Genomic DNA, 115,343 nt, shown 5'->3' with positions numbered 1-115,343 from the left:
ATCGTCATGACATAGGTGATCCCCAAACCGAAGATCAAGACAGCAGCGGCAGACATGGCGATCAGGCGGGTCATGGGATGTCCTTGCGTTCGAACGGGCAGAGTGCAACGTTCGGCCTATGTAACATCCCCTCCCCCGCATGCAATGGGACGCAGGCGCACATATGGCTCATCCCTCACCTGATCTGTTCAAATCCCGCGAACGCGGCAATTGGATCCGGCTGCGCACGCTGGTCCTGTTGCGCTGGTGGGCCATCGTGGGTCAGGCGACGGCGCTGATCATCGCCGAACGGGTCTATCACCTCGATCTGGAAATCGGCCTCTGCTTTCTGGTGATCGGGGTTTCAATTGCAAGCAATCTCGTCGCCGCCTTCGTCTTTGCCGAGAACAAGCGCCTGTCGGAGCAGGATACCTTTCTGGTCGTGCTCTTCGACATGTTGCAACTGGGGCTCTTGCTCTATCTCACTGGCGGGCTGCACAATCCCTTCTCGATCCTGATCGTCGGTCCCGTCACGGTGTCGGCCTCTGCCCTCTCGGGGCGCTCCACCGCCTTTCTCGGCGCGATGGCGATCATGATCGTCACGCTCTTGATGCAATTCTACCTGCCGCTGCGGCTTCAGGATGGGTTCGTTCTGGCGATGCCGGATGTGTTCCGCTTTGGCAACTGGGTGGCCATTGTCATCGCGGTCCTCTTTCTCGGGGTCTATTCACGCTGGATCGTACAGGAAATGCACGCCATGTCAGACGCCCTGCAAGCCACGCAAATGGCGCTCGCGCGCGAACAGAAACTGACCGATCTGGGCGGCGTGGTCGCCGCCGCCGCGCATGAATTGGGCACGCCGCTCGCGACTATCAAATTGGCCAGCGCCGAACTGGCGGAGGAACTGACCGATCACCCGGACCTGCGCGAGGATGCGCTCTTGATCGTGCAGCAAACCGACCGTTGCCGCGACATCCTGCGCTCCATGGGTCGCGTGGGCAAGGATGATCTGCACCTGCGCAGCGCCCCCCTGACCGCGCTCATCGAAGAAGCGGCAGAGCCGCATGTCGACCGGGGCAAACTGATTCATTTCGATCATGGCGAGGGGGATCTGATCACCCAGCCGACTGTGCTGCGCCGCCCCGAAGTGATTCACGGCCTGCGCAACCTGATCCAGAACGCTGTGGATTTCGCGCGCGAGAATGTATGGGTCGAGAGCGGCTGGACCGAAGATGCCATCACGCTGCGGATCATGGACGATGGGCGCGGCTATCCGCCGGACATGCTGGGGCGCATCGGCGACCCCTTCATCCGCCGCCGTGCGCCCACCAGCGATCCGCAGCGCCCGGAATACGAAGGCATGGGATTGGGCCTCTTCATCGCCAAAACCCTGTTGGAGCGGTCAGGCGCCGATCTCACCTTTGCCAACGGCTCGGACTCGTTCCGCACGCAGGCCAGCCATGCAACGCGCACCGGGGCCATGGTTGAGGTCTCATGGCCCCGCAACGCCATCGAGGCCCCATCGGGCGCGCTCAACCCGGCCTTGGGAGTGAACCAGCCCATTCGCGGCTGATCCCGACTGACGTTAATCGCCCCTTAACCACTCTGCGCCAAGCTCGCTCTCGGAAACAGCCTGCGAGGGATGCGGATGTCTGACATGACCGTTTGGGATATTGCCATTCTGGTGCCGCTGGCTCTGATGCTTTCGATGGTTGCGCTCTGGCTGATGGGCCGTACCGCGCCTACCGCGGCCACTGATGAAACCGGAAAGCAAGAGACGGTGTTTCTCTTTCGGGGCGGAATCCTGGTGGATCACGACGCGGCCAACCTGCTCCTTCCCGACGCGCGCGAGGCAGAGAACGATTGGGCGCGGTTTCGCAGGTGGATGGGCTTTCGGTTTGGGAATTTGCCGCACGGGTACGAGGATCTGACCGACGGGGAGAGCCTTCGGTTGTTGGCGGACGGCGCGGCGCAACTCCATCTCTCCCGTCAGAACGAGACAGTGCGCGCCGTGTTGCGGGACGATGCGCCCGCCGATGCCGCCGCCCGCCACGCCCAGGCCTGTCACCACCACGATTTACAATCCCAATCCCTCGCCGCGCAGAGCGCGCCGCTCCCCGTCTGGATAATGGACGCAGTCGGCACTGTGATCTGGCAGAATGACAGCGCCCGCGCCATCGCACCTCGACATACCGCGCGCCTTACGGGACCTCCCGATGATCTGCCGGACCTCGGTGGCACCCTGCGGACACGACTGACCCTGACGGGCGAAGGGGGAGCGGCGGATCAATCGTATGATCTGCATGTGACCCGCACAGAGTCCGGCACCATTCATTACGCCTTCGACATCACACGCCTGATCCGGGCCGAAACAGCGCAACGTGATTTTGTCCAAACGCTCAGCAAGACCTTTGCCGATCTGACTGCCGGGCTGGTGGTGTTCGACCGGGCCAAGACATTGGCGGTCTTCAATCCCGCGCTGACCGATCTCACAAGTCTCTCGCCTGAATTTCTCAGCGCTCGGCCGAGTCTCTTTGGCTTTTTCGACGCCTTGCGCGACCGGATGGTGATGCCCGAACCCAAAAACTACGCAAGCTGGCGCGGCCAGATCGCCGATATGGTCAAAAGCGCCACAGGCGGTCTCTATCACGAGGTCTGGACCTTGCCCTCGGGCCAGACCTACCGCGTCACAGGACGGCCCCATCCCGATGGCGCAGTGGCCTTTATGTTCGAGGATATCTCGCTCGAGGTCTCTGTCACCCGGCGTCACAGGCTCCAGATGGACCTGCACCAATCCGTCATCGACCGGCTGGAGGACGGGATCGCCGTGCTCGCGCAGGATGGTCGTCTTCTCTTCTGCAACACCACTTTTGGCGAGATGCTGGGGATTGCCCCGGATGTCACCTTTGCCGAGATGAGGCTGCATGACGTGATCAGCGCGTGCAGCGCACGCTATCCCGATCCCGGCCTCTGGCCGGAGATAGAGGATCGCATCACGACGCGGCGTCTGGTTGCAACTCTCCACGACAGCGCCGGCCCACCGGGTCAAAAGGGCGCGGACGTGCGGGTGGTGCCGCTTGGTCGAGGCCAATTCATGCTCTGCCTCAAGAGCCGGGAAAGCGCATCAACAGGCGCTGTTGGCCTGCCCGCACGCTGATCCGGGTTGCGGGCGAACGCGGCGTGTGTAGTGTCGGAGCATGTCCGATCACCACGTCCTTATCCCCCTCGCCAGCCCCGATGCGACCTGCACCTTGGCCCAAGGCCTCGCACCCCGGCTCAGACCCGGCGATACGGTCCTGCTCTCGGGCGGCGTGGGCGCGGGCAAGACCCATTTCGCCCGCTGCCTGATTCAATCCCTGCTGATCACCCCCGAAGATGTGCCCTCACCGACCTATACCCTTGTCCAGACCTATCCGGGGCGGACGGCCGACATCTGGCATGCCGACCTCTACCGCCTGAGCGACGCAATCGAGCTTGTCGAACTGGGCCTGACCGAGGCGTTTTCCGACGCCATTTGCCTGATCGAATGGCCTGACCGTCTCGGGGACCTGACCCCGATTGATGCCCTCTGGCTGCATTTCGACCCGTTGACAGACCCCGGCGCAGAGGATCGCCGCCTCTTGCGGTTGACGTGGCAGGATGACAGGTGGGGACAGCGACTAAAGGGGCTATTGAATGACTGAGCGCACTGCCCTGATGCTGGGCTTTCTCGCCGGGACTGATTGGGCCGATGCGGCGCTTTCCCCTTTGGCTGGCGATGCCTCTAACCGGCGCTATCTGCGGCTGCGGCGTGACACCGGCGCGAGTGCCGTGCTGATGGATGCGCCACCCGAACGTGGCGAGGATGTGCGCCCCTTCCTGCAGATTGCCGGTTATCTCACCGGCCTCGGCCTCAGCGCCCCACAGGTCTTTGCACAGGACGAGGCGCGCGGCTTCCTGATCCTTGAGGACTTGGGCGACGCACTCTTTGCCCGCGTCATCCCGGTTGCGCCACAAATGGAGCAGCAGCTATACGCCGCTGCCACCGATGTGCTGACCGAAATGCACCGCGCGCCCCCGCCTGAGGGTCTCAAACCCTACGGCCCAGACACCATGACCGAAATGGCGGCCCTCGCCTTTGACTGGTATCTCACTGGCGCTACGGGTGAAAACAGCCCACAGCGCGCCGAAGCTCTCGCCGCGCTGCACAGTGTCTTGCGCCAGCACTCCGGAACCACCGATGTGATCGTCCTGCGCGACTATCACGCCGAGAACCTGCTCTGGCTGCCGGCGCGCGGAGGGGCGGCCCGTGTCGGCCTTCTGGATTTTCAGGACGCCATGACGGGTCACCGGGCCTATGATCTGGTCTCTGTGCTGCAAGACGCCCGCCGCGATGTGCCCCAACCGCTCCAGACTGCGATGATTGCCCGCTATTGCGCCGCAACCGGCACGGATCAGACCGCCTTTGAGGCCGCCTATCACTGCCTCGGCGCGCAGCGCAATCTTCGTATCCTCGGCGTCTTTGCCCGCCTCTGCCTGCGCGATGGCAAGGCGCATTACATCGACCTCATCCCGCGCGTCTGGGACCATCTGCAACGGGATCTCGATCACCCGGCACTTGCCCCGGTTGCCGATCTCCTGCGCACCGCGCTCCCTGCGCCAACACCCGCCGTCAGAGAGCGCCTGCGCGCGCAACGCGCGCCATGAGCCTGCCGCTGATGCTCTTTGCCGCCGGGTTCGGCACGCGCATGGGGGCGCTGACCGCGACCCGTCCCAAACCGCTGATCGAGGTGGCAGGTCGCCCGCTCATCGACCACGCGCTGGATCTCGTCACGGCGCATGGCGCGGCCCCGGTGGTGGCGAACCTGCACTATCTGGCTGATCAACTGGCGCAGCATCTGGCGGGGCGCGCTATCCGCTTCTCTCTCGAATCGCCTGAGATTTTGGAAACCGGCGGCGGACTTCGCGCCGCGCTGCCGCTGCTTGGCCCCGGCCCGGTCTTTACCATGAACACCGATGCCGTCTGGCGCGGCCCCAATCCGCTCGACCACCTCGCACGCCTCTGGCGCCCCGCAGAAATGGACGCGCTTCTGCTCTGCATCCCGCGCGCGCAGGCCGTCGGCCATTCCGGCACGGGCGATTTCCAGATAGACCCGGATGGGCGCGCCACGCGCGGCCCGGGCTCTGTTTATTCCGGGCTTCAGATCGTAAAGCCCGACCTGCTTCACACCATCCCCGAGCGTGCCTTTTCCCTCAACCGTGTCTGGGACATGATGCTGGCCGAGCGCAGGCTCTTCGCCGCCGACTACCCCGGCCATTGGTGCGATGTCGGTCGCCCCGAGGGGATCGCACTGGCCGAATCCATGCTTGCCGCCGCCGATGTTTGACCCCTCGGACGCCCCCCGCCTCTATGGCATCCCCCCCGGCGTGGATTTCCCCCGCGCTCTGGTCGGGGGCCTGCGCGCGCGTCACGCAGGCCAACCGCCCGAAACCCTCGCGCGCGTGCAACTTATCGTCAACACCCGCCGCATGGCCCGCCGCATCCGCGAGTTGTTCGACCAAGGCCCCCCCTGCCTCTTGCCGCGCATCAGCCTCCTGACCGATCTCGGAGAACTGTGGGATCTGGCCCATATCCCCGACGCGGTGCCGCCCCTGCGCCGCAGGCTGGAACTGGTGCGGCTGATCACCAAACTGCTCGACAGCGCCCCTGATTTGGCCCCGCGCAGCGCGATCTACGACCTTTCCGATAGCCTTGCCGGGCTGATGGACGAAATGCACGGCGAAGGCGTGTCGCCGCACGCCATCGAGGCGCTCGATGTCAGCGACCAATCCGGCCATTGGGCCCGGATCAAATCCTTTCTCGGCATCGTCCGACATTATTTCGAGGCGGGCGGTGCCGCCCCCGATGTGGAAACCCGTCAGCGGCTCGTGATAGAGCGTCTGGCGGCCCTCTGGGACGAAATGCCGCCAAAGCATCCCGTGATCCTCGCAGGCTCCACCGGCTCGCGCGGGGCGACGCAGCATCTCATGCAGGCGGTTGCGCGCCTGCCGCAAGGGGCGGTGGTGCTGCCCGGCTTTGATTTCGACACGCCCGCCCCGGTCTGGGACGCGTTGGACGATGCCATGCTGTCCGAGGATCATCCCCAATACCGCTTTTGCCGCGTGGCGGTGGGGGCCGGGATCACGCCGGTCGATATCCGGCCGTGGTCCGACACCCGCCCCGCCAATCCGGCACGCAACGCGCTGGTGTCATTGGCCCTGCGCCCGGCCCCCGTGACCGATCAATGGTTACGCGATGGTCCGCATCTGCGCGACATCACCGGGGCTATGGCCGATGTGACGCTGGTCGAGGCCCCGTCGCAACGCCAAGAGGCGCTCGCCATCGCCATGCGCCTGCGTCAGGCGGCAGAGGATGGGCGCACCGCCGCCCTCATCACCCCCGACCGGACCCTCACCCGTCAAGTGACCGCCGCGCTTGACCGTTGGGATATCCTGCCCGATGACAGTGCGGGCCTGCCGCTGCACCTCTCGCCGCCGGGGCGTTTCCTGCGTCATGTCGCCGATCTTTTCCGCAACCGGCTCAGCGCCGAATCGCTGCTGACCCTGCTCAAGCATCCGTTGGCGCATCAGGGGGCGGAACGTGGCACGCATCTGCGCCTGACCCGAGAGTTGGAATTGCACCTGCGCCGCCATGGTCCGCCCTATCCGACCGAAGACAGCCTGCGCGCCTGGGGTGCGGGCCAAAGGGATCAACTCATCCCCGATTGGGTCAACTGGCTCTGCGATTGCTTCGTGAACAGAGACTATTCCGGTGAAATGCCGCTTGAAAACAGTGTCGCCGCGCATTTGGAACTGGCTGAACAGATCGCCCACGGCTGCCATGGCACAGGCTCCGGCACGCTCTGGCTCAAGGATGCCGGTCAAGAGGCGCAGAAGGCCGTGACCGAGTTGCAGACCGAGGCACATCACGCAGGCACGCTCAGCGCCAGTGACTATTCCAGCCTCTTTCACAAAGTTCTCAGCGCGCGCGAGGTGCGCAATCCTGTTGATCCGCACCCCCATATCCTCATCTGGGGCACGCTTGAGGCGCGCGTTCAGGGGGCCGATCTCTTGATCCTCGCCGGACTGAATGAGGGCAGCTGGCCCGTATCCCCCAAAGCCGACCCATGGCTCAACCGCGCCCTGCGTCATCAGGTGGGTCTCTTGCTGCCCGAGCGGCGAATCGGCCTTTCGGCGCATGATTTCCAACAGGCGATTGCCGCACCCGAGGTCTGGCTCACCCGTTCCGTGCGCTCTGCCGATGCCGAAACCGTGGTATCGCGCTGGTTGAACCGTATCCTGAACCTGCTTTCTGGCCTTCCCGATCAAGGCGGGCAAGCGGCTATTGACGCCATGCGCGCCCGTGGCCACGTCTGGCTTGACCACGCTGCGGCGCTTGAGGAACCGGGCGAGGCGCCCCGCGCTGCCCGCCCGGCGCCCGCCCCGCCCGTCGCCGTGCGACCTGATCACCTGACCGTGACCGAGATCAAGCGTCTCATTCGCGACCCCTATGCCATCTATGCCCGCCATATCCTCAAACTGCGCCCGCTCGATCCGCTCATGCGCGCGCCCGATGCGCTGTTGCGCGGCACCGTGCTGCATGAAATCCTCGAAGGCTTCATTCGCGAAACGCTGGAGCATCCTGCGCAGTGCACCCACGCCACGCTTATGCGCCATGCAGAGACTGTTCTGGCCCAAAACGTGCCTTGGGCCGAGGCGCGCGCCCTTTGGCTGGCGCGGCTCGAACGGGTGGCTGACTGGTTTATAGACACTGAGGCGCAGCGTCGCGCGCTGGCCCATCCCGTGTATTTCGAGGCCGCGGGGCGCGCGACCCTGCCGGATCTGGGCTTTACCCTCTCTGCCAAAGCCGACCGGCTAGATCTCGACGATCTGGGGCGACTGCATATCTACGATTACAAAACCGGCGCGCCGCCTTCGACCAAGGAACAGACCAGTTTCGACAAGCAATTGCTGCTTGAGGCCGCGATTGCCACCCGTTCAGGCTTTGAGGGCATGGGTCCGACCCGTGTCGCCCGCGCGGTATTCATCGGACTTGGCAGCACTCCCAAAGAGCTGGACGCCCCTCTCGATACAGAACCACCGGACAAGATCTGGTCAGAGTTTCACGCCCTGATGTCGGCCTATTTCGACCCTGATATGGGCTATACCGCCCGCCGTGCGCCGCGCATGGCCGAGGATGATGGCGATTACGACCAACTGGCACGGTATGGTGAATGGGAAATGACCGACACGCCGCATGTGACAAAGGTGGGCCAATGACCGCGCGCGACGCAGCCACCCAGGCGCAGGTCGAGGCCGCGCGCCCCGACCTCTCGACATGGCTTTCGGCCAATGCCGGGTCGGGCAAGACGCGGGTACTGACCGACCGCGTGGCGCGGCTTTTGCTCGATGGGGTCAATCCCCAGCATATCCTCTGCCTAACCTACACCAAGGCCGCCGCCTCCGAGATGCAAAACCGTCTCTTTCGCCGCCTTGGGGCGTGGGCGATGCTGGCCGATGACGCGCTCATGCAGGAGCTTGACCTCTTGGGTCATGAGGGGGCTATCACCGATCAGACCCTGCGCGACGCCCGCCGCCTCTTTGCCCGTGCGATCGAGACACCGGGCGGGCTGAAAATCCAGACGATCCACTCCTTCTGCGCCTCCCTCCTGCGCCGCTTTCCGCTCGAGGCGGGTGTCACACCGCAATTCACCGAGATGGAGGATCGCACCGCCACCCTCCTGCGCGCCGAGATTGTCGAGGACCTAGCCGCCGGGCCGCATGCCGCCACATTCTACGCCCTTGCCAGACACTATTCCGGCGAAACTCTCGAAAAACTGACCGCCGATATTGTCCGCCATCGCACCGGCTTTGCCCAAGCTATCAGCGATGCAGAGCTTGCTACCCTCTTTGATCAGCCCGAGGGTCTCAGCCCCGAGATGATCCGCGACCGGGTGTTTCTGGGCAATGAACAATCGCTCTTGGATCAACTTTTGCCCGCGCTTCAGGCGGGATCGACTAATGATGTCAAAGCTGCCGCGAAACTGGTGCAAATTTCTGCACTCGACCTGCGCGCACTGCCGTTCTTGGAGGATGTCTTTCTCACCGGAAAATCCTCGAAATCGCCGTTTTCCGCCAAATTAGGCTCGTTTCCAACCAAGGCGACCCAAGTCACCCTCGCCCCTGTCATGCCGCAGATCGAGCAATGGATGCTGCGCGTCGAGGATACGCGCCCTGCGCGTCTGGCCCTCCTTGCCATGCAGAAAACCCGCGCTTTGCACGATTTCGCCCGTGCTTTCCTGCCTGCCTATGAACGAGCCAAGCAACTGCGTGGCCTGCTTGATTTCGATGATCTGATTCTGCGCGCCCGCGATCTTTTGACCGCTCCGGCGGTTGCGGCTTGGGTGCTCTATCGTCTTGATGGCGGTATCGACCATATTCTGGTGGACGAGGCGCAGGATACCAGCCCCGTGCAATGGCAGGTGATCGAACGCTTGGCGCAGGAATTCACCTCTGGTGAGGGCGCGCGTGCCGATGTGGCCCGCACGATCTTTATCGTGGGGGATAAAAAACAGTCGATTTATTCCTTCCAAGGTGCCGATCCGCGCGAATTCGACCGCATGCAGCGGGAGTTTGGCCTGCGTCTGAGCGCCACCAACAGCCCCCTGCAATCGCGCGTTCTGGCCTATTCCTTCCGCTCGTCGCGGGCGATCCTGACCACTGTCGATTGCTGCTTTGATCAGAGCAGCGAGAGCGGCTTTACGCCGGAACAGGGTCACAAAGCCTTCTTTGATACCCTCCCCGGCCGTGTCGATCTCTGGCCTGTGGTCGAGAAACCGGAAGAGGAGGAACCGCCCGCCTGGCACATGCCCGTTGACATCCGCGCCACCAACGATCCCGCGATCCTTCTGGCGCGGCAGGTGGCGGCGGCCATGCGCGACATGATCGCCGCGCGGCAGGCCATCCCCGATTCCAAATCGCCCAGCGGGTTTCGGGCCGTGCAACCGGGCGACTTCCTCATCCTTGTGCGTCGCCGTTCGGCGCTCTTTCACGAAATCATCCGCGAATGCAAGGCGCAGGGTCTGCCCATCGCCGGGGCTGACCGGCTCAAGGTCGGGGCGGAGCTTGCCGTGCGCGACCTTGAGGCGCTCTTGTCCTTCCTCGCCACGCCCGAGGATAGTCTGGCCCTCGCCATCGCCCTGCGCTCGCCGCTCTTCGGCTGGTCCGAGGCACAGCTTTACGACCTCGCTCAGGGCCGCAATCGTCCCTATCTGTGGGAGGAATTGCGCGCCCACGAGGCCGAGCGTCCCGAAGTCATGGCCGTTCTCCATGATCTCAGGAACCATGCCGATTTCCTGCGCCCCTATGACCTGATCGAGCGTGTCCTGACCCGCCACGATGGCCGCCGCCGCCTGCTCGCCCGTCTGGGGACCGAGGCCGAGGATGGCATCGACGCCCTTCTGGCACAGGCCATGGCCTATGAGAGCCGCGCGGTCGATAGCCTCACTGGCTTTCTCGTCTGGATGGAAACCGACGATCTTGAGATCAAGCGCCAACTCGACAGCGCCGGCAACCGCATCCGCGTGATGACCGTGCATGGCGCCAAGGGGCTGGAGGCGCCCGTGGTGATCCTGCCTGAATGCGGCACATGGCGCATGCCGAACGCACCACAGATCGTGACGCAAAGCGGCCATGCGCTCTGGACCGGGCGCGCCGATGACATGCCCCCCACCTTGGCCAAGGCGATCGAGGCCGAGCGCCGAGCGCTGCTCGCGGAACGTGACCGCCTGCTCTATGTCGCCATGACCCGGGCCGAGACTTGGCTGATCGTCGCCGCCCATGGCGATTTGGGCAAGCAGGGTGACACCTGGTATGACAAGGTGCAGCGCGGGATGCAGGCGGCAGGTGCCGTGCCACACAGCTTCGTTCAAGGCCCCGGTTTCCGCCTCGATCACGGCATTTGGGCTGAAACAGAGACTGTGTCCGCGCCGCCTGCGCTCTCTCGGACAGTCACCCTCGATCCGCTCTTTCAGCGCCCCGCGCCGCTCCCTGCGCGCCTCAAAACGCTAAGCCCTTCGGACTTGGGCGGTGCCAAGGCGCTGCCCGGTGAGCGTGGGCTGGATGAAGAGGCCGCCAAGCGGCGCGGTCGCCAGATTCACCGCCTGCTTGAATTCCTGCCCACCGTGCCCGCCGCCGACTGGCCCGGCACCGCCGCGCGGCTTCTCTCCAACGGCAGCGATGCCGCGACAGGCGACGAACTCGCCCTCCTGCTGGCTGAGGCGGATAAGGTACTGACCCGGCCCAGCCTGAGCTCGCTCTTCACCCCCGATGCGCTGACCGAGGTGGCGGTCACCGCCCATCTCGCGGCCCTGCATGGGCGGCGCATTCACGGCATCATCGACCGTCTGATTATTGACGAAACCCGCATTCTGGCCGTGGATTTCAAGACCAACGCGCTGGTGCCCGACACGGCGCGCGACTGTCCCGATGCCCTCTTGCGCCAGATGGGGGCCTATGCCCATGCGCTGTCCCAACTCTACCCTGATCGCCGCATCGACACCGCGATCCTCTGGACCCGCACCGCCACGCTCATGGACCTCCCCCACGATCTTGTGACTGCGACACTTGAATCCACTACCATCGCTTGACGCGCCCGGTCCGGCTACATAGGTTCAGGCTCGAAACCCTGATCGCTAGGAGAAAAGACATGGCCACCGTTGCCGTCACCGATGCCACATTCGACGCCGAAGTCAAGAATTCCAACATCCCCGTCGTGGTGGATTTCTGGGCCGAATGGTGCGGCCCGTGCAAACAGATCGGCCCCGTGCTCGAAGAGCTGTCGACCGAGATGTCCGGCAAGATCAAGATCGTCAAAGTTGATGTCGACAGCAATCCGAATTCCGCCGTCGCCATGGGCGTGCGCGGCATCCCGGCGCTCTTCATCTTCAAGGATGGGCAGGTTGTCTCGAACCGCGCTGGCGCTGCCCCCAAGGCTGCACTTCAGAGCTGGATCGAAGACAGCATCTGAGACCGCCGAAATACCTCGTGGAAGGGGGTCGCGCCTGTCGCGGCCCTTTTTCTTTGTCCAGAAAACCTGCATGATCGCCCCATGACCCTGACCAATGCCGACATCACAGAGCTAACCTCCCTGCGCCGCGTGTTGCACCAACACCCTGAGGTGTCGGGGCAAGAGCAGGGGACCGCACTGCGCATCACCGACGTGCTTGGCGCTCACACGCCCGATAGGCTCCTGACCGGGCTTGGCGGCCATGGCGTAGCGGCGGTCTATGAGGGGCGTGACCAGGGCCCGACTCTCCTCTTTCGCTGTGAACTTGACGCGCTGCCGATCACCGAGCAGGGCGATCTGCCGCACCGCTCGACCGTGCCGGGCACGGGGCATCTCTGCGGTCATGACGGGCATATGGCAGTGCTGCTGGCGCTCGCCCGGCTGTTGTCGCGCGAACGCCCTGCGCGCGGGCGTGTGGTCCTGCTCTTTCAACCCGCAGAGGAAACCGGTGCGGGGGCAGAGGCAGTGCTGAGCGACCCAATATTCGAGACTATTTCACCAGATTATGCCTTGTCCCTGCACAATATGCCGGGCCTGCCGTTGGGTCACGTCGGCCTGATCCCCGGCCCGGTCAACTGCGCCTCGCGTGGCATGGCCGTCACTCTCACCGGCAAATCTGCCCATGCGTCAGAGCCCGAGAATGGCCGCTCACCGATGCAAACGCTGGCCCATCTCATGCCTGCGCTGACCGCCCTCAGCCACGGCACGCCCCAAGACAGCAATTTCACGCTGGTCACGGTGACACATGCCCAAATGGGCGCCCCCGCCTTTGGCATCGCGCCGGGCGAGGCGACGCTCTACGTCACCCTGCGCACCCTGATCGACGCGCAAATGCAGGCGCTATGCGAGCAGGCCGAAACGCTGGTGACCGAGTCCGCAGCCGCGCATGGCCTCACCGTCGAAATCAGCTATCACGACATCTTCACGCATTGCGAAAATGACCCGGATGCGACCTTGATCTTGTGCAATGCGCTGGATGCGTTGGAGGTGCCGCATGACGCACGCGGCCTGCCAATGCGCGCGTCCGAGGATTTTGGCCGCTTCGGTCATCACGCCAAGGCCGCGATGCTCTTTCTTGGGGCGGGCACCACTCACGCAGCGCTGCACAACCCTGATTACGATTTCCCCGATGACCTCATCCCCATCGGCGCGCGGATTTTTCATCAGGTCGCCCGCGACCTCTTGGGTTAACCCACCCTTGCACCCTGTGCCGCCGCCTTCCATATAGGGCAGAACGAAAACGGAGGCCCTGAGACATGAGCGATTTTCCCGGTTGGCATGGCACCACCATCATCGGCGTGCGGCGCGGCGGCGAGGTTGTCGTCGCCGGTGACGGGCAGGTCAGCCTTGGCCAGACGGTGATCAAGGGCACGGCCCGCAAGGTGCGCCGCCTCTCGCCCGGTGGTCATCCTGTGGTCGCAGGCTTTGCCGGATCCACGGCGGATGCCTTTACCCTGCTCGAACGGCTGGAAACCAAGCTCGAGGCGACACCGGGACAGTTGCAACGCGCTTGCGTGGAATTGGCCAAGGACTGGCGCACCGACAAATACCTGCAAAAGCTGGAGGCGATGCTGATCGTCACCGATGGCGATCAGCTCTATGTCATCACCGGAGCCGGCGACGTGCTGGAGCCCGAGCATGACGTGGCCGCCATCGGCTCGGGCGGCAATTTCGCCCTCGCCGCCGCACGCGGCCTGGCCGAGAACCCAAGCCTCACCGCCGAGGAGATCGCCCGCCGCGCCATGGCCATCGCCGCCGACATCTGCGTCTACACCAATGGCAACCTGACGGTGGAAAGGATTTCCAAATGACCGACCTGACCCCGCGAGAGATTGTCTCGGAGCTGGACCGCTACATCATCGGCCAGAACGACGCCAAGCGCGCTGTCGCCGTGGCCTTGCGCAACCGCTGGCGGCGCAAGCAGCTTTCGGATGATTTGCGCGATGAGGTGTATCCCAAGAACATCCTGATGATCGGCCCCACCGGCGTCGGCAAAACTGAAATCTCCCGCCGCTTGGCCAAACTCGCCCGCGCCCCCTTCATCAAGGTCGAGGCGACCAAATTCACCGAAGTCGGCTATGTCGGTCGCGACGTCGAGCAGATCATCCGCGATCTCGTTGACAGCGCCATCGCCCAGACCCGCGACTGGATGCGCGAAGACGTCAAGACCCGCGCCGAGCATGCCGCCGAGGAACGTGTGATCACTGCCATCGCCGGTGAGGATGCGCGTGAGGGCACCCGCGAGATGTTCCGCAAGAAACTGCGCGATGGCCTGCTGGACGACACAATGATCGACGTCGAGGTCGCCGACACCTCCAACCCCTTGGGCATGATGGATATTCCCGGTCAGCCCGGCAGCCAGATGGGCATGATGAATCTGGGCGATATCTTTGGCAAGGCGTTCGGCGGGCGCACCACCACCAAGCGCGTGAGTGTCGCCGACAGCTATGCACTGCTGATCGGAGAAGAGGCCGACAAACTCTTGGACGACGAGGCGGTCAATCGCACCGCCCTTGAGGCGGTCGAACAGAACGGCATCGTCTTTCTTGATGAGATCGACAAGGTCTGCGCCCGCTCCGACGCCCGCGGCGCCGATGTCAGCCGCGAAGGCGTGCAGCGCGACCTCCTGCCGCTGATCGAGGGCACCACCGTTTCGACCAAGTATGGCGCAGTCAAGACCGACCATATCCTCTTCATCGCGAGCGGCGCCTTCCACATCGCCAAACCGTCAGACCTCTTGCCCGAACTGCAAGGCCGCCTGCCCATCCGGGTCGAGCTGCGCGCCCTGACCGAGGCCGATTTCGTCCGCATCCTGACCGAGACCGACAATGCGCTCACCCTGCAATACACCGCCCTCATGGGCACCGAAGAGGTGACGGTCACCTTCACCGAAGACGGCATCGCCGCCCTCGCCCATATCGCGGCAGAGGTCAATCAATCGGTCGAGAACATCGGCGCCCGCCGCCTCTACACCGTTATGGAACGCGTCTTCGAAGAACTCTCCTTCACCGCCCCCGACCGCGCAGGCGAGAGCGTGGTGGTGGACGCGGCTTTCGTTGACACCAATCTTGGCGAGTTGATGAAATCTGCCGATCTCTCGCGCTACGTTCTGTGATGATGCGCAGACCTCCAGCATTGGATTGAGTATTTAAGGAACGATGATGGCATAGAGACGCAGTTTACGCTTCACTGTTCCCAAAATACTCAAAAGCGACCTTTCCAAAGGGCCAAACAGTTGGGTCTTTCCTCCCCCCCCCGTTTCACGCGAACAAGGGGCATGCCGATTCTCGCCTTTCTCCGTGACAACGCACCCTGGCTCACCGCCGGGGTTCTCCTGACCTTTCTCAGCAGTTTCGGGCAGACCTATTTCATCTCGATCTTCGCCGGCGAAATCCGCGAGACTTTTGCGCTAAGTCACGGGGAATGGGGCGGAATTTACATGCTAGGCACGACGGCATCGGCGCTGGTGATGGTCTGGGCCGGGGGCCTCACGGATCACTTCCGGGTTCGGCGGCTGGCACCCTTGGTGCTGGCACTGATGGTCGGAGCCTGTCTTTTCATGGCCACCAACCCGGTCTGGTGGCTCCTGCCATTTGTGATCTTCGCCCTGCGTTTCACCGGCCAGGGCATGATGAGCCACCTCGCCGTGGTCGCGATGGCCCGCTGGTTCGTGGCGGCACGCGGCAAAGCCCTCTCCGTCGCCACCCTCGGCTTCGCCCTCGGCGAGGCCTTCTTGCCGCTGATCTTCGTCTCGCTCCTACAGGTGCACGACTGGCGAGTCCTCTGGGTTGCCGCCGGCATCGTTGCAGCCATCGGCATCCCGCTTCTGCTCCTTCTCTTGCGGCGGGAACGCACGCCGCAGAGCTGGGCTCAGACCAGCCAATCGCTCGGCATGGACGCGCGTCATTGGACCCGCAACCAGTCGCTTAGGCATTACCTTTTCTGGTTCATGGTGCCAGCCCTGCTTGGTCCCTCAGCCTTCAACACTGCGTTCTTCTTTCATCAAGTGCACATTGCAGAGGTCAAGGCGGTCAGCCACGTGGCGTTGGTGGCAATGTTTCCGATCTATACGGCCGTGGGCATCGGCGCGATGATCCTCTCGGGCTGGGCGCTTGACCGCATTGGCACGGCGCGGCTCCTGCCCTTCATGCAATTACCGATGGTCGTGGCCTTTCTCTGCTTCGCCATGGCGGATGGTCCGGGCCTGTTGCTCGCGGGGTTTGTGTTTCTCGCAATGACCACAGGGGCGAACAGCACCCTGCCAAATGCCTTTTGGGCCGAGTTCTATGGCACCGCCCACCTTGGCAGCATAAAGGCCATGGCTGCTGCGCTCATGGTATTTGGCTCTGCCATCGGGCCGGGTCTGACTGGGCTGGGGATAGACCTGGGCCTTGGAATCGAAGCACAATTCGTGATCATTGCAGGCTATTTCATCTTTACCAGCGTCATGATGGCCATCGGGGTGTCGCGGTCGCGCCCGTCTCTATCTCTGACGCCTTAGATACACATAATAGGCCCCGCCACCGCCGTGTTTCAGATGCGCCTCAGTGATCTGCAACACCAAAGGCGCGAGCGGCGGCATTCGCAACCAGTGCGGCACATTATGACGCAGGACGCCGTGCCGTACCGGGATCGGTCCCCCGGTATCGCGATCCTTGCCTTTGCCTGTGACCACCAGAACCAGCCGCAACCCCGCCGCATGCGACCGCAGAATGAACCCCGTCAGCGCAGGATGCGCTCGGTCCATGGTCATGCCATGCAGGTCGATCTTGCCTTCAGGAACCAGTTTTCCGCGTTTCATCCGCTGAAACGCCTTCTTGTCCATGCTGACCGGCGCGGTGGCCAGCCGCTCTGAGATCGCAGGCAACACATCATGAGCAGGACTCGGGCGCCCAGACGTGGCACCGATCTGAAAATCCTCCAGCCGGGCCTGAACCGGGGCGTTCCGCGGATTGCGGATCATGGGTTCGGGTGCTCTGTCGTCGGATCGTGGCTCTTCGGGTCGCATGCGCTGCGCCGTGCGCGCCACCTGATGCCACAGGTCCAACTCGTCAGGCCGGACGCGCCTGCGGCTCACGGCGCCTGCTCCGGTAGCATCGCATAGGCGCGCTGAATCGGCATCAGCACCACCATCCGACCCGGATCTCGCAGCCGTCCCGCCGCCTGCCCCGCCGCATCGCCAGTACCAAAGAAGATATCAGCCCGTTGTGCACCTTTGATCGCAGATCCGGTATCCTGCGCCACCATCAGGCGGCGGATCGGGCCATCGCCCTCTTTCTCGATCCAGACCGGCGCACCAAGCGGCACAAAGGCCGGATCGACCGCCACTGTGCGCCCCGTCGTCACAGAACGGTTCATCGCCCCAAGCGGTCCACGTTCTGCGGGCACATTATCCAGCCTGCGAAAAAACACATAGGACGGGTTGTGGTAGAGCAGGTCACGCCCCTCTTCCGGATTGCGCCGCACCCAGTTCTTGATCACCTCAGCCGACACCTGATGCACCGAATAAATGCCGCGCTGCACCAGTTCGACGCCAATCGACCGATAGGGTTGGCCGTTGGCTCCGGCATAACCCACCCGGATCACCTGTCCATTCTCGAGTCTGATCCGCCCTGACCCTTGGATCTGTAGAAAAAACAGTTCTACCGGATCATCAACCCAGGCAATCTCCAACCCGCGACCGCGCATCACATCCGTCGTTTCGATCTCGCGGCGTGTGATCCAGGGGTTCGACAGTCGCGCTTCGGGGGGTTCTCGGTAAACCGGGTAACGATAGCGCCCATCGGGGCGCGTCGCGCCGTTCAACTCGGGTTCAAAATAGCCGGTAAAGAGCGCGGGCTTGCCTTCGGATACGATCACTGGACGGAAAAAGAGTTCAAAGAACCCCCGCGCATCCGGCCTCTGCTGCGCCAGCGCACAGAGCGCGCGCCAATCAGGGTCCTTCATATCGGGACAGGTGTTCAGAAACACCGAGAGCGCCGCCGCGTGATCATCCTCGGACCAGCCGTTCAGATCATCAAAGCCTAGGATTTCGTGCGACACGTCCTGCGCCGTGGCCGGTGCCCCGCACCAGAGCCACAGCCCCAGAACGATCCGCCACAGCCCTTTGGTCATTCGCCCGTTGCGACAAGCCGCCAGTTGGGATCATCCGACCCCATGATACGTTCATAGGTCCAGATATCCTTCTGACGTTTTGACTGGCCAGGTGCTCCCTCGACGATTTCGCCGTTGCTATCTCGCACGACAGACACCAGTTCGCCCACATAGCGCACCGTTATTTCCGCACGTCGCGTCGCCGCATCGAATTTTGCATCGAACAGCGACAATTCCCGCACTCCGATAAACTCCGCCTCGATGCTCAGCCCCTGCTGCTCGCGGGAATCGACCACCTGCGCAAAGGTCTCATAGACCTCTCGATCGAGAAACGGCGTGATCTCATCCAGCTTGCCACGCTCAAAGGCCATCAGGATCATCTCATAGGCACCGCGCGCCCCTTGCAAGAAGGTCGTGACACTGAAATCCGGCTCGATCCGCTTCATATCGGCCAAGGCGCCGGCTGCCTCAGAATCCTCGGGCACATGATCAACGATGTCGTGATCCGGTCCGCCCTCGATCACCTCGAACTCACGGCGGCGGCTGGTCTCGGGTGTGGGCGCGTTGCGGGCCGGACCTTCAAATCCGTCGCGCGTGCCCAGAACACTCTTCAGCCGCAAAATCAAAAAGATGGCGATACCGGCAAGCACCAGTAACTGCAAAATCGGCGAATTCATGGGCACCTCTTGTTGTGCGGGGCATGGTAAGCGTCAACGCTCGTTCTTATGTAGGGGTTGGACAGGGCCAAGTCCACCGTAAGGGTCATAAAACAAAGGAGGGCCGCGCATGTGGCTTTTTTTGGCATTTCTTGCCGTTCCGATTATCGAGATCGCATTGTTTATTCAGGTGGGCGGGCTGATCGGGCTCTGGCCGACGCTGGCGATTGTCGTGTTGACCGCCGTGATCGGCACATGGCTCCTGCGGATGCAGGGGGCGGTGGCCTTGTCAAACCTGCGCCGCTCCTTCTCTGAACTGGATGACCCCTCAGAGCCGTTGGCCCATGGGGCGATGATCCTCTTTGCGGGGGCACTTTTGCTCACACCGGGGTTTTTCACCGACGCGGTGGGTTTTGCCCTTCTGATACCGTCGGTCCGACGAGCGGTCTTTGCGCAGGTTCGCCAACGCGTGCATGTGCACCGGTTTGAGATGGGCAACCGTCCGCCCCCCGCCAGAGACGACGTGGTCGAGACTGAGTATCAGGACGTGACCCCCGACCACCCGCGCTAATCCCCCGACCGCAGATTGCATTAAGGCCGTCCGCATCTCTCGTCGGTGCCGTTGCTGTACGGTCGCAGGATCGTCTATGGGGTGAGTTTCAGCTCGCCACATTTGAGGCGGCGCAGAGATACTCACATCACTTCCATCGGTTCTTTGCAGGAGCAACGATAGATAAATAAAATCAAATAACGGAATATCAATATTGATAACTGATCAATAAACTTGTTTTCTGAGTGCAGACAATGCAGGAGACAAGCAAATGGCATCTACACTCATCAACTCGACCCCCTCAGGATATCAGCGGTCAACAGAGCGCGCCCGGCTTTCCGCGCGGGTCGTCCGGGCCGTCGCGACAGGGCTCGAGGTGCTGACCAGCACCACCTCACGCCGCGCATTCATTGCCGAACTTGAGGCCCGCAGCGACGCGGACCTTGCCGCTCTGGGGATCAGCCGCAACCAGATCACGCGGCATGTCCATTGTGATCTGTTCTACGCCTGAACGTGGAGGGCATTATGGGGTGGGCGATGGCCTACCCCATGGGTGCCGTGGAGGTGGCTCGCGCGACGGTGTTTCTTCGAGGGTTGGTGCCGATGTTAAGGTTCCTTCGTACGCCAACTAGCGCATCAGGTTAACCATCAGATCTGGAATTGTAGCGTATGCAGATCCGACTACAAATAATAGAATACCAAGAATTTCTATTTTAATAGCACTTTCAAACACCCGCGAGAATTCTGAACGTAAATCATCTGTACGCGTCTCAGAGTCCCGTTCAAGTTCTTTGAACCTACTCAAAATCTGCTTCTTGTCGACTTCGCGCTTGTTATCAATATCGCGTATTTCTTTGACCAACTTTCTATAATCGTCTTCCAGTCGATCAAGTCTTTCTTCAAGTGAACCACCTACGCTGATGACAGTCCCCGACACGGCGGAAGAACCGGAAGACCCTCCAGACATAGCAGACCTGAGATAAGTTCGCTTAACGTCCCAAGGCAAGATTGGAAACTCTCGAAGGTACTCCCAAATTCTAGCGGGGATCGAGCGCAATCCTAGCTGGTTGAGATTCGAGTTTACGCCATACAATGCGAGCAGGAAGCCCATTATCTGAATCAACAATCCATATTTGCGCAGCCAGTTTTCTGAGATTGTTGAGAACAGCGACGACAACAACCACGGAAAGATTAATGCAATCGCAGATACGAGCACTACTACCCAACCTGTTCTCTGTTTATAAAGCCAAGAGCCAATCGACAGCAGCTTTTTCAGCCACTGGATGGGCGTAAGAAGTTTCCATGACTTTTTAACTTCGTCCATCAGAGTATTTTTTCCCTTTCCGACTCAAACATCCAACTCCTCCACGAACCGCGCGTTCTCCGAGATATACTGGAACCGCAGTTCCGGCTTTTTGCCCATCAGGCGCTCGACCAGATCGCTGGTTTGGCCCGGTTCGTCCTCGTCTATCGTCACCCGGATGAGTTTGCGCGAGCGGGGGTCCATCGTGGTCTCTTTGAGGTCCTTGGCGTCCATTTCACCCAGACCCTTGAAGCGGCTGACGTCGATCTTGCCTTTGCCGCCCAGCCCCTTGGCCAGCCAGACATCGCGCTCGGCCTCATCCAGACAGTAGACGCGTTTTGACCCTTGCGTCAGGCGATAGAGCGGCGGGCAGGCGAGGTACAAATGCCCCGCGTCAATCATCGGACGCATTTGCGTAAAGAAGAACGTCATCAACAGCGCCGCGATATGCGCCCCGTCGACATCGGCGTCGGTCATGATGATGATCTTGTCATAACGCAGGTCGTCGAGATTGAATTTCGTCCCCAGCCCGACGCCCAGCGCCTGTGTCAGATCGTTGATCTCCTGATTGCTGCCCAGCTTGGACGAGGCGGCGCCCAGCACGTTGAGAATCTTGCCGCGCAGCGGCAAGAGCGCCTGAATCTTGCGGTCGCGGCCCATTTTGGCAGAGCCCCCCGCGGAATCACCTTCGACAATAAACAATTCCGTGCCCTCTCGGGTGCTGGAGGAGCAATCCACCAGCTTGCCGGGCAGACGCAGTTTCTTGGTCGCGGTCTTGCGTTGCGTCTCTTTCTCTTGGCGACGTCGAAGCCGTTCCTCGGCGCGCAGCACGAGGAAATCAAGGATCGCCCCCGCCGATTTGGTATCCGCCGCCAGCCAGTTGTCGAAATGGTCGCGCACAGCGCCCTCGACCATGCGGGCGGCATCGGTGGTGGCAAGGCGGTCCTTGGTCTGGCCGACGAACTCCGGCTCTCGGATAAAGCACGACACCAGCGCGCAGCCGCCCGCCAGCAGGTCCTCGCGGGTGATCTGCGCGGCCTTGCGGTTGTTGCTGAGCTCACCATACGCCTTGATCCCCTTGAGGATCGCCGCCCAGAACCCGGCCTCATGCGTGCCGCCCTCGGGCGTGGGCACGGTATTGCAATAGGATTGGATAAAACCGTCGCGCGCAGGCGTCCAGTTGATCGCCCATTCCACCTTGCCCGGCACGTTGTATTTATCGCGGAAATCCACGGTCCCGGCAAAGGGACGCTCGGCATAGGTGGTGGCACCATTCAGGGTCTCGCCCAGATAATCCGCAAGGCCGCCGGGGAATTTGAACGTGGCCTCTGTTGGTGTCTCGCCATCGGTGATCTCGGTCTTCCAGCGGATTTCAACGCCGGAAAAGAGATAGGCTTTGGAGCGCGCCATCTTGAACAGCCGCGCTGGTTTGAGCGTGAGAGAACCAAAGATCTCGGGGTCCGGATGAAAGGTGACAGAGGTGCCGCGCCGGTTGGGAGCGGCCCCAATCTTGACCAAGGGCGCTTGCGGCATGCCCCGTGAGAACTCCATCATGTAAAGCTCGCGGTTGCGCGCCACCTCGACCCGCAGATGATCCGAGAGCGCGTTGACAACCGACGAGCCAACGCCGTGCAGACCGCCCGAGGTCTGATAACTGTCACCCGAAAACTTGCCGCCTGCGTTCAGCGTGCAAAAGATGATTTCGAGCGCGGATTTCTTTGGGTCCTTGGGGTGCGGATCAACCGGAATGCCGCGCCCATTGTCGCGCACGCTGACATGGCCGTTGGCATGCAGCTCCACCTCGATCCATGTCGCATGGCCCGCGACCGCCTCATCCATCGAGTTGTCGATGATCTCAGCCACCATGTGATGCAGAGCGCGATCATCCTTGCCGCCGATATACATGCCGGGGCGCAGGCGGACATGCTCCATATCCTCGAGCACCTGAATGGACGAGGCATCGTAGTCGGATTTCGGGGTGGGCGAGAGAAGATCGTTCATGCCACTGCTCTTTTTTTGTTGGTTGGGGGGCATTATGGCAGAGCCGGGACCGCTGTGGAAGTGGGCCATTGGCGAAGATGCGTTAGGGATGGCGTTGCCGCAGATACCGGGCGCAGCCTCGCAAGGCGGCATTGTCGTCGGTAATGAGGCTGAGGGGGATATCCCGCATGATATGGCTGTAGGGTCCTTTGGCGGTAAAGGTCTCGGCAAAACCCAAGGGCAGAAGGAACGGCGCGACGGCCCGTGCGGTGCCGCCGATCAGGTATATCCCGCCCATCGGCAGGTGATTGAGCGCCAGACTGCCAAGCACGGTGCCCAAGAGCCGCACAAATGCCGTGAGGCTGGCGCAGGCCCCGGCATCGCCTGCCAGATGCGCCGCGATGATCTGGGCCGGGGTCAGGATGTCGCCGCTCAGGTGGACATGCAGCCGCACAAGCCCCGGCCCCGATAGCAGCGCCTCAAGCGGGCGGTGGGTCTCCTTGCCAGCAAGGCCTGCGATCAGGGTGCCGATGGGGCCGTCAGAGTGCGGCAGGCTGCTATGACCAGCCTCGGCGGGGGGCACGAACAGACCTTGTGGCGTGCGATGCACCACGGCGATATTGCTGCCGGTGCCAAGGCCCATGACCATGCGCGCGGCCTCTGGTGGCGGCGTGGTCCCGTCGATCAGCGGCGTGATATCGGTAGGATCGAGATCATCCAAGGCATAGCCCTGCGCCGCCAGATCGTTGATCAGGTGGATATCGCGCGCGCCGGTGACGCGTGCCAGATCGGCGCTGTCGATGAACCAGTCGAGATTGGTCAGTTGCGCGGTGTCGCCCCGCACCGGCCCTGCAACCCCGGCACAAAGCGCGGTGGGCGGGGTCGGGTGACGGTTGAGGTAGTGATCAAGAATATCGGCCAGCCCCGAGAAATCGGCATTGCGAAAGCTGTGCGTGCTGCCCCGGTCAAGCTGTCCGCCGCGCGCCAGCCCGACCCGCGTAGAGGTGCCGCCCACATCGACCAAAAGCCAGAGATCAGCCATCAACGCGCCAACGCGCCACGGTGGCGCGCGCCGCCTGTGCCAGCATCACCACGTCGATGCCCACCGCCAGAAACTGTGCGCCCCAGTTCGCGTAATGTTGCGCCGTGTCGTGATTGAGCGCGAGGATGCCCGCCGCTTTGGGCGAGGAGGCGATGCGCTTTAATGCACCCTGGATCACCTCTTGCACCTCGGGCGCGTGGCTATTGCCGACAAAGCCCATATCAACCGCCAGATCAGAGGGGCCGATAAAGACACCGTCCACTCCCTCGACCGCGAGAATATCCCCGAGCGCGTCTATGCCCGCCATGCTCTCGACCTGCACGATCAGGCAGATCTGGGCATTGGCGGTGGGGATGTAATCGGTGATGCGCGCGAAGTCAGAGGCGCGCGCCAAGGCCGCGCCGGAGCCCCGGATACCCTCGGGGGGATAGCGCGTGGCGCGCACGAGATCGCGCGCCTGATCGGCGCTCTCGACCATGGGGATGATCAGGCTTTGCGCGCCTGCATCCAGAACCTGTTTAATCGCCCAAGCCTCGCCCATGGGCAGCCGCACCACCGGCAGGCTCGCACGTCCCACCAGCATCGCCAATTGCGCCGAGATCGAGCGCAGATCATTGGGCGCATGTTCCCCGTCGATCACAAGCCAGTCAAACCCGGCGCTGGCCAAGACCTCGGTCGCATAGGGATCGGCAAACCCAGCCCAGCATCCAATCAGGCGCTCGCCGCGCATTAGGGCGGATTTGAAACGGTTTTCGGGGGCGGGCATGGGGTGGCACTCCTTTGGCTGACCGGCGCAGCATAGACCGCGCCCGCGCGCTTTGGCGAGAGCCAAGACGGGGTTTACTTTGCCCGGCAATCCCCCCAGAGATTGCCCGATGAATACGCATCTCAAAGGCCTGATCATCACCGCGCTCGGCGTGCTCTTCGTCGTGCCGGATTCGCTTTTCGTGCGGCTGATTGACGGCGACGCGGCCAGCATCGCGTTTTGGCGCGGCATCACGGCGGGGTCTGTGATCCTGACAGGTGTGCTGACCACCCAAGGGCTACGCGGCATCAGGCAGGTGGTGCAAACCGGCAAGCCGGGTCTGCTCTATACCTTTCTGATTGCTATCACAGCACCGGGTTTCGTCTTTGCTGTCAGCCTGACCAGTGTGGCGAATGTGGTATTTATCCTTGCCTCCATGCCGGTCTTTGCCGCGATTTTCAGCCGCATTTTTCTGGGCGAGGCGATCAGCCAACGCATGATCCTGACCATGCTGGGCGTGTTTGCAGGGCTGGGCGTGATTGCCTGGGGATCAGGCGAAACACATGGCGCGCATTGGAGCGGCGATTTGATCGCGCTTGGGGTCTCGGCCAGTTTTGCGGGCGCGATGACCACGGCGCGGCAACTCAGGGCCGTGTCGATGATCCCGGCTATTCCGCTGGCCTTTTTGGGGGCGTCATTGGCAATCTGGCCAGTGGCGCAGCCCGTGGTGGTCTGGCAGGGCAACTGGCCACTCATCCTGGCGCATGGCGCGTTTATCAGCGTCTCGACCTGTCTTTTGACACTTGGACCGCGCTACATCGCCTCGGCTGAGGTGGCACTTTTGATCCTGCTCGAATCCGTATTGGCCCCGCTGCTCGTTTGGGCCGTGGTGGGCGAGGATCCCGGAGTTTGGGCGATCATCGGTGGAGCGGTTGTGATCGGGGCGTTGTTTGCCTCAAACCTCTGGGCGTTGTCGCGCAACAAGCGGTTGCGCAACCGCCCGCATCCGCGCACGGGACCACCCGTCTGACTGGTCTGCGGAGATTCAGAAATTTGCCGTAACCCCCGGCAGCTTGAGCGCCTTGATCAGATCGCGCAGCTCCTGACGCGCGGCGATATTCGAGATATTGAGCCCCTTAACCCCGATATCCTTGAGGTCAAGCAGCGTCAGACCGCGCGGGAACAATTCCCGAAAGATCACCCGCTCGTTGAACCCCGGCGCCACACGAAAACCGATCCGCTTGGCGAGGTTGTCGACGGCATCGCCCATCTTCTTCTTGTTGACCATCTGCTGCGCGCCCAGACGGTTGCGGACCACAACCCAGTCAATCGCGCGCAGTCCGGCCTGCGCCCGCAACTGTCGGGCGCTCCAGACCATTTCGGAATACACCGAGGGGCCAAGGATTTTCTTGCCGTCGCTGTCAATATGCGCCAGCAAGTCGAAGTCGATGAAACTGTCGTTGAGGGGCGTGATCAGCGTATCGGCAAGACTATGCGCCACCTGACTCAGACGGGTATGAGAGCCAGGACAATCAATCACGATGAAGTCGCTGTCCGCCTCAAGCTCTGCCACCGCAGCCGACAGCCGTCGGTCATAGACATTCTCGCCCGGTTTAAGCTGATCCGCCGCCACTTCGGGCAGTTCATGATAGCGCGGGCTCGGCAGATCGAGGCCGGATTTCTCCATGAATTTCGCACGATTTTCGGCATAACGGCCAAAGGTTCGCTGCCTCAGATCGAGGTCAAGCGCACTGGTCTTGTGGCCCATGCGTGCGAGGGCAGTCGCCACATGCATCGACACGGTAGATTTGCCCGCGCCACCCTTTTCGTTGCCGACGACGATGATATGCGCCATTGTCTATTTCCCCTTGGTCGCGAGATGCGCGTCTCCGGCGCCCCCGGCCTTTTTGCCTGACAGTAACCGCCTGCGCTGCAATAGGGAAGTGCGCCCCGACTGGTCAAGCGCCTTTGGCTCTGGCACCTACCCTGAGGGAACGCTAGGGTCGCGCCATGACGCAAACCGCACTGACATATTCGCCGGATCAGGCCGAGGCGCATGACCGCATTGCCGAGGCTCTGCGCACGGTCGGGGTCGATCTCGACTCTGGGGTATTGACCCCGCCGCGCGAGGGCAAAAGAGCTGTGCTGGCCGTCACCGGCAAGGCAGGGTCAGGCAAGACGTTGCTCTTGGCCGCGCTCTATCACGCGTTGGAAGAGGCAGGCGTCGACATCGTCTCGGGCGATTACGAGAGCCGCAAGCGCCGCGATAAACGCACCCTGGCCATCCTCGCCCCCACCAACAAGGCCGCGAGCGTGCTGCGCATGCGCGGCGTGCCCGCCACCACCATCCACCGCATTCTCTACACCCCCGTCTATCACCCGGAATATGAGAAAATCGCCGAATGGCTGGCAGGCCAAGGCGAGCGGCCCGAGATCGAAGGGCTGACCGATCTGGCGCTCGACCGTGCCTTTGCCTTTTACCAGAGCAACAAATCCATCCCCGGTGCCTTGGCCGCTGCGGGCCTGCGAGGGTCTGATTTCATCACCGGCTGGAAGCGGCGGGAAGAGCCGCTCGATATCGGGTTTGTAGATGAGGCGAGCATGCTGGACAGCCAGCAATTCGAAGACCTGCAAGAGATTTTCCCGACCCTGCTGCTCTTTGGCGATCCGGCGCAGTTGCCGCCCGTCAAATCCACCGGCGGTATGGTGTTTGAAACCCTGCCCGCGCCTGCGCGGCTGGAACTGAGCCGCATTCATCGACAGGACGCGGACAATCCCATTCTTGATCTGGCCCACGCCCTCGCTGATCCTGCACTGGAATTTCACCATTTCGAGCGGATGATTGAGGATGCCGCGCGACGTGACGACCGTGTGAGATGGGCCGAGCGGGTCGAGGTTGATCTGATGGCGCGCTCGCCCGTCCTTGTCTGGCGCAATGCCACGCGCATTCGTCTGATCAATGCCTTTCGCGCCGTGCATGGCGCGCCTGAAACCGCGCTTTTAGCGGGCGAGCCGCTGATCTGTGACGGGATCGAACTGCCGCTCAAGCACCGCAAGAAGCGGCTTGATCTCGAGGCGCGCGGCCTGATCAAGGGCGCGCAGGTGGTCTATCTCGGGCCGGGGCGCAAGCCGGGGTTTTCGCGCCTGCATGTAATCGGGGCCGAAGATCCGCAAATCTCTGCCGCCTCGATCGTCAAGATCGAGAAACCGGATGAGGAAGAGCCGTTCATCCCCTTTGCCGCGACTATGGGGGCCACCTTCCTGCACGGGGCTGCCGTGACCATTCACAAGGCGCAAGGCAGCCAATGGCCCGATGTGCAGGTCTTTGCCCCAGACATCTACGCCGCGGCCCGCATGGGACGGTCTGAGGCGGGGCAACCGCTCTGGAAACGGTTGGCCTATGTGGCGATCACCCGCGCCGAAGAGCGGTTGCACTGGATTGTGCGCAACCGCCTGTCCAAACCCACCGCACCACTGACCGTAGAGGATTTGCGCGGCGGGGCCGCGCCTCTGCAACTCGAACAGGAGGAAGAGACATGAAAACCGTTCTGATCACCGGGGCAAGCGCCGGTATTGGGGCCGCCTGCGCGCGGAGCTTTCTAGAGGCCGGCTGGCATGTGGGGCTGATGGCGCGGCGGGCTGAGGCGTTGGAGCGCGTGGCCAAGGGACATGCCAACGCCGTGATCCTGCCCGGCGATGTGACCGACCCCGGCGATGTGGTGCAGGTGTTCGAGGATTTCATTGCCCGCGCCGGACGGCTGGATGTGCTCTTCAACAACGCCGGCAGCTTTGGCCGCGCCGCGATGATCGACGAGCTGAGCTATGAGGAATGGCGGCAGGTCGTGGATGTGAACCTGCACGGCATGTTCCTCTGTGCGCGCGCGGCCTTTGCCCAGATGCGCAATCAATCCCCGATGGGGGGGCGGATCATCAACAACGGCTCGATCAGTGCCCATGCGCCGCGTCCCGGTTCGGTGGCCTATACCACCACCAAACATGCGATCACCGGCCTGACCAAGACGCTCAGCCTTGATGGACGCCCCTATGACATCGCGTGCAGCCAGATCGACATCGGCAACGCCCGTACCGAACTGCTTGAGGGGATCATCGCCGCCAATCCCGACGCGCCGCCGCCCACGATGGACGTGGATCATGTGGGCGCATCAGTGCTGCACATGGCGGATCTGCCGCTAGAGGCGAATGTGCAGTTCATGACACTGATGGCGACAAAAATGCCGTATATCGGGCGCGGCTGAAGGCCGGGGATCACACCCGCCGCACATCGACCGTTTGCCAGAGTGGACGCGCCCAGTCTTCGGTTTCCATGAAGGCCACATCGCTTGCGTCCCGGCCAGAGCCGATCACCACCATGTCGGCGGCGCTGCTCATGCCGGTGGCATCGACAAGGTGCCACGCCCCCTCAAGCCAGACTTCGGCCACCGCGTGAAAATCCGGCGGGTCCACATCAGCACCGTAAACCGAGGTGTAGCGCGCCGGGATATTGCCCGCGCGGGCCAGACTGCACACAAGATGGGCATAGTCCCGGCATACCCCCTTGCGGGCGATGAAACTATCCACGGCCGAGGTTGTGGCACCGGATGAGCCAGACACATAGCTGATCTCGGACCGGGCCCAGTCCACAATCGCCGCAATCCGCGCGCCACCCTCAAGACCGCGAAACTGTTGGGCCGCGAATTCGGTCAGGAGATCCGACTGGCAGAACCGCGAGGGGCGAAGGTAGCTAACCACTTCGCCGGGCAGGTCGCGCATCGGCGTGGCTGCGAGCCCCTCTAGCCCCGAGCCGATGCGCGTCACCTCGACCAATGCGCGATACCGCAGCTTCATCCTGTCGCTGGTCACATGCGCCCAGACCCGCCGCCCCGGCATCCCCTCGACGTTGATCCAGCGCAGATCGGCGCCCTCGACATCGAGTGTGCTTTCGACCACGATCTGCCCATCGGTCTGGGCCGCCTCCAACGTCAAAAGCACGGTGTCATGCCCCGTCAGCTGATAGTCCATGGTCACGTCGATGTTCAGGCGCATTGGCTCTCTATCTTGATCATAGGGTTAGGGGTCACGGCGTAAGGTGCGCGGCCCGATACGGGTTTTAGCCGCGCCGCATCGCTTGAAAGGCTGCAGATGCACCCCAGCCTGCTGCGATGGCAATGGCCAGCGACATCAGGCCATAGACCAGCGGTTGCTGCCGGGACAAGGTATAAAGCCAGCGTTCCAGCCCCACCTTCTGCACGTCGATCACGGTTTCGAGTTGTGACACCACGCGCCCCTCTCGGGTCAGGAATATCCGGGTGAGATACTCCCCTTCGGTCAGGTTGGCCGGGAGTTGGATCGCACCGCGAAAGAGCGTTTCCTGATCCAGCACCACAGCGCCTTCGCGCATGGCATAGGCCCCTTGATCACGGCGGATGCGGATCAGGGCATCGGTAAAGCGTTCGGCATCTTCCGCCATGCTGGCCGCCCCGACAGAGCGGATCGCACGTGGGATTGACACTCGGTGTCGCAGATCCTCGGTATCCGACATCACCTTATCGAGCGGCCCGGTTGTGGCCACAGCATAGAAACTCGGGGCGGCGTCAAGCACGACCATATCGGTATTCACCCAGATGCCAAACCGGCGGTCCTTGCGCCGCACGGTAACCGGCTCTGACGGTCCTGCGACGGTGATGACCACGTCCAGCGGCACATCGGGAATTGGGGCCTCGCGCTTGACAGCACCAAAAATCAGGATCTCGGACCCTTCAAAGGTGGCAGTGATGGCCACCTTGGCCTTGCTGAGGCCAAGAACCACCTCTTCGGCGCGCAGCGGCATTGCGGCCAGACCAAGCAAGAGCGCCAGACGCCAGAGCATCACGGTGCCCCGTCCGTACCGAGAGAATATAGCTCCGATGGCATGACCAAAAGATCGAACGCCAGCTTGCCACAAACCGCCAGAACCATGATCGCCAAGAGGATGCGCAACTGCTCGGCTTTCATCCGGGTGCCGATGGATGTCCCGAACTGTGCGCCGATCACGCCCCCCACCAGCAAGAGCACGGCCAATGCGATATCCACCGTGTAATTGGTTGTCGCATGCAAGAGCGTGGTGAAGGCAGTCACAAAGATGATCTGAAAGAGCGAGGTGCCCACCACGACCTTGGTCGGCATGCCCAGCAAATAGATCATCGCGGGCACCATGATAAAGCCGCCGCCAACACCCATGATCGCCGCCAGAATACCCACGCTGGTCCCAACCAAGAGGGGCGGGATCACTGAGATGTAGAGACCGCTGGTGCGGAACCGCATCTTGAACGGCAGGCGATGCACCCACCCATGTTTCTTGCGTTTGGGGACCACGCCGCGCCGAGTGTTGCGAATGGAGCGCAGGCTCTCGATGAACATCATCCCACCGATAACGCCAAGAAAAACCACGTAGCAGAGCGTGACCAGCAGATCGACCTGGCCGAGCGACTTGAGGTAATTGAAGACAAAAACCCCCATTGCCGCACCAATCAGACCGCCAATCAACAGGACCGTACCCATTTCAAGGTCAACGGTCTTGCGCCTGAAATGCGCCAGGACTGCGGAAAAGGAGGCGGCCATGATCTGATTGGCCCCAGTCGCCACCGCGACCGCCGGCGGAATGCCGATAAAGAACAACAGCGGCGTCAGGATAAAGCCACCGCCAACACCGAACATCCCCGAGAGGACCCCCACAAGCCCACCCAGCCCCAACAGGAGAAAGGCGTTGACCGACACCTCGGCTATGGGGAGGTAAATCTGCATGGCAATTCCTAGCGCCATGTCCCTGCGGTTTGCAAGGGTGGGGGCGCGCTCTGGCACGCAGGTCTGATGATTTTCTCAGATCTGGACCTATGCGGCGGCCTTTGCTGTCAGTCCAGCGCCTTGGTCAGGATCAGGGCGTCAATCTTGGTGCCGTTGGCGCGTGTGTAATAGCCAGCCCGGCGCGCGGCCTCTGCGAACCCCGCCCCAAGGTAGAGGGGCAGCGCCGCCGCATTGTCCTCTGCCACCTCAAGAAAGGCCACCCCAGCGCTCCGTGTTCGGGCCGCATTCTCGAACGCAGCAAGACATTGGCGTGCAAGCCCTAGGCGGCGATACGCGGGGTCGGTGGCCAGAGTCAGGACTTCGGCCTCGTCGGCAATCACTCGACCTAAGAGAAAGGCCCGCGCATCACCCACTGTAAATACAAAGCTGCTTTCCAGAAGCCCGGCAAACTCCGGCGCGGTCCAAGCACGACCAGAGCCCGCAAAGGCGCGGGCGTGACAGGTCGCCAGCGTCTCAGGCGTCATCCAGAATCACCGGCGGCAGATCGCGCGCGGGCGCGGCATCTGCGGGGCGCACATAGAGCGGTGCGGGCGGTGGGCTGTCCTCGGGCGCAAGAGAGGCCAGCCGCGCGATGAGTGTGGCCAAATCTGCCGGTTTGGGGGGCAGGAGGGGGCTGGCGACCGTGCGCATCTCTGTCAGTTCCGGTGTGGTGTCCCGACGTTGCACATAGGCCATGTCGCGCGGGGCGGGCACGCAGGGTGTGCCGTCGCGCGCCTGCGACCGGATCGCCTCAAGCGTGCTGATGCCAATCGTGGGAATATCAAGGCTGAGGGCTAAACCCCTTGCTGCGGCTACAGAAATCCGGATGCCGGTAAAATTTCCGGGGCCGATGCCGACACCGATCCGGGTCAGATCGCGCCATGTCACGCCGGCCGCATCCAGGATCTCTTGCAAGAGTGGCATGAGCCGTTCGGCCTGCCCGCGCCCCATCTCTTCGCTGTGTGACACCACCACCCGGTCGCCCCGCAACAAAGCGGCCGCGCAATGCGCGGCCGATGTGTCAAATCCCAGCGTCAGTGGCTCAGAGGCCAACAGGGCGTACCTCTGTCACCTCGGGGATGTAATGGCGCAGAAGGTTCTCAATCCCCATCTTGAGGGTGATGGTCGAGGACGGGCAGCCCGCACAAGCCCCCTGCATATGCAGATAGACCACGCCGCGATCAAACCCGTGAAAGGTGATGTCGCCGCCATCCTGCGCCACGGCGGGACGGACGCGGGTGTCCAGCAACTCTTTGATCTGGTTGACGATTTCCGAATCTTCGCCGCTGTGTTCGGCATGACCAGAGGCCCCGCCACCCTCGCCCAGCATGACCGGCTGACCGGATTGGTAATGCTCCATGATCGCACCCAGAATGGCGGGTTTGATATGGTCCCACTCGGTCGCCTCACCCTTGGTGACGGTCACGAAATCATTGCCAAAGAACACACCTGATACGCCCGGCACACGGAAAATCCGCTCGGCCAGTGGCGATTTCTCGGCCCCCTCTGCGGTCGGAAAATCGGCGGTGCCAGCGTCCAGCACGGTCTGACCCGGCAGGAATTTCAGCGTCGCGGGATTGGGGGTGGATTCGGTCTGGATGAACATGGCAGCGCCCTCTCGTGGTTGCCTTAGATATGCGCGCCGCACCGGTCGGTGTCAAGGTTTAGAACCATTCTAAGATGTTCCGCACCCGCCCGACAGCGTGCGGTCGTACGTTTGTGCGGTCAAACCGTACGGTTTGACGCTCAGGTGATCGCCTCGAGTCGTTCCTTGGTCAGATCGCCGGGGACGATGGTAATCGGGATGGGCAGGGTGCCTGCCGTCTTGGTCAATTGCGTGACCAGCGGACCGGGTCCCTTCTTGCCGGTGGCGGCCCCAAGAACGAGCACGCCGATGGCCGGGTCGTCCTGCACCTGGGCGATGATCTCGACCGCAGGATCACCTTCGCGGATCACAAGCTCCGGGTCGATCCCCTGCTTGTCGCGCATCCATTTGGCGAAGACCTCGAAATGCGCCTCGATCCGCTCGCGCTGTTCCTCGCGCATGAGATCGCCCACGCCGATCCAATGGTTGAATTCCTCGGGCGGGATCACCGCGAGGATTTCCACACCGGCCCCGGTATGGGCGGCACGCATCGCGGCAAAGCGCATGGCGTTGAGACATTCGCGGCTGTCGTCCAGCACGACGAGAAACTTGCGCATGGGTCCAATCTCCTCAGGCGCGCATCATGCCGTGGAATTTTGGCGGGGGCAATCGGAGAGTCGGGAGCGCTGCTCGCGGCCCCCCCCCGAGGGGCTTTGGGTCAGATGAACCCCGGACCGGGCGTCAGTCGAAGGTGCCGGCAACACGTCCCAAGAGCATGAAAGCGCGGGCGGTACGGGTTTCGGACAGTTCCGAAATTTCCGCATCGCTGGCGGTTTCCGCGAAATGGGTGAACATCCGGTCAAAGCGGCGCAGAAAGTGATGTGCGGCGTCACGAAAGATCGTGTCCTGTTTCATCCGCGCCGCCGTCAGCGCCAGCGATGAGCGGTCCCGGATACCGCCCAAGGCGGCAATGGTGCGGCCACGTTCGCCGCCGGCAAAGCGGCGCCAGAGCTCGGGGCGGGCCATGTCGGGGCGCAGGTCGTCCATATAGATGCCGTCATGCGACATCAGGGTCAGGATATCCTGCGAGGCGCGGATCAACTGGGCGGTGGGCCGATCCTTGAGCGCGCGGCGCAGCGCGGCAAAACCTACCTTGTCCTCGGGGTTGTCGGGGAAGTTCAGCGCGCGGATGAAATCGGAGCGCTCCAGAGGGGCCTGCATATCCTCGGCCGAGGTGCCAAGCGGCAGCGACACCTGATCGCCGGGATCGGCGGGCGAGGGGGCCGGGGCCAGCACCGGGCGTGGCTCTGGCAGGCCGACGCGAATCGACGAGAATGTTGCCAAGGCCGTTTCAGTCTTGCGCTGGGCCGCGGCGATTTCATCGAGTTTCTGACTGACCGTCTTGTCGACGGTCTGGCCCAGAGTCTGGCTCTGGCTGACATAGGCGTTGCGGATCGCGTCGATGGCAGCGCGCAAGCGACGGCTTTCTTCGCGCATCACGCGGCTGGTGCGGGCGGCGGTTGCTCCGACCCAGATCATCGCGACCGGCATGAAGACCGCAATCAGCACGATCACGAAGTGCAGCGCGCTGCCCCCTGCCTCGCCGCCCGGAGCGAGTACGAGAAAGAAGATCGCGGTGCCGATCAGCCAGAGCGCAGAGAGCGCGACGGCAATCAATTCGATCGACGTCACGCCATCGGTGTCGGATTTCGTGTCGAACCCCTTGGCGGGGCCGGTGTCGCTGCGGGGTGGGCGCATGTGCTGGCTGCCTGATCAAATATAGGCGACCTTTATCACCTCATAGGCGCGATCACCACCGGGCGTGCGCACTTCGACGCTATCGCCCTCTTCTTTGCCGATCAGCGCCCGTGCAATCGGCGATTTTATGTTCAGGAGACCCTTTTCGATGCTGGCCTCATGCTCGCCGACGATCTGATAGGTGCGTTCCTCGTCGGTATCTTCGTCCACCAAGGTAACAGTCGCACCAAACTTGATCGCGCCCGACAGCTTGGCCGGGTCGATGACCTCGGCAAGGCTGAGAATACCTTCGAGTTCCTTGATCCGGCCTTCGATAAAGGACTGCTTTTCCTTGGCCGAGTGATACTCGGCATTCTCGCTCAGGTCGCCATGTTCGCGCGCCTCGGCGATGGCCCGGATGATCGCGGGCCGCTCGACCGATTTGAGCTGTTTCAGCTCGACCTCAAGCGCGGCATGGCCGCCCGCCGTCATCGGGATCTTTTCCATATCAACCGTCCATTGTCAGAAGCGGGGCCGCTGGATAGCAGGCCCCGTCAGGTCACGCATCGAATTTCGACGCAGCTTGCCCGAAGCGCGCGCCCGATTGCAAGAGCGGATCACGCGAGGCGACGGATTCCACGCGACAAGCGTGACAAATTGCCGTTTTCCATCTGGTATTACGTCGTGTTTCAATTGACGCTTGGCGCATGCGCAGGCTAGTCACACTCGCAACTTTGTTGCGCGGCAGGGTATGGTTGCAGCGCCCCGGAAAAGGATGAGGACGATGACCGAGATAACACGCGAAACGATGGACTATGACGTGGTGATCGTGGGCGCAGGCCCGGCCGGTCTGTCGGCGGCGATCCGCCTCAAGCAACTTGATCCCGATTGCGCAGTTGTGGTGCTGGAGAAGGGGTCCGAGGTCGGCGCGCATATCCTGTCGGGCGCGGTGCTCGATCCTTGCGGCCTGACTGCGCTGATCCCGGATTGGAAAGAGCGCGGCGCGCCGCTGAATACGCCGGTGAAAGAGGATAATTTTTACATGCTGGGCGAGGCGGGTAAGATCCGCGTGCCGAATCTCCCGATGCCGCCGCTGATGAACAACCACGGCAATTACATCGTCAGCATGGGCAATGTGTGTCGCTGGATGGCGGAGCAGGCCGAGGAGCTGGGCGTCGAGATTTTCCCCGGCATGTCCTGTTCTGCGATGGTTTACGGCGAGACTGGTGAGGTCAAAGGCGTCGTCGCCGGTGAGTTTGGCAAGAACGAGGATGGCACGCCCGGCCCGAACTATGAGCCGGGGATGGAGCTGCATGGCAAATACGTGTTCCTGTCCGAGGGCGTGCGCGGCAGCCTCGCCAAAGAGGTGATCGCCAAATACGATCTGTCCAAGGGTCATGAGCCACAGAAATTCGGGCTTGGCATGAAAGAGATCTGGGAGGTCGATCCCGCCAAGCATCGAGAGGGCACGGTCACGCATACGATGGGCTGGCCGCTGGGCAGCAACGCGGGCGGCGGATCGTTCATCTATCACCTTGAGAACAATCAGGTTTACGTGGGCTTTGTGGTGCATTTGAACTACAAGAACCCGTATCTCTATCCCTATATGGAATTCCAGCGGTTCAAGCATCACCCGATGGTGGCCGAGCTGCTGAAGGGCGGCAAGCGCGTGGCTTACGGCGCGCGCGCCATTTCCGAGGGAGGGTATCAGTCGATGCCCAAGATGGTGGCGCCGGGCGTGGCGCTCTTGGGCTGTTCAGTGGGCATGGTCAATGTGCCGCGCATCAAGGGCAATCACAACGCCATGCTCTCGGGCAAGGCAGCCGCAGAGGCGGCACATGCGGCGCTGGCCGCAGGGCGTGCGAGTGATGAGTTGAACGATTACGAGACCGAAGTGCGCAGCGGTGCGATTGGCAAGGATCTCAAGAAGGTCCGCAATGTCAAACCGCTGTGGTCGAAATATGGTCTGCTGACCTCACTTGGTCTGGGTGGGTTCGACATGTGGACCAATACCGCCGGGTTCAGCCTGCTCGGCACCCTGCGTCATGGCAAGAGCGATGCCGCCGCCACTGAACCGGCGGCCAAGCACAAGCCGATCGACTATCCCAAGCCAGACGGCAAGCTGAGTTTTGACCGGCTGACCAATGTCAGTTTCTCGATGACCAATCACGAGGAAAGCCAACCTGCGCATCTGCAGTTGAAGGATGCATCGGTGCCGATTGGCGTGAACCTGCCGAAATATGACGAGCCCGCGCAGCGCTATTGCCCGGCGGGCGTCTATGAGGTGGTGCGCGAAGACGGCAAGGACCCGCGTTTCGTCATCAACTTTCAGAACTGCGTGCATTGCAAGACCTGCGACATCAAAGACCCCAGCCAGAATATCAACTGGGTGACGCCGCAGGGTGGCGACGGGCCGAACTATCCGAACATGTAACCATCCCCTGAGATCAAGGGTGCGGCGCGGCTAAAATGCTGCGCCGCATTGCCTTGGGGGGGCGGGCATATTACCTTTGGGTGAAATCAGACCATAAAAGGCAGGACAGCGTGACCTATCGAACCCTTCCGGCGCTTGCACTCACCGCCCTCTTGCAGGTCATGCCCCTGCCTGCGGTGGCCGAAGAGGCACCGGGTTCCTATCTCGCGGCGCAACAGGCGCGCGCCACGGGCGATTTTGCCGCTGCTGCGCAGTATTACGCACAGGCCTTGACCCGTGACCCGTCAAACCCGGCGCTGATGGAAAATGCCACTGTCGCCTATCTGGCGTTGGGCAGGCTGGACCCAGCGGCCGCGATTGCGCGCAAGATCGAGTCGGATGGGCTGCGCAGTCAGGTGAGCCAGATGGCCCTGGTGGCGCAGGAAACGCGTGACGGGCAATGGGACGCCCTGTTGACACGGATCGAGGAAGATCGCGGTGTCGGTGATCTGGCGGATGGGATGATCGCGGCTTGGGCCGATCTGGGCAAGGGCGACATGACCTCGGCGCTGGCAAGGTTCGATGCGGTGGCCGAAGAACGCGGGCTGCGCAGCTTTGCGATTTACCACAAAGCGTTGGCGCTGGCCTCGGTCGGGGATTTTGAGGGCGCAGACAAGGTCTTTAGCGGCGAGGATGACGCTCCGATCCAGCGAACCCGGCGCGGTGTCATCGGTTGGGCGCAAGTTCTGAGCCAATTGGGCGAGCAGACGCGTGCGATCAGCATCATCGACGACACGTTCGGTAGCGACCTTGACCACGAGATCAGTGCCCTGCGCGCCAGTCTGGAAGCGGGCGAAAGCGTGCCCTTCAATCTGGTGAACAGCGCGTCTGACGGGATTTCAGAGGTGTTCTTCTCGCTCGGGCGCGCGCTGATGCAAGAGGCCAATGACGAGTATATCCTGATCTATGCCCGCGTGGCCGAGATGATCAAGCCGGCGCATGTGGACGCCATCCTGATGGCCGCCGAACTGCTCGAGGGTCTGGAGCGCTATGATCTGGCGATTGAGGCGTTCAAGCAGGTGCCGCGCGATCACCCGTCCTATCATCTGGCGGAACTCGGGCGTAGCGATGTCTTGCGCCGCGCGGGCAAACCGGACGCCGCCATCGAGGTACTGGAGCAACTGGCGACAATCTATCCCGACCTGCCGGAGGTGCATGTTGCGGTCGGTGATCTCTATCGGTCCCAAGAGGATTTCGCGTCCGCCGTGCCCGCCTATGACCGGGCGCTTGACCTCTATAGTGCGCGGGGCAGCGATCAGTGGTTCGTGCACTATGCCCGCGCCATCAGCCACGAGCGTTTGGACAACTGGCCCGAGGCCGAGGCCGATTTCCGTCGTGCGCTGGAGCTCAACCCGGATCATCCGCAGGTGCTGAACTATCTCGGGTACACGATGGTTGAAAAACACATCAATCTGGACGAGGCGCTGAACATGATCGAGCGCGCAGTCGCCGCACAGCCCGAGAGCGGTTACATCGTCGACAGTCTGGGATGGGTGCTCTATCGCCTCGGGCGTTATGAAGAGGCCATCGTGCATATGGAGCGCGCCGCCGAGTTGATGCCGACCGACCCCGTGGTCAATGACCATCTGGGCGATGTGCTCTGGGCCGTTGGACGTCAGGTCGAGGCGCGGTTCCAGTGGAAACGCGCACTGTCCCTGAACGAGAGCGAGCCCTCGCCCGATCTGGAGCCGGAGCGCGTGCGCCGCAAACTCGAGTTGGGCTTGGATCAGGTGCTGAAGGACGAGGGCGCGGAGCCTCTCAAACTTGTCAAAGATGGCAACTGACGGCTTCGCCCCCGCCAAGGTCAATCTGACACTGCATGTCACCGGGCGCCGGGCGGATGGGTATCATCTGCTCGATTCGCTGGTGGTCTTTGCCGATGTGGGTGACCGCCTGAGTCTGCGACCGGCCCCCGAATCCCGGCTGAGCGTGACCGGGCCAATGGCCGGGGGCGTGCCGCTCGGCCCTGACAATCTGGTGCTGCGGGCGGCAGCGGTGATGGGGATCGCCGCCGACATCACGCTGGACAAGCATCTGCCCGCGGCGGCGGGACTTGGCGGCGGGTCAAGCGATGCGGCGGCCTGTCTGCGAGCGCTGTCAGAGATGAGTGGACTGGCGCTCCCGAGCGATGTCTTGGCCCTTGGGGCCGATGTGCCGGTTTGCCTGCTGGCGCGCGCCGCGCGGATGCGCGGGATTGGTGAGGATGTGACGCCGGTGGTGGGTCTGCCGATGCTCGAGGCTGTGCTGGTCAATCCCGGCGTGCCGGTCTCGACGCCCGCAGTCTTTGGCAGGCTGGCGCGGCGGGACAATCCGGCGATGCCCGCAGTATTGCCGACATGGCCCGATGCTAGGGCGCTGATTGCGTGGCTGGGCGCGCAGCGCAATGACCTGCAAGGCGCGGCGCTTGCCGAAGAACCTGTAGTGGCCGATGTGCTGCACGCGATTTCCGCGACGCAGCACTGTGCCTTGGCACGGATGTCGGGATCAGGGGCCACCTGTTTCGGGCTCTATCCCGATGCCGCCACCGCCACGCGCGCCGCGCAAGCGCTGAGCGCGGCACACCAAGGGTGGTGGGTGCAGGCCACGCGGCTTAGCTGATCCGCGCCACCACATAGCCTGCGAGATTGTCGAGCATACGCTGCACCGGATGATCCGGCAGCACGGCAATCGCGGCGCGCGCGCGGGCGGCCCAATCCAGCGCCTCGGCGCGGGTCTGCTCCAAGGCACCATGCGCCTGCATGAGCGTCAGGGCATGCTCCAGATCGCCGTCGCGCTGATCGCCCTTTTCGATGGTACGTTTCCAAAAGGCGCGTTCTTCGGCACTCGCTGCCGCCACCGCCTTGATCACCGGCAGGGTCAGTTTGCGTTCGCGGAAATCGTCACCGACGTTCTTGCCGGTGGATTTGACGTCACCCTGATAATCAAGCAGATCATCGACGATCTGAAACGCGATGCCCAGCGCATCGCCATATTCAAAGAGCGCCTTGACGTGATCCTCGGGCGCGCCTGCAATGACGCCGCCCACCTCGGTAGCGGCAGAGAAGAGCGCTGCGGTCTTGCCGCGCACGACTTGCAGATAGATGTCTTCGGTTGTGGCCAGATCCTGCGCCGCGCTGAGTTGCAGCACTTCGCCCTCGGCAATCGTGGCCGAGGCGTTGGACAGGATATCGAGCACCCGAAGCGATCCCGGCTCGACCATCAATTGAAAGGCGCGGGCAAAGAGGTAATCGCCCACCAGCACGCTGGATTTGTTGTCCCAGAGCAGGTTGGCGGTGGGGCGACCCCGCCGCTGCGCGCTCTCGTCCACCACGTCATCATGCAAGAGCGTGGCGGTGTGGATGAATTCCACCGTCGCGGCCAGATGCACATCAAACGGACCGTCATAGCCACAGAGATCCGCTGTCGCCAGAACCAGCATCGGGCGCAGGCGCTTGCCGCCAGCCTCGACCAGATGCGCGGTCACTTGCGGGATGCGCGGTGCATGGCGGGACGCCATCCGCTCGCGGATCAACACATTTACCGCCTCCATCTTGGTCGCCAGATGGGCGGCCAATTGTTCATGCGGCTTGGTGGCGATTTCGTCCAATCCCATACTTCCCCCGTCAACACGGCTCGACATAGTGCGCGTCATGCTCTTATCTATGGCCTATGAAACAGCTTTTACGTACCAACGATATCGCGTCCATCGCCTTTGCTCAGGCGCTTCTTCAAGGCGAGGGTATAGACTGCTTTGAAATGGACGTAAACATGAGCATCCTGGAAGGATCAATCGGCATTTTCCCGCGCCGTCTGATGGTTGCGACGGCTGATTACGAAGAGGCGCGCACCACGCTCATCGACAATGGTTTCTCGCTTGAGGACTGAGCCCTTTGCCGAGAAAGAGCTGAGTCACGATGCCTTTTTGGGCGGGCGTTTACGGATTGCACAGCCTAAAACAGGCTATCGCGCCGGCGTCGATCCGGTGCTCTTGGCGGCCAGCGTTCCGGCGCGTGCGGGTCAAACCCTGCTGGATCTGGGCTGCGGGTCGGGGATTGCGGCGCTCTGTGTTGCGGCGCGGGTGCCGGGGGTCTCGCTGGCGGGGCTGGAGATTCAGCCCGCCTATGCAGTGCTGGCACGCCGGAATAGCGCAACCAATGGTCTGGCGCTCGATGTGACGGAGGGCGACATTGCGGATCTGCCCGCCGAACTGCGCGCGCGGCAATTCGATCATGTGATCGTCAATCCACCCTATTTTGACCGCGACCACAGCACCGCCGCCGAGGATTCGGGCCGCGAGCGGGCGATGGGCGAGGCGCTGCCGCTGACGGATTGGGTGCGCGCGGCCGCGCGGCGCACGCGCGCGGGCGGCACCGTGACGCTTATTCAGCGGGCCGAACGATTGCCGGATTTTCTCGCGACGATGGCGGCGCATCTGGGAAGCCTCGAGATCTTGCCGCTGATTCCGCGCCGGGGCCGTGCCGCGCGGCTGATTCTGGTCCGCGGGCGCAAGGGTGGCCGCGCCGCGCTGCGGCTGCACGACGGTTGGCTGCTTCACGCCGGGCACGACCATGGGCAAGATGGCGAAGATTACACCGCTCCCACCTCGGATGTGCTCAGGAATGCGGCAGCGCTGCCTTTCCCCGCATAATTTATCTAAAATGCCGCAGGCAATACACCGCGCAGTTTGCAGGTGCAGCGTGACAGTATTGTAAAAATGTGATGCACTTCCCATGTCGAATAGACACCCACCACACAGAGGAGACTGCCCATGAGCTTGAGTTCGCATATTGAAGAACTGAAGAAGAAACATTACGCGCTCTCGGAACAAGTGGAACGGGCGCAGCGCGCGCCGGGCAGCAGCACGCTAGAGATTGCGGAGCTGAAAAAACAGAAACTCAAGATCAAGGAAGAGATAGAACGCCTGTCGGTCAACGCCTGACACGTTTGTGCCTCGCAACACGGGTCTTGTCCGCCAATAGGCTGCGGACAAGGCCTTTTTTATGCCTGCCGCGCAGGTCCGGGATCACTCCACCACGCGACAGGTGAGATTGATCCGCCCGCCCCCGCGCAAAAGGCTGGAACTGCCCGGTCTGATCCGGTCCACCCCGTGATACGCCAGCCGCGCGGCACCGCCCATCACCACCACATCGCCGGAATTGAGCCAGAGCGATTCGGTCTTGCCCCCGCGCGCCAGCGTGCCGATGCGAAACAGCGCATCATCCCCCAGAGAGACCGACAAAACCGGCCAGTTGAAATCAGCCTCGTCGCGGTCCTGATGCATCCCCATCCGCGCCCCCGGCGCATAGAAATTGATCAGGCAGCAGTCGGGCATTCGCACATCGCTGACCAATGCCTGCCAAATCTCCAGAACCGGTGCGGGGATCGCAGGCCACCCCATGCCTTGGGGGTGCTGACGCGCATAGCGATAGCCGCCCCGGTCGCTGATCCAGCCATAGCGCCCCGCAGAGGTCATGCGCACGCTCATGGCTTTGCCAGAGGGCGTGACCGGCCGCAGGAGCGGAGCCTGTGCCACCACGTCGCGCAAGTCCGTCACCAGATCGGCCTGCATCTGCGGGTTGAGCCAGCCCTTGTAGATCGCGAAATCCCTCAGGATCAGCGTGGGCTCTGTCATCGCATGCCTCCTTTTGCCTCACACAGGGCCAATTTGGACCAAATTTGAGAATTAGCCCGACAGCGACCGCTTGCAGGGGCACATTCCCCTGCCTATATACGCCCGGAAACACTGGTCATGCCATTGGCAGACCTGTCATTCACCGGGGGCCGGATGCCGGAACGGGTCGGGCCTCTGTCATATCGCCTAAGTTAGAAGGGATCGAACAACATGGCCAAAGTTATTGGTATTGACCTCGGCACCACCAACAGCTGCGTCGCGATCATGGACGGCTCTCAGGCCCGCGTGATTGAAAACTCTGAGGGTGCGCGCACAACGCCCTCGATCGTCGCATTCACTGAAACTGAACGTCTCGTCGGCCAGCCCGCCAAGCGGCAGGCTGTGACCAACCCAGAGAACACCATCTTTGGTGTCAAGCGCCTGATCGGTCGTCGTGCAGACGACTCGTTTCTCGCTAAGGACAAGAAGAACATGCCGTTCACCGTCATCGACGGCGGCAATGGTGATGCCTGGGTCAAGGCGCGTGACGAGAAATATTCACCCTCGCAGATTTCCGCCTTCATCCTCGGCAAGATGAAGGAAACCGCCGAGAGCTATCTTGGCGAAGAGGTGACGCAGGCCGTCATCACCGTGCCCGCCTATTTCAATGACGCCCAGCGTCAGGCCACCAAGGACGCCGGTAAAATCGCCGGTCTCGAGGTGCTACGCATCATCAACGAGCCAACCGCCGCAGCGCTGGCCTATGGGCTGGACAAGCAAGAGACCCACACCATCGCGGTCTATGACCTTGGTGGCGGCACATTCGACGTGACCATCCTCGAGATTGACGATGGCCTCTTCGAAGTGAAATCCACCAACGGCGACACCTTCCTCGGCGGTGAAGACTTTGACATGCGCATCGTCAACTACCTTGCCGACGAGTTCAAGAAAGAGCACGGCGTCGACCTGACCAAGGACAAGATGGCGCTGCAGCGCCTCAAGGAAGCCGCCGAGAAGGCCAAGATCGAGCTCAGCTCCAGCAGCCAGACCGAGATCAACCAGCCGTTCATTTCGATGGGCTCCAATGGCCAGCCGCTGCACATGGTCGTGAAACTGACCCGTGCCAAACTTGAGAGTCTGGTGAATGATCTCATCGCCGCCTCGCTCAAGCCCTGCAAGGCCGCGCTCAAGGATGCGGGCCTGACTGCTGCCGACATTGACGAGGTGGTTCTGGTGGGGGGTATGACCCGCATGCCCCGCGTCGTCGAAGAAGTGACCAAGTTCTTTGGCAAAGAGCCGCATAAGGGTGTGAACCCCGATGAGGTGGTTGCCATGGGTGCCGCCATTCAGGCCGGCGTGCTTCAGGGTGATGTCAAGGATGTGGTGCTGCTCGATGTGACCCCGCTGTCGCTCGGGATTGAAACGCTGGGTGGCGTGTTCACCCGCCTCATTGACCGCAACACAACCATTCCGACCAACAAGAGCCAGATCTTCTCGACCGCAGAGGACAACCAATCGGCGGTGACGATCCGTGTGTTCCAGGGCGAGCGGGAAATGGCGGCGGACAACAAGATGCTGGGCCAGTTCAATCTGGAACACATCCCGCCCGCGCCGCGCGGCATGCCCCAGATCGAGGTGACATTCGACATCGACGCCAATGGCATCGTGTCCGTGTCCGCCAAGGACAAGGGCACCAACAAGGAACAGAAGATCACGATCCAGGCCTCGGGTGGTCTCTCGGACGACGACATCGAAAAGATGATCAAGGACGCCGAAGAGAATGCCGAGTCCGACAAGGCCCGTCGCGAACTGGTCGAGGCCCGCAATCAGGCCGAGAGCCTCATCAACTCGACCGAAAAGTCGATCGAGGAACATGGCGACAAGGTCGATCCGACCACCGTCGAGGCGATCGAATTGGCCATTGCCGCGCTCAAGGACGAGCTTGAGACCGACAATGTCGGCAAGATCAAGTCCGGCATTCAGAACGTGGCCGAAGCGTCGATGAAACTGGGTGAGGCGATCTACAAGTCCAGCCAGAGCGAGCCCGACGATGAGCCGCGCGCGGCGGATCGTGGCGGCGATGAGGATGACATCCTTGACGCCGACTTTGAGGATCTCGACGACAACAAACGCGCCTGAGGCCGTTTTGAACCCAGCGAGGGCCGGTTTGGCAGAGATGTCGACCGGCCCTTGAAGGGTCATACCAAGGAGATCCCCGATGGCCAAACGTGACTATTACGAAGTGCTCGGGTTGTCCAAGGGCGCCTCGGCCGATGATATCAAAAAGGCCTACCGCAAAAAGGCCAAGGAACTTCACCCCGACCGCAATTCCGACAACCCCGACTCCGAACGCCAGTTCAAAGAGGCCGGTGAGGCCTATGACGTTCTCAAGGACGCCGAGAAGAAAGCGGCCTATGACCGCTTTGGCCATGCCGCCTTTGAGGGCGGAATGGGCAATGGCGGCGCGCGCCCCGGTGGCTATGCTGGCGGGGCGGGGCAGGGCGATTTCGCCTCTGCCTTCTCGGATGTGTTCGACGACCTCTTTGGCGATTTCATGGGCGGCGGTGGGCGCGGCGGCGGGCGGCAACGCGCGGCCCGCGGCGCCGACCTGCGCTATAACCTGCGCGTGACGCTGGAAGAGGCCTATTCCGGCCTGCAAAAGACCATCAAGGTGCCCTCTGCAGTCCCCTGTGACGCCTGCGAGGGGTCCGGGGCCGAGGGCGGCGCACAGCCGACCACCTGCCCGACCTGCTCGGGCATGGGCAAGGTGCGCGCGCAGCAGGGTTTCTTTACCGTCGAGCGGACGTGTCCCACCTGCGGCGGTCTGGGTCAGATCATCAAGAATCCCTGCAAGGTCTGTCAGGGTCAGGGCCGCGTCCAAAAGGATCGCGCGCTCTCGGTCAACATCCCGGCGGGGGTGGAAACCGGCACGCGTATCCGGCTTGCCGGTGAGGGTGAGGCGGGCATGCGGGGCGGTCCAGCGGGAGATCTCTATATCTTCATCGACGTGGCCAAGCATGACCTCTTTGAGCGTGACGACACCAACCTCTTTTGCCGCGTGCCGGTCTCGATGACCAAGGCGGCCCTTGGCGGCGATATCGAGGTGCCGACCATCGACGGCGGTCGCAGCCGTGTCAAAATCCCGCCGGGCTCGCAATCGGGCCGTCAGATGCGTCTGCGCGCCAAGGGCATGCCCGCCCTGCGCGGCGGCACGCATGGTGACATGTTCATCGAGATGGCGGTGGAAACGCCGGTCAACCTCACCGCGCGCCAGACCGAGTTGTTGCGTGAGTTCGAGGCGCTGAGCGAGGATAACAACCCCGAGAGCAAGAGCTTTTTCTCTTCGGTCCGGAGTTTTTGGGATTCGATGAAGAGCTAAGTCAAACCCGGCCCGAGCAGGCCGGGTTTTTACATTTGTCCCGCGCGCGTTAACCACTTGCTAAGGCTCTTGCGGCAAGCTGGGCGCATGAGCAAAGCCCGTGCCTTTTCCGACATGCCCCTGCCCCTCTTTGCCTGCGACGCGGCAGAGGCGACCGCGCCTGAGAAACTGCCCTCTTACATCCGCGATCATCGCACGCGGTTGCGCAGCCGGTTCCTGCATGGGGGCGCGGCCGCGATGCCGGATTACGAGCTTCTGGAACTTGTGCTCTTTCGCGCAATCCCGCGCCGCGATGTGAAACCGCTCGCACATGCGCTGCTCAGCCAGTTCGGCGATTTCAACGGGGTCATCTCGGCCCCGCTGGAGCGGCTGACTGCCCTGTCCGGCATTGGCGAGGCGGTGGCGGTAGAGCTCAAGATCGTTGAGGCGGCAGCGCATCGTCTGGCCCGCGCCCGTGTGCTGCGGCGTCAGGTGCTGTCCTCTTGGGACGCGCTACTCGACTATTGCCACACCACCATGGCCCATGCCGAGATCGAACAGTTCCGCGTCTTTTACCTCGACCGCAAGAATATCCTCATCGCGGATGAGGAACAGGCGCGCGGCACCGTAGATCACGTGCCCGTCTATCCGCGAGAGGTGGTCAAACGCGCCCTGCAACTGAATGCCAGCGCGCTCATTCTGGCGCATAACCACCCCTCGGGCGATCCCACACCCTCGGCCGCCGATATCGACATGACGCGACAGCTTCAGACCGCCGCAGAGGCGCTCGGCCTCGCGCTGCATGATCATATCGTGATCGGCAAATCCGCTGAGGTCAGCTTTCGGTCCGCAGGCTATCTCTGAGCCGGGTCAGCGCACCCAAACCTCGACGCGCCGGTTCACCTGCCGCCCCCAGGCGGTGTCGTCGCAGGCCATCGGCATCGCCTCGCCAAAGGCCTCTAGCTCGAGCTTGATCCGCTCCAGATTGGCGGTCTCGGCCGCGCGCACCACAGCGCGCCGCACGGTCTCGGCGCGGCGCAGGGCGATGTCTCGGTTGGTGCCCGCTGGTCCGTCGCCATCGGAAAAGCCGACAAAGACAAGCCGCCGTGCATCGTAATGCCCCAGTTCCATCGCCCGCGCCAATTGCTCGGCGTTCGAGCGTGATTGCGCATCAAGCCGCACTGATCCGGCCTCGAATCGAAAGGTCGTGGTCAGCCGCTTGAGCGGTCCCAGAACCCGCACCATGCGCTGCAACTCGTCCAGCCCCAATTCCGCGCCCGCCTGCGCAATCGCATTGGCAAACCGGTCGCCTTGGGCGTTGATCTCTATTTCCTCGGGGGTTTGATCCACGAAACCGGCGCGCCGGATCACCAACTGTGCCGAGGGGTCGCGCAGATAGGTCATGAATTCACGCCCCAGCTTGGGCAGTCGCCGCGCCGGCAGATAGATAAAGAGCGGCGCAGTCAGAGGATAATCCTCGGTCTTGACCGCGCGGCGCGTGGCGTTGAGGGCAAAACCGCAGTCACCCGTCAGCGCCAGTTCCCAGGTGTTGCCCTGTTCCGAGCGCGTCGTCAGCCCAAGCGCGAAGGGATCCCGCGACACCACCTCGGCAAAGGCCGCGCCATCGGCATGGCGCATCGCCCGGTCCAGAATTTGCCGGCCTTCGGGGCGCAACACCTGATCCACACTGGCCTGCCCGATGCCGGTGGCCGCATCCCACAGATGCACGTCAATCGGCGCATCCGGCCCGCCCAGATCGGCCCAATTGGTGATCTCGCCCGACAATACCCGTGCCAGTTGACGCAGGCTGATGCCCTGCACCGGATTGCTGGGGGCCACGACCGGAATCAGCGCATCGAGCGCCAGCACCCGCACCTGCCCCTGCGCCGTCAGATTGCCCAATCCCGCCTCTCGCGCGCGCGTGATCTCGTCCTGCCGCGCCTCGCGCAGCGTCATGGCGATATCAGCCTCATCCGTCAAAAGATCGGCAAAACCCTCATCTGTATTGGTCATGCGAAAGAGGAACTCGCCGATCAGAACGCCCGTCGCCCCCTGATGCAGCGCGAAACGCACCTCCTGCGCGCTCAGATCCTCGCGTGTGACATCGTAGTCACCACGAATGGCAAAGGCCTCGATCAGCGCGGGCATCAGCACCCGGCCAATCGTCGGCGCGCCGGAAAAAACCAGCCGCGCGACGTAATGTTCCAGATCCGGACACCCCGGCCCCTCGCAGCCGACGCCCGACCCATCGACCGTCAATTCACCGTAAATCGTGTCAACGCGGTAGAACTCTCCGTCGAAGCCCAGCAAATTGCCGGAAATCTCGACCGAGCCATCATGCGACCGCAGCGTGACATCCTGCGCCAAAGCGCGGCCCGGAACCATCACAAATGCCATTATAAATGAAAGTGCGGCGAGGATCGCCGCACGCATCTTTGTCATCACTCGCCCCCTGCAAGTCCTTGCCTTAGTTGGAGGCGATCTTCAGGTCATTGAACAGGTTTTTCAACACAAGAAAGTCACCGACCCCCTCACAATCGGGCATCGCGAGCACAATATCCTGCACTTCAAGCCCGGTCTCACCAGTTGCGATGGATTGCGCCTCAAGATCGCGCCCGCAATTCCCGGCGGTCACCTCGGCCTCGACCTGCACCTGTACCGCGCCGTCGCGTGCCGCCGTGCCGGTCGGAAAGGTATAGACCTCGGCGTGCAGCGCCTGATCCATATCCCGCTCGCCCAGTTGGGTCAGAAAGCCGCCATCGCCCGAGGCCGCGCGCGTCATGTCCTGTTCGGCCTGCGCCCAGACATGACCCGCCGCGCCGAACTCTGCGCCATACTCCAGCGCATGCACATGCAGCGCCGCACCGCCGCGCCATTGCACGACATAGCGATCATAGAGCGCCAGCGTATCCACTGACACACTGGCAAGCGCGCCCTGACCGTCCTCGAAGGCCGCGATGAACACCGCTGACTCGGCCAAGGCCGGCACGTTGAGCGTGCTCTGGCCCTGATCATCGGTCACAGCCGTGAACATCATACCATTGTGGTGCAGGGTGAACCCGGTGTTGGGCTGACAGGGTGCGCTCAACGTCACCTCGACCATCGCGGCGGCCAAGGCGCGCGCCTGCATGCTGTAGTCGCAGGCGAAACTTGGCACGGCCTCTTCCTCGGGTAGCGCGTCGGTCAATGGCGCATCCTGAGCCACCACAAGCGTCACAGGGGCTGCGGGCAGGGCCACAGGCTCTGGCGCGGTCATCGGTGGCACCGCCTCTGCCGAAGTCAGCTCGATCTGGGTGATTTCAACCGGAGTCTCGAGACCCGAGGTGGGGATCATCGCAGCGTTCTGCGCAGGAACCTGCGCGCCCGCCTGCATGAAATACCCGATCCCCAGCGCACAGGCGAGCGTTCCGCCTGCGGTGATGTAACGTCGGACCTTGGACATACCGTTCTCCCTGACACACCAATTGTCTCGGAAGAGGTAACGCTGAAAAATGGCCCCGGTATGGCAGGGAATAGGTGGCAATCGGGCGGGCGGCCTAGGCCAGCCGCCCGTGACAATGCTTGAATTTCTTGCCCGATCCACAGGGGCAGGGATCGTTGCGCCCCGGATTGCCCCATGTCGCAGGGTCAGCTTCATCAAAGCCGGAGGCGGCGCTCTCGTTGACTTCCGCAGGCTCGCCGGTGTCTGCCGCCGCCATCATCGCCGCGCGCTGTTCCGCCATTTCCTGCATCAACTGCTGCTGTTCACCCTCGGTCATGGGACGGATCTGCGCCAGCTTTTGGGTCACATCCATGCGCAGGCTGTCGAGCATGTTTTCGAACAGTTGGAACGCCTCGTTCTTGTATTCATTCAGCGGATCGCGCTGCGCATACCCGCGAAAGCCGACAACGCTGCGCAGATGTTCCAGCGTCAAGAGATGCTCGCGCCACTTGCCGTCGATGGTCTGCAAGAGCACCTGCTTTTCGATCATCCGCATGCTCTCGGGGCCAAATTGCGCCGCCTTGGCCGCCATCATCTCATCGGCGGCCTTTTCCAGCCGCTCGACGATCTCTTCGTCGTCCACGCCTTCTTCGGCGGCCCAGTCGATCACCGGCAGATCCATGCTGAGTTTTTCGATCACCGCCGCATAGAGCCCGTGGGTATCCCACTGATCGGCATAGGTCTTGGGCGGCATGTACTGATCGACCAGATCGTCGATCACCTCGCCGCGCATATCCTTGATGATCTCGCTCAGATCGGCGGCCTTCATGATGTCGAGCCGCTGCTTGAAGATCACCTTGCGCTGCTCGTTCATCACGTCGTCGAACTTCAAGAGCTGCTTGCGGATGTCAAAATTGCGCCCCTCGACCTTGGCCTGTGCGCGCTCCAGCGATTTGTTCACCCAAGGGTGAATGATCGCCTCGCCTTCCTTCATGCCCAGCGTCGCCAACACCTTTTCCAGCCGCTCGGATCCGAAAATCCGCATCAGATCATCCTCAAGGCTGAGGAAGAAGGCGGATTTGCCCGGATCGCCCTGACGGCCAGAGCGGCCGCGCAGCTGATTGTCGATGCGGCGGCTCTCGTGCCGCTCGGTGGCCAGAACGAAGAGCCCGCCAGCGGCCTTGACCGCCTCTTCATCGGCGGCATGTTCGGATTCGATCCGCGTGCGGATCTCTTCGGGGTCGGCCTCGGGATCGGCGGCGATGGCCTCCATGATCTTGAACTCGACATTGCCGCCCAGCTTGATGTCGGTGCCGCGCCCGGCCATGTTGGTGGCGATTGTCACCGCCCCCAGCTTGCCGGCATCTGCAACGATCTGCGCCTCTTTCTCATGCTGACGGGCGTTGAGCACGTTATGGGCAATTCCCGCCTCAGTCAGCAATTTGCTCAGGTTCTCGGATTTCTCGATCGAGGTGGTGCCCACCAGTGTCGGCTGCCCCTTTTCAGAGGCCGTGCGAATGGCCTCGACAATCGCGTCGTATTTCTCGCGCGCGGTGCGGTAAACCGCGTCATCCTTGTCGATCCGTGCGATGGGGCGGTTGGTCGGCACTTCGACCACACCCAGCCCGTAAATCTCGCCAAATTCCTCGGCCTCGGTCAGCGCGGTGCCGGTCATGCCCGACAGCCGCTCATAAAGGCGGAAATAGTTCTGGAATGTCACCTGCGCCAAGGTCACGTTCTCGGGCTGAATAGTGCAGCCTTCCTTGGCCTCGATTGCCTGATGCAATCCGTCCGACAGACGCCGCCCGGCCATCATTCGCCCGGTGAATTCGTCGATCAGAACGACATCGCCGCCTCGGACGATGTAATCCTTGTCCTTGGTAAAAAGCTTGTGTGCGCGCAGCGCCTGATTGACGTGGTGCACGATGGTCGTGCTCTCGGGATCATAGAGCGATTGCCCCTCGGGCAGCACGCCGCGCACACTGAGCAGGTTTTCGAGAAACTCGTTGCCCTCGTCGGTAAAGGTGACGTTGCGGGTCTTCTCATCCAGCTTGTAATGATCGTCCTGCACTTCCTGGATCAGCGTGTTGATCGACTGATAGAGACCGCTGCGATCCTGACTTGGACCCGAGATGATCAAAGGCGTGCGCGCCTCGTCGATCAGGATACTGTCCACCTCGTCGACCACGGCGAAATTATGCCCGCGCTGGTTCATGTCCTCGAGCGAGGATTTCATGTTGTCGCGCAGATAATCAAAGCCAAGTTCGTTGTTGGTGGCATAGGTCACGTCGGCGGCATAGGCCGCCTTTTTCTCGGACTCGGGTTGCTGGGGATAGACCACGCCGGTCGTCATGCCGAGCGCGGCAAACACCTTGCCCATCCATTCGGCATCGCGCTTTGCCAGATAGTCGTTGACCGTGACGATATGCACGCCCTTGCCCGACAGCGCGTTGAGATAGGCGGGAAAGGTCGCGACCAGCGTCTTGCCCTCGCCGGTCTTCATTTCGGCAATGTTGCCCTGATGCAGGAATATCCCGCCCTTGAGCTGAACATCGAACGCGCGCAGCCCCAAGGCCCGGCGCGCACCCTCGCGGCAATTGGCAAAGGCTTCTGGCAGGATCGCATCAAGGGTCTCGCCCCCGGCGATACGGCTGCGGAATTCTGCGGTCTTGTCAATCAGCGCCTGATCGCTCAGCGCCTGATATTCGGGTTCCAGCGCGTTGATCTTTGCGATCAGCGGCCGTGTCGCCTTGATCTTGCGGTCATTCGGGGTGCCGAAGATCTTTTTGGCGACCGTTCCAATACCCAACATGTTCTATCCGTTCCGGTGTTTTGACTATCCGTGACAGGCAACCGCTTGCCCCTCTTGCCGCACCACCCTAAAACGGGCGCAAGACGGCGGTTCTGCCTTGGTCTCAAGGCGATGTAAGGGCCAGCCGGTTGAGTGTCAACGCTGCGCACCCGCGCACCCGCGCCCTGCGCACCACACCAAAGGATGATTTCATGCTCCGCACCCTCTTTTCCACCACCATACTGGTCACCGGACTGGCCCTCACCTCTCCCGCCACAGCCCAGGATACCCCCAGCCCCGAAACGGTGATGGCCACCGTTGGCGGCACCGACATCACCCTTGGGCATATGCTGGCGGTGCGTGCGGCCCTGCCAGAGCAATTTGATCAGACACCCCCCGATGCGTTGTTCAGCGGCGTGCTCGAACAGCTCATCCAGCAGGAATTGCTGGTGCAGGCACATGACGGCGAGGTGTCCCGCGCCGCCGCTCTCCGGCTCGAGAACGAGCGCCGCGCCGTGCTGGCCGCCGATGTGGCCGAAGGTGTGGTCAACGCCGACATGACCGAAGAGCGCCTGCAAGCCGCCTATGACGCGCAATATGCGGGGCAAGAGGATCAGACCGAATACAAGGCCGCGCATATCCTCGTCGAGACCGAAGAAGAGGCGCAAAAGCTGGTGGCGGAGTTGGAAGGCGGCGCAAATTTCGCAGCACTCGCGCAAGAGCATTCCACCGGCCCGTCCGGCCCCTCGGGCGGCGATCTGGGCTGGTTCGGTGATGGCGTGATGGTGCCAGAGTTCTTTGCGGCGGTTGCAGCCCTCGAGGTCGGAGACGTTTCCGCCCCGTTGCAGACGCAATTCGGCTGGCATGTGATCCAACTCAACGAGACTCGCGTCAAGGAACGCCCAACGCTCGATGCGGTGCGCGAGGATTTGGCGAACACCCTGCGCCGCGACGCATTCAATGCCTTCATGACCGAACGCGAGGCCGCAACCGAGATTGTGCGCTCCGACAGTAGCGCCATGGACCCGGCCGTGATCAACCAAACCGACTTGCTGGAGAACTGAGCCATGGGTGCCAAACCGCCGCTATCCCCGCTTGCCCCGGCGGGATTTCCCGCGCTGCCGGTGATTGGCGGCGTCAGCTTTGCCACCACCGAGGCCGGGGTGCGCTATCAGAATCGCACCGATGTGCTCTTGGTCAGCTTGGCACCCGGCACTGCGATGGCGGGGGCCTTTACCCGCTCTGCTACCCGCTCTGCGGCGGTGCTTGATTGTCAGGACAAGATCGGCGGCGATCCGACTCCCGGTGCCGCCATCGTGGTCAACTCGGGCAATGCCAATGCCTTTACCGGGCGGCGCGGAGCTTCCTCGGTGCAGGCCATCACCGAGGCGGCGGCCAAGACGCTGGGCATGCCCGCCACCCGCGTCTTTTCCTCCTCGACCGGCGTGATCGGAGAGCCGCTGCCGCATGAGCGCATCATCGACAAACTCGATGATCTGGCTGCGGCCCTCTCACCCCATGCGATAGAGACCGCAGCCCGCGCCATCATGACCACCGATACCTTTGCCAAAGGGGCCTCAGAAATCGTGATGATCGACGGGCAGGCCGTGCATATCGCGGGCATCGCCAAGGGGTCTGGCATGATCGCCCCCGATATGGCGACGATGCTGGTCTATATCTTTACCGATGCGGCCATAGATCAGGACATCTTGCAGGACATGGTCAGCGCGCTCAATCGCACGACCTTTAACTGCATCACGGTCGATAGTGACACCTCGACCTCTGACACGCTGCTTGTGGCGGCGACGGGTGCCTCGGGCATCCGCGTGACCGAGAACAGCATGGGCTTCATGGAAGGGCTGCGCCGCGTCATGCTCGACCTGGCGCATCAGGTGGTGCGCGATGGTGAAGGGGCGACGAAATTTGTTGAAATTTCCGTCACCGGCGCCGCCTCGGACGCTGAGGCGCATATCCACGCCAAGGCCATCGCCAATTCGCCGCTGATCAAGACGGCCATCGCGGGCGAAGACCCCAATTGGGGGCGTGTCGTCATGGCCATCGGGAAATCCGGCGCACGTGCGGACCGCGATCTGCTGGCGATCTGGTTTGGCACCATGCAGGTGGCCAAGGACGGCTTTGTCAGCCCCAGCTATGACGAGGCCGCCGCCGCCACCTATATGAAGCAGCAAGACATCGTCATTCACGTCGATCTGGGCCTTGGCGGCGGCACGGCGCGCGTCTGGACCTGCGATCTCACGCATGGCTATATCGACATCAACGCGGATTACCGCTCGTGAAAACCGTTCTGGTGTCGGCGGTCGCCCTGATTGACGTGGATGGCCGCATTCTGTTGACCCAGAGACCGGACGGCAAATCCATGGCCGGTCTCTGGGAGTTTCCCGGCGGCAAGGTTGAGCCGGGCGAGACGCCAGAGGTGGCGCTGATCCGCGAACTTGACGAGGAGTTGGGGATCAACACCTGGGCCAGTTGCCTGGCGCCTCTGACCTTTGCCAGCCATACCTATCCTGAGTTTCACCTGCTGATGCCGCTCTTTGCCTGTCGTAAATGGGAGGGAATCGTGCAGGGGCGCGAGGGTCAGGCGCTCAAATGGGTGCGCGCGGCGGACCTGCGGTCCTACCCCATGCCCCCCGCCGATATTCCCCTGATTCCCATCCTGCGGGACTGGCTGTGACGTGATTCGCACCGGAAACAGGTGTCATGAAATTTGAGTCGTCAACTATTTCCTATGAAAACAAATAGTATTTCGGGCCAGCGCAAGAAAATGCACAATTTATGGAAATGTTTGTTTCTTTTTTACTAGATATGGAAATAATCAAAGCATCTTTACGGAGTTGTCACATTCGGGGGAATGACATGCTGCGCACCGTTCAATTAGGCTCTTGCGTCTCAATTCAGGGAATATTCGTTCGGCTGCTGAGCAATGGCCTGATGCAGGTCAGGGTTGGGAACCGGCTCTATTCCGGCCGCCCGGTCGACTCCCGCGCCGCCTGAGCCACCATCGACAGACCTATGAAAAAGGGCAGCCCATTCGGCCGCCCTTTTCATTGGTTCATCCTGAACACCTGACTTACGCCAGTGTGCGCACCACTTCTTCGCGCTCAAAGATCTCGATGACATCATCGGGGCGAATATCGTCATAGTTCTCGAACGCCATACCGCATTCCTGACCGGACTGCACCTCGTTGACGTCGTCCTTGAACCGCTTGAGCGTCTTGAGCGTGCCCTCATGGACCACGACATCGTCGCGCAACAGACGCACACCGGCAGACCGCCGTGCAACGCCTTCGGTCACCAGACAGCCAGCCACGCGACCAATGCCAGTCACCTTGAAGACTTCCTTGATCTTGGCGTAGCCGATGAACTTCTCGCGAATTTCATTGCCCAAGAGACCGCTTGCGGCGGCTTTCACATCGTCGACCAGATCGTAGATCACCGAGTAATACCGGATCTCCACACCCTTTTGGTTGGCGCTGTTGCGTGCCGGCGCATTGGCCCGCACGTTAAAGCCGAACACCGGCGCGCCGGACGCCTCGGCCAGACCGATATCGGATTCAGTGATGGCGCCCACACCCGAATGAAGCACGCGCACGCGCACCTCGTCGTTGCCGATCTTCTCCATCGCCTGAACAATCGCTTCGGCAGAGCCTTGCACGTCCGCCTTGACGACGATCGGCATCTCCTTGACGTTCTCGTCTTCCTTGGCCTTGGCCAATAGCTGCTCCAGCGTGGTGCCAGCCCCGGCAGCGGCGCGCTTTTCTTTTGACGCGCTCTCGCGGTATTCCGCGATCTCGCGCGCCTGCGCCTCGGTCTCGACCACGTTCAGAACGTCGCCCGCTTCGGGGGTCCCATTCAGACCCAGAACCTCAACCGGCACCGACGGACCCGCTTCCTTGATCCGCTCGCCGCGGTCGTTGATCAGCGCCCGCACCTTGCCATACTGCTCGCCCACGACAAAGATATCGCCCTGACGCAGCGTCCCCTTCTTGACCAGCACGGTTGCGACCGGACCGCGGCCCACATCCAACTGCGCCTCGATCACCGCACCCTCAGCCGCCCGGTTCGGGTTGGCCTTGAGTTCGAGAATCTCGGCCTGAAGGGCGATCGCCTCCAACAGCTCATCCAGACCTTGTCCGGTGACGGCCGAAACCTCGACATCCTGAACATCGCCGGACATCTGTTCGACAATCACTTCATGCTGCAAGAGATCGGTCCGCACTTTCTGCGGATTGGCCTCGTATTTGTCAATCTTGTTGATCGCCACGATCATCGGCACCTTGGCCGCCTTGGCGTGGTTGATGGCCTCGATGGTTTGCGGCATCACCGCATCATCGGCCGCCACGACCAGAACCACGATATCCGTCACCTGCGCGCCACGGGCCCGCATGCTGGTAAAGGCCGCGTGACCGGGCGTGTCGAGGAAGGTCAGCATCGCGCCGCTGTCGGTCTTGACCTGATAGGCCCCGATATGCTGCGTGATCCCCCCGGCCTCGCCGGCGACAACCTTGGCATCGCGGATCGCATCCAGAAGCGACGTCTTGCCGTGGTCGACATGGCCCATGATGGTGACGACCGGCGGGCGCGAGATCATATCCTCGGGCTTGTCATCGACCTGATCAATCACATCCTCGACGTCCGAGTCGCTCACGCGCACCACACGGTGCCCGAATTCCTCGATGATCAACTCTGCGGTATCGGCATCAATCGACTGGTTCTGCGTGACCATCATGCCGCTTTGCATCAGCGCCTTGACGACATCGCCCACGCGCTCGGCCATCCGGTTGGCGAGTTCCGAAACCATGATCACTTCGGGCAGTTGCACGTCGCGCACGATCTTTTCGCGCTCTTGCAAGCCGCCCATTGCCTTTTGCCGCGCGCGCTCTTGCTTGCGCTTCATCGCGGCCATGGATTTCTGGCGACCGCCTTCGCCACCAGACAGGGCCTGATTGAGCGTCAGCTTGCCGGACCGGCGTGCATCATCCGTGCCACGCGCCTTGCCCCGGCGGGATTGCTGATCGTCTTCCTCACGCTTGCGCGCAACGGGGGTCACCTTGGAGGCGGGCGCCCGAGACGGAGCCGCAGCAGGCACTGCATCCGGCTCTGCCGCCGATGCCGCCGCCTTGAGAGCGGCTTGCTCGGTCGCACGCTTCTGGCGTTCGTCTTCCTCGACCTTGGCGCGGGCCTTTTCCTCGGCCTCGCGCTGCTCGCGCTCTTTGGCCTCGGCCTCTTCGCGGCGGCGCATACGCTCTTCTTCGCGGGCCTTTTCATCGGCTTCGCGCTGTGCTGCATCCTCGGTCTCGCGCGCTCTGGCTGCGGCGAGCGCGCGCATCCGGCGCTCCAGCTCTGCATCAGAGATCCCGGCCGGGCGCTTGGACGCGCTGGTGATACCCGAAGACGTTCCAGTCCCGGCAGCGCCGGTCGCGGCGGCGGTGGGCTTGGGCACGACGACGCGCTTGCGCTTGGTTTCCACCACGACGTTCTTGGTCCGGCCATGGCTGAAGCTCTGCTTCACGTTCCCCGGCCGGGAACCCGCGCCACGCACACCCAATGGTTTTTTTCCGTCGTTGTCGCTCATAGTCTTCTACTTTCCTTTCCGGCGCGCTGTCTCGCCGTCCGAGACGCGCAGACCTTTCAGTCTTGCCGCCTCCTCTACAACACGTTGCAACAAACCTCCAGCACCCAGTGCCGCGTGGATTGTGGTTTGTCGACCAAAGGCCTGGCCCAGCTCATCCGCTGTCAGCCACCCGATGAATGAGCCGCCATGCGGCGTGCTCAGCTTTGATTTTCCGCGTTCAGAGCCATCGCTGGCCTGAATAAGAACACGCGCATCCTCGCGCATGAGCATGTCCTTGACCTTCTCATATCCCGACACCGCGCGCCCGCCCTTGCGGGCGAGGCTGATGAGGTCGATCACCCTCCGCACCAAGAGGGCCTCGACCTTATCAGTCAGACCTTCGGGCACCTGCACAGGCTGCTTGGCGGCGCGGGCAAACAGACCCTTGGTTGCCGCCTTGTCCAAGGCCGCCCGATCCGCGGCGACCCATATGCCACGCCCCGGCAGCTTTTCCGCCAGATCCGGGGCAATCTGCCCCTCGGGGCCGATCACAAAGCGGATAAGCCCGTGTTTTGGCTGCACCTCGCCTGTGGCGATGCATTTACGCTCGGGACCGTCGCTCCGGTCTTTGGGTTCACCACCGCGCCCCATCCTGTGCTCCAAGGCCTGAAGGATCAGGCCTCGGCCTCCTCGTCATCGCCGTCGATCTCGCTGTCGTCGGCATCGGTTTCGAGTTCGGTCGGATCGACCCAGCCCAGCATCACGCGGGCGGTCATCACCATATGTTGCGCCTCTTCCAGCGAGACGTCAAATTTCTCCAGAATACCCTCGTCCTTGACGCGCTCGCCCTTGACCGTGGTCCAGCCGCCAGCCAGTTCCCAATCGGCGCAGGTGGCGAAATCCTCGAGCGATTTCACATCGTCCTCGGCCAGCGCCAGCACCATCTGCGGGGTCAGACCCTCGAACGCAATCAGGCTGTCCTCGACACCCAGTTCGCGCGCCTTGTCCAGTGCCGCCTTGGTTTGCGCCTCGATCACATCACGCGCCCGCGCCTGAAGCTCTGCCGCGGTGTCCTCGTCAACGCCGTCGATCACGAGCAGTTCGTCGAGATCGACATAGGCCACCTCTTCGAGGTTGGTGAACCCTTCAGAGACCAGCAACTGCGCAAAGAACTCGTCCAGATCGAGCGTATCGACAAACAGCTTGGTGCGCTCTTCGAATTCCTTCTGACGGCGCTCGCTATCTTCGGCCTCGGTCATGATGTCGATATCAAGCCCGGTCAATTGGCTGGCCAGACGCACGTTCTGACCACGACGCCCAATGGCAAGGCTCAGCTGCTCTTCCGGCACCACAACTTCGATGCGCTGCGCGTCCTCGTCGATCACCACCTTGCTGACCTCGGCCGGCTGGAGCGCGTTGACAAGGAAGGTCGCCTGATCCTCGTTCCACGGGATGATGTCGATCTTTTCACCCTGCAATTCGTTGACCACCGCCTGAACCCGGCTGCCGCGCATACCGACGCAGGCACCGACCGGATCAATCGAACTGTCATAGCTGATCACGGCAATCTTGGCCCGGCTGCCCGGATCGCGCGCCACGGCCTTGATCTCGATGATACCGTCGTAAATCTCGGGCACTTCCATCTTGAACAGTTCGGCCATGAACTGCGGATCTGTGCGGCTGAGGAAGATCTGCGGCCCGCGCTGTTCGCGGCGCACATCCTTGATGTAGCAACGCACGCGGTCATTGGGGCGATAGGCTTCGCGCCCGATCTTTTCGTTGCGGCGCAGGATCGCTTCACCCCGGCCCACATCGACGATGACGTTGCCATATTCCTCGCGCTTGACCACCCCGTTGATGATCGTGCCGACGCGGTCCTTGAACTCTTCGAACTGACGATCCCGCTCGGCCTCGCGCACCTTTTGCAGAATGACCTGCTTGGCGCTCTGCGCGGCGATCCGGCCCATTTCCACCGGCGGCACTTCTTCGACAAAGGCATCGCCGACCTTGGGGTCGTCCAGAAACTGCTTGGCCTGCTCGACCGTCATTTCGGCCTGATAATTCTCGAGCGCGTCATCCGCGACCACGGTCCGCACGCGGGTGAATTTGGCACGGCCCGTCTTGCGGTCGATCTCCACCCGGATATCCATCTCGCTGCCGTAGCGGCTCTTGGCGGCGCGGGCGAGGCTCTCTTCCATCGCTTCGACCACCAGTGCCGGGTCGATCATCTTTTCGCGCGCGACCGCTTCTGCGGTCTGCAACAGCTCCAGCTGGTTGGCGGATGTGATTGCCATCGTGTCAGTCCTCCTCAGAACCGTTCTCGGTTTCGATCTCGTCAAATTGCTCTTCGTTGATCACGCCCGCCGCCTTGCGCTGCCGCAGCATTTCCTTGATCAACTCATCCGTCAGAACCAGCTTGGCATCAGACAGCCAGTCAAATTCCAGTCCGATCGTGCCTTCCTCGACATTGATCAGCACCTCGGTGCCCTCAACGCCCGCCAGCACACCCTTGAAGCGGCGACGCCCGTCAATCAACTCGGTCGTCTCGATCTTGGCCTCATAGCCCTCAAAGGCCTCGAAATCCTTGAGCCGCGTCAGGGGCCGGTCAATGCCGGGGCTCGACACTTCCAGCGTATAGGCCTCGACCAGCGGGTCCTCGACATCCAGCACCGCGCTCACTGCCGTGCTGATCACGGCGCAGTCATCCACCTCGATGCCGCCATCAGGCTTGTCCGCCATGATCTGAAGGGTGTGGTATTGCCCGCCCATCAACCGCACGCGCACCAACTCATACCCGAGATCCTCGATCACGGGGGTGATGATCTCTGCCATCCGGCGATCAATCGCTGCTTTTGCAATCAGGTCGTTCGTCATCTTTCCCAAGCACAAAAAAACGGGCGCGCGGCCCGTTACACTCTCCGGTGGTGCATTCGAGTGGACCCGAAAGCGCCGCTGTTGAGGGGCATATACGCCCCTCTCCCTGAGTCTGCAAGGGGGATTCCGCCTCAGCCGAATCTGTCCCGCCACGCCGGCAACGCATCGCCCGAAACCGACTGCGCGGCATACACCGCCCGCGCAATTGCCCGCGCCATGACGCATGCCGCAGCATGACCCAGCATCACCTGTCCGGCCAGATCGGGCGCAGGCCGCGCGCCCATGGCTGCGGCAAAAATCAAATCCCCATCCATCAAGGTATGCGAGGGCACCAAGGCCCGCGCAAACCCGTCCTGCGCCGCCGTGGCCAGCCGCGTGCATTGCGCCTGAGTGAGCGTGGCGTCGGTGGCGACAATTCCAATCGTGGTATTGCCATGTTGCGCCAGCTTGGTTGGCGCCAGCACCGGATCGGGATAGGCCCGCGCCACCCCCCGCCCGCCAAATTCTGCGTTCCGCTCGAATGGCGCCGCCCAGAACTCTGGCCCGTCGCCCACCGTGGCAGAGCCCAGCGCATTGACCGCAACCAGCGCGCCCACCGTCACGCCCCCCGGCAAGGTCACCGAGGCCGATCCCAGCCCGCCGCGCAGATTGGCCGTGGTCGCCCCGGTTCCGGCCCCGACGCTGCCGATCGCAAAGTCTTGTGTCGCCACCGCCAACGCCGCCCGGCCCAGAGGTTTATAGGGGTTCTCGCGCCACGCCTTATCCCCGCCGTTCAAGAGATCAAAGAGAATCGCCCCCGGTACGATCGGCACCCGCACATCACCCACGGCAAACCCGCGCCCCATGTCGCGCAGCCCATCCGCCACGCCGGATGCCGCATCCAGACCAAAGGCCGATCCGCCAGACAACACCAGCGCATCCACCTGTTCAACCACCCGGTCGGGGGCCAACAAGTCCGTCTCACGCGTGCCCGGCGCGCCGCCCATGACATGCACGCCCGCGGTAAAGGGCGCATCGCCCACCAGCACCGTCACACCCGAGCGCAGCCGCATATCCTGCGCATGGCCCACGCGCAGCCCCGCCACATCGGTGATCAGATTTCGCGCAGCGATTTTCGTCCCCATGCCGCAATCCCTCTATCCTTGTCGCAAACCCGCTTGCCAGACCGCATCCAATCGGCAAGAACGCCTCAGGCCCGGGCGATGGCGTCGCCCCCTCATGGCCTTTCCCCACAGTCCTGAACGCCGGGACCTTCTTTTGCAAGGAGGGTCACTATGACTGCACGTCCTGAATTCTATCGTTTCCACAATGGTGAAAAGGCGCCGCTGGCCTTTGCCACCGAAGAGTATGAGGCCCGGATCAAGGGGCTGCGCGCCATCATGGCCGAGACCGGCACCGCCGCCGTCGTCCTCACCTCGATGCACAACATCGCCTATTACTCTGGCTTTCTCTATTGCTCATTTGGCCGCCCCTATGGGCTCGTTATCACGGACACCGACTGCGTCACCATCTCGGCAGGCATCGACGCCGGTCAACCGTGGCGGCGCTCGTTTTGCGACAACATCACCTATACCGACTGGCAGCGCGATAATTACTGGCGCGCGATCCTGTCGGTCACAGGCGAGGGGCGCATCATAGGCTATGAGGGCGATCACCTGACGCTCCTGCAGCGCGACAAGCTAGAGCATTTCCTCAAGCCCAGCGCCCTCAAGGATCTCGCCCCCGCCACCATGCGCCAGCGCATGCGTAAATCGGCGGCGGAAATCACCCTCATACGCTCCTGCGCGCAGGTGGCGGACGTGGGCGGCTATGCCATCCGCGACGCGGTCAGGATCGGCACGCGCGAGATTGACGTCGCCATGGCAGGCCGCGATGCAATGGAGGCAGAGATTGCCAAACGCTTCCCTGACGCCGAATACCGCGACACTTGGGTCTGGTTCCAGTCCGGCCTCAACACCGACGGCGCGCATAACCCAGTGACCGCCCGCGCGATTGAACGCGGCGACATCCTGTCGCTCAACACCTTTCCGATGGTGTCAGGCTATTACGTGGCGCTGGAACGCACCATGTTCGCAGGCGACGTGGACGATGCCAGCCTGAAAATCTGGAAGGCCAACGTCGCCGCCCATGAATATGGCATGTCGCTTCTGAAACCCGGCGTCAGCTGCGCCGAGGTCACGCATCAGATCAACACCTTCCTCGAAGAGCGCCAATTGCTGCAATACCGCACCTTTGGCTATGGTCACAGCTTTGGCATTCTCAGCCATTACTATGGCCGCGAGGCAGGTCTGGAACTGCGCGAGGATATCGACACGGTGCTCGAACCGGGCATGGTCATCTCGATGGAACCGATGCTGACACTGGCCGCCGACCAGCCCGGTGCCGGGGGCTACCGCGAGCATGACATTCTGGTCATCACCGAGGACGGCAACGAGAATATCACCGGCTATCCCTATGGCCCCGATTTCAACGTGGTCGGCTGATCACATACCGGCGCGGCGGGGGTCACCCCGCCGTGTCTGCACGCGACGCGGCCAACCGCTGAAAGAATTTCAGCGCCTCTTTCCCGGCAGAAAACCGTTCCACCGCGCCACCGCGCACCTCGGCAATGCTCCAGACCCAGCTCTTCGCGGGATCGTCGAGCATGGACCACTCGGGAAACATCCGCGCGTCAATCTCATGGGTCAACAAGCGCACCGGATTGACGTGGCGGTCATCCTGAATGATGCGCTCATAGGTCGCCTCAACCTTGGATTTCGGCCCTTCCAGCAGTTGCAGATACATGTCGCCGCGCACAATCAGCGCCCCGGTGACATCGTCGCGCGCATTGCACCGCCGCGCATCGAGCAGAATCCCCGCCAGCATTGCATCGTCAAAGCCAAAGGGCTGCGAGGCATAGATCATCTGTGTCAGCGGCATGGCGTGGCTCCTTACTGCGTCACGATAGGCGACGCAGATCGCGCCGTCGATAGGACAATACCCTCAAGACTCAGCGCAAAGACCAATCGTCTGCGGCCCGGAACCGGGCCCGCACAACCATGGATCACTCACATCAAGGCTTGTGCCACCTGAATACGAAACCGCCAGACCCGGATCAACCCACCCACAGGTATACGCCATACGTTAGCATAGCGTTAAGCGCCGCTATAGATAGGAGAGAATCGTTCGCTCAAAGACGATGAGCCGCGCGACCGCTGGGCCGGGGACTAGCGAAGCAACGGCGGTAACTGCCACTTTATGCCAGCAAAACCCGTACGACCTCTAAGCGCTGCGCGGCGCTTCATAATCGCTAGGCCGCGGGACGGCCCAGCGATCGCGCGGCGGCGCGTTCCGCGCCTTTGTTCCGCGCGAGGATTCGGCACCGTTATGTTGAATGGAAACCAGCATTCAATCGCAAACATCACGCTATCGGTTGGCACCCACCGTACCGGTACTATCCAAGGTCTATACCAGTGTGCTGTGAGATCTTCTTCTTCAACAAGCCAACAGCAAGTGTTTTGAGAATCTCTAGCGTAGCGTTTCCCCCAGTTTCGGAAACTGCGTCCTTGGTTTTCTGCCAAAGTCCATCATCTCTGATTGCTTCGAGAAAATCATGGCCCGAGGCCGTCATCCGGTAGGTGCCACGCCCGACAGGCGTTACAAGCCGTTGGTCTTCGAGCAAGTTAAGGTGGTATTGCCACCGTCGATCTTCTTTCGAGGCGCCCATGACATTCTTGTCAAGGATCAGAAAATCCTCCTGCTCTTCAAACTCAATGAGCATTTCACGCAAAAAATCATCGTTACGCTTCACCTACTCAACCCACCATGCAGCGTCGGTTGATCGAGGCTGGCGAACCCGAAATGCCGCAGCCAGCGCAGGTCTGAATCAAAGAACGCCCGCAGATCGGGGATGCCGTATTTCAGCATGGCAATCCGGTCGATCCCCATGCCAAAGGCAAAACCCTGCCACTCATTGGGATCAATATTCCCGGCCTGCAAGACCTTGGGATGCACCATGCCGGATCCGAGAATCTCCAGCCAATCATTGCCCTCGCCAATCTTGAGCGTGCCGCCTTCCCAAGAACAGCGGATATCCACCTCGGCCGACGGCTCTGTGAACGGAAAATGCGAGGCGCGAAAGCGCAACTCGACATCATCCACCTCAAAGAACGCCTTGACGAACTCTTCCAGCACCCATTTGAGGTTGGCCATGCTGATGTCTTTGTCGATCGCCAGCCCCTCGACCTGATGGAACATCGGTGTATGGGTCTGGTCGTAATCCGCGCGATACACCCGCCCCGGCGCGATGATCCGAATGGGCGCGCCTTCGGCCTGCATGGTGCGGATCTGCACCGGGCTGGTATGGGTGCGCAGGACATGCGGCGGGCGCTCGTCGCCCTCTGCCCGATGCGTGTAAAACGTATCCATCTCGGCCCGCGCCGGATGGTGGCCGGGAATGTTCAGCGCGTCGAAGTTGAACCAATCGGATTCGATCTGCGGCCCCTCGGCCACGGCAAACCCCATATCGGCGAAAATCGCGGTCACTTCCTCGGTGACCTGACTGACCGGATGGATCGTGCCCATCCGCCGCCCCCGCGCAGGCAGCGTCACATCCAGCCACTCGCCCCGCAGCCGTTCGTCCAATGCGGCATCGCCCAGCGCCTGTTTCTTGGCGGCCAGCGCGCTTGTGATCTCGTCTTTCAGCGCATTCAGACGCGGCCCGGCCTCTTGCCGCTCGTCAGGGCTCATCCGGCCCAGTTCGCGCATCGCGAGGCTGATTTCGCCCTTCTTGCCCACGGCCTGCACGCGCAGGTCCTCTAGCGTGGCCTCGTCACCGGCATTGGCAACCGCCGTCAGATATTTTTCCCGCAGATCACTCATCGCATCCATCCCGCTGGTCTCTCCGGCGAGTTACCGCGCATCGGCGCGGCGTGCAAGCGATTGCACCGCTCAGCCCCGGTCGATCCGCGCCTGATAGCAATTGTTGCGGGCAGACCGGACGTGAATATAGGCCACCTCGCCGCGCTCGAACACCGTCTCTGCATACTCTGCGATCTCTGTTGCGGCCACGACGCGGCCAGTGCCGTAAACGATGCGGTCCTGCGCGTTATAGCCTTTGAGCAAATAGTCGGGGCTGTCGCGCAAGACCTCCGGCATTGCTCCGCCCTCATGCTGCGCGCAGGCATCGGCACAGAGGAAAATCGGCCCGGTTTCGGCATAGGGATGCAGCCCGGCAAAGGGGCGATAGGCGAGGATCAGCATCTCCGCCCCCTCGGGTATGAAGCGCAGACAATGGCGGCACGGATTGCCAGTGCCCTGCGCCACATGCTGCTCTGGCGGGATTCCATAGGCATCGGGCGCGCCGGCCTGCAAGGCGCGGACAGTCTCGGTGGCAAGGGGCGTTATAAGGATCATTGGCGGGTCTCCGGCTTGTGGTTTCCGAAACCCTGCCCGCAGCCGCCCTAAAACTCGACCCGATTCCTGCGCAAACCGACCTCAGCCCTTGGGGGTCTTGGCCTGGCCCTCGCGGACCATCACCTCCAACTGGGTCAACCGCGCCAAAACCTCGTCACGGTAGTTGTCGGTTTTTGCCACATCCTCGGCGTGATGCGCATCCTGCATCGAATTCACGATCAGACCGACCAAGAGGTTCACCACCGCAAAGGTCGTGACCATGATGAAGGGCACAAAGAACGCCCAGGCATAGGGAAATTCCTCCATCACCGGGCGCACGATCCCCATCGACCAGGATTCCAGCGTCATGATCTGAAAGAGCGAATAAGCAGAGCGCCCCATATCGCCAAACCAGTCCGGATAGGCCGCGCCAAAGAGCTTGGTCGCCATCACCGACCCGATATAAAACAGCATGCCCATCAGCAGGAATACCGATCCCATCCCCGGCAGAGCCGTCACCAGCCCTTCGACCACCCGGCGCAGTGACGGCGCGACCGAGACCACGCGCAACAGACGCAAGATCCGCAACGCCCGCAGCACCGACAGCCCCTGAGTGGCCGGAATCAGCGAAATCCCCACGATCACGAAATCAAAGAGATTCCAGCCGTTCCGGAAAAACCCCCCGAGCCCCCGCGCAAAGAGCTTGGCGGCGATCTCGACCACAAAGACCGCAAGACAGAGCTTGTCGAGCAAGAGGATCAACACGCCCACCTGCGCCATGATCAGACCCGAGGTTTCCAGACCCAAAATCACAGCGTTGAACAGGATCACGCCCAGAATGGCGTTCTGAAACAACGACGTGTCAAGAAATGCGCCGACGCGGCTGCGAAATGTCATGGGGCTGCCTATCAAATCCTGTGCGTGACCAATGCCCCTCATATGGGCGCATCGCATCTGCCCTGCAAGCGGGGTCGTCTCAGCTTTCGCTGCGCGCCAGCATCCGGCCCAGCGGACGACCGCCAAGGATATGCAGGTGGTAATGCGGCACCTCCTGCACGCCATGCTCGCCCGCATTGGTAATGGCACGGAAACCTTGCCCACCCTCGCCCAGATGCACGCCCGTCATGCGGCACACCTCGGCCACGGTACGGTTGAAATCGACGATCTCGGCATCGCTCGCCTCGGCGGCGAAATGATCATAGCTCGCATAGGAGCCTTTGGGGATCACCAGCACATGCACGGGCGCCTGTGGCTGAATATCGTGAAACGCCAGCGTATGCGCGGTCTCCAGCACAGTCTTGTTGGGGATTTCGCCCCGCAGGATACGGGCAAAGATATTCTGGGCATCATAGGCAAAGGGCATGGCGCGTCCTCAATCTGCAAACAGGTGGTCAGGTTCAGCGATTTCCTGCGCTTTTTCGCGCGGAATATCAAGGAACCGCGCCAGGAGATCGGCGCGATAGCCCCGGTCATCCGATTGCCTCAGGATCATGTGATTCTCGAACTCGGCATCGCGAATCCGGTCGCTCTCATAGGTCATGTCACCCCGGATCGTCGGCAACAGCCGCTCCAAGGTCTCGTGCGGGGTCTGCTCTCCGGCCAGCCCCACCCGCATGGCATGCCCTGTCAGATACTCATCGGTGAAATGGCATTGCACTTCCAAGAGCTTGGTCACAGCCCGGTCCCCACAGAAATCCTGCAAGAGATCAATGCTGCCGGGGTCCATGCAGACCAAGAGGCGGTCGGTTTCATAATAATCGAACAGCATCCGCATCAGCGCCCGCCTGTGCCGCGTCCGCTTGGCCAGCGTCGCCTGAAGCCCGCCCAGATCAGGCAGGGCGGTGCCCTCTTCGTTAAAGAGATACTCGATCGCGGGCACATTCGTCACTTGCCGGATACGCTCCAGCAATCGCTTGGCGACATGCCATTTCTTGCACACGACGATCATCAATTCGCGCTCGCGGCCCAGCGTGCTCTCGGTTTCCCAGAACCGCTGTGCAAACCGCCGCCCCTCGCGTCCGCGCGCGGTCAGGAATTGAAACAGGCCGCGCCCTTCGTTCGAAATCTGGAACTGCGTCACCTCATCGGAATAGAGCGTGCCCAATCGCCGCTTCAGCTCCAGCGCCTCGGGGCTGATCTTGCGGGCAAAGAGATAATCCTGACTGAGCAAGAGATCGTAATGGTCATTATAGAAGGTCACTGGCATCCCATAATCGGTGAACATGAGAAACGTCAGCGTGCGTGTCTCGATCTCGGCATCCGGCACCAGATGCCGCACCAGTGTCTGAAAGAATGTCTCGTCCGGAATCCAAGTGGTGCGGAAAAACCGCATCACGTCGCGCCGCTTGCGGGTGAATTCGAGGATCCATTCCACCGTGCGCCGCCGCAGACACCACCACTGGCTTCCGATCTGGATCTGGATGTCATGCGGTATCGGTCGGGTCAGGCCCAGTTTGCGCTGCACATTATAAGAGGCGTAGAATCGCTTTGGCTGCGTGCGCTCGTTAAAGAAGTGGCGATAGATCAGCCGCTCTTCCTTCATCCCGGTCTTGATCCAGTCACTGTCGAAGTAATCGAAGCTTTCGACATAATCGACATCGCGGTTGTCCAGAAACTGATGCGCGAACCGCGCCGATTTGATCGGCGCGCAATCGCCCGAGAGCATGTAGAAATGCGTGGCGCGTGGAAAGTCCTCTGCCGCCGCCTCCACTGCATAAAGTGTGGCTTGCACCAGCGACCACGCACCCCACCCGCATTTGATCCGCTTTTTCGCAAAGGTCACATTGGGATTATCCGCCAGCGCCGCCTTGATCCGGGCAAATGCCTCGGGCTTGGCGCGGGCGTCGAAATGGATCGCCATGTAATCGCCCGCCGCCGTCAGCATCTCTGCCTGACGGATAATCGCCTCAGGGTCTTTGTGACACAACAGGATGAACGCGATTTTTGCCATTGCGGAAACGGTTTAACCCTCGATTTACCGACTGGTTATAGCAATAGACGTGAACAGCGCCTGAATAAACAGACTTTCTTTGGTTTTTTGAACAGGTTAGACAGGATGAAGCCCGCATTAAGTGGGAAAGTGATGGCGGAGGCAGTTACCATGGGATTTCCCGGAACCTGGATGACCGAGAGCGAGAGCGTGGTCTACCGCGTGGTGCCGAAATGCGCCTGCTCGACCATCGGCCAGATTCTCTATTACTCCGATCACGGCGTGTTTTTCGAGGGTGACATCCACGACGCCACCACAGGTCTGCACAAATGGGCGCGTGAAGACAGTCAGAAACTGATCAACGCCAATGTGAAAACCCACACCTCCTACGCCTTTTCCTGCGTGCGCAATCCCTATACCCGCATTCTGTCCTCGTTCTTTGACAAGATCTGCGGCATCCAGCGCAACGGCAGCCGCTATCGCGGCAAACTGGTGCCCACCATCATCCAGAAGTACGGGATCGAGGTGGGGGGCGACGACGGCAAGCAGGACTTCGACCAGATCCAGAGCTTTCGGCGATTCCTGCTCTTTGCCCGCGACACCATCCGCTGGAAACGCCCGATGGAGCCGGATATTCACTGGTCCGCCATGTCGGGCCATATCTCGACCTTCATCGTCAACGGTGGCCGCTACGACAAGATTTTCTGGACCGAGAAATTCGATGACGGCATGGGCGAGGTGCTGGGCGCGATCCAGACCCGGCACAAGATCGACCTCAAGACGATTCCCCGCTTCAACGAATCCGAAGGCCACGGCCCCAAACGCGCCCACCCGGTCGAGGCCTATTTCGACGACCTGTCGATGCATCTGGTCTATGAAATCTACAAACGCGATTTCGACCTCTTCAAATACGATTTCGAGAATCCCGGCAACAAAATGCCCGTCGCAGAAATCGACTTGGAAGAGGTCCACGCCAAACTGGGCGACTGACCCGCACCCGCGATACCGCCCCACCACAAGGGGTTGCATTCCGGCAAAACTGGCGTATACGGCACGCCAGACATGCGCGTGATGCCCGCTCAGGCAAGAATCACCTCGTTCGGCGAGGGTCCCGGTTGGGTATGACGTGCGTTTACACATATCGAACCTTGAAAGGGTCCACGTCACATGGCCAATACGCCGCAGTCCAAAAAACGCGCCAAGCAGAACGAAAAGCGTTTCGCTGTCAACAAATCACGCCGCTCGCGTATCCGTACCTTCATCCGCAAGGTTGAAGAAGCGATTGCCTCCGGTGATCAAGACGCAGCCGTGACCGCATTGCGCAATGCTCAGCCCGAACTGATGCGCGGCGTCACCAAAGGTGTTGTGCACAAGAACACCGCATCGCGCAAAATTTCCCGCCTCTCGGCCCGCGTCAAGTCGCTCGGCTAAGGCTTTCGTCCAAGTCTTTGAAGATAAAGGCACTGCGGCCCGCGGTGCCTTTTTTCGTGACTGGCGTTCAAAACACACCAAGAGATTCTTTTCAGTCAAAGGCCCTGTCAAGCGCATTGAGTAGTTGCCGCCGCGCCTCCGAGGTTGCTAGTTTCAGACCTGCGATTCACGCTTGGGGGGACAGGCCGCATCGGTACTAGGCACAGGGGAAATCCCGGCCCAGGCACCGCGACTGAGCATCTGCTGCTCTGGTTTTGTCCATTGCGAAGGTATTTTGGGTCAGAGACCGCGTAGCTTTGGGACGGGCTGCGCAAGCGTACTCACTGATTCCGAAATGCACGCTTATCGATGAGAGGTCATACGACCGTTGCTCTTTGCAACGGTATATGTGGTCTGTTGTCACCCCGAACTTGTATCGCATGGGATCGAATCTGTGTTTTCCGATCTTGGTGAATCAGTATCGCAGCGTCGTGAAACGGGGACAGAATGACACAAGAACAATGGGGCCAGTTGAAGCAGAAACTTCAGCAATCCGTCGGACAGAGCAATTTCAAGAACTGGATCGAACCACTGGAATTTGCTCGGGTAGATGATGGTGTCGCGACCTTTCACGTCCCCACCAGTTTTCTCGGCAACTATGTCTCGCAGCATTTCGGTGATCTGATCCTCTATCAGATGACCACACTCGCGCCGCATGTCCGGCGTGTGCAATTCCGGGTCGCGGCCAATAGTGCGAACCGCCCCTCCAAACCCGTCGCTGCCGCTGCCGCGACACCGGAGTCACAGATCGACAGCATCGTGCCCTCCGCGCCGCTGGACGAGCGGTTCACCTTTGACAGCTTCGTTGTCGGCAAACCCAATGAGCTGGCCCATGCCGCCGCCCGCCGGGTGGCCGAATGCGGCCCGGTCACTTTCAATCCGCTGTTTCTCTATGGCGGCGTCGGTCTGGGCAAAACCCACCTCATGCACGCCATCGCATGGGAGTTGAAAACCACCCGCCCCGATCTCAACGTGGTCTATCTCTCGGCGGAACAGTTCATGTATCGCTTTGTGCAGGCCCTGCGCGACCGCAAGATGATGGATTTCAAATCCGTGTTCCGCTCGGTCGATGTGTTGATGGTGGACGATGTGCAATTCATCGCCGGCAAAGACAGCACCCAAGAGGAATTCTTTCACACCTTCAACGCCCTCGTGGATCAGAACAAACAGATCGTGATCTCCGCCGACCGCGCCCCCGGCGAGATTGCCAATCTTGAGGAACGCATCAAATCGCGCCTGCAATGCGGCCTCGTGGTCGATCTGCACCCGACCGACTACGAATTGCGCCTGGGCATCCTGCAATCCAAGGTCGACCGCTTTCGCGCGCAATATCCGGACCTCACCCTGCATGACGGCGTGCTCGAATTCCTCGCCCACCGGATCACCACCAATGTCCGCGTGCTCGAAGGTGCCATGACCCGGCTCTTTGCCTTCGCCTCACTGGTGCGCAAACCGATCACGCTGGAACTGACGCAGGATTGTCTGGCGGATGTGCTCCGCGCCTCCGAACGCAAGGTCTCGATCGAGGAAATTCAGCGCAAGGTCTCGGATCACTACAACATCCGCCTCAGCGACATGATCGGCCCCAAGCGCACCCGCTGCTATGCGCGGCCCCGGCAAGTGGCGATGTATCTGTGCAAACAGATGACCTCGCGCTCCCTGCCCGAAATCGGCCGTCGCTTTGGCGGACGCGACCACACAACCATCATGCACGGCGTCCGCCGCATCGAGGAACTCAGCCTTCAAGACGGGCAAATCGCAGAAGACCTGGAGCTTCTGCGCCGCACACTCGAGGGCTGAGGGGCGCTGGCCCTTGACGCTGTCGGTTTTCCAGCCGAAAACACCAAGAAAACACTTGAGGTGCGGGGTAGAGTTGCTACCTTGCCCCTCCCGGCGTTAAACCGGCACCTGACAGGAGCGAGGGAATGAAACTCAGCATCGAACGCGGCGCATTGCTCAAGGCCGTGTCCCAGGCCCAATCTGTGGTCGAACGGCGCAACACCATTCCAATCCTCGCCAATGTCCTGATCGAGGCCGAGGGCAACAGCGTGCAGTTCCGCGCCACCGATCTTGACATCGAAGTGGTGGACAAGGCCCCGGCCCAGGTCGAGCGCGCCGGTGCCACCACCGTATCGGCGGTCATGCTGCATGAAATCGTGCGCAAACTGCCGGATGGATCGCTCGTCACGCTTAGCGACGATGGCACCTCGGGCCGCCTCACCGTGCAGGCTGGTCGCTCCAATTTCAATCTGGCCACCTTGCCGAAAGAAGACTTTCCGGTGATGGCCTCCTCGGAATATGCCAGCAACTTTTCGGCCCCCGCGCCGGTGCTGCGCCGCCTCTTCGACAAATCGAAATTCGCCATTTCCACCGAGGAAACCCGCTATTACCTCAACGGCGTCTACCTGCATGTCTCTGACGCCGATGGCGGCAAGGTTCTGCGCTGTGTGGCCACCGATGGCCACCGCCTCGCCCGGATTGACGCCGACCTGCCCGATGGCGCGTCGGACATGCCCGGTGTGATCGTCCCGCGCAAGACCGTGGGCGAATTGCGCAAGCTCTTGGAAGACGACGACATGAAGATCGCGGTCTCGGTCTCGGAAACCAAGATCCGCTTTGCCACCCCCGACATCACCCTCACCTCCAAGGTGATCGACGGCACGTTCCCCGACTACACCCGCGTCATTCCGCAGGGCAACACCCGCCGGATGGAGGTGGACGCCGCCGAATTCGCTCAGGCCGTCGACCGCGTGGCAACCGTCAGCTCCGAGCGCTCGCGCGCCGTGAAACTCTCGCTCGACGAAGACCGTCTTATCCTGTCGGTCAACGCCCCCGACAGCGGCGCCGCCGAAGAAGAATTGGCCGTGGCTTATGGCGATGAGCGGCTGGAAATCGGCTTTAACGCCAAATACCTCTTGGAAATCGCAAGCCAGGTCGACCGCGAGAACGCCGTCTTCCTCTTCAATTCCTCGGGCGATCCCACCTTGATGCGCGAAGGCAATGACACGACGGCGGTCTATGTCGTCATGCCGATGCGGGTGTGACGCCTGTCGGAGCCTCCGGCGGGGATATTTTTGGCAAGAAGAAAGGGCAGTGAATGCCCGGACTCTCCCTGTCGGAATTGACCCTCTCGCATTTCCGCTCGCACAAAGCCGCGCGGCTTTCGCTTGATGCGCGGCCCGTGGCAATTCACGGGCCGAATGGCGCAGGCAAGACCAATCTGATCGAGGCCGTCTCGCTTTTGTCGCCCGGTCGTGGCCTGAGGCGCGCGGCGGCGCAGGACATGGCGCGGCGACCCGAGGCGCTGGGATGGAAGATCACCACGATCCTGCACTCTTTGCATCAGGTCCACGAGGTCGAGACCTTTGCCGAAGGCAGCGCCGCCCGTCAGCTCCGGATCGACGGCAAGACCGCGACGCAGATTGCCCTCGGGCGCATCGCGCGCGTGCTCTGGCTTGTCCCGGCCATGGACCGTCTCTGGATCGAAGGCGCGGAGGGCCGCCGCCGCTTTCTCGACCGCATGACCATGAGCTTTGTTCCCAGCCATGCCGAGGCCACGCTCGCCTATGAAAAGGCCATGCGCGAACGCAACCGCCTGCTCAAGGATCAGGTCCGCGACGCACAGTGGTATCTCGCCCTTGAACGGCAGTTGGCTGACGCGGGTGCCGAAATCCACGCCAACCGCCAACACGCCCTCGCGCTGATCGCAGGCGCGCAGATGCAGGCTGAAACCGCCTTTCCCACCGCCGAGTTGGAGCTGACCCAGACAGAGGGCGAGATGCCCGAGACCGCCGAAGACCTGCGTCAGGCGCTGGCCGAAAGCCGCTTTCGCGATCTTGTGGCCGGGCGCACGCTGATCGGTCCGCACCGCGCCGATCTCTACGGCGTCTATGCCGCCAAGGGCGTACCCGCCGCCGACTGCTCCACCGGCGAGCAAAAGGCGCTTCTGGTCTCGCTCATCCTTGCCAATGCCCGCGCCCTTGCGCGCGATTTCGGCGCGCCACCGCTCTTGTTGCTGGATGAGGTCGCAGCCCATCTTGACGCCACCCGCCGTGCTGCGCTCTATGACGAAATCTGCGCCCTCGGCGCTCAGGCTTGGATGACCGGCACCGGACCAGAGCTCTTCTCCGAATTGGGCGACCGCGCACAACATATCCACGTCACCGACACCGCTGGCATCAGCCAGATCACACCAGAGGCCCCATGACCCCGCAACGCGTCACTCTCATCACCCTTGGCGTCGAGGATCTCGACCGGTCGCGTGCCTTCTATGAAACACTTGGCTGGACCCCGGCAGAGGCGCTTCCAGAGGTGGTATTCTACCAGATGAACGGTCTGGTCCTGGCTCTCTTCGGCAAGGCGCATCTCGCCGCTGACCAAGGCCGCCCCGATGCCGCCCTCGGCACTGGCGCAATCACGCTGGCACAGAACTTTGCAACCGAGCCAGAGGTGGATGCCGCCTTTGCCGCCGCCCTCGCCGCCGGAGCCACCGCGCTCAAACATCCTGAAAAGGTATTCTGGGGTGGCTACTCCGGCTATTACGGCGATCCGGACGATCATGTCTGGGAAGTGGCGATGAACCCCTTCTGGCCACTGTCCGAGGATGGCAGCCTGACCTTGCCAAAGACCCCATGACCATCGCCCCTTTCGATCTGATGCTCTATGCCGCGGCCATGGCGGGTCTCTGGGCCGTGCCCGGCCCGGTCTGGGTGGCCCTCACGGCACGCGCCCTCTCGGGCGGCATGCGTGCGGCATGGCCGCTGGCGGTGGGCGTGGCCTTGGGCGATCTGATCTGGCCACTCTGCGCCATCCTCGGCCTTGCTTGGGTGCTGTCGCTCTATGGCGACGCCCTCTCGATGCTGCGCTGGGTCGCGGCGGGCGTGTTCATCGTGATGGGCCTGCTCTTGATCCGCGCGCCGGCCCGCACGCCCGGCACCGACAGCCGCATGACGCGCCCCGGAATCTGGGCGGGCTTTTCCGTGGGCGTCGCGGCGGTGGTCGGCAATCCCAAGGCGATCCTCTTTTACATGGGCTTTCTGCCGGGCTTCTTCGACCTTTCCTCAGTGACAGTCCCGGACATCGCCGCGATCCTCGTGGTGTCTGCCATCGTGCCGATGCTGGGCAATCTCGGCCTTGCCCTCTTTCTCGACCGCGCCCGGCGTCTTTTGCAGAGCCCCAAGGCCATCGCGCGGATGAATTTCGGCTCCGGTCTGCTGCTGATTCTGGTGGGCCTCATCATCCCCTTTACCTGACGGCCCAGAACCGCAAAATATGGGGGAATGACGTGACATTCCCCCCCATAGCTCGTATAAAATGACAAAACTTCCGAAGGAAAAACCGCATGTCCGAAGCAGCCGCTGCACCCGAAGAGTATGGCGCCGATTCTATTAAGGTTCTCAAAGGGTTAGAGGCAGTCCGCAAGCGTCCCGGCATGTATATCGGTGACACCGATGATGGCTCGGGCCTGCACCATATGGTCTATGAGGTCGTGGACAACGGCATTGACGAGGCGTTGGCCGGTCATGCCGATGCCGTCAACGTCACAATCCACGCGGATTCCAGCGTATCGGTGAGCGACAATGGCCGCGGCATCCCCGTCGATATGCACGAGGGCGAAGGCGTTTCCGCCGCAGAGGTCATCATGACCCAACTGCACGCAGGCGGCAAATTCGACAGCAATTCCTACAAGGTCTCGGGCGGCCTTCACGGCGTCGGCGTCTCGGTGGTCAACGCCCTGTCTGAGTGGCTGGAACTGCGCATCTGGCGCAATGGCAAGGAACACTATGCCCGCTTTGAGGGCGGCTTTACCGTCGAGTCTCTGCGCGTCGTCGGCGATGCCAACGGCCGCAAGGGCACCGAAGTCCGCTTTCTCGCCTCGCTCGAGACGTTCTCGAATCTCGACTACATCTTCGAGACCTTGGAAAAGCGCCTGCGCGAACTGGCGTTTCTCAATTCCGGCGTGCGTATCATCCTGCGCGATGAGCGCCCGACAGAGCCGCTGATGTCAGAGCTGTTCTATGAGGGCGGCGTCAAGGAATTCGTCAAATACCTCGACCGCCACAAATCCCCCGCCATGCCCGAACCGATCTTTATCACCGGCGAGCGGGACGACATCGGCGTCGAAGTGGCGATGTGGTGGAACGACAGCTATCACGAAACCGTCCTGCCCTTTACCAACAACATCCCACAGCGCGATGGCGGCACCCATATGGCGGGCTTTCGCGGCGCGCTGACCCGCACCATCAACAACTACGCCCAGACCACCGGCATCGCCAAAAAGGAAAAGGTGACGTTCACCGGCGATGACGCCCGCGAGGGGCTGACATGCGTGCTCTCGGTCAAGGTGCCCGATCCCAAATTCTCCTCTCAGACCAAGGACAAGCTCGTCAGCTCCGAGGTGCGCCCGGCGGTTGAGGGTCTCGTCAACGAGAAACTCGCCGAATGGTTCGAGGAAAATCCGCAGATCGCCCGCATCATCGTGAGCAAGATCATCGAGGCCGCCCACGCCCGCGAGGCGGCGCGCAAGGCACGCGATCTGACCCGTCGCAAGAATCCGATGGATGTCAATTTCCTCGCAGGCAAGCTCAAGGATTGCTCATCCAAAGACCCCTCCAAGACCGAACTCTTCCTCGTCGAGGGGGACAGCGCCGGCGGCTCGGCTCAAACCGGTCGCGACCGGGGCACGCAGGCGGTTCTGCCCCTGCGCGGCAAGATCCTCAATGTCGAACGTGCCCGCTTTGACCGCATGCTCGGGTCTCAGGAAATCGGCAATCTCGTGATGGCGCTTGGCACCGGCATTGGCCGGGATGAATTCGACATCAAGAAACTGCGCTACCATAAGATCGTGATCATGACCGACGCCGATGTTGACGGCGCGCATATCCGTACCCTGTTGCTCACCTTCTTCTACCGGCAGATGCCGGAACTGATCGAGGGCGGATACCTCTATATTGCGCAACCGCCGCTCTACAAGGTGATGCGCGGCAAGTCTGAGGTCTATCTCAAGGATCAGGCCGGGCTCGAGGATTACCTGATCGCCCAAGGCACCACCGATGCCGGCCTCCGCCTCGGCACGGGCGAGGAAATCGCCGGTCCCGACCTCGTGCGCGTGGTCGAAGAGGCACGGCAAGCCAAGCGTATCCTGGAGGCGTTCCCGACCCACTATCCCCGCCACATTCTCGAACAGGCGGCGATTGCCGAGGCGTTTCTGGCGGGCCGTGTCGATTCCGACCTGCAAGGCGTGGCTGATACCGTCGCGCAGCGCCTCGACATGATTTCGAATGAATACGAGCGCGGCTGGCAAGGCCGCCCGACGCAGGACAACGGCATCCGCCTCACCCGCACCGTGCGCGGGGTCGAGGAAATGCGCACCCTCGACGGCCCGGTGCTGCGCGGCGGCGAGGCCCGCAAACTCTCGCAGATGACCACCCCGCTGCGCGAGATTTACCGCGAGCGCGCCACCCTGATCCGCAAGGACCGCGTGCAGCCGATCTTTGGCCCGCTCGACCTGCTCGATGCGATCCTGAAAGAGGGCGAAAAAGGTCTCAGCCTGCAACGCTACAAGGGTCTGGGCGAAATGAACCCCGGTCAGCTCTGGGAAACCACCCTCGACCCCGAGGCGCGCACCCTCTTGCAAGTGAAAATCGACGACGTGGCCGAGGCCGACGACCTCTTCACCAAGCTGATGGGTGACGTGGTCGAACCCCGCCGCGAGTTCATCCAGGAAAACGCCCTCAACGTCGCCAATCTCGATTTCTGATCGGGATAGGGGGGCAATCTGGCCTCAAAACACTGTCTCATCCCCGCTCAGGCGGAGATGCGACTCTGAAAAGAAATCAGAGCTTCACCTTGTGTACAGACTGCGCGTACGAAACGTACAGCCTGTACACATCCCGCTCAGTTGGCGGAATGCGCCCAGTCCCAGTATAATTCCCGCACGCGTTCCGTTACCGGGCCGAGACTATATTTAGTATCCTCAAAGGCCGAGATCGGCGTCACTTTCATCAGGTTTCCGGACAGAAACACCTCATCCGCCACGTGGAAATCGTCAAATGTCATCACGGTCTCATGCACCGGCATGCCCGCCCGACGCATATTCTCGATATGCCGCGCCCGCGTGATCCCCGCCAGAAACGTGCCATTGGGGATCGGCGTGAACACCTCGCCATCCTTGACAGCAAAGACATTGGCGGTCGCGGTTTCGGCCACGTTGCCCAGCGCATCCGCCACCAGAGCATTGCCAAACCCCTTGTTTCGCGCCTCTTTCAGCATCCGTGCGTTATTGGGATAGAGGCAGCCCGCCTTGGCATTGACCACCGCATCCTCCAGCACCGGGCGTCGAAACCGGGTCCGGCACAGCGTCGTGCTGAATCCCTGCGGTGGCATCGGGATTTCCTCAAGGCTGATGGCAAACCCCGTGGCGCCTTCCTTGGGTACAATTCCCAGATCGCCGCCCTCCAGCGCCCAATACATTGGCCGGATATAGATCGCGGCCTCCTTGGGATAGGCCTTCAACCCCTCCCAGATGATCTCTACCATATCTTGTGGGTCAACCGTCGGCGTGATCATCAATGCATTGGCCGAGGCATTCACCCGACTACAATGTTTAGCGATATCCGGGGCAATTCCATCAACATATCGTGCCCCGTCAAACACCGTAGTGCCCAACCATGCCCCATGATCCGCCGCCCGGATCACCGCCGGGTCGCCATCATGCCATAAGCCATTGAAATATGTGCGAATATTTATGCCCGTCGCCATCTGCGCGCCCTCTCCTGATGCGATGAGACTAGCCTAGGCTCTGCGCGCCGGATCGTCTAGCCCTCTGCCGGGGCATGCGACAAAAGTTCATTCAAATCAATGGGATCATTGCCCATCGCCAGATTACCCGCGGCATCCCGCGGCCATTCGGATTCGGGGCGGTCGCAGTATAGCTCCACACCATTCCCATCCGGATCACTCACATAAATCGCCTCACTCACCCCATGATCTGCCGCCCCCTCGATCGAAATCCCAGCCTTGATCACCCGCCGCAGCGCATCCGCCAACTGCGCCCGGTCCGGATAGAGAAACGCGGTGTGATAGAGGCCGGTATGACCCTTGGGCGCAGGCCTCCCGCCGAGGCTCTCCCAAGTGTTCAAGCCAAGGTGATGGTGATAGCCGCCAGCCGACAGAAACGCCGCTCGAGTGCCAAATTTCTGTTGTAATTCAAAGCCTAGGACACCGGAGTAGAATCCGATGGCGCGGTCAAGATCGGCCACTTTCAGATGCACATGGCCGATGCGGGCTTGCGGATGAACGGGGGTCATTTGCGGCTCCAATCTCAGGTTTCCCCTAGAATGGCCTCAACGCCCCCCGCACTCAATTCCCCGATTCCGCCCATATTCTGTGCAGAAATGCGCGGCTCAGACCGCCGCTTTCAGGCTCTCGTCCAGATAAATTTCCCGCAACCGCGCCGCAACCCGGCCCGGCACACCGCCCCCAAGGGCGACCCCGTCAATCTCGACCACCGGCATGACAAACGCGCTCGCCGAAGTCACGAACGCTTCATCGGCATCCTTGGCCTCATCAATCGTAAAGGCGCGCTCCTCAACCTCCATCTGCGCCTCACGGGCAAAGCGCAGCACGGCGGCACGGGTGATCCCGTGCAGGATGTCATTCGACAACTGCCGCGTGATGATCCGGTTGCCTTTGACGATATAGGCATTGTTGCTGGTGCCCTCGGTCACATGGCCGTCTTCGACCATCCAGGCGTCATCGCAGCCGGCCTTCTTGGCCATCATCTTGCCCATCGACGGATACAAGAGCTGCACCGTCTTGATATCCCGCCGACCCCAGCGAATATCCTCTATGCTGATGATCTTGATGCCTTTTTTGGCAACCGGATTAGCCGCCAAACCGGGTTTGGACTGGGTGAACAACACCAATGTCGGCTCTGTGGTTTCTGCATCAGGAAAGACGAAATCACGGTCGCCATCGCTGCCGCGCGTGACCTGAAGATACACCAGACCATCGACGATATCATTCGCCCGCACCAATTCGCGGTGGATTTCCAGCAGATCTCCAAACGCCGCCGGTTTCTTGATGTCGAGCTCGCTCAGCGACCGTTCCAGCCGCGCCAGATGCCCGCCGAAATCAATCAGCTTGCCCCCCAGCACGCTTGTCACCTCGTAAACGCCATCGGCCATCAGGAACCCCCGGTCGAAAATCGAAACGGTGGCCTCGGTTTCCGGCAGATACTCGCCGTTTACATAGACAGTGCGCATGGTCTCATCCCCATAACTCGGGCCGCGGCGGATGTACGCCTGCGGCATCGAAAATCAAAGCGTCCTCGCGGTCTTCGGCCAGAAGCAGCGGCCCGTCAAGGTCTGTCACCATCGCGCCCTGTGCCACAAGCACCGCAGGCGCCATCGCAAGCGAGCTGCCGACCATGCAGCCGACCATGATCCCATAGCCCTCGGTCAATGCGGCCTCCCGCAGGGCCAGCGCCTCGGTCAGACCGCCAGTTTTGTCCAGCTTGATATTGACCACGTCATATTTGCCCTTCAATCCCGGCAAACTGCCCCGATCATGGCAGGATTCATCGGCACAGACCGGCACCGGGCGCGCCATGCCGATCAGCGCCGCGTCATCCCCGGCGGGCAGCGGTTGTTCGACCAAGGCCACGCCAAGCCGCACCAGATGCGGTGCCAAATCGGCATAGACCTCGGCGCTCCACCCCTCGTTGGCATCCACAATGATCTTTGCCTCCGGCGCGCCCCGCCGCACCGCCTCGAGCCGTGGCATGTCATCCGGCGTGCCCAGCTTGATCTTGAGCATCGGGCGATGCGCATGTATCTCGGCCTGTGCTTGCATCGCCTCTGGCGTATCAAGCGACAGCGTATAGGCCGTGATCTCTGGCCCCGGCACAGGCAACCCCGCCAGATCCCAAACACGACGCCCCGCGCGCTTCGCCTCCAGATCCCAGAGCGCGCAATCCACCGCATTCCGCGCCGCACCAGCCGGTAGCAAGTCATAGAGCGCGGCCCGCGTTAATTCCGCTGGCAGTCCTTCGATCTGCGCGGTTACGCTCTCGAGCGTTTCATCATAGCGCGCATAGGGCACGCATTCACCCCAGCCGGTCACACCGCCTTGGGTGATCCGCACGGTCAAGACCTTGGCCTCGGTCCGTGATCCCCGGCTGATGGTAAACACCTGCGCCAGCCGGAACACATCCCGCGTTACATCAATCTGCACAGGCGCCCCCTTTCATCTTGCCTAAAATACTCAAATCGCCGCCAGAGCAGCCACCAGCTTTTCGGCTCCAAAACGGTAGGGATCGGTCGCAGGCAATCCCATCTCCGTCTCGACCTTTGCCAGATAGGCACGCGCCGCATCCTCGGTCATATGCTGCGTATTGACGGACACCCCGACAACCTGACAGGCCGGATTGGCGATCCGTGCAATCGGCAGAACCATATCGCGCAACGCCTCCAGCGTCGGCGGGGTATACTCGGGCAATCCGCGCATATGCACCCGTGTCGGCTCGTGGCTCAGGATCAGCGCGTCGGGTTGCCCACCATGGATCAACGCCATCGTGACCCCGGAAAAGGACACATGGAACAAGCTGCCTTGCCCCTCGATCAAATCCCAATGATCCGGGTCGTTATCCGGCGTCAGCCATTCCACCGACCCGGCCATGAAATCCGCGATCACCGCATCGAGCGGCACGCCATCGCCGGTGATCAGAATCCCCGTCTGCCCGGTCGCCCGGAACGTGGCCTTCATCCCCTTGGCGTGCATCTCGCGCTCCATCGCCATGGCGGTATACATCTTACCCACAGAGCAATCCGTGCCCACCGCCAGACAGCGTTTGCCGGTCCGCTTCTTGCCATCCGCGATGGGATATTTGACCGACGGCACCCGCACATCATGCAGCTTGCGGCCCGTTGCCTCGGCGACCGCGCGCAAATCCGCCTCCTCGCGCAAGAGGTTGTGCAAGCCTGACGCCAGATCGAACCCCTCTTCCAACGCCGCAACCAGCACCTTCTTCCACTCCTGGCTGATCACCCCGCCCCGGTTGGCCACACCAATCACCACAGTCTTGACCCCTGCCGCCTTGGCCTCGGCCAGCGTCATCTCAGGCAGGCCCAGATCGGCGCCGCAACCGGGCAAACGTAACTGACCCACGGCATTCTCGGGCCGCCAGTCACGGATGCCAATAGCGACCTTCGCCGCCAGCATGTCGGGCGCATCGCCCAGAAACAATAGATAGGGGGTCTCGATCATGGCGCGTCCTCACTCAATGGCGTTTGACTGGAAAGTTCCTATGAAATGCCCGCGATTTGCTGTTTGATTTCATGTCTAACTCACAATTTACACATCATTCTTCGAATATTTATAATATTCATCGAATTTTCTTCACTCCGCACATTCACTGCCCAAGCAAGACGCAGGGGAAATCTGCCTTGCAGAGCCCCGCGCAATTTCATAACCACAAACGCGACAATCCCGCAATTTCCTTATTGAACGGAGCCGCCAGATCATGAGCTTTCGCCTGCAACCGACCCCGCCCGCACGTCCCAACCGCTGCCAGCTCTTCGGCCCCGGCTCCAACACCAAACTCTTCGAGAAAATGGCGGCCAGCGCCGCTGATGTGATCAATATCGACCTCGAAGATTCCGTCGCGCTCACCGACAAGGGCATCGCCCGCCAGAACACCATTCAGGCGATCAATACCGTCGATTGGGGCAAGAAATACCTCTCTGTCCGCATCAACAGCCTCGATTCCCCCTTCTGGTATCGCGATGTCGTGGACCTCTTGGAACAGGCAGGCGACCGGCTTGATCAGATCATGATCCCCAAGGTCGGCTGCGGCGCGGACATCTATGCCGTTGATGCGCTCGTCACCGCCATCGAGGCCGCCAAGGGCCGCGCCAAGCGGATCTCCTTCGAGGTCATCATCGAATCCGCCGCTGGTATCGCCCATGTCGAGGACATCGCCTCCGCCTCGCCCCGACTTCAGGCGATGAGCCTTGGCGCCGCCGATTTTGCCGCCTCCATGGGAATGCAGACCACCGGCATCGGCGGCACGCAAGAGGATTACTATATGCTGCGCGAGGGTCAGCGCTATTGGTCAGACCCGTGGCATTGGGCACAGACCGCCATCGTCGCCGCCTGTCGCACCCATGGTCTCTTGCCGGTGGACGGCCCGTTTGGCGATTTCTCGGATGACGAGGGTTTTCGCGCGCAGGCGCGCCGGTCGGCCACCCTTGGCATGGTTGGTAAATGGGCCATCCACCCCAAGCAGATTGCCATCGCCAATGAGATTTTCACGCCCTCCGACGCCGCTGTGCAAGAAGCCCGCGAAATTCTGGCTGCGATGGAAGAGGCCAAGTCGCGCGGCGAAGGCGCTACCACCTACAAGGGCCGCTTGGTCGACATCGCCTCGATCAAACAGGCCGAGGTGATCGTCAAACAGTCCGAGATGATCGCGGGGCAGTAATCCGAACGGGGGCGACACAGGCAGTCGCCCCCTCACTCCGCCGCAACGGTGATCACCGGCTCCATCCGGTCGAACATCTCTTGCGACAGGTGGCACTTCACCTGATGCCCCGGCACCAACTCGCGCACCGGCGGCACCTCGCGCTCACACAGCCCCCCCGGCACCTGCGCTTTCCAACGGCACCGCGTCTGGAACGGGCAGCCGGGTGGCGGGTTCATCGCCGAGGGCACATCGCCTTCCAGCACGATATGTTTCTTGGTGATCCGCGTATCGGCAATCGGCACCGCCGATAGCAGCGCCTCGGTATAGGGATGATAAGGCGGGGCAAAGACCTGTTCGGTCGTGCCCAGTTCCACCACATGCCCCAGATACATCACCATCACCCGGTCGCTGAGATAGCGCACGATGCTCAGATCATGGCTGATAAACAACAATGTCGTCTTCTGCTTGCGCTGAATCTCCATCAAGAGATCCGTCACCGCCGCCTGCACGCTCACATCCAGCGCCGAAACCGGCTCGTCAGCCACCACAATCCGCGCGCCCCCGGCAAAGGCGCGGGCAATGCCCACCCGCTGTTTCTGCCCGCCCGACAATTGCCGTGGCATCCGCTCGGCAAATTCACGCGGCAGCTTGACCAGATCCAGCAGGCGCAGCATCTCGTCCCGCCGCGCCTGATCCGTGTCGCCAATGCCAAACACCTCCAGCGCGCGGATGATCTGACGACCCACCGTCATCGACGGGTTGAGCGTGTCGAACGGGTTCTGAAACACCATCTGCACATCGGCCACCGTCTGCGTATCGCGCTTCTCGATCGGCACCTGCTCGATATTGCGGTTATCGAGCAGGATTTGCCCCTCGGTCGCGGTCTCCAACCCCATCAGCACCTTGGCAAAGGTGGATTTACCACAGCCCGACTCGCCCACAATCGCCAGAGTCTCGCTCTCGCGCGCCTCGAAACTCAGCGTTTCATTGGCCTTGACCACCTTTTTGCCGCTGCTCCCCCCAAAGAGCGCATTCGCGGCCACCTCATAGTATTTCTTGAGGTTCTCCATCTTGAGCACGACCTTGCCCGGCACGGTCGCCTCGTGCTGTGCCATGGCCTCCATAGGCGCATGCCAATCAATCTCGTCAATCCGCAAACAGCGGGTAAAGTGGCGATCATCGCCCTTGATCCCAACCATGGGAATGTCAAACTTGTCGCAGAGCCCCGCCCTGAAATAATCGCAACGTGGCCCGAAGTTACAGCCGTCCGGGCGCTCATGCGGCAATGGAAAATTTCCCGGAATGGCCTTCAAGGGCCGCGTGTTCTTATCCGCTCCGGGCAGGGGGATCGACCGAAACAGCGCCTGCGTATAGGGATGCTGCATCTTGTCGAACACGTCCCGAATACTGCCGGTCTCGACCGCCTCACCGGAATACATCACGCAAATCCGGTCGCAGGTCTCCAGCACAAGGCCAAGGTTGTGGCTGATGAACAGCATCGACGTGCCGTATTTCTTGCCCAGATCCTTGACCAGCTCCACCACCGCCGCTTCGACCGTCACATCAAGCGCGGTCGTCGGCTCATCCAGAATGAGCAGCGACGGCTTAGACATCAGCGCCATCGCAATCACGATCCGCTGCTGCTGCCCACCGCTCAACTGATGCGGATAGCTGCGCATGATCCGCTCGGGATCGGGCAGCTTCACATCGCGCACCACCTCCAGCGCCCGCGCTAGGGCTTCGGCCTCGGAAATCCCCTCGTGGATCATCGGCACTTCGATCAGCTGTTTGCCGATCCGCATGGCCGGGTTCAGGCTCGCCATCGGCTCCTGATAGATCATCGCGATCTCGTTGCCGCGAATGTCGCGCAGTTCGGCAGCACTCATATCGCCCAGATCGCGGCCCTTGAACCGCACCGTTCCGCCGACGATACGACCATTGACGCCGAGATCGCGCATCACGCCCAACGCCACCGTGGATTTGCCACAGCCGGATTCGCCCACAAGGCCCACCGCCTCGCCGGGTTGCACCGTGACAGAGAAATCCATCACCGCCGGAATCTCCCGCAGCCGGGTGAAAAAGGAAATCGACAGGTTCTCGATCTCGAGGATCGGCCCGTCATAGTCCAGCTTGGCCATGTCCATCTCCCTTGTCACCGGGGCGCTGCCGCCCTCTTTCATCGTTCTTCAAATACTCATCTTCGACTCGTCAATCGCGCAGGCTTTCTTCGCGCAGCCCATCCGCCAACAGGTTGAGCCCCAGAACCAAAGACAACAGCGCAAAGGCCGGCGGCAGAGCGGGATGTAGATACATCGTCAGCAATTTGCGCCCGTCATTGATGGTGCTGCCCCAATCCGGGCTCTCGGGGCTGAGGCCCAGACCAAAGAACCCCAATGTGCCCAAAAGGATCGTCGTATAGCCAATCCGCAGGCAGAAATCGACCAAGAGCGGCCCGCGCGCATTGGGCAGGATTTCCCAGAGCATGATATACCACGGCCGCTCACCCCGCGTCTGTGCCGCGGCCACATAGTCGCGCGTCTTGATGTCCATGGTCAGACCGCGCACGATCCGGAACACCGTGGGCGAATTGACGAACACAACCGCCACGAACACCACCAGCAGATTCGGCGGAAAACTGACCAGTCCCAGCGGGTCGGCATCCCAGGCAATCCCGAGATAAAGCCAGAGACCGATCACCAGCGTGATCCCCACATAGACATTCCGCCGCGACGGCTGCGTGTGATAGCGCGAGTTCCAGAGCAGCACCAGAAACACGATGGGAAAGAGAAACAGCACCGCCGCCATATAGACAGGAATTCCCGTCAGAACGATCTCGGGCGTGACCAGCAGATAAAACAGCAGGATCACCGGAAAGGCGAGGATCAGATTGGCGAGAAACGAAAGGAACGTATCCAGTTTGCCGCCGTAATAGCCCGCAGGCAGCCCCAGCGTGATCCCGACCATAAAGGCAAAGAGGCTGGCAAAGGGGGCAATCTTGATCACCTCCCATGCGCCGACCACCATCCGGCTGAACACATCCCGCCCGAGGTTATCCCCGCCCAGCAGGTAATAGGGATAGGCATTCGGGTCCGGCGTGCCCATCAGCTGAGTAAAGGCCGTGCCCGGCCCCTTGTTCTTCATCGGAGCGGATTGCGCCAGAACGTCATGCGTCACGATCATGTCGAAGCCACCGCCGAAAACCCCGGTGAACACCCAGAACATCACCATCGCATAGCCCACCATCCCAATCGGGCTGTCAAACAGCTTGCCATAAAGGCCCAGATGCCGCTTGAACGAGAATGACAGGACAAAGGTCACGATCAATGCGATCCAGACTGGCGTGAACTGCTCCAGCATGCGCAGGATGATGTCGCTCCAGCTCAGTGCGTCCATGGCCCCGATACCTCCTTTAGCGAACGCTGATGCGCGGATTGAGATAGACGTACCCGATATCCGAGATCAGTTGCGTCACCAGAACGACCACCACAGAGATCACTGAAACCCCCAGCAGCAATTCAATGTCATTGTTCCCGGCCGCCTGCACCAGCGTCCAGCCAAAGCCCTTGTAGTTGAACAGCGTCTCGACGATGACAACGCCGTTCAAAAGCCAGGGAAACTGCAGCATGATGACGGTAAATGGCGCAATCAATGCATTCCGCAGCGCATGTTTCATCACCACATTGGGAAAACTCACGCCCTTGAGGCGGGCCGTGCGGATATATTGTGCGGTCATCACCTCGGCCATGCTCGCCCGCGTCATCCGCGCGATATACCCCATGCCATAGAGCGCGATGGTCAGCACCGGCAAAAAGAAATTCTCGAAATTCGCCCCATCCATCGCCGCAGTTGCGGTGCCCTTGAACCATTTAAGGCCCACGGCCGTGCTGGCAAACACCGCGATAAAGAGCACGCCCGACACATATTCCGGCGTCGCGGTCGTGGTGATGGCAATCGTCGACAGCGTCCGGTCGGTGCGCGACCCCTCGCGCATCCCCGCCAAAATCCCGAGGATGAGCGCAGACGGCACCATCAGCACCATCACCCAGAACATGAGCTTTCCGGTCAGCGCCAGCTTGTCGTTCAGGATCTTGCCGACATCCTCCCGAAACACGGTGGAATAGCCCCAATCCCCCTGAAGGATACCACAGAATCGCGGGGCATCTTCGGGGGCGGTCCCGGCTTCGATACACTGCCCGCGTGTCACCCCGTCGCGATCCTCGATCACGAACCCCGGCACCACACCCAACCATTGCCCGTATTTCACGGCCATGGGCTGCAAATACCCATTGCGGCCCAGATAGCTCGCCACCTCCTCATCGCTCATGCGGAAATCGCCCTGCGTCTTGGCGAGCTTTTCCAGATTGGGATAGAGGTTGGTCAGAAAGAAAACGATAAACGTCAGGCAGAGCGCCGTCAGGATCATGACCCCGACGCGACGCAGGATGAACATGGCCATAGTCGCCCCCTGTTGGCGTTTTCAATGACGCTAGTCGAGAGGGGGCAGGCGGTCCAGCATCATTTGCGACCCCACCTTGTCAGAAAACGCCCCCGGCCCTGTTCAGACCGGGGGCGCAGCCCTTCAGATCAAGGATTTAGGGTCAACCGTCGCAATCCCCAGCGCCTCGCCCACGGCGGCATAGGTCAGTTGCCCGGCATGCACATTCAGACCGTTGAGCAAATGCGCATCATCGGCACAGGCCTGTTTCCAGCCCTTGTCGGCCAGCGCCAGCATGAAGGGCATCGTTGCATTGCCCAGCGCCAGCGTCGAGGTGCGCGCCACGGCCCCCGGCATATTCGCCACGCAGTAATGCATGATCCCGTCGATCTCATAGATGGGGTCTTGGTGCGTCGTGGCGCGCGAGGTCTCAAAGCATCCGCCTTGGTCAATCGCCACATCCACCAGCACCGCGCCCGGCTTCATCATCGGAAACTGATCGCGCCGCACCAGCTTGGGGGCGGCGGCACCGGGGATCAGCACAGCGCCAATCACCATATCCGCCAGCGGCAGCAATTCTTCCAGCAACCCGGCCGAGGAATAGCCGGTCTTGAACGTGCCGCCAAACACGTCATCGAGATAGCGCAGACGCGGCAAGGAGCGATCGAGCACGGTCACATCCGCGCCCATGCCAGCGGCGATCTTGGCCGCATGCGTGCCCACGACACCGCCGCCGATCACGATCACCCGCGCCGGGCCCACACCGGGCACGCCGCCCATCAGCACACCGCGCCCGCCATTGGCCTTTTGCAGCGTCCATGCGCCCACTTGCGGGGCCAAACGCCCGGCGACCTCTGACATCGGCGCCAGCAGCGGCAGACCGCCCGCGCGATCCGTCACCGTTTCATAGGCAATGCAGGTCGCGCCAGAGGCCAGCAAGTCCTTGGTCTGTTCGGGGTCCGGTGCCAGATGCAGATAGGTGAACAGAACCTGCCCCGCGCGCAGCATCTTGCGCTCGCCGGCCTGCGGTTCCTTGACCTTCACCACCATATCCGCCTGCGCGAAAATTTCCTTGGCGGTGCCGACGATCTTGGCCCCCGCCGCCTGATAGGCCGCGTCGTCAAACCCGGCGCCCAGTCCGGCCCCGGATTGGATCAGAACCTCATGGCCGTGGCTCACGGCCTCTTGTGCAGCAATGGGCGTGACGCCCACGCGAAATTCCTGCGGCTTGATTTCTGTTGGGCAACCGATTCTCATGTTATGCTTCTCCCTGTTTGATTTTGGGCGAATCCTGCACCGGATCGCGCGCAATGGGATTGAAAAATCGCTCGCCTTCTACGGTATTTTGTGAATATCCTTCGGGATAATCGTGCTTGGTTGGAAAGGTATTGCGTCTATGTCCCTTGATCCGACAGATCGTCGCTTGTTGAACGTGCTTCAGCGACGCGGGCGCATTTCCAACGCAGACCTCGCCGAAGAGGTCAATCTGTCCGCCTCCGCCTGTCACAGACGCGTGCAGCGCCTCGAATCCGACGGCTATATCAAGGGCTATGTCGCCCTCCTTGACCCCCGCAAGATGGGCGTGCCCGCCACCATCTTTGTTGAAATTACCCTGACCACACAGGCCGACGACGTGCTGGATGCCTTCGAAAAGGCAGTCTCGCGCGTCCCCGACGTGCTCGAATGCCACCTCACCGCCGGCACCGCCGACTATATCCTCAAGGTCGTGGCCGAGGATACCGAGGATTTCGCCCGCATCCACCGCCAATACCTCACCCGTCTGCCCGGTGTGGCCAAGATGCAGTCGAGCTTTGCGCTGCGCACCGTATTCAAGACCACGGCCCTGCCGATCTAAAGGCGCCTATAGCATCGCCATCCGCGCCACCGGCATCCGCGCGCCCACCACGCAGCGGGCTTCGCGATAGGTCAGCATCAGGCGCGCCGCGCGGTAGCGCGGCAATCCCTCCGGCAACTCGGCCCGCAACAGCCCCGTGGCAACATCCCCCGGAAACAGGCTCTCACACGGCGCGCCGCCCGCCGCGTCGAGGAGCGCGTGCCGCTCCAAGAGCAGATGCACATAGGTCACGCGCGCAACAGGCGCCGCGCGGATCGCCCGCCCGTTGATCATCGCCTTGGCGGGCACCAGCACCTCATGCGCGCCAAAGAGCAGCTCCGCCATGGGCGAGCGGATCATCACCCGATGCTGCGGCGAGAGCAGCAGCATGTCGCGATTGCCGATGCTCCCCGGCTCGAACCGCACCGGCGCATCCGCCCCAATGCCCCGCACCACGCGCCGCCCGACCCAGAGCACCCGCTGCACCCCATGATCCCGCGTCTCGACCCTGTCACCCGGTTCCAGCGTCTCGACCCGCCGCGCGCCCTTTGGTGTGGCAATCCCCGTACCCGCCGCAAAGCAGACGAACTGATGCGTATAACTCGCAGTCCGATCCGTCGTGTAAAACCCTGGCGAGGCCCCATGGTTGAAATTCGCCCAGTACCAACTCTCCAGATCGAAACCCGGCGACCAGACCACCTGCGCCAGGTCGCCATTCTGATCGAGCCCCTCGAACACCACGATCCCACCGCCATTCGGTGCCAGATCGCTGCGCACCGCGACGGCATCCTCCAACAGGCCGCCACCGCCATTTCCAGTCCAACTGACCGTATAGCTCTCTCCGATCTGAAAGAGGTTGGGATTTGTGTCGCCCTCATGCGAGGTGACAAGCAGATCGAATGTGCCATCGGGCGGATAATCAAAGGTTGATATCCCCGGCCCAGTGTTGACATTACCGCCCGTCGCCACCGCGAATTCGTTATCGAGGCCCTCAAAAGTCTTGACCATGCCGCGCCGCTCCTTTGCGGCACCTTGGGTCAGAGACTATGAAACGCAGCCTAACGCCCCCGATCTATTTGCCTAGAATTGAAGGTAATCCGGCCCTCACCAGTCCATCACCACCTTGCCCGAATTGCCCGAAATCATCGCGGCAAATCCTTGCTCGAAATCGTCGATCCCGATCCGGTGGGTGATGAGGCCCGACACATCCAGCCCCGATTGCACCAACGCGATCATCTTGTACCAGGTCTCAAACATCTCGCGGCCATAGATCCCCTTGATATGCAGCATCTTAAAGATCACCGCGTTCCAATCCACCGCAAATTCCGTGGGCGCAATGCCCAAGAGCGCCAGCTTACCGCCATTGTTCATCCGCGCAATCATCTGCTGCATGGCAGGGGCCGCACCCGACATTTCCAGACCCACGTCAAACCCTTCGGTCATCCCGATCTCTGCCATCACATCGCGCAGCTGCTCGCGGCCCACATCGACCACATGCTGCACGCCCATCCGCCGCGCCAGTTCAAGGCGGTAAGGGTTGATATCGGTGATCACAACCTTGCGCGCGCCCGCCTTCTGCGCGACCAGCGCCCCCATGATGCCAATCGGTCCTGCCCCCGTGACCAGCACATCCTCGCCCACCAGATCGAAACTCAGCGCGGTATGCACAGCATTGCCAAAGGGGTCAAAAATCGCCGCGATCTCGTCGGGAATATCCTCTGGAATCGGCACCACATTGCTCTCCGGAATGCACAGATACTCGGCGAAACTCCCCGGCCGATGCACGCCCACCCCGCGTGTATTCCGGCACAGATGCCCACGACCCGCGCGACAGTTCCGACAGGTGCCGCAGACAATATGCCCTTCGCCGCTGACCCGTTGCCCGATCCGGTATTTCACCGCCGCCGCGCCGGTATCGACGATCTCACCGACAAACTCATGCCCCACCACCATCGGCACCGGCACCGTTTTCGCGCTGAACTCATCCCATTTCCAGATATGCACATCAGTGCCGCAAATCGCCGATTTGCGCACCTTGATCAGCACATCCGATGGCCCCACCTCGGGCACCGGCACATACTCCATCCAGAGCCCCGGCTCCGCCTTGGCCTTGACCAGCGCCTTCATCTCGTTCTGCATCAGATCACTCCCAATTCGCGGCCCACGACCGCAAAGGCGTCAATCGCCCGGTCCAGCATCCCGCGGCTAAGCCCGGCGCTCATTTGCGTTCTGATCCGGTCCTGCCCTTTGGGCACCACCGGGAAACTGAAGGCGGTCACATAAACGCCCCGTGCATTCAACCGCGCTGCCATCTCCTGCGCCAGTTTCGGATCGCGCAACATGACCGGAATGATCGCATGCTCTCCGGGCAGCAATTCAAAGCCCAGCGCGCCCATCCGCTCCCGGAAATACCCGGCATTCTCCCAAAGCCGCGCGCGCCGCTCCGCGCCCTCCTCCAGCATGTCAAAGACCTTGAGCGAGGCATCCGCAATCACCGGCGCCAGCGTGTTGGAGAAAAGATAGGGGCGCGAGCGTTGCCGCAGCCAATCCACCACCTGCGCACTCGCCGCCGTATAGCCGCCCGAGGCCCCGCCCAGCGCCTTGCCCAGCGTACCAGTCAGGATATCCACCCGGTCCATCACCCCGAACCGCTCCGGCGTCCCGCGCCCGGTCTCGCCGACAAACCCGGTGGCATGGCAGTCATCCACCATCACCATCGCATCATAGCGCGCGGCCAGATCGCAAATCTCATCCAAGGGCGCGTAATACCCATCCATCGAAAACACGCCATCCGTGGCGATCAACCGATGGCGCGCGCCCCGCGCCTCACGCAAACACCGCTCCAAATCAGCCATGTCGCGATTGGCATAGCGATAGCGCTCCGCCTTGCAGAGCCGGACGCCGTCGATGATGCTCGCATGATTGAGCGCATCCGAGATGATCGCATCCTCAAGCCCCAAAATCGTCTCGAACAAACCGGTATTGGCATCAAAGGCCGCCGCATAGAGGATCGCATCCTCTTTCCCCAGAAACCCGGCAATCCGCGCCTCCAGCTCTTTATGCTCTTGCTGCGTCCCGCAGATAAACCGCACGCTCGCCATGCCAAACCCGTAGCGATCCAGCGCGCCATGCGCCGCCGCGATAATCTCCGGGTTATCCGCCAGCCCGAGATAGTTGTTGGCGCAGAGGTTCACCACGGCGCGCCCATCCGCCAGCGTTACCTCGCCCGCCTGCATCGAGGCAATCACCCGCTCGCTCTTATACAGCCCCTCGGCGCGCAGGCCGTCCAGCCGCTCCGCCATATCCGCGTCAAACCGATCCGCAGCTGTCATGTCGCCCTCCCTTTCACTGTTCCCGAAATACTCCGGGGGAGTCGCCCATCGGGCGACGGGGGCCGCGCCCCCACGCTTCAAACGGCAATTCTTGGCCGTCCACTCGCCTCTACCACGATTTCGGCCTCCAGAAATACCCGCCTCGCCTCCGCCTGCGCCTCTTTCACGGCGCGCCGCGCTGTCACATGAATATCCACCGCCCCCGCCGCTTCGGCCTCGGCCTGCGCCTCGGCGCGCAAAACCGCCTCGAGCGCCGCCATCGCCGCCTCGGACGCGGCATAATCCTCTGGCCCGCTCTCCAGATGCACGCGGAATTTTCCCTCGGACGGCGATGTCACGGTGCCGCCCCGCCGGATCGTGACCCGGCCCACCACCGCGCCAATCGCATTGGCGACGCCCCCATGCGCGGGCAGGATCATGTCGCAGCCCAACCGGTCGCCCACCGCGCCATAATAGCTCGCCGCCGAGGCGCCCAGCCCGATCACCGGCACCGCCAGCCCGCTCTCGATCCGCACCAGACCGCGATGCCCATCAAGACCCTTTTGCATCAGCACATGCTCTGCCAGCGCCGCAGGCGAGAGGCCAAAATCCATCTCTTCTTCGGAAAAAGCAGTCTCTAACAAGGCCAAACTTGTCTGATGCGTGAGGCGATCCACGATCATCCGCGCCAAATGTTCCGGCCCCTCTGCCAGCCGGTTGCCCGACCCCGTCCGCTTGCGCGCCACCAGATCCAGCGCCATGCGCGCGGCCTCTGCGTCCCAACTGTCCAATCCGCCCAGCACATGGCTTGCATCCGACGGCGTGATACCCGCAACCTGCACCAGCCCCCGGCGCACCAGACGCGTCAGCGCCGCGCCATCCATCCGGGTCTTGAGTACTTTGCCCACGGGGCGCACATCGACCCCAATCCGGCCCAACAGCGCCTCTTCCCGCTCGCCCAGCCCGCCCGCTTCGATCCCCGGCACCGCGCGCACGAATCGCGCGTCATGCTCACCGGGGGCCGCCGCGCGCAACTGTTCCTCCAGGACACCATGCACCGCGTCGCGTGCCTCTGCCGCCATCAGGCTCACCGGCACGACACGCCTTGGCCCAAGCATCACACCCCCCTCCAGCCCCTCGTCGCGCACATGCACTTCGCTGTCGCCACCTAGGCCAAAGGTCCGCATCGCCACCGCCTCGACCATCGTGCGCCACGGGCCGACCCGCGCGCCTTCGGGATCAATCGCTGGTCGCCCCTCGCGCAGCACCGCCACATCGGTCGTCGTCCCACCAATATCCGACACCAGCGCATGCTCCGCGCCGGTCAGCCAACGCGCGCCCACGATGCTTGCCGCAGGCCCGCTCAGGATCGTCTCAATGGGCCGTTCCCGCGCCTGATCCGCGCTGATCAAGGCACCGTCGCCCCGCACCACCATCAGCGGCGCGTGTATCCCCAACTCGCGCAATTTGCCCTCGGCCCGGTCGATGAGCCGCGCAATCATCCCGATCAGCCGCGCATTGAGCAGCGCCGTCAGCGCCCGCTTCGGCCCGTTCAGCTTGGCCGACAGATGATGCGACAGGCTCACGGGCCGTCCCGTGACCGCGCGGATCATCTCGGCCGCTGCCAATTCATGGCCTGGGTTTCGCGTGGCAAAGAGCGAGGCCACCGCATAGGCCTCTGCTCCTGTTCCAGTCTCTAACCAAGCCAAAAGCGTGTCTTTATCCAGCGGCACCGCCTCGCCTCCGGCATGGTTATGGCCACCGCTCAGCACAAGCGCCGGATCACCACCCAACGCCTCTGCCAGCCCATGCGCCTGCAAATCCGCCGCCCGAAACCCGATATAGACGAGGCCCGCACGCCCGCCTTGCCCTTCGACCAGTGCATTGGTCGCCAAAGTGGTGGACAAAGAGGCCAGACCGATTTCGCCCACATCCGCCCCGCTCTCGCGCAGCACGGCCTCGACCGCAGCCCCGATCCCAACGGCCAGATCAGCCCGTGTCGTCAGCGCCTTGGCACTCGCGATCACCTCACGCTCATCCCGGATCAGAACGGCGTCCGTATAGGTGCCGCCTGTGTCCACGCCCAACAACAACGCCATCTGCCTGCCCTCTTGGTATCTCAGGCTAGGGGTGTAGCGGGTTTCACGCGCGATGCCAGCCCGTTTGCGTCACGATCCAGTCGCAGCACGGCCCAGCGCGCCGCATCCGCCACCGCCGCATCGGCATCCTCGCACTGCGCCTGCGCCACGCCGCGCAGCCCCGGATCGCCGGAATTGCCAATCGCATAGAGCACGTTGCGCAAAAACCGGTCGCGCCCGATCCGCTTGATCGGACTGCCGGAAAACGTCTCGCGAAACCCTGCATCGTTCAGCGTTGCCAGCTCCGCCAGCCGTGGCGTCACCAGATCCTCGCGCGCATGATACTTCACCTCGCGCGCGGCAACGGCAAACTTGTTCCACGGACAGACCGCCAGACAATCGTCACAGCCATAAATCCGATTGCCCAAACCGGCGCGCAAATCCTCATCCACCGGCCCCCTATGCTCGATCGTCAGATAGGAAATGCAGCGCCGCGCGTCCAACTGATAGGGAGCGGGAAAGGCATCCGTCGGACAGATATCGAGACAGGCGCGGCAAGACCCACAATGATCGACTTCCGCCGGATCAGTCTCTAAATCCAAGGTCGTGAACACCGACCCAAGGAAGAACCAACTCCCCAACTCGCGGCTCACCAGATTGGTGTGTTTGCCCTGCCATCCCAATCCCGCCGCCTGTCCCAGCGGTTTTTCGGGTACGGGGGCCGTGTCCACAAACACCTTCACCTCCCCACCGCCCGCCTCGATCAACCACCGCGCCAGCCGCTTCAATCGCTTCTTGACCGTGTTGTGATAGTCTCTGTTGCGGGCATAAACCGAGATATTGCCACAATCGCGCCGCGCCAGCCCCGCCAGCGGGTCGCCCTCCGGCGTATAGCTCTCTCCCAGCATGATCACCGTCCGCGCCTCGGGCCAGAGCACCTCAGGCGCGCCGCGCCATGCGCTGCGCTCCGCGAGCCACCCCATCTGCCCGTGATAGCCCCGCGCCAGAAACGCCGCCAACCGCTCCGGCACATGCCCCACATCCCCGGGACGACACAGTCGGCAGGCGTCGAACCCTTCGGCGCGCGCCTGCGCAACCAGTCTCTGTTTCAGCCCATCTTTCATCATGCCGGCAAATACTCCGGGGTGAATTGGCCGCAGGCCAAGAGGGGCAGCGCCCCTGAGTCATGTCGCATGTTCGAGTAGCTCAAAACCGGTTCCCACTTTTGAGCAACATGCTTTGTCAAAAATCCAGATCGGCATAATGCGGGGGCGGCGGGAATCCCGGCACCTGATCCGCCAGAATCCCCCGGAACGCCGGGCGCGACTTGATCTTGGCATACCAGTCCTTGACCGCCTCGCTGCGGGTCCAATCCACATCGCTGATGTAATCCAGCGCGCTCAGATGCGCCGCAGCGGCAAAATCCGCCAGCGTCATCACATCTCCGGCCAACCACCGGCGATGATCCAGGAGCCACGCCATGTAATCCAGATGGTATTTGACCGCTCGCGCCCCATCCTTGACATTGCGACTGTCGGGAAAGCCCAGCTTCATCACCTTCTTGTTGACCCGCTCATAGACCAGCTTGCTGGTCACTTCGCGGTGAAACTTGTCGTCAAACCACCCGACCAGCCGCCGCACCTCATAGCGCGCATCGGTGCCCTTGGGCATCAACGACGGTTCGGGATATTTCTCCTCGAGATACTCACAGATTGCCGCGCTCTCCGACATGGTCTTGCCGTCGATCTTGAGCACCGGCACCTTACCGGCCGGGTTCCGACGCAAGAAATCCGGGTCCTGCTCCCAATAGCGCTCCTCGACCAACTCGCATTCGATCCGCTTTTCGGCCAGGCTCAGCCGCACCTTGCGACAATAGGGCGACAGGGGAACATGATAGAGTTTGGCCATGGAAAATCACACCTTGGGTCTTGGGGGTTGTCCCTCAATGCCCCCTTTGGCCGCGATTTTCAATCCTCGAAACAGGCGGCCCGCCCGTCTCGGTCAATCGTCGCCGCCCCGTCCAGAATTCCCGCCGCCCGGTTGCGCAAGGCTTGCGATGGCTTTGACGCGGATCGCCCCTTTGGATCGGGCAAGACCGCCGCGAGCCGCGCGGCCTGAACCGCGCTCAGGTCTTGGGCGCTCACGCCGAAATAATGCTGCGCCGCCGCCTCAACGCCAAACACACCCTCATCGAATTCCGCCACGTTGAGATAGACCTCAATGATCCGCCGCTTGGACCAGACCGTCTCGACCACCGGCGTAAGGCTGGCCTCCAGCGCCTTGCGCAGCCAATTGCGCCCATGCCAGAGATACACATTCTTGATCACCTGCTGGCTGAGGGTCGAGGCACCCCGCCCTGATCCTTCGGCAATCGCGGTGCGAATCGCGGCCATGTCAAAGCCCCAGTGCTGGCAGAAGTTGGCATCCTCCGCCGCCACCAGAGAGCGCGCCATCACAGGCGCTATCCGCGCCATCGGCACCCAGTCGCGCGCGATTGTGCCCAACCGTCGTTCTTCCTGTCCCATGTAATAGGTCTTAGGCGGCTCGATCTCCCGATGCACGGCAATCACGCCCAGCACGATCACGACGGCCACCACGGCCACACGCCATGCCCACCGCAACAGCCATGCTGTCGGGTTCAATCGTGCCGTGCTTCGCGAAGCACTTGATTTGCGCGCCCGTGCCATGACTCTGCTATAGCGACACCGCGCGCGCAGCAAAACCCGTTTGGCAGTGCTGGCCCGATTTCTTGCAGAGAAACCGGGCCGCAACAGGCTCTATTCCGCCGGAATAGCCTCTGGCACCATACCCAGCGGATGGCTCAGCTTGTTGAGCATCTCCTTGGGGCAAAGCTGGATGAAATTTACCCGCTCCTGATCCCAGTATTGCAGAATATCCTGCCCACAACGGCTTCCGGTCTCGGCCACATGCCGCTCGATCAGCCCTTTCAACTCGGCCTCCCAATGCGGCTCTGTTACGGCGCAACTCACCAATGTCTCGCCATTGACCAGGGCCGACGCGCGGCCTTGCGGATCATAGAGATAGGCCATGCCACCGGTCATCCCGGCCCCGAAATTGGCCCCGATATCGCCCAGGATCACCGCCACACCGCCGGTCATGTATTCACAGCCGTTGCTGCCACAGCCCTCGATCACCACCTTCGCACCCGAGTTGCGCACGGCAAACCGCTCGCCTGCGCGCCCGGCGGCAAAGAGATACCCATCGGTCGCGCCATAGAGCACGGTATTGCCGATGATCGTGTTCTGCGACGCAACCAGCGGGCTTGCCATCGGCGGACGCACCACGATAGTCCCCCCCGAGAGACCCTTGCCGACGTAATCATTGGCATCGCCCGAAACTTCGATCTTCAGCCCCGGCGCGGCAAAGGCACCCAGCGATTGCCCCGCACTCCCCGTCAGCTTCACCGTCAGGTGATCCGGCTGCAGGCTGTTGCGCATGCCAAACTTGCGCACGATATGGCTGGACACCCGCGTTCCGACGGTCCGATGCGTGTTCTGCACCGCATAATGCAACTGCATCTTTTCGCCATCGTTGAGGAACCGCTGTGCATCACGCACGATTTCCGCATCAAGGGTATCGGGCACCTCGTTGCGCGGACGCAACCGATCATAACGCTGATCCTTGGCCCCATCGACGGTGATCAGCATCGGGTTGAGATCCAGATCGTCCAGATGCGCCGACCCACGGCTGACCTGCGTCAACAGATCCGCGCGCCCGATCACGTCATCCAGACTGCGCGCGCCGATGCTGGCCAGAATCTCCCGCACTTCCTGCGCGTAAAAGGTAATCAGGTTCACCACCTTCTCGGCATTGCCGGTAAACTTGGCGCGCAACGCCTCGTCCTGTGTGCAGACCCCAACCGGGCAGGTGTTGCTCTGGCACTGACGCACCATGATACAGCCCATGGCGATCAGCGCGGCGGTGCCGATGCCGTATTCCTCGGCCCCCATCATCGCCGCCATGACGATGTCACGACCCGTGCGCAGGCCGCCATCGGTGCGCAGCGTGATCCGCTCGCGCAGATTGTTCATGCTCAGCACCTGATGCGCCTCGGTCAGCCCCATCTCCCACGGCAGACCCGCGTATTTGATCGAGGTCGCGGGACTTGCGCCCGTACCGCCATTATGCCCCGAGATTAGGATCACGTCCGCCTTGGCCTTGGCCACCCCGGCGGCAATCGTGCCCACGCCCGATTGGGCCACCAGCTTGACGCAGACCTTGACGTTGGGATTGATCTGCTTGAGGTCATAGATGAGCTGCGCCAGATCCTCGATACTGTAGATATCGTGATGCGGCGGCGGGCTGATCAGCATGACGCCTTCGGTCGAATGCCGCAGCCGCGCAATCAGCTTGGTCACTTTCATGCCCGGCAACTGCCCGCCCTCACCGGGCTTGGCCCCTTGGGCGACCTTGATCTCCAACTCCTCGCAATTGTTGAGATATTCCGCAGTCACGCCAAAGCGACCGCTCGCCACCTGCTTGATCTTGGCCGACGGGTTGTCGCCATTGGCCTCCGGCGTGAAATGCGCCGGATCTTCACCGCCCTCGCCACTGTCCGACCGCGCCCCGATCCGGTTCATCGCCACGTTGAGCGTCTTATGCGCCTCGGGGCTGAGCGCCCCTAGGGACATGCCCGGCGTGACAAACCGCTTGCGGATCGCGGTCACGCTCTCGACCTCTTCAATCGGGATCGCCTTGCCCATTGGCTTGATCGCCATCAGATCGCGCAGATGGATCGGCGGATTGGCCTGCATCGCGGCGCTATACCGCTTCCAGAGCTCATAGCTCGCCTTGTTGCAGGCGGTTTGCAGGATATGCATCGTCTGCGCACCCCAGGCATGGGTTTCGCCCGATTTCCGCGCCTTGTAGAACCCGCCGATCGGCAGAATATCCTGCCCGGCCGCATAGGCGCGCCCATGCACCTCTTCCAGCTTGGCCTGAATCCCAGACACGCCGATACCGCTGATCCGGCTGGTCAGACCGGGGAAATACTCTGCGCACATGGCGCGGCTCAGGCCCACCGCCTCGAAATTCAGACCGCCGCGATACGAGGAAATCACCGAAATCCCCATCTTCGACATGATCTTCAAGAGACCCTGATCAATCGCCGCGCGATAGCGCGCCACCGCCTCGGTCAGGCTGCCGTCGATCAATCCCCGCGCGATCCGGTCGGCGATACTATCCTCGGCCAGATAGGCATTGACCACCGTTGCCCCGGCCCCGATCAGCACCGCGAAATAATGCGGGTCGATACATTCGGCCGACCGCACATTCAGGCTCGAAAACGTCCGCAATCCCTTGCGCGTCAGATGGCTGTGGACCGCACTCGTCGCCAGAATCATCGGCATGCCGACACGGTTTTCACCTTGGTTCTGATCCGTCAGGATCAGATGCCCGGTGCCAGAACGGATGGCATCCTCTGCCTCGGCCCGAATACGCTCCAGACCCTCTTGCAGCGCGTTCTTGCCGGGCGCAAACGTGCAGTCGATCTCGGTCACATCGGCATTGAACTGCTTGATCATCTCCGCCCATTGGGCATTGCCCACGAACGGGCTCTCCAGCACCAGAATCTCGGTCTGCGCGCTCGACTCGTCCAGCACGTTCTTGAGGTTGCCAAACCGCGTCTTGAGGCTCATCACCCGGTATTCGCGCAAGGAGTCAATCGGCGGGTTTGTCACCTGACTGAAGTTCTGCCGAAAGAAATGGCTCAGAGGGCGATATTGCTTGGACAGCACGGCGCTCGGCGTGTCGTCGCCCATACTCGCCACCGCTTCTTTGCCATCCTCGGCCATCGGGGCGAGGATTTGTTCCAATTCTTCGATACTATAGCCTGCCGCGATCTGCCGCGTGCGCAGCTCCGCCCCGGAATAGATCGGCGCTTCGCTCACCACCGCCAGCGCCTCATCCAGCTCGTTGATCTTGCCGACCCAGTCGCCAAAGGGCTGCGCATTGGCCAGCCGGTTCTTGATCTCTGAATCGTGATAGAGCTTGCCCTCGGCCATATCCACGGCAAGCATCTGCCCCGGCCCAAGCGCGCCCTTTTCCTTGACCGTGCGTTCGTCGATCGGCACCATTCCGGCCTCAGACCCGGCAATGACAAGACCGTCGCCCGTCACCACATAGCGCATCGGGCGCAGCCCGTTGCGGTCAAGCCCGGCGCAAACCCAACGACCATCGGTCATCGCAAGCGCAGCCGGACCGTCCCAAGGCTCCATCACCGAATTGCAATAGGAATACATGTCCCGCCAGGACTGCGGCAGCTCCTCGGCCTGCTTGGACCACGACTCGGGCACCAGCATGGTCTTGGCCATCGGCGCAGACCGCCCGGCGCGCACCAGCACCTCGAACACCGCATCCAGGGCTGCACTGTCGCTTGATCCCTGCGGGATGATCGGCTTGATATCCTCGGCCAGATCGCCAAAGGCCCCGCTTGCCATGCGAATCTCATGGCTTTTCATCCAGTTGGTATTGCCCTTGAGCGTGTTGATCTCACCGTTATGCGCCAACATGCGGAACGGCTGCGCCAACCACCATTGCGGGAATGTATTGGTCGAATAGCGCTGGTGATAGATCGCAAAGGCGCTCTTGAACCGCTCGTCCATCAGATCCGGATAGAACACCGCCACCTGCTCGGCCAGCATCATCCCCTTGTAGATGATGCTGCGGCAGCTCAGGCTGGCCATGTAGAATCCCATGATCCCGGCGGCCTGCACTGCCTTTTCGATCCGGCGGCGGATCACATAAAGCTCGCGCTCGAATTCCTCTTCCCCAATTGTCTTGGCGTTGGAAATCAGGATCTGCTCGATCTCAGGGCGCGTCGCATTGGCCTTGTCCCCCAGACAGGTGATGTCCACCGGCACATGCCGCCAGCCATAGATCGTATGACCCATGCGCAGCACTTCGGTTTCCACGATGGTCCGGCACTGTTCCTGCGCGCCGAAATTGGTGCGCGGCAAGAACACCTGACCGACAGCAACCAGGCGGCTCTCGTTGGGCTCATGCCCGGTGCGGCGAATCTGATCATAAAAGAACGACACCGGGATTTGCAGATGAATGCCCGCGCCATCGCCGGTCTTGCCATCGGCATCCACAGCGCCCCGGTGCCAGATCGCCTTGAGCGCGTTGATCCCTGCCTCGACCACGCGGCGCGACGGTTGACCATCAATCGACACCACAAGACCAACACCGCAAGAGGAATGCTCCTCTTCATGCGCATACATCCCGTTCTCGGCCATCCAGTCGCGCTTGGCCTCTTCTTTGGCGGCCCAGTTGCTATCGAAGTTTGACATCGCAATCACTCCTCATCCTGCGCCGCGGCGCATCCGTTTTATTCTTTATCACGACTGATCCGGCACGGCGCGCTCTGACGCCTCGTACTCTGCCCGCGTCACCCGCCTGTGACCGCCCGCCAGCGTGACGCTGGTAAATGCTTGGTCAACGTAGAGCTCATGCGAGAGCGGAAGCGCGCGCGCCTCATCAAACAGCCCCGGCATAAATTCGTATGGCCCGTCATCGTTCTTGATCCAGAGTTGCGTTCCGCAAGCGCCGCACCAAGCCCGTTCGGCAAAAGACGATGAGCGATAGCGCTCCACCGGCCCCGCCACCTCGACCGAGTCCACCGGCACCTCCAGAACCCACATCGCCGCGCCGCTCCAGCGGCGGCACATGGAACAATGACAGGCGCTCACCGCCCCGGCATGCGACAGGGCCGTGAGCGTCACAGCGCCGCACAGGCAATGTCCGGTCATTTTTCCTGTCATCGGTCTTAACCCTTCCTTTACCCGGTGGGTCAGGATTGTTGTCCTGTCATGCGGAAAGTTCCGCTGTTCTTTTGCCGTGCCCTGTCTCCGACGGTGACCCGTACGTTCTCACCGCACAAACGTACGAGTGACCCGCAAACTCACTCTGCCGCGACGGCCTGTGCGGTGCTCAGATAGTCAAGAATGGCCGCTGCGGAATCGCGCCCGTCCCGGATCGCCCAAACCACGAGGCTCGCACCGCGCACGATGTCGCCCACGGCATAAACCCCCTCCATCGCAGTCTGTCCGGTGGTGAACTCGGCCTTGATCGTCCCCCAGCGAGTGACTTCCAATTCCTTTTGATTCCAGAGGCTTGGCAGGTCTTCTGGTTCAAACCCGAGTGCCTTGATCACCAGATCGGCAGGTGCATTCTCAATGGCGCCCTCAATCGGTTCCGGGCTCTGCCGCCCGGTGGCATCCGGCGCGCCTAGGCGCATTTTCTGCACCTTCACCGCCGAGACCGGATCACCCACAAACCCAACCGGCGCACTAAGCCATTCAAACTTAACGCCTTCTTCCTCGGCATTTGCCACTTCACGCTGACTGCCGGGCATGTTGTCGCGGTCCCGACGGTAGAGGCAGGTGACCGATGTCGCACCCTGCCGGATCGCGGTGCGAACACAATCCATAGCGGTGTCGCCACCGCCAACCACAACAACTCGTTTGCCATCCGCATTCAACTCGCCGCTCTCATACTCCGGCACAGCATCGCCAAAGCACACACGATTGCTCGCGGTCAGATAATCAATCGCCCGCACGATCCCCTTGGCCCCCGCGCCCGGCCCCTCCAGATCGCGGCTCTTGTACACCCCGGTGGCAATCAGTAACGCGTTGTGTTTGCTGCGAATTTCGTCAAAGCTGAGGTCCACACCCACGTTGCAATTGAGCACGAATTTGACCCCACCCTGCTCCAATTGATCGACGCGGCGCATCACCACATCTTTCTCCAGCTTGAAACCGGGAATGCCATAGGTCATCAACCCGCCGCCGCGGTCATAGCGGTCATAAACCGTGACCTGTATCCCAGCCCGCCGCAGCACATCCGCAGCGGCAAGACCACCGGGACCAGCACCAATTATCCCAACGGATTCAACACGTTCTACGCTCGGCTTGATCACCTCGACCCAACCCTCGTCCCAGGCTGTATCGGTGATATACTTCTCAACCGCGCCGATTGTGACAGTGCCGTGACCCGATTGCTCGATCACGCAATTGCCCTCGCACAGTCGGTCCTGCGGACAAATCCGCCCACAAATCTCAGGAAAGGTATTGGTCAACTGGCTGATTTCATAGGCTTCTTTTAGGCGACCTTCGGCCGTCAGCCGCAACCAGTCGGGGATATTGTTGTGCAGGGGGCAATGGCTCTGGCAATAGGGCACACCACACTGACTGCACCGCCCCGACTGCTCCTTGGCCTTCGCATCGGCAAATTCCGCATAGATCTCATGGAAATCCTGCCGCCGCGCCTCCGCGCCACGCTTCTCGGGCATGTCCCGTTCGACGGTCACGAATTTCAGCATAGGTTGCTTCGCCACGGCTTATCCTCCCGAGTCACGTTCTTACGCGAAGGTTTACCCCAGTCGTTTTGTAATTAAAAGTCACAAACTATGACCTATTATGAATTAATATATGCTGGACAGCACTGACACTTAGTAAAATCTTCATATTTTAATTCCGATTCGGACCTACAATCAAGTTTGCCTTTGAAACACAATGGTTTATAGGATTACAAAAACGAGCATAAGGCAGTCCCGATGGCACTTTTCCATATTTTCCTTGTCGCCATCGTGCAGGGGATCACCGAGTTTCTGCCGATCTCCTCATCTGGTCATCTGATCCTCTTGCCGAATCTGTTGGGCATTCCGGACCAAGGGTTGGTCATTGATGTTGCCGTGCATGTAGGCACACTCTTTGCCGTCATGATCTATTTCTGGTCTGATTTGCGCGGCGCTGTCCTGGGGTTCCCGCGCCTCATCTCTGGCCGCGCCGACACGCCGGGTGCCCGCCTGGCACTACTTTTGATCGTGTCCTCGGTTCCGGTTATGGTCTGCGGCCTCCTGCTGAAACTCTCAGGGCTTGATGAGGCGCTCCGCTCAATCGCCGTGATTGGCTGGACAACGTTGATCTTCGGGGTATTACTCTATTGGGCCGATCAAACCGGAAAGGTCGAAAAAGCGAGCGAAAACTGGAACATGCGGGATGCTATCGTCTTAGGATTGTGGCAAGCAATCGCGCTCATTCCGGGCACATCCCGCTCTGGTATCACCATCACCGGCGCGCGGTTTATAGGATACGCGCGCCAAGATGCCGCCCGCATCTCGATGCTCATGTCAGTGCCTACAATCATCGCCAGTGGCGTTCTTTTGGGTGGTGAGGCCGCTATGCAAGCTGATCTCGGGCTCTTGCGTGATGGCGCTATTGCCGCCGCCTTCGCCTTTGTGGCGGCATTGCTGGCCCTCAGCCTAATGATGCGTCTGCTCCGCAGCGTGAGCTTTACGCCTTACGTGGTCTACCGTTTGATCCTTGGCGTGACCCTACTGGCGATCGCTTATACCTGACACCTAGCGCGCGCGCAGGTTCTTGGCCGATTCCTTGATCGCGGAATACTGGCCGGCAGGACGGAACCGCCACAGATAATCGGGCAGAACAGCCCCCAGAGCTGTCGGGGAAATTCCAAGAGAATCAAAGCCCTTGGCCTGCTCAGACACCACATTATCAACACGCAGGCTGCGGACCTGATCGCGCGTGATCTGCGGCGGGATCAACCCAAGGGTCACGGTCTGCACAAGTTCCATTACCCCTGCCAAGATCGCAGCCACCCCAAACGGGATATTCACAATCAAACGAGATCTGCGGATCACCCCGAGCATTTGCTGCATCAAGGCACGAAAGCTAGCCACCTCTGGCCCACCCAATTCGTAAATGCCCGGCGCAGCCTGTCCCATTGCACCCATGACCGCGGCTTGCGCCACGTCATCCACGTAAACTGGTTGAAACCGCGTCTCGGCCCCGACCACGGGCAACACCGGGCCAAACCGCGTCATTGCGGCAAATCGGTTGAAGAACTGATCCTCCGGCCCAAAGATCACCGATGGCCGCAAGATCACAGCTCCCGGAAAATGCTTGAGAATCCCAGCCTCCCCTGCTGCCTTGGACCGGGCATAGGCGCTATCCGACTCTGCATCCGCACCAATCGCGGATATATGCACCAAATGCGCCACGCCCACCTCCGCCGCCATCCGCGCAACCCGCGTTGCACCTTCGGCTTGGATCGCGTCAAAGCTGTTCTTGCCTTTGCGATCAAAGGTGCCCACGCAGTTCACCACCGCATCGGCACCCTGCATTACGGCCCGTACGCTGGCATCGTCGCGGATGTTGCAGAACACCGGCTCAACTTGACCGACGACGCCATAGGGTTTGACATGAATCGCCTCGTTGGGACGTCGCACCGCGACACGGACCCGCCAACCGGCCTGCGCCATGCGCCGCGCGATATAGCGGCCCACGAACCCTGATCCGCCGTAGATGGTGACTAGCTTTGACATTTCGGCCTCCGGGGCTATGCGCATTCGCTCACTTTCCTACCGCTCTCGCGCGGTTTGGACAAGACGATAAGGCAATTCCACTACACCCGTAAAATCGCCGTTGACACTATGATGGGCGAGCGATAAACGCCTGCTTCACGACACCTGCCCAGGTGGCGGAATGGTAGACGCGCTGGCTTCAGGTGCCAGTGGCCGCAAGGCCGTGGAGGTTCGAGTCCTCTCCTGGGCACCAAAAATATCGCCATAACTAATTGATAACATTGGCGCTTATCCTTCTCTATTGTGCTCCTGTATCCACGCCCGTATCCACAGCGGAGTGTGAATCTATGCGGAGTTTCAGCGTGAAGCACGTCAAGACTGACAAACGAAATGGTCATTACATCTATCGCAGGCGCGTCCCCAAGGCGTTGTTGGCGACTATAGGCAAGACTGAGTTTATCTCGTCACTTGGCCGCACAGAGGGCGAGGCGCTTGTCGCTTACGGTCCGTACCATCAGCGCATTGAACACATGCTGGCACTGGCCAAGAATGGCGTGACGGGGCTTACACCCGCCGAGCAACGCGAACGCCTGAAGGCCATGCTGGAAGTGTGGGGCGCTGACCCCTACGGACCCGGACATGATCTCAATGAACAGACGTGGCGGGGGGAAGCGGCGGCAAAGCTGGTTGATCGCTATCAAAACGCTGACACGGGTCGATATGAAGGTGTCCCGGAGAAAGAGGCTGCGCTGGCCTCTGCCCTCATTGGGGGTGTGCCAAAGGAAACCCCAGAGCCGACCATCACGGACGCGTTCAAGTTCTATCTGGCTGAGAACGCCAAGGCACTCCCCGAACAGCGCAAGAAGCAGGAGCAGAGGTTGGCCCGTGCTGAGCTGCACCTGATCGCGGCGGTCGGGGAGGATAAACCCATATCCAAACTGACCCGAGAGGATGCCCGCAAATGGCGCAATATGCGCGTGGCGGCGGGAAAAGCCGCGTCAACAATAAGTCGTGAGAAGAACGACATCAGCGCCGTGATAGCCGTGGCCCGCAGCGAATTGGACGCGGGGGGTATAAATCCTTTCTTTCGTCTCCAACTGCCCAAGGCAAAGGTGAGCCGCCGAGAAGAGCGGTTGGCGCTGCCGCCCGAAGTGGTTGAAGGGGTTTACAATGCTCTGAGCGGTCAGCGCCGCGACCTTTTGCAAATCTGGACCCTACTGGACTTCACCGGGGCGCGACCTAGCGAGATCAGCCAATTGCAGGTTGGTGAAATCATCGTTGATCACCCCATCCCCCATGTGGTCATTCAGGAGCGCGACGATAGAACCCTCAAAACCTCATGGTCTACCCGAGAGGTGCCCCTTGTGGGCGCGGCTTTGCTGGCTGCGGCACAGGCCGTGAGGGGGGTGAATGATCCAACGGCCCCAGCGTTTCCCCGTTTCTATGGTGAGGGCGGAATGGATCGCCTGTCTCAGGCACTGAAGAGGCGCATAAGGGCGCTAACCAAGGACAAACGCCACGTCCCCTACAGCCTACGCCACAACATGAAAGACAGGATGCGGGCGAAGGAGATTTTTCCGGATACCGCGCGGGCTATCCAAGGCCACGCCTTCAAGGGCGGTGAGGATGCGGCCTATGGGGGCCCTGCATCGCTGGAACAGAAGCGTGATGCACTGGTGAAAGCGCTGGGGGGCTATAGGGGAAGCCCCCATGAGCGGCAGAAGTAGGCCGTGCGAACGGTAGCCCTTCACGGCCACCAAAGAGATGAGGGGGCGATGTACGGCAAGAGCGAGGTCAGTCTGCCGAGGCTTGCGCGGGAGATGCGAAGGATCACATCTTACCTCTGAACACCAAGGGCGGATAGCGGTCGTTCGCTGCGGTCGTGAAATGAGAGGGTCGATTTCGGCAAAGCAGTCCCTCGACCTATGAAGGCCGCAAACTTTCCGCCGATTGCGGCTCAGGTCACAATCTGAAAGCTGCTCTTAGGGCCTCGACATTACCGTATTCGCCTCTTTCACAACCAAGGGAGAAAGCTGTATTACCTAACACTCCAGTGCCAGCAATACAGTTCTGGATATCGCCACCGAAAGCACAGCTATCGAAGATTGCTTGGCCACCCAAAGGGTTAGTTGAAATAATTATTTTGTCTTCGCGGACTCTAATTGCAAAACCGCTTGATCCAATTCGTATAGATCTTACTTTCAGGACACCCGCGTCAATCTTCATATCTACTAGACGTTTTTGCGGCCCAAGCCGCGCAATAATACTCTTACCAGATACGTTAAAATCGAAAGTTTTTGTCGCCAAGGTAATGGTGTTGTTGACCATCTTGAAGCAAACGTCTCCTCGGACGTCATTAAGTTCCATATTAAATAGAGGGAGTCCGTCCTCCATGTTTATCGAAATTGGCGTTTGCTCTTTGAAGCAAAGTACGTTCAAAATACCATTCCGTGGTAGCCCAAAGGCACTACCACCAAGCGAAAAGTACTTTAAAGGAATGTGAAAAAACTTATATTTCGCCACACCCAACGGGTGTGTTCTTCCGCTCAATATATCGCGGATTGCGCTCTTCGGAAATCTGCCACTAGTTATTTCACGATGATGTCTAGTACAGAGTAAAACCAAATTATCTAGCTTGTGTTCTTTGCACTCACTATACGGGACTACGTGTTCATAATCGTAAGGAATCGCGCCGCAAAGCAAGCAGCCATAATTGCACTTTTGCCTTACCTCCCGTTTGAGTGTTTCTGGTATGGGTGGCCTACTCATCCACATTCAATCCCGAAATAAACGTCTCTGAAATAAACGTCTTTTTTGATATATTCACTTTCCAGAATTGCCGCATCTTTTTTCCGCTTTGTGATTGTCCGTCAGCTTACGTTGCCAAGTTGCTTCAGCGCAAGCCCACTGAGTATACGGGTGCTTTCTTTGCACCTGCCGCGAACGACAGCTGCCCACGCGAGGTGTGAAGGCGTCTTCAAAACACTGGGATTTTGCACATGCTGCGCAGGACCCAAGACTTCGAACTGTGGTCCTCCAATCGCGAAAAATGCTGCGCAGTGCACCAATGGCTGGACTGGAGAAGCTGCGCCGCAGCGATAGGTCAGCTGGCCAAAGTCCAGTCTGGGCCGACTGTGTTTCTGCAAATTCACCAGCGGCTATTTTTTTGGGTCACATTTCCGAACGCCCATATCGCCCCAGCCGAGCGCTGCAATTTCCCCCCATACCGCCACCCGTACGGGTCAGACACGGGGCAGGGGGCCGAGGCCCAGCGCTACGGGGTGTTTGATTGCGGATGATTATGCAGGGGCCACCTTCAAGGCTGGGCGGGGGTGCATACTGTTTTGTCCGTAAGGGTATGGCGTAGCGGTCAGCAGAAAAGATGCCGCTAGGGTGTCCGTAAGGATTGACATTGATCAACGGTCACACGTATCAGGGGACATAACCCAATCGGACACCTGAGAGGCCACTATGACCCAGACCATCCTATATGCCCGCGTCTCGACTGTAGACCAGAACCTTGATCACCAGCTATCCCAAGCCACAGCGGCTGGATTTGTCATTGATGATGTGGTGTCGGATCATGGTGTGTCCGGTGTCTCTGTCCCCTTGGCAGAGCGGCCTAACGGGCGAAGGCTATTCGACAAGCTGCGGCGCGGCGATACCCTTGTGGTGCGCTGGGTTGACCGGCTGGGGCGCAACTATCAGGACGTGACAGACACGATCCGCCACTTCATGCGACAAGGGGTCGTGGTCAAGACGGTGATCAATGGGCTGACCTTCGACGGGGCCACCAGAGACCCCATGCAGGAGGCCGTAAGAGACGCCCTGATCGCCTTCATGGCGGCAACCGCGCAGGCACAGGCAGAGGCGACCAAAGAGGCACAGAAGGCAGGCATAGCGGCTGCGAGAGAAATGACGGACCGGGTAAGGTATCCCGGCAAGAAGCCCACATATGACCGTGACAAGCTGGATAGGGTGCGGGATATGCTGACCACCGGCTCTGGCACCTCTGAGATCGCCAAGGCGGTCGGGGTGTCCCGGCAAACCGTGCTGCGGATCAAGGGCGACCCGGCGGCGGCTGAGGCTGCATTGGCCCGCTGGGGGATGTGATGGGGCTACGTGCTGGCGCGGCACGTAGGGCTTCCGGCGGGCGCAGGGTCAGTTTAATCCGATTTAACTGACGGCAAAGACGGGCTTAGGTTTGCTGGGCGGCGTTGGTATATTTACCCAGTCAACCAAAACTGTAATCTTTTTACAGTTAGAACCTCGATCAAATCGAAGTTCAAAGGCCACACCATCCGGGTGATCGAGATCAACAACGCCCCGTGGTTTGTGGCGGTTGATGTATGCAGGGCGCTTGATGTCAACATCCGCGATGCTGGCGGTTTGGATGCCTATCGGTGCACCAAGAAACATGATTATAAAGGCAAGCAAAACCTCCCTTATCTAAAAGCGAAGTGGCTTCGCTTACAGCACATTGCAAGCCGTGATTACGGTATCCAGCTAATAGGTTCGCGGAGCTGGTGGCTAAGCTAGGAGCGGCGTTCTGTTGTGCCAAGCTAGACATAACCAGCGAACCGAGGCTGGGTCGCGCTCAGTGCCTCGAGAACTGGTTGCAGGCGTTGAACTACTGCCCAAAGGCCGTCTTGAAAGCATCGGCGTTTGCCCAATGAACCACGGACTACCAACTAAAGAGCCCTTAGGGGTTCTTTTTTCTGGACCACCAGAAGCTGAGCATACAAGCTCTCCAGAGCCCCCTAGTGGAGGCGCAGGCTATTATGTTTACAGAAGAACAAGAGGTGCAAAGTGGCGTCGAGACCAAACGTTTTCAGAATTTACAAATTAGACGATGCAACCCTTGTTAAGTTCTTCAAAGATATACGGGCAGTCTTCAGCGAGTACACGCTTGAAGGAAATGTAAGCCTATCTCAAGGCATAAACATACCGATAGCAGAGGTTCTGACAAAAAAGACGAAGGCAGGTCGATATGTTTACCGCACCGGCAACATCGCAGTCACCACGCCCGAGCGGACAACGTTCTCTTTAGCGTTTAGCCGCGATATCACACTTGCGAACGGACGTGAGCCCTCAGCGACGTTTGACGAGATTCAAACTACTTTCGGGCCCGAGCCGTCGAGTTGGAAAGATCGCACCAGTTTTGTAGATGAAGTCCACGACTTGATCGGCCGCCTTAACTCTGTCGAGGAAGGTGTGAAGAACGATGACGTGGACGTTCTTCGCCAACTCATGACTGGATTTAGCAACCAGCATCGAGCGATGGTTGATGACCTCAATGAGAGCTTCAAAAGCCTAGAAAGACGTCGCCAGCAGATCGAAGAACAGACCGCAGCGAAAGAAGAAGCGCGTCGAGAAGACCACGCAAAGGCTCTGGAGGATATCGAGACAGATCGAGCTAAATTACGTCTTCAATCCCACATGTCTGAGCGCCGTGAAATTTACCGGGCCCTGACGAGCCAAACGGCGTCAGACGTAAGACAAGCTATTGTACCGAGAGGTGCAACTTATGCACGATGGGCAGTGTTTATCGCTTCACTCTTGGCCGCTAGCCTGTCCGGCTGGTACGCCTACACTAGCCTTCTACAACTCGGTGTGTCAGAGGCGATGCTATCGGCGATCTCTGGCGCTGTGGAAAGTGGCGCTGACATCTCTGAGTTCTCAAAGGCTATCGAACAACGTTTTGCATTCACAGACTGGTATCTAATTGGTCGCACTGTTCTTTCGTCGCTCGTTTCTATGGGTGCGTTGGTGTATGCAGCGACTTGGATGAGAGGCTTTTACCACTCAGACATCGAACGAGCACGTGACATCAACCGATTCAATCTCGACTTGGCCCGCGCCAGCTGGATTATCGAGACGGTCTTGGAAGTACAGCACGAGAAAAAAGGCGAAGTACCGCAGGCGTGGATTGAGGGCGTCACACGTGGCCTATTCACCGACAAAGCAGCAAACACTGAAATGGACGACCGTGCTCAAGCGCTGAAGTCGCTCCTCGCATTCACTGCTGCGGCTTCTTTTGGCCCGGACGGCCCAAAGGTTGAGTTGAACCGGAGTGGAGCAAGGCGACTGTCAAAGGCTGACTTGGGAGGCGCTGAGTAGGGGCACTCATCAATCAGCTCACCCCTGCAAGTCACTAGCCAAAGCGCCCCAAAGGCCCCGAGTTGCGCCCCTGATGTGCCTGTGTGTCTCCTATCTGTTTTGATTGCGTGACTGAGGATGATGGGCGACCTGATGGCCCGTTTCGCCCCAATTAGGTTGCACCTTCAGATAAGACCATGTGTCTCCCCCGGGGGTTTCCCGAAGGGGCCACCGGTCTTGTCCGAAATCCTCAACCAACATCAACAGAACAGGAATAATCCCGATGGATACTATCGCAACAACGGCCTTGGCCGATGGATTTTACGTGGCCTACACAGATGGCAGCTGCAAGGACAACCCCGGACCCGGTGGATGCGCTTTTCGGCTTTATGCGCCGGATGGGCAGATCATCGAAAAATCACGCCAAAGTCTGGAAACCACCAACAACAAAGCTGAAATGTGGGCCGTCATAGATGCCCTCACAGCGATCCCAGAGGACGCACCCGTGCTGGTGTGTCTAGACAGCGGATACATCAAGGACGGCATTGAACAGCACCTTGAGGGATGGCTAAGCCGAGACTGGCGAAAGACGAACGGCCAAGAGGTTCGCAATCGCGAATTGTGGGAGAAGATCATTGCCCTCATGGCGACCCGAGAGGTGACCTTTCACAAGATCAAAGCCCATTCAGGCGACCCGGACAATGAGCATGTGGACGCCATGGCGGGGAAAGCCGCCGACAAAGCCGCGAGAAAGGTCTTTCGTGCATGACGGGACGCGGCGGCGCGACGATGAGAGCGGGTGAAAGCCCCGCAAGAGCCGGTAGGGGAGGGCGTGGGCAACTGCGCCCCCTCCAGCGTTATCACCATAGAGGTCATCAACAGAACAGGAGGCACGCCCATGGATACGCCCAGCGCGGCACTTGACAGGCTCAGACGGGAGAAGGCTGACAACCCCCGGCCCCCCAACAGGACACCCGAACGGCTCCACCTGAAAGAAATCGCAACAGAGCCATTGGTTTTCCAAGTGCGGGCGGCGGGTCTGGATATGGAGAGGGTCGAGGAGATCGCGGGCGACCTTTCGGCCCCTGACCTTGATGATCCCATTCACGTCTGGTGGGGTGGCAAGGGCTGGATCGTGATTGATGGTCATCACCGGCTAGCGGCTCATAGGCTGGCGCAGGAACGTGGCGGGGAAGTCCGTAAGGTGGCCGTGAAGGCCCACCCCACAATGCCCCTTGAAGAAGCCCTTGGCGCGGCGTCCCTTCTCAATGCTCGCGAGAAAGTCACGATCACTCGTGAAGAGCGGGGAAACGCGGCGTGGCGGCTGGTATGCTGTGGCACCGGATCAATCAAGGATTGTTGATTGTCACTGAGAACTGACCCGGCAACAGCAGAAATTGTCATTGAGAATTGACCCATGTGCAACCTTGCCCCGGCTTGAATCAGCTGGGGGCGCATGGAGTGATAGACATGGGATTTTTGAAAGTTATTCGGCGATGGGCGCTGCGAGAGAAGATGCCCATTCGCGAGATCGCGCGGCGGACTGGCGTGTCTCGCAACACGATCAAGAAGTATTTGCGGGAGGGGATTGTTGAACCTGCGTTTCAGGTGCCAGATCGCCCCAGCAAGTTGGACCCTTTTGCCAAGCATCTGACAGCATGGCTGACGACTGATCAGCGCAAATCACGCAAGGAACGCCGAACGGCGAAGCTGATGCACGCCGATCTTGTGAAGCTTGGATATGACGGTTCTTACGAGCGTGTTGCGGCCTTCGTGCGGGACTGGAAGGGTGAACGGCAGCGTGCGCATCACACGACGGATCGCGGGACTTTCGTGCCACTGGTGTTCGCGCCGGGTGAGGCTTTCCAGTTCGATTGGAGCGAGGACTGGGCCTATATCGGCGGTGAGCGCATCAAGCTGCAGGTTGCCCACATCAAGCTGTCACATAGCCGCGCGTTTCTGGTGCGGGCCTATCTGCTGCAAACACATGAGATGCTGTTTGATGCCCACTGGCATGCATTCCGCGTCTTCGAAGGCGTCCCTGGGCGCGGCATCTATGATAACATGAAGACAGCCGTCGACCGGGTTGGCGTCGGCAAACAGCGCGATGTGAATGCGCGGTTCCTGGCCATGACCAGCCACTACGTCTTCGATCCCGAGTTCTGCAATCCGGCGGCTGGTTGGGAGAAGGGTCAGGTTGAGAAGAGCGTGCGTGATGCCCGACATCGCCTCTGGCAGGTCGCTCCTGTCTTCCCAGACCTTGCTGCACTGAATGAATGGCTGGAAGACCGTTGCAAGCTGCTGTGGGCGGAGACGGCACATGGCGCACTGCCTGGCAGCATTGCTGATGTT

Annotated in this window: 106 protein-coding genes and 1 tRNA gene (1 of these 107 running past the window's edge); 51 read left to right on the top strand and 56 right to left on the bottom strand. The window is 61.4% G+C overall.

All coding sequences use genetic code 11. The features are described from left to right. Window positions 1-74, bottom strand: the start of a protein-coding gene (locus ROS217_RS06865) for an SCO family protein (RefSeq protein WP_009816969.1). The gene continues 556 nt to the left of window position 1, outside the view; only the first 74 of its 630 coding nucleotides appear in the window; it begins with the start codon at window positions 72-74; its stop codon lies off the left edge, out of view. Window positions 75-163: 89 nt separating this feature from the next. Here ROS217_RS06865 and regB point away from each other — a divergent pair, with 89 nt between their 5' ends. The 12 genes from regB to ROS217_RS06805 all read left to right on the top strand — a co-directional run bounded on the left by regB (window position 164) and on the right by ROS217_RS06805 (window position 16,565). Further along, on the top strand, window positions 164-1,552 hold the full coding sequence (gene regB / locus ROS217_RS06860) for a sensor histidine kinase RegB (protein ID WP_040651195.1): 1,389 nt from the start codon (window positions 164-166) through the stop codon (window positions 1,550-1,552). An 84-nt stretch (window positions 1,553-1,636) separates the two neighbouring features. Beyond that, complete coding sequence (locus tag ROS217_RS06855; protein ID WP_254656381.1) at window positions 1,637-3,136, top strand: PAS-domain containing protein; 1,500 nt, start codon at window positions 1,637-1,639, stop codon at window positions 3,134-3,136. A 40-nt stretch (window positions 3,137-3,176) separates the two neighbouring features. Continuing rightward, window positions 3,177-3,662 (top strand): tRNA (adenosine(37)-N6)-threonylcarbamoyltransferase complex ATPase subunit type 1 TsaE, encoded by a 486-nt coding sequence (tsaE, locus tag ROS217_RS06850; protein WP_009816966.1) that lies wholly within the window; start codon window positions 3,177-3,179, stop codon window positions 3,660-3,662. Continuing rightward, window positions 3,655-4,665, top strand: coding sequence for an aminoglycoside phosphotransferase family protein (locus ROS217_RS06845; protein ID WP_040650429.1), 1,011 nt, complete (start codon window positions 3,655-3,657; stop codon window positions 4,663-4,665). The genes tsaE and ROS217_RS06845 overlap by 8 nt, the downstream gene beginning before the upstream one ends. Then, the gene (locus tag ROS217_RS06840) at window positions 4,662-5,345 is read left to right on the top strand and encodes a nucleotidyltransferase family protein (RefSeq protein WP_009816964.1); all 684 of its coding nucleotides are present in this window, start codon (window positions 4,662-4,664) and stop codon (window positions 5,343-5,345) included. The genes ROS217_RS06845 and ROS217_RS06840 overlap by 4 nt, the downstream gene beginning before the upstream one ends. After that, entirely contained in the window at window positions 5,338-8,277 is a 2,940-nt protein-coding gene (gene addB / locus ROS217_RS06835) for a double-strand break repair protein AddB (protein WP_009816963.1), read from the top strand. Before ROS217_RS06840 ends, addB begins: the two co-directional genes overlap by 8 nt. Beyond that, complete coding sequence (gene addA / locus ROS217_RS06830) at window positions 8,274-11,645, top strand: double-strand break repair helicase AddA (protein WP_009816962.1); 3,372 nt, start codon at window positions 8,274-8,276, stop codon at window positions 11,643-11,645. The genes addB and addA overlap by 4 nt, the downstream gene beginning before the upstream one ends. A gap of 59 nt (window positions 11,646-11,704) precedes the next feature. Next, window positions 11,705-12,025: a thioredoxin gene (gene trxA / locus ROS217_RS06825; RefSeq protein WP_009816961.1), complete on the top strand. Its 321-nt coding sequence runs from the start codon at window positions 11,705-11,707 to the stop codon at window positions 12,023-12,025. A gap of 81 nt (window positions 12,026-12,106) precedes the next feature. After that, a complete protein-coding gene (locus tag ROS217_RS06820; protein ID WP_009816960.1) occupies window positions 12,107-13,255 on the top strand; it encodes an amidohydrolase in 1,149 nt (382 codons plus the stop codon). Between the two features lie 65 nt (window positions 13,256-13,320). Continuing rightward, window positions 13,321-13,875: an ATP-dependent protease subunit HslV gene (gene hslV, locus ROS217_RS06815; RefSeq protein WP_009816959.1), complete on the top strand. Its 555-nt coding sequence runs from the start codon at window positions 13,321-13,323 to the stop codon at window positions 13,873-13,875. After that, window positions 13,872-15,179, top strand: coding sequence for an ATP-dependent protease ATPase subunit HslU (gene hslU / locus ROS217_RS06810; RefSeq protein WP_009816958.1), 1,308 nt, complete (start codon window positions 13,872-13,874; stop codon window positions 15,177-15,179). The genes hslV and hslU overlap by 4 nt, the downstream gene beginning before the upstream one ends. Before the next feature lie 162 nt (window positions 15,180-15,341). Further along, the gene (locus ROS217_RS06805; protein ID WP_009816957.1) at window positions 15,342-16,565 is read left to right on the top strand and encodes an MFS transporter; all 1,224 of its coding nucleotides are present in this window, start codon (window positions 15,342-15,344) and stop codon (window positions 16,563-16,565) included. Here the strand turns inward: ROS217_RS06805 and ROS217_RS06800 are convergent. From ROS217_RS06800 to ROS217_RS06790, 3 genes are read right to left on the bottom strand one after another with little or no spacing between them, the layout of a single operon-like run. Beyond that, entirely contained in the window at window positions 16,548-17,141 is a 594-nt protein-coding gene (locus ROS217_RS06800; protein ID WP_009816956.1) for a Smr/MutS family protein, read from the bottom strand. The two genes, ROS217_RS06805 and ROS217_RS06800, sit on opposite strands and share 18 nt — an antisense overlap. Further along, window positions 17,138-18,178 carry a murein transglycosylase A gene (mltA, locus tag ROS217_RS06795; protein WP_009816955.1) on the bottom strand — a complete coding sequence of 347 codons (1,041 nt, stop codon included), beginning with the start codon at window positions 18,176-18,178 and terminating at the stop codon, window positions 17,138-17,140. Before mltA ends, ROS217_RS06800 begins: the two co-directional genes overlap by 4 nt. Continuing rightward, window positions 18,175-18,834: a Tim44/TimA family putative adaptor protein gene (locus ROS217_RS06790; protein ID WP_009816954.1), complete on the bottom strand. Its 660-nt coding sequence runs from the start codon at window positions 18,832-18,834 to the stop codon at window positions 18,175-18,177. The genes mltA and ROS217_RS06790 overlap by 4 nt, the downstream gene beginning before the upstream one ends. A gap of 109 nt (window positions 18,835-18,943) precedes the next feature. On the opposite strand from ROS217_RS06790, the gene ROS217_RS06785 reads away from it, so the two are divergent. Further along, window positions 18,944-19,384, top strand: coding sequence for an FxsA family protein (locus tag ROS217_RS06785; protein WP_009816953.1), 441 nt, complete (start codon window positions 18,944-18,946; stop codon window positions 19,382-19,384). 250 nt (window positions 19,385-19,634) lie between these two features. Further along, a complete protein-coding gene (locus ROS217_RS06780; RefSeq protein ID WP_009816952.1) occupies window positions 19,635-19,874 on the top strand; it encodes a hypothetical protein in 240 nt (79 codons plus the stop codon). Window positions 19,875-19,991: 117 nt separating this feature from the next. Here the strand turns inward: ROS217_RS06780 and ROS217_RS06775 are convergent, their stop codons facing one another. From ROS217_RS06775 to ROS217_RS06760, 4 genes are all read right to left on the bottom strand, one after another. Next, window positions 19,992-20,687 carry a hypothetical protein gene (locus tag ROS217_RS06775; protein WP_009816951.1) on the bottom strand — a complete coding sequence of 232 codons (696 nt, stop codon included), beginning with the start codon at window positions 20,685-20,687 and terminating at the stop codon, window positions 19,992-19,994. A 24-nt stretch (window positions 20,688-20,711) separates the two neighbouring features. Continuing rightward, a complete protein-coding gene (gene parE, locus ROS217_RS06770; protein WP_040650428.1) occupies window positions 20,712-22,667 on the bottom strand; it encodes a DNA topoisomerase IV subunit B in 1,956 nt (651 codons plus the stop codon). A gap of 82 nt (window positions 22,668-22,749) precedes the next feature. Continuing rightward, on the bottom strand, window positions 22,750-23,688 hold the full coding sequence (locus ROS217_RS06765; RefSeq protein WP_009816949.1) for a glucokinase: 939 nt from the start codon (window positions 23,686-23,688) through the stop codon (window positions 22,750-22,752). Beyond that, complete coding sequence (locus ROS217_RS06760) at window positions 23,681-24,454, bottom strand: aldolase/citrate lyase family protein (RefSeq protein ID WP_040650427.1); 774 nt, start codon at window positions 24,452-24,454, stop codon at window positions 23,681-23,683. The genes ROS217_RS06765 and ROS217_RS06760 overlap by 8 nt, the downstream gene beginning before the upstream one ends. Before the next feature lie 109 nt (window positions 24,455-24,563). On the opposite strand from ROS217_RS06760, the gene ROS217_RS06755 reads away from it, so the two are divergent. After that, entirely contained in the window at window positions 24,564-25,463 is a 900-nt protein-coding gene (locus ROS217_RS06755; protein WP_009816947.1) for a DMT family transporter, read from the top strand. 15 nt (window positions 25,464-25,478) lie between these two features. Here the strand turns inward: ROS217_RS06755 and ROS217_RS06750 are convergent, their stop codons facing one another. Next, window positions 25,479-26,288, bottom strand: coding sequence for a division plane positioning ATPase MipZ (locus ROS217_RS06750; protein WP_009816946.1), 810 nt, complete (start codon window positions 26,286-26,288; stop codon window positions 25,479-25,481). A gap of 155 nt (window positions 26,289-26,443) precedes the next feature. On the opposite strand from ROS217_RS06750, the gene ROS217_RS06745 reads away from it, so the two are divergent. Next, on the top strand, window positions 26,444-27,973 hold the full coding sequence (locus tag ROS217_RS06745; protein ID WP_009816945.1) for an ATP-dependent DNA helicase: 1,530 nt from the start codon (window positions 26,444-26,446) through the stop codon (window positions 27,971-27,973). Further along, window positions 27,970-28,689 carry an SDR family oxidoreductase gene (locus tag ROS217_RS06740; RefSeq protein ID WP_009816944.1) on the top strand — a complete coding sequence of 240 codons (720 nt, stop codon included), beginning with the start codon at window positions 27,970-27,972 and terminating at the stop codon, window positions 28,687-28,689. Before ROS217_RS06745 ends, ROS217_RS06740 begins: the two co-directional genes overlap by 4 nt. 10 nt (window positions 28,690-28,699) lie before the next feature. On the opposite strand, the gene ROS217_RS06735 is transcribed toward ROS217_RS06740, so the two are convergent. From ROS217_RS06735 to greA, 9 genes are all read right to left on the bottom strand, one after another. Beyond that, window positions 28,700-29,476, bottom strand: coding sequence for a transglutaminase-like domain-containing protein (locus tag ROS217_RS06735; protein WP_009816943.1), 777 nt, complete (start codon window positions 29,474-29,476; stop codon window positions 28,700-28,702). Between the two features lie 64 nt (window positions 29,477-29,540). Then, window positions 29,541-30,299 (bottom strand): TIGR02186 family protein, encoded by a 759-nt coding sequence (locus ROS217_RS06730; protein WP_009816942.1) that lies wholly within the window; start codon window positions 30,297-30,299, stop codon window positions 29,541-29,543. Further along, window positions 30,299-31,213: a sulfite exporter TauE/SafE family protein gene (locus ROS217_RS06725; RefSeq protein WP_009816941.1), complete on the bottom strand. Its 915-nt coding sequence runs from the start codon at window positions 31,211-31,213 to the stop codon at window positions 30,299-30,301. Before ROS217_RS06725 ends, ROS217_RS06730 begins: the two co-directional genes overlap by 1 nt. A gap of 107 nt (window positions 31,214-31,320) precedes the next feature. After that, complete coding sequence (locus ROS217_RS06720) at window positions 31,321-31,737, bottom strand: GNAT family N-acetyltransferase (RefSeq protein ID WP_009816940.1); 417 nt, start codon at window positions 31,735-31,737, stop codon at window positions 31,321-31,323. Further along, entirely contained in the window at window positions 31,727-32,305 is a 579-nt protein-coding gene (gene tsaB, locus ROS217_RS06715) for a tRNA (adenosine(37)-N6)-threonylcarbamoyltransferase complex dimerization subunit type 1 TsaB (RefSeq protein ID WP_009816939.1), read from the bottom strand. The genes ROS217_RS06720 and tsaB overlap by 11 nt, the downstream gene beginning before the upstream one ends. Further along, window positions 32,295-32,858, bottom strand: coding sequence for a NifU family protein (locus ROS217_RS06710; protein WP_009816938.1), 564 nt, complete (start codon window positions 32,856-32,858; stop codon window positions 32,295-32,297). Before ROS217_RS06710 ends, tsaB begins: the two co-directional genes overlap by 11 nt. A 140-nt stretch (window positions 32,859-32,998) precedes the next feature. Beyond that, window positions 32,999-33,454, bottom strand: a complete 456-nt coding sequence (locus tag ROS217_RS06705) for a universal stress protein (RefSeq protein ID WP_009816937.1) — start codon at window positions 33,452-33,454, stop codon at window positions 32,999-33,001. A gap of 124 nt (window positions 33,455-33,578) precedes the next feature. Further along, window positions 33,579-34,595 (bottom strand): hypothetical protein, encoded by a 1,017-nt coding sequence (locus ROS217_RS06700; RefSeq protein WP_009816936.1) that lies wholly within the window; start codon window positions 34,593-34,595, stop codon window positions 33,579-33,581. 15 nt (window positions 34,596-34,610) lie between these two features. After that, on the bottom strand, window positions 34,611-35,081 hold the full coding sequence (gene greA, locus ROS217_RS06695) for a transcription elongation factor GreA (protein ID WP_009816935.1): 471 nt from the start codon (window positions 35,079-35,081) through the stop codon (window positions 34,611-34,613). Window positions 35,082-35,358: 277 nt separating this feature from the next. Between greA and ROS217_RS06690 the strand changes: the two genes are divergently transcribed. Genes ROS217_RS06690 through ROS217_RS06680 form a run of 3 tightly spaced genes read left to right on the top strand, consistent with a single transcriptional unit; the run spans window position 35,359 to window position 39,645 of the window. After that, window positions 35,359-37,008, top strand: a complete 1,650-nt coding sequence (locus ROS217_RS06690; RefSeq protein WP_009816934.1) for an electron transfer flavoprotein-ubiquinone oxidoreductase — start codon at window positions 35,359-35,361, stop codon at window positions 37,006-37,008. 35 nt (window positions 37,009-37,043) lie between these two features. After that, on the top strand, window positions 37,044-38,831 hold the full coding sequence (locus tag ROS217_RS06685) for a tetratricopeptide repeat protein (protein ID WP_009816933.1): 1,788 nt from the start codon (window positions 37,044-37,046) through the stop codon (window positions 38,829-38,831). Beyond that, window positions 38,821-39,645: a 4-(cytidine 5'-diphospho)-2-C-methyl-D-erythritol kinase gene (locus tag ROS217_RS06680; RefSeq protein ID WP_009816932.1), complete on the top strand. Its 825-nt coding sequence runs from the start codon at window positions 38,821-38,823 to the stop codon at window positions 39,643-39,645. The genes ROS217_RS06685 and ROS217_RS06680 overlap by 11 nt, the downstream gene beginning before the upstream one ends. Here ROS217_RS06680 and ROS217_RS06675 read toward each other — a convergent pair. Further along, the gene (locus ROS217_RS06675) at window positions 39,638-40,639 is read right to left on the bottom strand and encodes a polyprenyl synthetase family protein (protein ID WP_009816931.1); all 1,002 of its coding nucleotides are present in this window, start codon (window positions 40,637-40,639) and stop codon (window positions 39,638-39,640) included. The genes ROS217_RS06680 and ROS217_RS06675 overlap by 8 nt on opposite strands. A 56-nt stretch (window positions 40,640-40,695) precedes the next feature. Between ROS217_RS06675 and ROS217_RS06670 the strand changes: the two genes are divergently transcribed. The 3 genes from ROS217_RS06670 (at window position 40,696) to ROS217_RS23445 (ending at window position 41,965) form a co-directional block, all read left to right on the top strand. Continuing rightward, the gene (locus tag ROS217_RS06670; protein WP_009816930.1) at window positions 40,696-40,911 is read left to right on the top strand and encodes a putative signal transducing protein; all 216 of its coding nucleotides are present in this window, start codon (window positions 40,696-40,698) and stop codon (window positions 40,909-40,911) included. Beyond that, on the top strand, window positions 40,901-41,674 hold the full coding sequence (locus tag ROS217_RS06665) for a tRNA1(Val) (adenine(37)-N6)-methyltransferase (RefSeq protein ID WP_009816929.1): 774 nt from the start codon (window positions 40,901-40,903) through the stop codon (window positions 41,672-41,674). Before ROS217_RS06670 ends, ROS217_RS06665 begins: the two co-directional genes overlap by 11 nt. A 120-nt stretch (window positions 41,675-41,794) precedes the next feature. Then, on the top strand, window positions 41,795-41,965 hold the full coding sequence (locus tag ROS217_RS23445; protein WP_009816928.1) for a YdcH family protein: 171 nt from the start codon (window positions 41,795-41,797) through the stop codon (window positions 41,963-41,965). Window positions 41,966-42,049: 84 nt separating this feature from the next. Here ROS217_RS23445 and ROS217_RS06660 read toward each other — a convergent pair whose 3' ends face one another. Next, the gene (locus ROS217_RS06660) at window positions 42,050-42,658 is read right to left on the bottom strand and encodes an alpha-ketoglutarate-dependent dioxygenase AlkB family protein (RefSeq protein WP_009816927.1); all 609 of its coding nucleotides are present in this window, start codon (window positions 42,656-42,658) and stop codon (window positions 42,050-42,052) included. Between the two features lie 210 nt (window positions 42,659-42,868). Between ROS217_RS06660 and dnaK the strand changes: the two genes are divergently transcribed. The 3 genes from dnaK to radC all read left to right on the top strand — a co-directional run bounded on the left by dnaK (window position 42,869) and on the right by radC (window position 46,859). Then, entirely contained in the window at window positions 42,869-44,776 is a 1,908-nt protein-coding gene (dnaK, locus tag ROS217_RS06655) for a molecular chaperone DnaK (protein WP_009816926.1), read from the top strand. A 79-nt stretch (window positions 44,777-44,855) separates the two neighbouring features. Continuing rightward, on the top strand, window positions 44,856-46,016 hold the full coding sequence (gene dnaJ, locus ROS217_RS06650) for a molecular chaperone DnaJ (RefSeq protein WP_009816925.1): 1,161 nt from the start codon (window positions 44,856-44,858) through the stop codon (window positions 46,014-46,016). Window positions 46,017-46,103: 87 nt separating this feature from the next. Continuing rightward, on the top strand, window positions 46,104-46,859 hold the full coding sequence (gene radC, locus ROS217_RS06645) for a RadC family protein (protein WP_009816924.1): 756 nt from the start codon (window positions 46,104-46,106) through the stop codon (window positions 46,857-46,859). 6 nt (window positions 46,860-46,865) lie between these two features. Here radC and ROS217_RS06640 read toward each other — a convergent pair whose 3' ends face one another. From ROS217_RS06640 to secA, 3 genes are all read right to left on the bottom strand, one after another. Next, window positions 46,866-48,437: a substrate-binding domain-containing protein gene (locus ROS217_RS06640; protein ID WP_009816923.1), complete on the bottom strand. Its 1,572-nt coding sequence runs from the start codon at window positions 48,435-48,437 to the stop codon at window positions 46,866-46,868. 25 nt (window positions 48,438-48,462) lie between these two features. Beyond that, on the bottom strand, window positions 48,463-49,437 hold the full coding sequence (locus ROS217_RS06635) for a hypothetical protein (RefSeq protein WP_009816922.1): 975 nt from the start codon (window positions 49,435-49,437) through the stop codon (window positions 48,463-48,465). Between the two features lie 94 nt (window positions 49,438-49,531). Continuing rightward, complete coding sequence (gene secA, locus ROS217_RS06630; RefSeq protein ID WP_009816921.1) at window positions 49,532-52,228, bottom strand: preprotein translocase subunit SecA; 2,697 nt, start codon at window positions 52,226-52,228, stop codon at window positions 49,532-49,534. Window positions 52,229-52,419: 191 nt separating this feature from the next. Here secA and ROS217_RS06625 point away from each other — a divergent pair, with 191 nt between their 5' ends. The 4 genes from ROS217_RS06625 to ROS217_RS24325 all read left to right on the top strand — a co-directional run bounded on the left by ROS217_RS06625 (window position 52,420) and on the right by ROS217_RS24325 (window position 55,219). Continuing rightward, the gene (locus ROS217_RS06625; RefSeq protein WP_040651193.1) at window positions 52,420-53,271 is read left to right on the top strand and encodes a peptidylprolyl isomerase; all 852 of its coding nucleotides are present in this window, start codon (window positions 52,420-52,422) and stop codon (window positions 53,269-53,271) included. Between the two features lie 3 nt (window positions 53,272-53,274). Next, window positions 53,275-54,504, top strand: coding sequence for a bifunctional glutamate N-acetyltransferase/amino-acid acetyltransferase ArgJ (gene argJ, locus ROS217_RS06620; protein WP_009816919.1), 1,230 nt, complete (start codon window positions 53,275-53,277; stop codon window positions 54,502-54,504). Further along, window positions 54,501-54,899: an 8-oxo-dGTP diphosphatase MutT gene (mutT, locus tag ROS217_RS06615; protein ID WP_009816918.1), complete on the top strand. Its 399-nt coding sequence runs from the start codon at window positions 54,501-54,503 to the stop codon at window positions 54,897-54,899. The genes argJ and mutT overlap by 4 nt, the downstream gene beginning before the upstream one ends. A gap of 182 nt (window positions 54,900-55,081) precedes the next feature. After that, the gene (locus ROS217_RS24325; RefSeq protein WP_085978787.1) at window positions 55,082-55,219 is read left to right on the top strand and encodes a hypothetical protein; all 138 of its coding nucleotides are present in this window, start codon (window positions 55,082-55,084) and stop codon (window positions 55,217-55,219) included. A gap of 76 nt (window positions 55,220-55,295) precedes the next feature. Here the strand turns inward: ROS217_RS24325 and infB are convergent, their stop codons facing one another. The 5 genes from infB to ROS217_RS06590 all read right to left on the bottom strand — a co-directional run bounded on the left by infB (window position 55,296) and on the right by ROS217_RS06590 (window position 61,777). Further along, window positions 55,296-57,800: a translation initiation factor IF-2 gene (infB, locus tag ROS217_RS06610; protein WP_009816917.1), complete on the bottom strand. Its 2,505-nt coding sequence runs from the start codon at window positions 57,798-57,800 to the stop codon at window positions 55,296-55,298. A gap of 6 nt (window positions 57,801-57,806) precedes the next feature. Next, a complete protein-coding gene (locus ROS217_RS06605; RefSeq protein WP_009816916.1) occupies window positions 57,807-58,430 on the bottom strand; it encodes an RNA-binding protein in 624 nt (207 codons plus the stop codon). A gap of 23 nt (window positions 58,431-58,453) precedes the next feature. Then, window positions 58,454-60,073 carry a transcription termination factor NusA gene (nusA, locus tag ROS217_RS06600; protein WP_009816915.1) on the bottom strand — a complete coding sequence of 540 codons (1,620 nt, stop codon included), beginning with the start codon at window positions 60,071-60,073 and terminating at the stop codon, window positions 58,454-58,456. Between the two features lie 4 nt (window positions 60,074-60,077). Beyond that, on the bottom strand, window positions 60,078-60,653 hold the full coding sequence (gene rimP / locus ROS217_RS06595; protein ID WP_009816914.1) for a ribosome maturation factor RimP: 576 nt from the start codon (window positions 60,651-60,653) through the stop codon (window positions 60,078-60,080). Window positions 60,654-60,784: 131 nt separating this feature from the next. Next, entirely contained in the window at window positions 60,785-61,777 is a 993-nt protein-coding gene (locus ROS217_RS06590; RefSeq protein WP_009816913.1) for a P1 family peptidase, read from the bottom strand. A 150-nt stretch (window positions 61,778-61,927) separates the two neighbouring features. Between ROS217_RS06590 and ROS217_RS06585 the strand changes: the two genes are divergently transcribed. After that, window positions 61,928-63,136, top strand: coding sequence for an aminopeptidase P family protein (locus ROS217_RS06585; RefSeq protein ID WP_009816912.1), 1,209 nt, complete (start codon window positions 61,928-61,930; stop codon window positions 63,134-63,136). 22 nt (window positions 63,137-63,158) lie between these two features. Here the strand turns inward: ROS217_RS06585 and ROS217_RS06580 are convergent, their stop codons facing one another. The 7 genes from ROS217_RS06580 to ROS217_RS06550 form a co-directional block, all read right to left on the bottom strand. Next, on the bottom strand, window positions 63,159-63,572 hold the full coding sequence (locus ROS217_RS06580; protein ID WP_009816911.1) for a BLUF domain-containing protein: 414 nt from the start codon (window positions 63,570-63,572) through the stop codon (window positions 63,159-63,161). A gap of 514 nt (window positions 63,573-64,086) precedes the next feature. Beyond that, window positions 64,087-64,443, bottom strand: coding sequence for a DUF2513 domain-containing protein (locus ROS217_RS06575; protein ID WP_040650425.1), 357 nt, complete (start codon window positions 64,441-64,443; stop codon window positions 64,087-64,089). Continuing rightward, a complete protein-coding gene (gene pheS, locus ROS217_RS06570) occupies window positions 64,440-65,513 on the bottom strand; it encodes a phenylalanine--tRNA ligase subunit alpha (RefSeq protein WP_040651192.1) in 1,074 nt (357 codons plus the stop codon). Before pheS ends, ROS217_RS06575 begins: the two co-directional genes overlap by 4 nt. 69 nt (window positions 65,514-65,582) lie before the next feature. Further along, window positions 65,583-66,047, bottom strand: a complete 465-nt coding sequence (locus ROS217_RS06565; protein WP_009816908.1) for a DUF1203 domain-containing protein — start codon at window positions 66,045-66,047, stop codon at window positions 65,583-65,585. An 81-nt stretch (window positions 66,048-66,128) separates the two neighbouring features. Beyond that, window positions 66,129-66,923 carry an ion transporter gene (locus tag ROS217_RS06560; protein WP_009816907.1) on the bottom strand — a complete coding sequence of 265 codons (795 nt, stop codon included), beginning with the start codon at window positions 66,921-66,923 and terminating at the stop codon, window positions 66,129-66,131. Between the two features lie 79 nt (window positions 66,924-67,002). Beyond that, complete coding sequence (locus ROS217_RS06555) at window positions 67,003-67,389, bottom strand: HIT domain-containing protein (protein ID WP_009816906.1); 387 nt, start codon at window positions 67,387-67,389, stop codon at window positions 67,003-67,005. A gap of 9 nt (window positions 67,390-67,398) precedes the next feature. Beyond that, window positions 67,399-68,976, bottom strand: a complete 1,578-nt coding sequence (locus ROS217_RS06550) for a DUF5928 domain-containing protein (RefSeq protein WP_009816905.1) — start codon at window positions 68,974-68,976, stop codon at window positions 67,399-67,401. Window positions 68,977-69,126: 150 nt separating this feature from the next. Between ROS217_RS06550 and ROS217_RS06545 the strand changes: the two genes are divergently transcribed. From ROS217_RS06545 to gyrB, 8 genes are all read left to right on the top strand, one after another. Next, window positions 69,127-69,945: a sulfotransferase family protein gene (locus tag ROS217_RS06545; protein ID WP_040651191.1), complete on the top strand. Its 819-nt coding sequence runs from the start codon at window positions 69,127-69,129 to the stop codon at window positions 69,943-69,945. Window positions 69,946-70,122: 177 nt separating this feature from the next. Then, window positions 70,123-70,386, top strand: coding sequence for a 30S ribosomal protein S20 (rpsT, locus tag ROS217_RS06540; protein WP_009816903.1), 264 nt, complete (start codon window positions 70,123-70,125; stop codon window positions 70,384-70,386). A gap of 486 nt (window positions 70,387-70,872) precedes the next feature. Beyond that, entirely contained in the window at window positions 70,873-72,225 is a 1,353-nt protein-coding gene (gene dnaA, locus ROS217_RS06535) for a chromosomal replication initiator protein DnaA (protein WP_009816902.1), read from the top strand. 125 nt (window positions 72,226-72,350) lie between these two features. Continuing rightward, window positions 72,351-73,469, top strand: coding sequence for a DNA polymerase III subunit beta (dnaN, locus tag ROS217_RS06530; protein ID WP_009816901.1), 1,119 nt, complete (start codon window positions 72,351-72,353; stop codon window positions 73,467-73,469). A 53-nt stretch (window positions 73,470-73,522) separates the two neighbouring features. Then, complete coding sequence (recF, locus tag ROS217_RS06525; protein WP_009816900.1) at window positions 73,523-74,632, top strand: DNA replication/repair protein RecF; 1,110 nt, start codon at window positions 73,523-73,525, stop codon at window positions 74,630-74,632. After that, on the top strand, window positions 74,629-75,060 hold the full coding sequence (locus ROS217_RS06520) for a VOC family protein (protein ID WP_009816899.1): 432 nt from the start codon (window positions 74,629-74,631) through the stop codon (window positions 75,058-75,060). Before recF ends, ROS217_RS06520 begins: the two co-directional genes overlap by 4 nt. After that, the gene (locus tag ROS217_RS06515; protein WP_009816898.1) at window positions 75,057-75,677 is read left to right on the top strand and encodes a LysE family translocator; all 621 of its coding nucleotides are present in this window, start codon (window positions 75,057-75,059) and stop codon (window positions 75,675-75,677) included. Before ROS217_RS06520 ends, ROS217_RS06515 begins: the two co-directional genes overlap by 4 nt. Before the next feature lie 89 nt (window positions 75,678-75,766). Then, entirely contained in the window at window positions 75,767-78,184 is a 2,418-nt protein-coding gene (gyrB, locus tag ROS217_RS06510) for a DNA topoisomerase (ATP-hydrolyzing) subunit B (RefSeq protein WP_040650424.1), read from the top strand. A 137-nt stretch (window positions 78,185-78,321) separates the two neighbouring features. On the opposite strand, the gene ROS217_RS06505 is transcribed toward gyrB, so the two are convergent. The 5 genes from ROS217_RS06505 to dgcN all read right to left on the bottom strand — a co-directional run bounded on the left by ROS217_RS06505 (window position 78,322) and on the right by dgcN (window position 82,692). After that, entirely contained in the window at window positions 78,322-79,185 is an 864-nt protein-coding gene (locus ROS217_RS06505; RefSeq protein WP_009816896.1) for a branched-chain amino acid aminotransferase, read from the bottom strand. A 56-nt stretch (window positions 79,186-79,241) separates the two neighbouring features. After that, complete coding sequence (locus ROS217_RS06500) at window positions 79,242-79,733, bottom strand: VOC family protein (RefSeq protein ID WP_009816895.1); 492 nt, start codon at window positions 79,731-79,733, stop codon at window positions 79,242-79,244. Window positions 79,734-79,829: 96 nt separating this feature from the next. Then, window positions 79,830-80,690, bottom strand: a complete 861-nt coding sequence (locus tag ROS217_RS06495) for a D-amino-acid transaminase (RefSeq protein ID WP_040651189.1) — start codon at window positions 80,688-80,690, stop codon at window positions 79,830-79,832. A gap of 4 nt (window positions 80,691-80,694) precedes the next feature. Then, window positions 80,695-81,660 (bottom strand): N-acetyl-D-Glu racemase DgcA, encoded by a 966-nt coding sequence (gene dgcA, locus ROS217_RS06490; RefSeq protein WP_009816893.1) that lies wholly within the window; start codon window positions 81,658-81,660, stop codon window positions 80,695-80,697. 30 nt (window positions 81,661-81,690) lie between these two features. Then, on the bottom strand, window positions 81,691-82,692 hold the full coding sequence (gene dgcN / locus ROS217_RS06485) for an N-acetyltransferase DgcN (RefSeq protein WP_009816892.1): 1,002 nt from the start codon (window positions 82,690-82,692) through the stop codon (window positions 81,691-81,693). 256 nt (window positions 82,693-82,948) lie between these two features. On the opposite strand from dgcN, the gene ROS217_RS06480 reads away from it, so the two are divergent. Further along, a complete protein-coding gene (locus ROS217_RS06480; RefSeq protein ID WP_009816891.1) occupies window positions 82,949-83,908 on the top strand; it encodes an L-malyl-CoA/beta-methylmalyl-CoA lyase in 960 nt (319 codons plus the stop codon). Window positions 83,909-83,940: 32 nt separating this feature from the next. Here the strand turns inward: ROS217_RS06480 and ROS217_RS06475 are convergent, their stop codons facing one another. The 4 genes from ROS217_RS06475 to ald all read right to left on the bottom strand — a co-directional run bounded on the left by ROS217_RS06475 (window position 83,941) and on the right by ald (window position 89,582). Further along, window positions 83,941-86,028: a dipeptide ABC transporter ATP-binding protein gene (locus ROS217_RS06475; RefSeq protein ID WP_040651188.1), complete on the bottom strand. Its 2,088-nt coding sequence runs from the start codon at window positions 86,026-86,028 to the stop codon at window positions 83,941-83,943. A 70-nt stretch (window positions 86,029-86,098) separates the two neighbouring features. Beyond that, window positions 86,099-87,283, bottom strand: a complete 1,185-nt coding sequence (locus ROS217_RS06470) for an ABC transporter permease (RefSeq protein ID WP_009816889.1) — start codon at window positions 87,281-87,283, stop codon at window positions 86,099-86,101. A gap of 16 nt (window positions 87,284-87,299) precedes the next feature. Further along, window positions 87,300-88,346 carry an ABC transporter permease gene (locus tag ROS217_RS06465; RefSeq protein WP_009816888.1) on the bottom strand — a complete coding sequence of 349 codons (1,047 nt, stop codon included), beginning with the start codon at window positions 88,344-88,346 and terminating at the stop codon, window positions 87,300-87,302. A 123-nt stretch (window positions 88,347-88,469) separates the two neighbouring features. Further along, on the bottom strand, window positions 88,470-89,582 hold the full coding sequence (gene ald / locus ROS217_RS06460) for an alanine dehydrogenase (RefSeq protein WP_009816887.1): 1,113 nt from the start codon (window positions 89,580-89,582) through the stop codon (window positions 88,470-88,472). 139 nt (window positions 89,583-89,721) lie between these two features. Between ald and ROS217_RS06455 the strand changes: the two genes are divergently transcribed. Further along, window positions 89,722-90,180 carry an Lrp/AsnC family transcriptional regulator gene (locus tag ROS217_RS06455; RefSeq protein ID WP_009816885.1) on the top strand — a complete coding sequence of 153 codons (459 nt, stop codon included), beginning with the start codon at window positions 89,722-89,724 and terminating at the stop codon, window positions 90,178-90,180. Between the two features lie 6 nt (window positions 90,181-90,186). Here ROS217_RS06455 and ROS217_RS23145 read toward each other — a convergent pair whose 3' ends face one another. The 10 genes from ROS217_RS23145 to ROS217_RS06405 form a co-directional block, all read right to left on the bottom strand. Further along, on the bottom strand, window positions 90,187-91,167 hold the full coding sequence (locus tag ROS217_RS23145; protein ID WP_009816884.1) for a Hint domain-containing protein: 981 nt from the start codon (window positions 91,165-91,167) through the stop codon (window positions 90,187-90,189). 96 nt (window positions 91,168-91,263) lie between these two features. Next, window positions 91,264-92,286 (bottom strand): L-threonine 3-dehydrogenase, encoded by a 1,023-nt coding sequence (gene tdh / locus ROS217_RS06445; protein ID WP_009816883.1) that lies wholly within the window; start codon window positions 92,284-92,286, stop codon window positions 91,264-91,266. A gap of 11 nt (window positions 92,287-92,297) precedes the next feature. After that, on the bottom strand, window positions 92,298-93,491 hold the full coding sequence (locus ROS217_RS06440; protein ID WP_009816882.1) for a glycine C-acetyltransferase: 1,194 nt from the start codon (window positions 93,489-93,491) through the stop codon (window positions 92,298-92,300). 77 nt (window positions 93,492-93,568) lie between these two features. Further along, window positions 93,569-95,569 carry a hydantoinase/oxoprolinase N-terminal domain-containing protein gene (locus tag ROS217_RS06435; protein ID WP_009816881.1) on the bottom strand — a complete coding sequence of 667 codons (2,001 nt, stop codon included), beginning with the start codon at window positions 95,567-95,569 and terminating at the stop codon, window positions 93,569-93,571. 20 nt (window positions 95,570-95,589) lie between these two features. Further along, entirely contained in the window at window positions 95,590-96,672 is a 1,083-nt protein-coding gene (gene queG, locus ROS217_RS06430) for a tRNA epoxyqueuosine(34) reductase QueG (RefSeq protein ID WP_040651185.1), read from the bottom strand. Between the two features lie 118 nt (window positions 96,673-96,790). Further along, on the bottom strand, window positions 96,791-97,456 hold the full coding sequence (fzlA, locus tag ROS217_RS06425) for an FtsZ-binding protein FzlA (protein WP_009816879.1): 666 nt from the start codon (window positions 97,454-97,456) through the stop codon (window positions 96,791-96,793). A 59-nt stretch (window positions 97,457-97,515) separates the two neighbouring features. Then, window positions 97,516-98,235, bottom strand: coding sequence for a monofunctional biosynthetic peptidoglycan transglycosylase (gene mtgA / locus ROS217_RS06420; RefSeq protein ID WP_009816878.1), 720 nt, complete (start codon window positions 98,233-98,235; stop codon window positions 97,516-97,518). A 90-nt stretch (window positions 98,236-98,325) separates the two neighbouring features. Next, window positions 98,326-102,858: a glutamate synthase large subunit gene (gltB, locus tag ROS217_RS06415; RefSeq protein WP_040650418.1), complete on the bottom strand. Its 4,533-nt coding sequence runs from the start codon at window positions 102,856-102,858 to the stop codon at window positions 98,326-98,328. A 48-nt stretch (window positions 102,859-102,906) separates the two neighbouring features. Continuing rightward, entirely contained in the window at window positions 102,907-103,329 is a 423-nt protein-coding gene (locus ROS217_RS06410; RefSeq protein ID WP_009816876.1) for a GFA family protein, read from the bottom strand. A gap of 140 nt (window positions 103,330-103,469) precedes the next feature. Continuing rightward, on the bottom strand, window positions 103,470-104,903 hold the full coding sequence (locus tag ROS217_RS06405; RefSeq protein ID WP_198134873.1) for an NAD(P)-dependent oxidoreductase: 1,434 nt from the start codon (window positions 104,901-104,903) through the stop codon (window positions 103,470-103,472). A gap of 219 nt (window positions 104,904-105,122) precedes the next feature. On the opposite strand from ROS217_RS06405, the gene ROS217_RS06400 reads away from it, so the two are divergent. Beyond that, window positions 105,123-105,926 carry an undecaprenyl-diphosphate phosphatase gene (locus tag ROS217_RS06400; protein ID WP_009816874.1) on the top strand — a complete coding sequence of 268 codons (804 nt, stop codon included), beginning with the start codon at window positions 105,123-105,125 and terminating at the stop codon, window positions 105,924-105,926. 3 nt (window positions 105,927-105,929) lie between these two features. On the opposite strand, the gene ROS217_RS06395 is transcribed toward ROS217_RS06400, so the two are convergent. Next, window positions 105,930-106,913, bottom strand: a complete 984-nt coding sequence (locus tag ROS217_RS06395; protein WP_040651183.1) for a complex I NDUFA9 subunit family protein — start codon at window positions 106,911-106,913, stop codon at window positions 105,930-105,932. Between the two features lie 146 nt (window positions 106,914-107,059). Here ROS217_RS06395 and ROS217_RS06390 point away from each other — a divergent pair. Beyond that, window positions 107,060-107,145 (top strand) — tRNA-Leu (locus tag ROS217_RS06390). Window positions 107,146-107,254: 109 nt separating this feature from the next. Next, window positions 107,255-108,619 (top strand): integrase, encoded by a 1,365-nt coding sequence (locus ROS217_RS06385; protein WP_254656380.1) that lies wholly within the window; start codon window positions 107,255-107,257, stop codon window positions 108,617-108,619. Between the two features lie 235 nt (window positions 108,620-108,854). Here ROS217_RS06385 and ROS217_RS24055 read toward each other — a convergent pair whose 3' ends face one another. Next, a complete protein-coding gene (locus ROS217_RS24055; protein ID WP_157046560.1) occupies window positions 108,855-109,421 on the bottom strand; it encodes a hypothetical protein in 567 nt (188 codons plus the stop codon). 942 nt (window positions 109,422-110,363) lie between these two features. On the opposite strand from ROS217_RS24055, the gene ROS217_RS06375 reads away from it, so the two are divergent. The 7 genes from ROS217_RS06375 to istA all read left to right on the top strand — a co-directional run. Beyond that, window positions 110,364-111,005, top strand: a complete 642-nt coding sequence (locus ROS217_RS06375) for a recombinase family protein (RefSeq protein ID WP_009816870.1) — start codon at window positions 110,364-110,366, stop codon at window positions 111,003-111,005. A gap of 192 nt (window positions 111,006-111,197) precedes the next feature. After that, window positions 111,198-111,431, top strand: a complete 234-nt coding sequence (locus tag ROS217_RS24050) for a hypothetical protein (RefSeq protein WP_157046559.1) — start codon at window positions 111,198-111,200, stop codon at window positions 111,429-111,431. Further along, window positions 111,419-111,568, top strand: a complete 150-nt coding sequence (locus ROS217_RS24320; RefSeq protein WP_254656379.1) for a zincin-like metallopeptidase domain-containing protein — start codon at window positions 111,419-111,421, stop codon at window positions 111,566-111,568. Before ROS217_RS24050 ends, ROS217_RS24320 begins: the two co-directional genes overlap by 13 nt. A 133-nt stretch (window positions 111,569-111,701) precedes the next feature. Next, window positions 111,702-113,012, top strand: a complete 1,311-nt coding sequence (locus ROS217_RS06370) for a hypothetical protein (protein WP_009816869.1) — start codon at window positions 111,702-111,704, stop codon at window positions 113,010-113,012. A gap of 286 nt (window positions 113,013-113,298) precedes the next feature. Further along, window positions 113,299-113,760 (top strand): ribonuclease H family protein, encoded by a 462-nt coding sequence (locus tag ROS217_RS06365; protein ID WP_198134872.1) that lies wholly within the window; start codon window positions 113,299-113,301, stop codon window positions 113,758-113,760. Between the two features lie 129 nt (window positions 113,761-113,889). Continuing rightward, window positions 113,890-114,354 carry a hypothetical protein gene (locus ROS217_RS06360; protein WP_009816867.1) on the top strand — a complete coding sequence of 155 codons (465 nt, stop codon included), beginning with the start codon at window positions 113,890-113,892 and terminating at the stop codon, window positions 114,352-114,354. 107 nt (window positions 114,355-114,461) lie between these two features. Beyond that, window positions 114,462-115,343 (top strand): IS21 family transposase (gene istA / locus ROS217_RS06355; RefSeq protein WP_157046664.1); only part of this gene is annotated, 882 nt, incomplete at its 3' end.

It is taken from the genome of Roseovarius sp. 217, assembly GCF_000152845.1.
In the GTDB taxonomy this organism is placed as follows: Bacteria; Pseudomonadota; Alphaproteobacteria; order Rhodobacterales; family Rhodobacteraceae; genus Roseovarius.
This window is presented reverse-complemented; position numbering and strand designations above follow the sequence as displayed.

What these genes read in the sequence shown, in the direction of transcription:
- ROS217_RS23445 (WP_009816928.1), top strand. Translation starts at nt 41,795, where the DNA reads ATGAGCTTGAGTTCGCATATTGAAGAACTGAAGAAGAAACATTACGCG.
- ROS217_RS06790 (WP_009816954.1), bottom strand. Translation starts at nt 18,834, where the DNA reads ATGAATTCGCCGATTTTGCAGTTACTGGTGCTTGCCGGTATCGCCATC.
- ROS217_RS06670 (WP_009816930.1), top strand. Translation starts at nt 40,696, where the DNA reads ATGAAACAGCTTTTACGTACCAACGATATCGCGTCCATCGCCTTTGCT.
- ROS217_RS06640 (WP_009816923.1), bottom strand. Translation starts at nt 48,437, where the DNA reads ATGACAAAGATGCGTGCGGCGATCCTCGCCGCACTTTCATTTATAATG.
- ald (WP_009816887.1), bottom strand. Translation starts at nt 89,582, where the DNA reads ATGAGAATCGGTTGCCCAACAGAAATCAAGCCGCAGGAATTTCGCGTG.
- ROS217_RS06820 (WP_009816960.1), top strand. Translation starts at nt 12,107, where the DNA reads ATGACCCTGACCAATGCCGACATCACAGAGCTAACCTCCCTGCGCCGC.
- ROS217_RS06745 (WP_009816945.1), top strand. Translation starts at nt 26,444, where the DNA reads ATGACGCAAACCGCACTGACATATTCGCCGGATCAGGCCGAGGCGCAT.
- ROS217_RS06555 (WP_009816906.1), bottom strand. Translation starts at nt 67,389, where the DNA reads ATGCCCTTTGCCTATGATGCCCAGAATATCTTTGCCCGTATCCTGCGG.
- nusA (WP_009816915.1), bottom strand. Translation starts at nt 60,073, where the DNA reads ATGGCAATCACATCCGCCAACCAGCTGGAGCTGTTGCAGACCGCAGAA.
- ROS217_RS06680 (WP_009816932.1), top strand. Translation starts at nt 38,821, where the DNA reads ATGGCAACTGACGGCTTCGCCCCCGCCAAGGTCAATCTGACACTGCAT.
- ROS217_RS06550 (WP_009816905.1), bottom strand. Translation starts at nt 68,976, where the DNA reads ATGGCAAAAATCGCGTTCATCCTGTTGTGTCACAAAGACCCTGAGGCG.
- ROS217_RS06755 (WP_009816947.1), top strand. Translation starts at nt 24,564, where the DNA reads ATGAATACGCATCTCAAAGGCCTGATCATCACCGCGCTCGGCGTGCTC.
- gyrB (WP_040650424.1), top strand. Translation starts at nt 75,767, where the DNA reads ATGTCCGAAGCAGCCGCTGCACCCGAAGAGTATGGCGCCGATTCTATT.
- ROS217_RS06675 (WP_009816931.1), bottom strand. Translation starts at nt 40,639, where the DNA reads ATGGGATTGGACGAAATCGCCACCAAGCCGCATGAACAATTGGCCGCC.
- dnaK (WP_009816926.1), top strand. Translation starts at nt 42,869, where the DNA reads ATGGCCAAAGTTATTGGTATTGACCTCGGCACCACCAACAGCTGCGTC.
- ROS217_RS06780 (WP_009816952.1), top strand. Translation starts at nt 19,635, where the DNA reads ATGGCATCTACACTCATCAACTCGACCCCCTCAGGATATCAGCGGTCA.
- ROS217_RS06585 (WP_009816912.1), top strand. Translation starts at nt 61,928, where the DNA reads ATGACTGCACGTCCTGAATTCTATCGTTTCCACAATGGTGAAAAGGCG.
- ROS217_RS06395 (WP_040651183.1), bottom strand. Translation starts at nt 106,913, where the DNA reads ATGTCAAAGCTAGTCACCATCTACGGCGGATCAGGGTTCGTGGGCCGC.
- ROS217_RS06750 (WP_009816946.1), bottom strand. Translation starts at nt 26,288, where the DNA reads ATGGCGCATATCATCGTCGTCGGCAACGAAAAGGGTGGCGCGGGCAAA.
- ROS217_RS06840 (WP_009816964.1), top strand. Translation starts at nt 4,662, where the DNA reads ATGAGCCTGCCGCTGATGCTCTTTGCCGCCGGGTTCGGCACGCGCATG.
- ROS217_RS06725 (WP_009816941.1), bottom strand. Translation starts at nt 31,213, where the DNA reads ATGCAGATTTACCTCCCCATAGCCGAGGTGTCGGTCAACGCCTTTCTC.
- dnaJ (WP_009816925.1), top strand. Translation starts at nt 44,856, where the DNA reads ATGGCCAAACGTGACTATTACGAAGTGCTCGGGTTGTCCAAGGGCGCC.
- dnaN (WP_009816901.1), top strand. Translation starts at nt 72,351, where the DNA reads ATGAAACTCAGCATCGAACGCGGCGCATTGCTCAAGGCCGTGTCCCAG.
- ROS217_RS06590 (WP_009816913.1), bottom strand. Translation starts at nt 61,777, where the DNA reads ATGGGGACGAAAATCGCTGCGCGAAATCTGATCACCGATGTGGCGGGG.
- ROS217_RS06855 (WP_254656381.1), top strand. Translation starts at nt 1,637, where the DNA reads ATGACCGTTTGGGATATTGCCATTCTGGTGCCGCTGGCTCTGATGCTT.
- ROS217_RS06720 (WP_009816940.1), bottom strand. Translation starts at nt 31,737, where the DNA reads ATGACGCCTGAGACGCTGGCGACCTGTCACGCCCGCGCCTTTGCGGGC.
- ROS217_RS06765 (WP_009816949.1), bottom strand. Translation starts at nt 23,688, where the DNA reads ATGGCTGATCTCTGGCTTTTGGTCGATGTGGGCGGCACCTCTACGCGG.
- fzlA (WP_009816879.1), bottom strand. Translation starts at nt 97,456, where the DNA reads ATGGCCAAACTCTATCATGTTCCCCTGTCGCCCTATTGTCGCAAGGTG.
- ROS217_RS06560 (WP_009816907.1), bottom strand. Translation starts at nt 66,923, where the DNA reads ATGACATTTCGCAGCCGCGTCGGCGCATTTCTTGACACGTCGTTGTTT.
- ROS217_RS06845 (WP_040650429.1), top strand. Translation starts at nt 3,655, where the DNA reads ATGACTGAGCGCACTGCCCTGATGCTGGGCTTTCTCGCCGGGACTGAT.
- hslU (WP_009816958.1), top strand. Translation starts at nt 13,872, where the DNA reads ATGACCGACCTGACCCCGCGAGAGATTGTCTCGGAGCTGGACCGCTAC.
- dnaA (WP_009816902.1), top strand. Translation starts at nt 70,873, where the DNA reads ATGACACAAGAACAATGGGGCCAGTTGAAGCAGAAACTTCAGCAATCC.
- ROS217_RS06625 (WP_040651193.1), top strand. Translation starts at nt 52,420, where the DNA reads ATGCTCCGCACCCTCTTTTCCACCACCATACTGGTCACCGGACTGGCC.
- regB (WP_040651195.1), top strand. Translation starts at nt 164, where the DNA reads ATGGCTCATCCCTCACCTGATCTGTTCAAATCCCGCGAACGCGGCAAT.
- ROS217_RS06580 (WP_009816911.1), bottom strand. Translation starts at nt 63,572, where the DNA reads ATGCCGCTGACACAGATGATCTATGCCTCGCAGCCCTTTGGCTTTGAC.
- ROS217_RS06805 (WP_009816957.1), top strand. Translation starts at nt 15,342, where the DNA reads ATGCCGATTCTCGCCTTTCTCCGTGACAACGCACCCTGGCTCACCGCC.
- pheS (WP_040651192.1), bottom strand. Translation starts at nt 65,513, where the DNA reads ATGAGTGATCTGCGGGAAAAATATCTGACGGCGGTTGCCAATGCCGGT.
- ROS217_RS06440 (WP_009816882.1), bottom strand. Translation starts at nt 93,491, where the DNA reads ATGACAGCTGCGGATCGGTTTGACGCGGATATGGCGGAGCGGCTGGAC.
- rimP (WP_009816914.1), bottom strand. Translation starts at nt 60,653, where the DNA reads ATGACGAACGACCTGATTGCAAAAGCAGCGATTGATCGCCGGATGGCA.
- mtgA (WP_009816878.1), bottom strand. Translation starts at nt 98,235, where the DNA reads ATGGCACGGGCGCGCAAATCAAGTGCTTCGCGAAGCACGGCACGATTG.
- ROS217_RS06565 (WP_009816908.1), bottom strand. Translation starts at nt 66,047, where the DNA reads ATGATCCTTATAACGCCCCTTGCCACCGAGACTGTCCGCGCCTTGCAG.
- ROS217_RS24325 (WP_085978787.1), top strand. Translation starts at nt 55,082, where the DNA reads ATGCTGCGCACCGTTCAATTAGGCTCTTGCGTCTCAATTCAGGGAATA.
- ROS217_RS06545 (WP_040651191.1), top strand. Translation starts at nt 69,127, where the DNA reads ATGGGATTTCCCGGAACCTGGATGACCGAGAGCGAGAGCGTGGTCTAC.
- infB (WP_009816917.1), bottom strand. Translation starts at nt 57,800, where the DNA reads ATGAGCGACAACGACGGAAAAAAACCATTGGGTGTGCGTGGCGCGGGT.
- recF (WP_009816900.1), top strand. Translation starts at nt 73,523, where the DNA reads ATGCCCGGACTCTCCCTGTCGGAATTGACCCTCTCGCATTTCCGCTCG.
- ROS217_RS06735 (WP_009816943.1), bottom strand. Translation starts at nt 29,476, where the DNA reads ATGCGCCTGAACATCGACGTGACCATGGACTATCAGCTGACGGGGCAT.
- secA (WP_009816921.1), bottom strand. Translation starts at nt 52,228, where the DNA reads ATGTTGGGTATTGGAACGGTCGCCAAAAAGATCTTCGGCACCCCGAAT.
- gltB (WP_040650418.1), bottom strand. Translation starts at nt 102,858, where the DNA reads ATGTCAAACTTCGATAGCAACTGGGCCGCCAAAGAAGAGGCCAAGCGC.
- parE (WP_040650428.1), bottom strand. Translation starts at nt 22,667, where the DNA reads ATGAACGATCTTCTCTCGCCCACCCCGAAATCCGACTACGATGCCTCG.
- radC (WP_009816924.1), top strand. Translation starts at nt 46,104, where the DNA reads ATGAGCAAAGCCCGTGCCTTTTCCGACATGCCCCTGCCCCTCTTTGCC.
- addB (WP_009816963.1), top strand. Translation starts at nt 5,338, where the DNA reads ATGTTTGACCCCTCGGACGCCCCCCGCCTCTATGGCATCCCCCCCGGC.
- ROS217_RS06435 (WP_009816881.1), bottom strand. Translation starts at nt 95,569, where the DNA reads ATGGCGTTGTTGTTGGGCGTGGACACAGGCGGCACCTATACGGACGCC.
- mltA (WP_009816955.1), bottom strand. Translation starts at nt 18,178, where the DNA reads ATGACCAAAGGGCTGTGGCGGATCGTTCTGGGGCTGTGGCTCTGGTGC.
- ROS217_RS06495 (WP_040651189.1), bottom strand. Translation starts at nt 80,690, where the DNA reads ATGCGCACTGTCTATGTAAACGGCGAGTATCTGCCGGAAACCGAGGCC.
- ROS217_RS06360 (WP_009816867.1), top strand. Translation starts at nt 113,890, where the DNA reads ATGGATACGCCCAGCGCGGCACTTGACAGGCTCAGACGGGAGAAGGCT.
- ROS217_RS06465 (WP_009816888.1), bottom strand. Translation starts at nt 88,346, where the DNA reads ATGGCCATGTTCATCCTGCGTCGCGTCGGGGTCATGATCCTGACGGCG.
- ROS217_RS06660 (WP_009816927.1), bottom strand. Translation starts at nt 42,658, where the DNA reads ATGACAGAGCCCACGCTGATCCTGAGGGATTTCGCGATCTACAAGGGC.
- queG (WP_040651185.1), bottom strand. Translation starts at nt 96,672, where the DNA reads ATGAAAGATGGGCTGAAACAGAGACTGGTTGCGCAGGCGCGCGCCGAA.
- argJ (WP_009816919.1), top strand. Translation starts at nt 53,275, where the DNA reads ATGGGTGCCAAACCGCCGCTATCCCCGCTTGCCCCGGCGGGATTTCCC.
- ROS217_RS06480 (WP_009816891.1), top strand. Translation starts at nt 82,949, where the DNA reads ATGAGCTTTCGCCTGCAACCGACCCCGCCCGCACGTCCCAACCGCTGC.
- ROS217_RS06475 (WP_040651188.1), bottom strand. Translation starts at nt 86,028, where the DNA reads ATGGCCAAGCTGGACTATGACGGGCCGATCCTCGAGATCGAGAACCTG.
- hslV (WP_009816959.1), top strand. Translation starts at nt 13,321, where the DNA reads ATGAGCGATTTTCCCGGTTGGCATGGCACCACCATCATCGGCGTGCGG.
- ROS217_RS06375 (WP_009816870.1), top strand. Translation starts at nt 110,364, where the DNA reads ATGACCCAGACCATCCTATATGCCCGCGTCTCGACTGTAGACCAGAAC.
- ROS217_RS06400 (WP_009816874.1), top strand. Translation starts at nt 105,123, where the DNA reads ATGGCACTTTTCCATATTTTCCTTGTCGCCATCGTGCAGGGGATCACC.
- tdh (WP_009816883.1), bottom strand. Translation starts at nt 92,286, where the DNA reads ATGAAGGCGCTGGTCAAGGCCAAGGCGGAGCCGGGGCTCTGGATGGAG.
- ROS217_RS06500 (WP_009816895.1), bottom strand. Translation starts at nt 79,733, where the DNA reads ATGACCCCCGTTCATCCGCAAGCCCGCATCGGCCATGTGCATCTGAAA.
- ROS217_RS06635 (WP_009816922.1), bottom strand. Translation starts at nt 49,437, where the DNA reads ATGTCCAAGGTCCGACGTTACATCACCGCAGGCGGAACGCTCGCCTGT.
- ROS217_RS06505 (WP_009816896.1), bottom strand. Translation starts at nt 79,185, where the DNA reads ATGGCGACGGGCATAAATATTCGCACATATTTCAATGGCTTATGGCAT.
- ROS217_RS06470 (WP_009816889.1), bottom strand. Translation starts at nt 87,283, where the DNA reads ATGGACGCACTGAGCTGGAGCGACATCATCCTGCGCATGCTGGAGCAG.
- ROS217_RS06760 (WP_040650427.1), bottom strand. Translation starts at nt 24,454, where the DNA reads ATGCCCGCCCCCGAAAACCGTTTCAAATCCGCCCTAATGCGCGGCGAG.
- dgcN (WP_009816892.1), bottom strand. Translation starts at nt 82,692, where the DNA reads ATGATCGAGACCCCCTATCTATTGTTTCTGGGCGATGCGCCCGACATG.
- ROS217_RS06515 (WP_009816898.1), top strand. Translation starts at nt 75,057, where the DNA reads ATGACCATCGCCCCTTTCGATCTGATGCTCTATGCCGCGGCCATGGCG.
- ROS217_RS06455 (WP_009816885.1), top strand. Translation starts at nt 89,722, where the DNA reads ATGTCCCTTGATCCGACAGATCGTCGCTTGTTGAACGTGCTTCAGCGA.
- tsaE (WP_009816966.1), top strand. Translation starts at nt 3,177, where the DNA reads ATGTCCGATCACCACGTCCTTATCCCCCTCGCCAGCCCCGATGCGACC.
- trxA (WP_009816961.1), top strand. Translation starts at nt 11,705, where the DNA reads ATGGCCACCGTTGCCGTCACCGATGCCACATTCGACGCCGAAGTCAAG.
- ROS217_RS06710 (WP_009816938.1), bottom strand. Translation starts at nt 32,858, where the DNA reads ATGTTCATCCAGACCGAATCCACCCCCAATCCCGCGACGCTGAAATTC.
- ROS217_RS06410 (WP_009816876.1), bottom strand. Translation starts at nt 103,329, where the DNA reads ATGACAGGAAAAATGACCGGACATTGCCTGTGCGGCGCTGTGACGCTC.
- ROS217_RS06705 (WP_009816937.1), bottom strand. Translation starts at nt 33,454, where the DNA reads ATGCGCAAGTTTCTCGTCGTGCTGGACGACAGCCGCGAATGTCTCAAC.
- ROS217_RS06785 (WP_009816953.1), top strand. Translation starts at nt 18,944, where the DNA reads ATGTGGCTTTTTTTGGCATTTCTTGCCGTTCCGATTATCGAGATCGCA.
- rpsT (WP_009816903.1), top strand. Translation starts at nt 70,123, where the DNA reads ATGGCCAATACGCCGCAGTCCAAAAAACGCGCCAAGCAGAACGAAAAG.
- ROS217_RS06520 (WP_009816899.1), top strand. Translation starts at nt 74,629, where the DNA reads ATGACCCCGCAACGCGTCACTCTCATCACCCTTGGCGTCGAGGATCTC.
- ROS217_RS06685 (WP_009816933.1), top strand. Translation starts at nt 37,044, where the DNA reads ATGCTGCGCCGCATTGCCTTGGGGGGGCGGGCATATTACCTTTGGGTG.
- ROS217_RS06775 (WP_009816951.1), bottom strand. Translation starts at nt 20,687, where the DNA reads ATGGACGAAGTTAAAAAGTCATGGAAACTTCTTACGCCCATCCAGTGG.
- greA (WP_009816935.1), bottom strand. Translation starts at nt 35,081, where the DNA reads ATGGAAAAGATCCCGATGACGGCGGGCGGCCATGCCGCGCTTGAGGTC.
- ROS217_RS06740 (WP_009816944.1), top strand. Translation starts at nt 27,970, where the DNA reads ATGAAAACCGTTCTGATCACCGGGGCAAGCGCCGGTATTGGGGCCGCC.
- ROS217_RS06605 (WP_009816916.1), bottom strand. Translation starts at nt 58,430, where the DNA reads ATGGGGCGCGGTGGTGAACCCAAAGACCGGAGCGACGGTCCCGAGCGT.
- ROS217_RS06690 (WP_009816934.1), top strand. Translation starts at nt 35,359, where the DNA reads ATGACCGAGATAACACGCGAAACGATGGACTATGACGTGGTGATCGTG.
- ROS217_RS06700 (WP_009816936.1), bottom strand. Translation starts at nt 34,595, where the DNA reads ATGCGCCCACCCCGCAGCGACACCGGCCCCGCCAAGGGGTTCGACACG.
- ROS217_RS06730 (WP_009816942.1), bottom strand. Translation starts at nt 30,299, where the DNA reads ATGCTCTGGCGTCTGGCGCTCTTGCTTGGTCTGGCCGCAATGCCGCTG.
- addA (WP_009816962.1), top strand. Translation starts at nt 8,274, where the DNA reads ATGACCGCGCGCGACGCAGCCACCCAGGCGCAGGTCGAGGCCGCGCGC.
- ROS217_RS23145 (WP_009816884.1), bottom strand. Translation starts at nt 91,167, where the DNA reads ATGGTCAAGACTTTTGAGGGCCTCGATAACGAATTCGCGGTGGCGACG.